Raw genomic sequence first — 107870 nt, 5'->3', positions numbered from 1 at the left:
GTGATCGACGGCGTCGGGTCAAGTGCCTTCGCCGCGTTGTCGAGTCTGGGAAACACAGCTGCATTCTCGTCGGGCTCTCGAAGTTGCTTCCAGCGCCGAAGCGGGCGAAGCGCGTCATCGAGGATCGGCGCAGATTCTCGGGTGCGGTTCTTGCCGAACACCTGCATTGTGCCTCCCTCTAAATCGACGTGCCGCCACCGCAGCCGTTCCGTTCTTCATCATCAGAAACAGCGACCAGTTCTGCACTACGCGCACCGGAGTAGGCGAGGAGAAGACGAGTGCCTGGTCGCGGTAGGCCGCCGTGCGGTCGACGTCGTCGCCCTCGCCGGCGTCGTCGACGCGGGCGGTCGCAGTGGCACAGATGGCGTCGCGGTCCCGTGCAGTCCAGTACTGCTGGTCTGTTTCGGTCTCATCGGTCGGGAGCGGACCTTCGGCGTGGTTGGTCTTGGCTGGGTTCGTCGGGATCAGGCCCTCGTAGACGGCCATGTGAGAAACGAGCGGACGTATGCGAAGTAGCGGCGGCAGTCTCGGGTGAGAATATCGTCTCTGCCGTCAGCCCGGGCGAGGTCACGAGCGTATTGCCGACAGAGATCATCGTCGATATCCTCTGGATTGGAGATGGTATGCTGGTCCCGAGCCCACGTTGCGAACTTTCGCAGCACGCTGGCGACGTTTGTTCGGTAGCGCCCCGGAGTCGATATCGACGAGTCGTTTCTCGATGGCGGCTTCGAGGGCGTCATCCCCAGGAGTAGCGGTCGTATGCAGGCGGAAGACGATCCATGCTTCCCGTACAGCGGCCTCCCGCCTAAAACTGGTGGTGCTTATGTGAATAATACAAACCTATCTACAAAACCAGAATTTCGGTGTTTCAGGCACTCTGTGTCTGAATACTCGGGCTTTCTGTGTCTGGTAAAGTCTATGTAGCTATATCAATCTCGCTCAAATTCTGTCCTTTAACGAACACATAATCTCATCCAAGTAATGGTATGAGCTTTTCATTCGCTCTTGTTGTGTACATGACGATAATACTTCGAAGACGGTGTGTTTGGATATCCAATGATACTCCGAAGACGGTGCGTGAATTCTATTTTAGTAGATAACGATATTCCGGTATAAGAGACTGCAGTTGCCAAGAATAGTGAGATGTTACTTCGAACGTGGTGTAGTATATTTATGTGGATGGGAGATACATCGGGATATATGACTGACAGCGACCATCATCAGGGAATAATGTGGGAGATACTGACGATTCACTCACCGTGCGGGAGATGATTGAACAGGCAGGCGAGGAGTCAGTGGTTCAGAAATCGGAATCTAGTGGAGCCCGACACGATTATCGACAGAGACCGTATTGTTGGCCGCGACGATCAACTGAGAACTGTCGTCTCTAATCTTCGGAAGGTTCTGAATGAAAACCGCCCACCGAACTTACTACTCTACGGTCCTGCAGGAACAGGGAAATCGCTGATATTTGACGCTGTTGCCCGGCAAATCCGAGACATATCTAAGAATCGGGGTTATGAGTTCGGTACACTCCGAATTAATTGCCAAAATCTCAGGAGTCTTGACGAAGCCGTGTACGCACTTGTCCGTGAAGCTGCTCATGACCTCAACGAAGAAATCGGAGTCGCGCGGCATGGCGTCTCTACGAGTACGAAGTATGACCGTCTCTACGATCTGCTAGATGAAGGATACGACTCTGTCGTGTTTGTCTTAGACGAAATTGACTTGCTACTCGGTCGGCGGTCATCTTCAAGCGAACCCGCATATTCGGATTTAATCTACCAACTCAGCCGCGCCAGCATTGAGAGCATAGATATTCAGGTATCAGTAGCTGCACTAACCAACGACCCTGAGTTCATGAATAACCTGGACGCACGAGCGGAAAGTTCGTTCAACCCACGGGACATTCCCTTTTCCGACTACGATGCTAACCAACTACAGGAGATTCTCCGGAACCGGGAAGACGCATTTATTCAGGACGCATTATCCGAGGACGTTATCCCGTTGACTTCTGCCTTCGCTGCTCAAAGTCATGGAGACGCTCGGAAAGCTATTGATCTTCTTCGGAAGGCAGGCGACGTCGCGAATGAGAACGGTGATCTGACTGTGACCGAGAATCACGTTCGGGAAGCTCAAGAGGATGTTGAGACTGACCGTTCTCTCAAGCTTGTGGAAGGACTGACGACACAGAAGAAAATCTCGTTATATGCGACAGCCGCGGTGGCGGAGTTCGGGAAGAGTGGGTCAACGACGGCGTCATCGCGGGTGGCGTTCCCGGTGTACCAGTTTCTGACGGATGTGCTTGATGCAGATGGACGGACACGGGAGACGTTCAACAACTATGTCCGTGAGGTCGGGACGTATGGGCAGCTCGATCACGAGAGGAAAAGCCTCGGCGGAAAACAAGGTGGGGGATGTACTTGATGTATGAGTTCAAGCGTGACCCCGGAGAAATCAAGAAGCGGTTAGAGCAAGACGAACGTATTGCTGATTTGAGTCACCACGAAGATGGCCTTAAGCGAGTGATTCAGGCACAGAAGCGCAATTTTGCGGAGGATTAGCATATCTACATAGGGGGAGCCACACACCGTCTTCGAAGTATCTTTGTGGCAGGTTCCACGGATAAGTTGTTCTGAAGTATAATCAGAATGGATAGAGACACACCGTCTTCGAAGTATCTTTGTTTAAAATAAGCGAGTAGTAGAGTTATGGGCATACTTTGCGATGCTCTTGATGATTCTTAGTCTGTTGATACTATTTCTCAAGTAGTGGTACGGATTTGGTTTTTCTCCCTTCTTATTAAATCTATCTCATACAATAGTCAATTTAATATCTTATCTTCCACCATTTCAATTATCCATTATTCCTCAAACTGCTCTGCATGAGTTGGTTATCGACTATTCTCCACAAACACCAATCCAGGAGGATACTTCGAAGACGGTGTGTGGGTGTCCGAAAACTGGTTGACAACTGCTTGAGACGCTAAATCTAGTACCCGGACTCGACTCCAATGGGGGTAGGGTAAGTATCAGTTAGCTACCCTTGATTCGACAGTGACAGCCGTACTATTCGAAATAGCTGGAAATTACGAACACTACGTATATTACGGATATTTCGCAACTTCCAAGTCTTACGGAAGTTGCGTAATATATGTCTTATATCTGTCGCACTGGAATTTATGTACATGGCGTAATATACGACATATACGAATGGCCCGCAAACTTCGCAAACTTCGAAAATTTCGAGAGGTGCGTACATGAGAGTCACAATTGGTATGCAGAAAGGGGGAGTCGGAAAGACAACGACAACGATCAACACGGCAGGCGCACTCGCTGAACGTGGCCATGACGTGCTCGCAATAGATGCTGATCCGCAGGGAGCTTTAACGCTCAAACTCGGGCATAAAGAGCAATATAGACAGTTCTCTGACAACCCAAATGAAGACGCGGAGGCACTGATTGATGTCCTAACCCAAGATGGAGATATGGAATTCGACCAGTTAGATGATCTCATCATCTCCGGTGGGGAGTACGACATTATTCCTGCGCATATGCGGAATTTCCTTGCCGAGAAGTCTTTGTACACTGATCGGCGAGGCTTTGAGTCTCTAAAAATCGCTCTCAACCGCTCTGACATCGACTATGACTATGTCCTGATCGACTCGCCTCCAAATCTTGGGCCGCTCGCCGATGCTGCACTTCTCGCTGCAGAGAACGTCTTATTCCCAAGCGAGCCGAATGTTATCGCTCAGGAGTCGCTTAAGATCTTGTTTGATGAAGTAGAGACTCTAGAAGACCAGTTCGAGGTCAAGATTAGGGCTATTGGAGCCATCCTAAATCAAGTCCCAGCTCAAGGCTCCATCGCAGAAGATATGCAGGACTGGTTCACTGAGACGTTCGGGGAAGATCGAGTTCTCTCAGTTCCAGACAGAGACGCAATTGAACACGCTATCGAATACGAAACATCAATTTATGCCTATGATCCAGACGACGCGGGTTATCCGTGGGATAGTGACCCAATCAATGAGCTTCGCGACTGTTATCTCAGCATCGCAGAGCTACTGGAGGAAATAAACAATGAGTGAAGACCTGAAAGAGCGGTTCAGCGATCATCAAGATCAAAGTAGCGACAAGGACGCTGAATATACTGAAATCGCAGAAGAAGAAACCGGACAGGCTGAGGCAGAAGCAGCAAACTCTCGACCCAAAGCAGAGATTCCAGTCAGAGATCGGAATCAGGTTACGATGTATCTCGGTGACGACCGAGAAGATGACATCTCCAAGCTGTTTCAAGAGGCCAACGCACAGTCTGTCCTTGCTGATGATGGAGAAATATCGAAAAATGACGAGTTCTACCCTGCACTGGTTGATTTCGTGACTGATCACAAACGGACAGAATTCTTGAAATTTTTGGGTTTAGAGGCAGATGCCGACGAAACCGAGTGACTGCCCATGCCAAATCACGTCACTGCTTGCTATGTGGATAGCTCGTCAATCGGAGCCAGATACTGATTTTCCCACTCTCGGTGACCTTGGAGGTCTCGCACGCCACGCCTTGTCAGTCGATACTTGTTTCCTCGTCCGTTCTTATCCATTTTCTTGATAAGCCCTTTCTCAGCCATTTCGTCCAGTTGCGGATACACACGTCCGACTGTGATCTCCTCGGCATAGTATTCCTGCAGTTCGGCGGTGAGTTCTGTCCCCATCGGATCGTCCATGCCTGCGATCACGACTAGCATATCACGTTTGAAACTATTCACATCGTACATCCTGTCAAACCAAACGCCACGTCCGAGATTCATAATCTTATTTATTCGCACTCATCTGAACCCGCCTTGGTAGCCTCCTGAAGCGCTGTATCGACCCTTTACCTTACACACAATGTTGTTTTATGCAGCCCTCGCAGCCGGAGGCATCACACAATGTCCAATCCATCAGACGACGCATTGCTGACAGAACTCGCAACCTACCAGAACCGGAAGCTTCTGCTCTGGCAGCTTGCAGCAGACGGACGCTCGTTCTGTGGTATCCAGTTTATCGCTCGGGAGCGCGACCTGCAGAACGCGCCCGTCGACGAGCAAGTCCAAGCCTTCGTCGATGATATGCTCTCGGATGGAGAGGTTCGGCCAGAGTACGACGCAATGGCTGACTGGGAAGCCCTGGAAGCGAACCACGGCGACACCGCTGACCAGTACCTCTAGACCAGACTCCGCCGCAGGGCGATTTTGTGTCGCCTCAATGGCTGGAGGCTTTCCAGTATGTTGCCGACAACCGAACCACCGTTCGACCCGATCTTCGTCGATGAACCACTGCTTATCCCAAACTACAAAGAGACGATCATCAGCAAAGTCGGCTTGCCGTTCTACGCCGACGTCACTCACCCCGATGAAGCGCCCGCTGACGAGCGCGAGCGAACCATCGACCTTGCGGAGCGAATCCTGCGTGCCGGCGGCGTCCGAACCGGCTTCGGGCACCACGAAGAAGTCCGAACCTCAATGGAGTCGTGGGCTCCCAATGCCGACGAGGAATGTGACGATGACCCTGGCTACTGGCGGTCGTCAGTTCTCTTGATGACTCCCCAAGAGATGAACTTCGGACAGCTGGACGGCGAACCCGAGCAGAAGCACAAGAAGGCCAAGACCGTGCTTGCGTGGGCCAGAGAGTGCATCGACAGCGATGTCCTTCAGGAGATCGAGCGGTCCCAAGCCGAGGATATCAAACAAGCGTGGCGCGACGCCGCAGAAGCCGAACTGACTCAGCGCGAAATCGACCAGTTCGCCGAGGACCCGCCAGACAAACTCGATGGGTGGACGAGACTTGACGCCGACCACGACGCTGTCGAAGTGGCCTACGTCGCTGACAACCACGGGACGCCGTCGGTTGCAGCCGTGTTTGAGGGGGCTGACAGCGAGTTGGAGGCGCTTGAGTTCACGCTGACGGAGTGGCAAGAGAACGACGGCAATCCTCGCGAGGCAAGGCCAAATCGGCACTGTGTCACGACTGACGGTGACGGGGCCTACGCCCGTCTTCGATCACATCTGCTGACCTTCGAGGTCGAACCGATAGAGCGACTTGAAGTGTGAGTTGATCTCGCTCTGAGTGCATAGAACACCGACAGTACAGCTGGTTGTATTCTGCTCTGCTGAATTGCTTAGAACATTGTAGGAGCCAGTCATCAGGTGCGGACCAGAACGTGATTGTATCTTAGTCGCTTTTAAGCGTTTCCTCAGGGAGCAGTATCTCGGGCCGTTGGCGGCAATCTGCAGCCCGCGCGAACGCTCTAATTCGATCCCACTCGTCGGGTGTGAGGTTGCTATCCATAATTGACAACTACCTGTTTAGCGTTTTAATATTTTCTGTATTTGTATGAAATAAAAGACAGTTAAGGAAAGCACGAGGACAAAACTAACCTCAGGAGGGTCCCTACGACACCCCCTTGAGACCGGCTTTAGTCCCAGACTTAACACACCGTATTTCGAGTGAAAATACCATCGCTGTCTGGTGGTTTTCTCCGGAGACAGTGGTGTGTGCCAATTCTTCAGCGATTAGTCGACCAGACTGTGAGTTTTTGCACCCCCAGTCGGGTGCGGGGCGGTCCAGTGAGGGCGTCCCGACAGTACCCATGGCATCGAAGACCACCAACAGCGATCAAACCGGAGAACAGCAACCAAAAGCCGATTCCACCGAAGCGCAGTTCCCAGACCTCACAGTCCACGCCGAGGGGACCGCAGATCGACTTCGGCGTGTGAATGAACCCGGGAAGGCCGATTGTCTCGAAACAGTCGAGGTCGAGCTAGCTGTCGAGTACGATATCGACTCCTACGACGAGTGGCGCAATCTCGTCGACCCAGACTACGCCATACACGGACGGACCGTTGAGAAGGGCACGATTATCGACGACCTGCTTGACAGACTTGAAGGCCACTACCGCCGGCAGTCGTCCTCTAGATATGAAGCCCCGGACTGGAATCTCACGGTGACCGGCTCGGCGACTGCTTGGCGACGACTCTTGATGGAATTTTCCCAGATGCGCGGTTCAGGTTCCGACCGTGCCCACAAAGGCACCCTTCGTCTCAAACGATTGCTCGCCGCAGACCTCGTAGACACAGGCGCAGCGCTGGCTGCCCTCGAACTCATCAACCAGTACGATCTGGACAGATCAACGGACACGTTCATCGCAGAAGTGACGGACAGCACGGACGGCGAGTAGCCAACTCGTCCTGTCTTGGTCTCTGTCGGTTTGTGCTTCCCTCGGGGCTGGAGTTTAAATACCATGACGAACGCAACCAAGCGTGTGACTGATCGAAATCCTGAGTACGATCCCGCTGATATCCTCGGCGCAGCGAGTTCCGATCCTGAAACGAGGGGGAACGGACGGGAACGAGTCCTCGACTCCACCGGCTATCCCGACCGTACAGAGGATGAGACTCGTACCTGTCGGACCTGTGGACAGGATATCCCACAGGATGAACGCCAGTGTCCGTTCTGCGCTCAGACCGGTATCTCAAAGACTTCGTCCGACGATCAGGATAGCAGCCCACTTGGGGAGTGGATATTCGGGCGGGTAGTACTCGCACTCGTCGAAGCGAACACCGACTTCCATGCACGAGCGCTCGGCGCTGCGGCCTTCTCCGTTTCCGACAGCATCGCGAGCGGTGAGGACGTCTCCCATGGAACGGTGAAGTGCCGAGCAGCATTTGGGACAGAGCCAGCCGCCACTCTCACGAAGGGGTGGCCCGACCTGCCGACCGAAACCACGATGGACGCGGAACCCGGACAGGCGCTCCTAGAGACGGCCGACGAGCAGATCAACTGGGACGGGGATGGGGGCGACGTCCAGCCACGGATCTATCTCGAGGACGGGTCACCAGTTACCGACCGCTCGGAGTTCCAGCAGCTCACGGATGAGTTCCGACAGGACGACGGCACGTACTGGCTTGTGCCCGGTGTCGTGCAGCGCCATCAGGCAAGAGCCGAACCGGAGATAGTTGGAATCGGGTTCCACTGTCGGCAGTGTGGCGCCGTGACGGGACACGAATCACACGGGCTGGACGGTTTCGAGTGTCACTCACACCTTGACCGGCTGATCTGGACCTGCAGGGAGTGTGGACAGCACCGACACGAGCCCGACCAAGAGGATGACACGGAGGAGGCCACGGACTACGAGCATCTCCTCGACGGCGTCTCACCGGAGGATATCCACGGCGACGAGCCGGACTTCCAGGAGCAGGAGTTTCAGGACCAGATCAGTGCCTATCGCGAGCGCCATGGCTTCTTTCCGTGGGAGCGGTAGCTGTCGTGTCGGCAAAGCGTAACGGGTGCTGTGAAGACACAGCGTGTCATAGAACTGTTCACAGTCACTATTCGGTTCTTGATCGACGGTCAGTATAGCTGAGCAGCCGAAAGGATGTGTCCGGTTCTCGGGTGAAAGTCGGAGATTTCCCTCTATATTGAGCACATACCAGAAGCAGACGAATTAACCCGGGTGTACGATTTATATGCAAACAATGAGTCAGATGTATTTGAATGTCAGTTGATCCAAGTGGACTTCCCAGTTACATTCTCTTGTTGTGCGTTGCAATAGGTGGTGCAATGGCCCTTCAGAAGGGGATGCTAGCTTCAGGATACGTAATATTCGGAAATACCATCCGAACGATGAACGTTTTTGGGGTTATAGGTGCTTTCGCTCTGCTTATTATGGTAATCGCCTACGGAAGGTGGCTCTAATGCAATTGGGACTATTCGAATACATCTCAAACCAGTTGCCCAGCATTTTCACTGGATTGACTATGGCGATAATCGGTCTAAGCGTCTACGAAGCAGGGGATGGCTACTTCCTATCTGGGGGCAGCTTCCGGGGAAAGCATGAGGCAGTTATAATACTTCTTGGAAGCCTGATTGGTGTCTCTCTATTTACCCCACAAATCAAGAGCATCTGGGTATCAATACTTCCTCAACTTCATCCTGCGCAAATCGTCGGCGGATTACTGCTGCTGGGGATGGTTGCTGTGAATGAAACCACTGGATGGAATCATTTAGAATTAAAATCAATTGTGTTTTACATAGCTGGCGCCGTCCTCATTGTTCGGCCAGATGTAATTTATCTGGTCTTCTGAGCGATCATTGACTCACAGAGTGTGGTAGTGATTCGGTGAGCTTGAGAGTGTTGCGACTCAAAATAATATATATTCAAATATATTCAGCCGGATTTATTTTTACTACTAAACTAACTACCATATGGACCCAAAAGAGCATCCAGAGCAGAAGAAATCTGTCAGCCTTGACCAGATCGGTGAGGCGATTGGTGATGCAGAAAGTGTTGACGATGAGTTTTGGGAAATTAGCTTAAAACAAGGTGAGGACACTTTCTCTAGAGGATATGATGAAGCCAGTACCCGGCGGCAACAGGCAATTGAAATGGTAAAAGTTGCTCTTCTATTAGGCTCGTTGTACCTTGCGCTGTATCGCTTCGGAGGTGATAATATCGGGGTAGAGTCTAATCCCTATTTCGCAGCTCTTCCGTTCATATTCCTTTCAATAGCTGTCACAAGCTACATTCTTGGATACTATGAACTTAGCGGTCAAGTTGCTGGCCCCTCATCTGCCAATTTACACTCTGCTTTAGAGAGTGGTTATGATTCAACTGAATATAAACGAATAATGTCAGCAGTTTATTTCAAGTGGTCCGATGATAATATGGATCTTCTACATAAAGAAGCGCGTCGATTTGGCTGGGGAACTGCTTTTCTACTTTCTTCTCTAGTAGCGATTGTTCTACTGGTTTTGCTAGGATAATACCTGCTACTGGGCAAGTCCATCTCAACTGAATAGACTGGCTCCCCGTCCGTTTCTGTGGGGGAGAGCCGGACACGCATTCGTCTTTAGCTAACACCAGTAGTAATTTTCAGAATTATAATTATAACTACAGAGATTAGGAAGAGCAATTCCGTCGGTCGAAGCGCTGTTCCTTGTCAAATCCTACGATGACCAACGCTAAAATCGGTGTTTTTCGACGTCCTATTGTGGTTTGAAGGCAAAATTCGACCGAAAATCACGGTCTAACAGTATTACTATGAGTATTATCTAAAGACGAATTGCCGGACACGTTCTCCCCCAAATTAACAGCGGCTGGGGTCGATCCATCGCAGAACTCTAGAAACCATAGCCGCAAATCTAGTGCCGCGTCAAGTCTGAACTGCTAGAATTAATCGAGAGACGCTGTATCGTGGGAATCTAGCGATTTACGACTGAAGCGGCACTAGATTACCGGACGTTCGCTTAGAAGGCTATGACGATTAGGACGGAACAGAAGTAAATCAGGGAACCACTCGCTAAACACTTTCACAGATTAGTAATAATCATCAGGATAATCAATGGCTTGCGATATCCTTCAAATCCAGCAGGACAACAGCCTCAGTTGTAGCCAAAAGCTGGACAAGATACAGAATTTAATCCAAAACATCGGATATTTACCACCTGGAGGCCTCCATCATGTATCCGACATCTTTGAGGACTGCGTCCAGCAGGAACACGCAAAATCCCTGGAAACCGCCTACCTGATCTCAGAAGAGACTAATATACTGGCCAGCTCCGATCTTGGACGGGGACTTGAGGCTATCGGAACCCACGATATCAACGCAGTCAACCAGTTCACCAGACAGAAAATACAGGGCCAAGACCTCAAGAAAGCACACTACCTAGCCCCTCTCATCCCACACCTCTACAGAGGACAGGAAAACGAAATGGCCAGTCAGATGCCGGACTGGTACAACACCTACAGCTACTTTTTCATCCGATCCCTCAAACGGACAATCGAATACTACCTCGAAGACCGGGCTTCTAAGGGCGACTTTGACACAGAGCTACAGGTCGTCCAAACTGAACTCGAAGACATAGCAAAAAACGAAGACCTAGATTCCACCGACGCATACCAGGGCCGTCACAAACACGATCGCCTGCTCAAAATATCTCTACTACTCGACGACCTCGAATGGGACAGCAAGAACACTATTAATTACAACGAGGTCAAGCAGAACCTCTCCCGCTATCCGAACCTCGAACATCTACTCACCCACAACAAGCCAGGCATCCCTACCCTCCGAGACCACAATCAGCACCCACTAACAAACCTGCTCAGGCAAGAACAGGACCCAAATGAGAACCCGAAAACAGTACAGAAACTCACCTACTACAATCACTGTCTCGAACTAATAGCCGCAAACGGCCAAAGCAACGACCCCTTAGGCACTTTAAGAAAGAAAGTCCTAGGAAGACCAGAATACGAGAGCACGATAGCCGAAATAGAAGTCATCAGCGCACTCCGCAGAGAGTTTAGAACCCCCAACGTTGACATCGAGAAACAGGCCCCCAACGGCAAACAACCAGATGTACACATCAACACGTCTTCAAAGACTATCTGGGGTGAAATCACAATACCTCGCCCACAGACCTCCTACCAAGTCGCACGACGATACAGTCTGAGGACGAACCCCCAAGACACCGACTATTGGCCCAAGAAATCCCATCTACAAAAGCAGATTCTCAACAAGGTAGAGAGCCAGATACAACCAGTGAAAGAGGACACTGGCGACCTCACAATGCTCGTGATCAAAAACGAAGACTCCAAAGTCGACAAAGACACATTCCAGAACTATATTTTAGGCCGCCTCGGACTTGCCATCCCCGAAGATCCTGACGCCGAACCAATAGTAATCCGGGGAGAAACCGGCCTCGAATACGACGACATCGACGACTACCTCGATATATTAGTCCTGTTCGACACCCTGAACGATCTCAGCAGTCCACCCTACATTGAGGGCCAAGTGGCCAACCTGACCGACATCGATCCAACCATCATCGACCAGTTGGTTAACGTCTTCAACGCAGATGAACTTACACCCTCATAAGATTTTGAAAGAATCCAGGGTTTGAGACTGAGTGACAATCTACTGCCAGCTTCGAAAAAAATATTCTGCACCCTACATCTCGCACGGCGCTCAGAAAATCGAGTAAAATTGGTAGGACCGCTGGCAGTCCGTCTGCACGCTTACCAAACAGCCGTTTCACACCCTCTGATGAATAAAGAAACCGTATGCACAACGGCTGCTACTCCGGCAGTAGCCAGTCCAAAGCGATACTCGTCCCGTCCTCGGTCCGGGGCACTGTATTCTCCAACAAGTTCTCGTCACTTTTGTCGACGTCGAGAATGCCGGTTTCGACGATGCGAGGACTGTCCTCCCGTTCGCCGGTGAGGGTCAGGCACAGCTGGCCGTCGACCTTCCCACCGACAACCGAGATCGTCGCAACTTCGTCGGGAAACGAGACGGTCGTCCAGCCATCGGGTTTCCGGACCCGCAATTCGGTCATCAGCTCTTCTTCTCTCGGCAAGCAGTATCAGCACTCTGGCTGGTATCCGAGCCATTTTGTGTCTCCCTCGGAGCCGGAGGAGATCATGAGTACCACAGCGCCTTCCTTCGAGGAGTATGACTTCGACCGCGGCGACCACGTCCGAACCGACTGGACCGACGGAGACGGCCCACTCGATGCAGTCGTCGGAACCGTTACAGAAATTTCGCGTTCCGGCGGCAACGTGATCGTCTCTGTCGAGGCTGACGACGACCAGTATCCCGACAACTCGATCTACGGCGGCACACACGATTGCGCTCCCGAGTGGGTCGAGACAATAGAGCAAGCCTAGTCTGACAGCAAGAGAACTCGCCCGTATTTTGTGAGCCCCCGCCGGGTGAGAGGCGGTCCAGAGAAGGCCTATCAGCCATATCCGAACAGGCAGGCGATCCAGACCAGTACCAAGATGGATCTGTCACACCCGTTGTGACCACTGGAATCGCTGTGGTCGCTCTGTTCGTGTTACGATCACTCACTACACTCCTGACAACAGGGGGTCGCTCCCGGTTCCTGCAGCTAGCAAACAGCGGCGTCGACGGCGGCAGGGCACGTACCACCGCGTCCAGTAGCGTCGGTTCAGTGTCGGTTCGTGTCCTATCCGGTGTGTGTCACAGGGTTAGGGCGTGGACTCCACCACAACGGGTGTGACGCCACCTGTCGCGGCTTTGTGGTCGCTGTTCTCCAACAGATCGAGACCGATGTAGCGTTTTTCGAGTAACCCTTCGGCGGTCTCGATATCCATCGCGAGGATCTCGGTTTGGGTCTGATCCCGTCCGACCTGCCGGGTTTTCTCGACGACGTCGTCGCCGCCGATGTCGACCAGTGTCTCCCAGACGCGCTTGATCGTCTGGCGGTGGGGTTCCTTCCCGAGTTCGGCGGTGAGGGCCGTTTGTAGGTCACCTTTCGTCATGAAAACGCCGCTGCCGTCGGTTCGTGTCGTGGCAAACTCCGGCCAGCGCTTGGCGATGCTGATGGCGCGATAGGTGTTCTGGCGGTTCGAGCGCTCGACGAACATCGTCTTGACTTTCGACTGCCGGCAGTTCGCGAAGAAATCCAGCGGGGAGCTGCTGGGTTCGATGCCCTCGGGGAGCTCCTCGGCGTCTTCCTGCTGGTCGGTGTCGGCTTCGAGTTGCTGGGCTTTGGCGATGGCACTCTTGGCGACGTCGCGGGTAGTCTCCTGCTTTGCTTCGAGGTCGTCGAGACGCTGGTCGTTCGTGGCGGCGTTACCGACGGCGGTGGTGGCAACCTCGTGGGTCTGTTCAACGTCGGCCTCTAGTTCGGTGACGCGTTCGTGGAGGTCATCGATAGTCGCGACCAGCGTCTCAAGAACACTCGAAACGAGGGGTGACACGTCGCCGTCGAGGTCGTTGACGAGCGCTTGGAGTTCGTCGGTATCCGTCTCAGCCTGTCCGATGTCCATGTCGAGATGGTCGGCAAGGGCTTGGTCGGTGGCTGTGTCGTCGTCGTTGGGGTTCGTTTGTCGTGGCATTGTGACCACAGGACCCGTGCTCGGAATCGAACCGAGCAGTGCTGACCACAGCACGGGCTACCGGTGACGTAGCTGGCGCTCTCTAGGCGAGCGGTTGGCTCGTGGCAACCCCGCTCCGTCTAGTGGATTTGCGTCGTGGCACCGCGCCGCCGACTAGCAGTCTGTATGTGCTGTCGTCGCCCGGACCGGCGTGGCACTGGGTTCACCGGTTGCGGGACACCTCCACTAGTGGCAGGGGTACAGCTGTGGCCGAGGCCGTGGAGGCTTCGAGTGGCTGGGCGACCGGATGCGGGTGGCCATGGAGATAGGCCGGGCGGCGCAAGTGGTGCGTACTCATTATGGGCCTCCGCTGACGGCGAGCAGTATCTGTCTAGCTTCGCGTGTCCGTCTAGTGGTGTGCTCTGTTTGGGCCAGTGCAAGTCGGGCTGCGCAGGCGTCGAGGCGTGCTTGGATGTGACTGCGCTCGTAGCCCGGCGGGTCGAGGACAGTCTGGCAGTACTCAATGACAGCGGCGTCAATGTCGGCGTTTGATAAGAGGCACTTGGCTGTCGATAGTCTACGCTCCTGCCGGTCCTGTGCGGTATCGTTTTGTGGTCTGGTTGCTTCGGTCATGATGCCGTGCGCGACCGGGCCAGCGGAGGTATGGCTCCGGTGGTCCATTTTCGTCGAATATATCTGACCCGGTGAGTCGCGCATATCTGGATACGTGACACCCGTTGGACATAATACTTGTGCAGGTGCAATGATTAGTAGACACTTTCTATAAGTATGCACTCCCAGACATGAATCATACTGATGGCTGGCGACAAGCCAGGCCCTGAGCAAGAGGTCAGTGACGAAGAACTACTTCGTGTGCTTGCTCTAGCCTACAAACCGGCGCTCGGAACCACTGAAATCGCAGACCGCGTTGATCTTAGTAGACAGGCTATTGATCGACGGATGAAGCAACTCGAAGAGATACGCCTCGTTGAATCCGGAAAGTTCGGATCGACCAGAGCGTGGTGGTTGACTGATGACGGGAGGCGTCAGGTCTCCGATTCGGAATTGAACGACCCGTCGAGCCAGTAAATATACGGCCCATTTCCGAGCTGAGACCTCTGAATATCGCCAGATTCTGCTAACTGACTCATCCGCTGCCGGACTCTCCAAGATGAAAGTCCAACCTGTTCTGCAACTTGCTTGGCAGTGGCAAACGGTTCGTTTGTACTCATAACGGCCTGAAGTAACTCGGAGTCGTTGACTTTGGGGTCGGGGCCTTTGGTACTCATCTTCTGTTACTCAATCATTGCGCCTAGACAATAGTTTTATTGTTGCGGGGGCGCAACCTTTTAGATAGGAACAGACGCGCGGCTGGGCGATTTCGTGCCTTCGAGAACACGAGTTACCCACCCTGCTAGAGACAGGGCAGGCGCGTCGGTTCCGGAATGAACCATGAGTAAGTCTGCCTCGCCGACTAGTAAATCTGTCGGCACGACTGACGCACATCGACAGGAACGTATCGCTCGCGAACTGCTTACCCAGAGCCGCCCGCTTTTCGTCGGTGTCGACGGCGAAGGCGCGGCCCACTACTGGGACAGCTACGAGTTCGCTGTAGCCGTTGTTGCCACCAAAGACCACGCCGAGAAAGTCGAACTCGCCGATACGCCGTATGAGACACTCGCAGGCTGGTGCGGGTACACGCAGGACAAACGCGGCTGGGCTGTCGGCCCGCATGCCGGCGGCTCTATCGTCGACGATCTCGTCCGGAGGCTGGACACATGAGTAAGACCGTTCGCTGCACGGTCGAGAACCGCCAGCGTGTCCGGCGTGCTGCCCAAGCGCTCCGGGAGACCGTGCCGACCGTGCTGGTCGAGACGACGCCGCCGGTCCGTTCGGAACACGACGCCTGGACGGTCGACGCCGTGCTTCGTGACACCGAGGGCATCCCGCCCGAGGTGCTTCGAGAGCTGGCGCTAGCTGGACTGACGTTGCAGCCAATGCCCTCGCAGGCTGGTAACCAACACGTCGTCGCGACGGCCTGAATCGGGTGGCGATACCTCTATTTTTTGCTGAATCGTGTGTATGCCCTGCATGGGTTGCGATGGTTTTGAGACTACTCCTGACAGCTTGCGACCCCGCGCCGGGACCTGTTAGAGACAGGTCCCATGATGGCGTGAGTATGTACCTGTAAGTGGCGGGTGACCGGTATGTACCCCTTCTTGGACTTCCGGGGGTGGTAGTTCACTAACCAACACTCGGTGGAGACAGTGGCCCAGTGTTGGTTAGTTAGGAGTGTTGTAGAACAGTTCTCTGGGCGACTGATCCCAAATCGATTGCTGGTGAATCGGCTGGTCAATATGCCTACTTATATTCAGTATGGCCGTTTGCTGGCAAACCAAGCTGTGATGATACCTGCAATACCCGCAAGGAGGTACATAGCGAGAAACATCGGGGCAAGCGGGCCGGATCCAGCAAAAATGAGATACAGGTGAATTGGAACCACTACAGCGAGTGTTCCTCCCACCGGGAGAGTGAATCGCTCTCTTTTCGTCGGGCGACTCAGAGCCTGCTCAAATGTGGCCTGCGTCGCTCCGAACACCATTGAAAGAACCCCAACAAGTATGACGAATACATTTTCAAACAGCCCCACCGGGCTTAACCACGGCATCCAGTGCGGAGGGAGGGCCACGAAAACACCCACATATGACAGTATAATGAACGCCACACCGATTGTAGTTCGTAGACCCATCTGAACTACCCTCGTATGAATCTACACTACGGTTTCCGATTTAAAACCAGTAGAACCACTTTCATAGTGTGTTCCGTCTTTCTACTATACTGATCAGATCACCACGAGCGATTAACTCAGTGTTCGCAGTTTCTTGATGCTGTCCTTCGCGAGACCGAGGGTGTGCCGCCCGAAGTGCTCTGGGACCTCGCGCTAGCCGGGCTGACGGTGCAGCCGACGCCGTCGCAGGCGGAGTATCAGCACGTGGCGGCGACAGTGTAGCGAAAAGCGCTAACCAACAATAGCTTACCAATACCTGTGACTGTTGGTTAGCCGACTATCGGTTGATTTCTGACCGTCGGTTGTTGCTCACCATCTCACCAGAAATACCCGCCCAGTGGATATGCATATTGCGCCTGTAACCCCGACCAAATTCGTCACTCAGCGCTGTGTGGCGGAACGAAACCACAGTTCGAACAGCCGTTGTGCTTCGTCGTCTGATAGCTCAATCTCGCGCCGCAGTTTGGACAGTTGTACTGCTCGAAACTCACCAGTGCGAAAAAATGCTCGACAGCATCTAAAATTTCACATGATATATGTCTAATCTTTTTAATGGGTAGCTCGTTTGTACTGACCGTACCGCCCGCGAACTGCTCACCCAGAACCGCCCGCTCTTCTTGGGCATCGACGGTGAAGGCGCGGCACACTACTGGGATAGCTATGAGTTCGCTGTGGCCGTCGTCGTCAGCGACGCCCAAGCCGAGAAGGTCAAACTCGCCGAGACGCCGTATGAAACACTCGCAGGCTGGTGCGAGTACACGCAAGACGAACGCGGCTGGGCCGTCGGCCCTCACGTCGGAGGCTCACTCGTCGATGATCTCGCTCGGGGGCTGAACGCATGAGCAAGACTGTTCGCTGCACAGTCGAGAACCGCCAGCGTGTCCGGCGAGCTGCCCGAGCGCTTCGTCTCAAGCAAATCTGTTAGTTGTCTCTGTTTTTCCGGAAGAGGTATCCACCGGCTGTGAAACACAGGCTCAAAAAGATAAGCCAATATAAACCGAGACGGGACAGTAACGGTTTTCGGACTTTTAGATTCATTTTCTCAGCCAATATATCACTCTCTTGGGTACTGGTTACCCTATATGGATTGGTAAAAATATGCGCCTCAGCACCGAATGTTGTCTTTCTCTGTCCTACACCACTGTCTGCAACCATTTCGCTGCCAGATAAGGAGACACTTGTCGAGGCTGTTTCTCCTGGTGCCAAATCAAAGTCGAACGTAGCGATTTCTCCTTTGAGCCAGTAGTTGGTGTGTCCAAGCACGTCAAGTTGACCTCTGAGGTAATTCTCACTTGGGTTATGGACACTCACTCGTAATCGGGTGCTGTCCTTCTCAGATATCACATTGTCCGCAAGCTCATATTTTAGGATTAACGGCTGACCAACGTCGTACCGAATCTCTTGACCATACCCGTCCGGGTCTTCAGTGTCACTGTGATACGCAATATGATACTCTTCGCTGACTGTTTGCCCTGCTGGAAATACCTGTACAACTGCTCCATACGTCACTCCTAAAAACACCACTAACACAACTAGCCCAACTGAAATTGCCCCAGCCACTGGGTCAATCTCATCTTCACTGTCGGTGGTTGAAGAGCTACGTCCACCGACGCCGTGTCCGTGGATATTCTTGTGGCATGATTTACAGACTGTAGTTAGGTTACGAAACCGGTGTGAACCGCCTTCAGAAATTGGTGTCTTGTGATGAGCATGGAGTTCGACACTACCTCGTGGCCCACCGCGGGCACCACATTTATTACATCGGTGATTATCCCGTTTGTAGACCTTTTTACGGCGAGTGTTCCAATCAGAAGGATACTTGTCTCCCATTTTTGTAGCTAATATAATATTACTCGAGATAAAGGACCTAAACTTTCCGAGATACTACTTGTAATCTGGTTAATATGTAGGTCACTTTTGACTTTAAGAGCCCCGTTGGGTTTCACACTTTTTGCGAAGCTGTTTTGTTCATCTCTTGTCAACCCCGTGAATGGCAGTTTCAACGATTTGAGGCAGTACTTAGTCTTTAACAATTGTTCCGGATTTCGGGGTAATTTGTTGCACGCCGACCACACCCGGTACCCGGTGGTATAAGAGGTTACGAAGGCTGGATGAAAACGGGTGTCAGCCCCCTGATACTGGTCCACCCTGCGTCCTCTTCGGGGTCGTATACACCGCCCTAGTCGGGTACTTTCTCCGGGGCGACTTCACGAATAGCGTGGAGTAACTCTTCGCTGGTCTACCCATGAGCACAATACGCTCAGTTTCGGTCACCCCCCTAAAATTACTGACCGTAGCCCGCCCTACACCCCCCCACGCCGCCGCTTGTACTCGTCACGCTCAAGTGCCTACTTGTACGCACTCGCGGGCGTCGGGTCGCCAAGCCACACCAGAAACCGCTCAGTCGCATCGGAGGGTAACGCCAGCCGCCGATCCCACACCATGACGTCGTAGCCCTGTTCAGCAATTGCCTGCTCGCACGCCTGTCGCTTGCTGTCGTCGGTGATCGCCCAAGTGGCCCGTGGCCGCGTCGAGACTCTCAGCCACCCTAACCCACCGTCACAGGCGTAGCAGATACGTGCAATCGGCTTCGTTAGCGTCCAGTCCGACGGCGGGCTGTCAATCCATGTCCATATTCTCAGGGGCTAAACGAGATATTGTCCGGGGCTGGCACACATTAGCAGTGCTATGACCGAGGCGATCGAGCCACGTCCAGAATGAGAATGGATTCTATTGATTGTGCCCTTCCATAGCATAGAACCAACTCACATTCGTCTTCATTTCCAACTCCAAACACTATTTAAATTCCCAATCACACAGCAAATATGGCAACAGCTGAGAACACAGAACTCATCGACCGTTTTGATGAATTCTACCGCGACTACTATCGGAACGAGATCGGCGAGCTGGCCCAGAAGTATCCGAAAAAGCAGAAGTCACTATATGTTGATTGGGACGACCTCTCTAATTTCGACCCAGAGTTAGCTGACGACTACCAAGCTAAGCCCGAACAGATTCAGGAATACGCCGAAGAAGCGCTTCGACTGTACGACCTCCCGGTTGATGTCTCACTCGGGCAGGCCCACGTCCGCGTTCGGAACCTCCCCAATTCCGAGAATATCTGTGACCTCCGCCATGAGCACCACGGCAACCTCGTTGCAATCACGGGCATCGTCCGAGAGGCAACCGATACACAACCGAAGGTTATCGAGGCAGCCTTCGAGTGCCAGCGCTGTGGCACACTTACGCGCATTCCCCAAGTTGCCGGCGACTTTCAGGAACCGCACGACTGTCAGGGCTGTGAACGCCAAGGACCGTTCCGGCTCAACACCGATCAGTCCCAGTTCATCGATGCTCAAAAGCTCCAGATTCAAGACTCATTAAAAGACCTTGCCGATGGTAGCATCCCGGAGTCTATTAGCGTAAACATCGAAGATGACATTACCGGCTATATATCCGCCGGTGATTATGTCACTGCTACTGGCATCATTAAACTAGATCAGCAAGAGTCCAACGGCAGGAAATCACCTACTTTTGATCTATACATGGAGGGCGTTGCAGTTGAGAGGTCTGAGGACTTGCTTGATACAGACCCCTTTGAGACGAGACAAACAATGGAACAGTACGCTAGCAATGCTACTCGGGCGTTGGGAGGAATGGCTGATACCCCTCGTGAGGAAGAGACAAAAGCAAAACTCATCACACCTCTCCTACAGGCTCTCGGGTGGGACAAGTACGATAACGCTGAGTTTCGGATGGAATATGTCGATGAGAAGACTGGGAAGAGACCAGATTACGCCCTGTTCGCTCCTAGCAGTGACAGTCCGGATATTGTAGTTGAGGCAAAGAAGTTCGATACAACCCTACAGCAGAAGGAATCGCAGCTGTACACGTATCTGAAGGTTTTCGATGCAGCCTGGGGCATTCTAAGTAACGGTCAGGAGCACTGGATATATCGAAACGCTGACCCCGCACACTTAGTTGCGAAAGTGGCAGTGGAGGATAGTGCCGACGCAGATATTCTAGAATCTCTCTCAAAGACCGCATTCACGTAATATCAGCAGTCGCACAGCAGAACGTACGTGTTTGTTTCCTCTAATCTCAAGCATCCCTAAGCCCCTCATCCTCTTTGATCTCTATTAAGTGGTGTGTGTCGACGGAGAATACGGGGCGTGTATGGCCGTCGGGCGTCACGCTGGCGTCTGTTCCAGCGCTCATCTGTCTGTCTGGGACGTCGCTGAGGCCTGAGTGACTTCTATAAGTTGCTTGTACGCACTGCCAATTTTGTGACCCCCTGCCGGGCGAGGGGTTTCCCGATCATGAGCACTGACCAGCAGTCCGTCGACGAACAGCCTTCAGATACCGAAGCCGACGACCAGCAAGACGCCCTTGCCCAGCATCGACAGGCACAGGAACGCGGCGAGGTCTTTCAGGGCCGTCCCCGGGGTGACAGGTAGATGTGTTGTCCCGACTGCCGCCGGCCACGGTCAGCGTCGGCGTGTGTCGACAAGCGTTACTACGTCAATGGGGTGGCTTCCGACCCGATTCCGTGGGGCGAGGGCAGCCAGTATCTCACGTACAAGCTACAAGTCCTCCAGAGCAACGAACGGGCCGTTACCGTCGACTTCGAACGGTGGCGCGACCAGTCGTGTCCTGCGTGTGGTGTCGAGCACGGCGAGATACATCATCGGTTGTGCGACTACGAGGAATGCCCCGCGTGTGGCGAGCTGTTGCTGCTGTGCTCTTGTGTCGTCGAGATTGAAGTCGTCGCATCATCCGGCGTGAAGGGTCGTCTCAAGCAGTCCCTCACTCGTCTCCTGTAAGCAAGACTCCAGCTTCGAGAGCGGGGCTCGATGTCAGACCGGCTTCGTGTAGCGTACTTTTGTGTGTGCCGACGAGGGTGCCGGCGTCACACTGACTGCAGTGCGTGGAGCGCCGGCAGGTCACGATCTACCAATGCATATGCTCATCTACGCGCTCGTTGAGGCATCGACAGCAGACGCAGCACTCGCCGCTGGCAAAGGCGTTTTCGACAACCTAGTCGGCGTCGACAGGCACTCAAACGCAGTGTTCGACTACTACGTCACGTTCGACGAGAGTTCCACGGTCGCAGGCAAATCCCGGTGGGGCGAGCGTCCGACCGCGGCTCCGGTCGACTCCGAGGCCGGGCAAGAACTCCTTGGCGATGGCTGGGAGACAACGAAGTCAGCGTTCGAGCGTAATCTCCAGACGGTCAAAGACGCCCTCGGCGAGCTCTCAGACGAGGAGATTATGCGCGACAAAGACCTCGCTCGATGTGCGTTCCAGAGAGTCGGAGCCGCCAAGGGTCCAGAGATTGCACTGTACGGGGAACACGGATGCGGGATTCGCGATCGGACGCAGCTTGACCGGCTTCTGGACGAGAGTGATACCCTCTGGATCGTCCCCGCCGACGTTCACTTCTGAGGGAGAGCTGCGGCAGTCAGTTTTCGTCGAACCCGATTTTGTGTGTCCCTGGCGGGTGAGGAACACGAATGTTGGAGACTCCTGATTCATGCCCGAACGAGGATTGCGACGCAGATATTGTCAAGACCGAGACTGTCGACGTCGAGGCAGACCCACGGGCTCGTGACCCGCGCACCGAGCCTGTCGTCACCTGCGCCGAGGGCCACCAGCAAGTCATGTAGAATCGCTGGTCTGCGTTTCCGGGGAGTGACGACGCGCACGTCGGGGTCGCGCGCGGTTGGAGACGAGAGGGACACGACTGCACTCGCGCTGGCAGTCGGTCCCTCTCAGCGTGGGGCAGACGGCCGGGCGAAACAGAGGTATGCCAGGTTATGGTGACATAAAACAGTTCACAGGGTAGTTTGGTTCAACACTCTTGAGAAAGAACTGCCTGCCCAGAAGTGTTCGAGTTGACTGTTGAGATTTCTACCAGCTCAAATAGAGATTCTAATTGCCGTACAAGATACAATTCGCATAGTCAGCAGTCACACCGGCATAAGTTAATTTCGACAGAAAGCATAGTGTCTAACCGGTACTGAGCAACGTACTCTAGTTCCGCTTCAGCCGTGAATCGCTAGATACACGATTCAAGCTGTCTACCGATTAAATCTAGCAGTTCAGGACTGAAGCCGTACTAGTTCACCATCGACTTCTACAAGATGACCTGATTCTGAACTTCGCCCTGCTGAGGAATACTGAGGCCTTTGTTCATTTCATATGGTCCAGAAGCGAAGCCGGATCTATTCCTGAGGCGGTCTGTCCGGGTCGAAATCAACAAAATCAGCATCTTGGTACTTTTGAATCAGTATTTTTGCTTTATGTTCGTTCTCAATGCCTGCAATATCTAATAAAATACATTCGATAATAAGCTGGAGTCGGTATCTGGCTATCGCTACCTGTTTGCTAGTATAATCTCTCCCAAGTCCATGTGCAAGGTCATGCCGAATGTCAGTCACTTGGGAAAGGGTACTGTCCCAGTCGATAAATAGTTCTATCACCTGATGAAATTCATCGATTACCAACTCCAGCTTATTACTAAACGAAGGTAGGTTGCCGATGCTGATGAGGAGGTTTTCAATTCGGTCCTTTGCGTCAGCGTCGTCTGGAATTCCGTCTACAATGCCCTCTCTCAGGTCTCTATATTCCCCGCTGTCCATCAGCTCGTAGTCAGGAAATTTATGACCGAAATAGGATTCCAACGCTACTGCAAGTGAGAGGAATTCATGTTCCAGATACAGTTGTGAGTTGTAGATTATCCCAAAGTAGGAATTAAACATATATTCCGCTGAGCTCTCATTCGCAAACCAGTGCTGAATACTCTGCTCCAAATTCACTTCATCCGGTTTGAATAATATCCCCACAGGACTAACAGAGCGGTCGCCGGGTGCAAACTCAGGGATATTCGTGAGAATTGAAACACCCTGGACGTTTGACGAATCGATTCCGGTAATTGAAGTCGGTTGTACTGGCGCACCTGTGGCAAGAGCAATATAACGCTGAAGCGGCTGCAAGTATTCATTCCTGAACTCTTTAAAAGTCAATTCAGCATCTAAACAAATATTCATCGAGACACTTTCTGTGAGCGTTGTTTCCTGACTACTGCTGCTGACTCCAGGAGATATAAAAAACGTCAGTTGTGCAGATTGCAAATCAATATTGATTTCTTTATGTTCTTTGACATAAAATTTGAGATTTACTTCATCTAAATCTTCTTCATCTGGCACTTCCATCTCGACTCTAGATGCCCCAAACCATTCCGCTAATCCGTCAAAGCTGACGGAAAACTGTGAAAACGCTGGTTCCGTATCGAAGTGTTCCCCAATATAAATGCGCGAAAATTGATAACGAGTGGTGGAAATGCCGGCGTCACTCAGCACATCTGGATTATTCTCTTCAGCAACAACCGCATCTGCAATTGTAATGAGTTCGGCGTCGGTTGTTTCTCCATGTAGAATCCCTTGGTGGAGGTCATCTATTGGTCGTTCTGGAATATCCCTCCCGAGCTCAAGATCAGTTCCTAAAACTCCGAATAATTCCGCGTTGCCGCCTGACGGCATATACTCGATAATGCCAGCTACCCGTTCCTCAGGGTCATCAGGCGCCCACCACTCACCTTTGAACGTCTTTGAGTCCATATCATAGCTTCTCTTTATTATCCGATATACGCTTGGGTATAATCTGAGAGCGGGGTCAGTACTCGCTACAGCCGGGAAGTAAGCATCTCACAAAACCTCAAATGTACGTGAACCATTCGTCTTTAGCTAAGACTCACACCTCGGTTGCGTAGCGGTGGCGAGCGTCTCTTGCAGGATCGGTCGTTGCTGGTGGATCTTCTGTGCATCTTCGATCAACCGCTCCAACAGCGGCGGTGGCGAGTAGCCGAGGTACTCACCGAGTTTGTGAAGGATGAGCTGGGCGTGCGACCGGAAGGTCGCCGCCCAGCGTTCCGGCGGAAACACGATCTCATCAGCAGCTTGCTCGGTGACCAGATCCAACAGCTCACGACTCACCAGCAGTGACAGCAACGCCGCGTACAGCAGAATTTTCACGACAGCCGGGTCGCTTGTGTCGAACTCATCCAACTCATACTGTGTCTTCAGTTCACGAAACAGGGTTTCTACCTCCCATCGACACCGATACAGCGTTGCTAGATCTGCCGGGAGAAACTCTTCTCTCGACAGATTCGTGATATAGAGATGGTAGTCGTCGGCGTCCTCGTCGCGGACGCCGACGACGCGGAACCGCTTCGTGTCCAGCGATCGAGTTCCCTCGTACTGTCCTCGCTTGAACTCCGCTTCGACCTCTACGTCGATGTACTTCCGCGAGAGATCATCGACCACATCGTGGATCTGTTTGCCCTCCAAGGGAATGGCGCGGCTGCGCCATTCCCGTAATTCTTCCGTTATCACCGGGTTTGCGTTCTCTTTCAGCCGACTCACGAAGTAGCCGTCGTTCTCGTCGATCAACGCAAAGCGGCGGTACTTGAAGTACGCCAGATCGAGCAAAATCAGCCGTCCTTGCAGCCACGAACCCGTCTTGAACAACGTGCTGTCGTGCGTTTTCTCGTCGGTCACGTCGATCCGTTCAATCGTCTCATCGGTGGCATTGTGGAGCAGGTGGAGCTTCGCTCCAGCCTGCTCCTCGTGACGGGCTTGGAACTCCTCAGAGAGGAACTCGTGCAACCGCAGTACCGTTCCATCAGCGATCATCACGTCCTTGAATCGGTCGATATCAGCGCCAACAGTGTCGGGAACAGCGACCTCGTCGAGACCATGCTCGACGAGGTCGCGGAGATACTCCGCCAGCGTCGGCGTCAACCGGTGATAGAAGCCACCGGGAGAGAGCGTCTCATCAGCTGTCGAGTTATAGCTGCGTCTGAAGCCAGCGAGTGTTCGGCTCTCGCCTGCGGCGAAGCCGAACACGAGCGCCCACACGAGGACTGGTATCTGAAGCTTCCCTTCACGCTCGACCACGCCGAGTTCCTCGGCGTGCTCTTCGAGGAACTCGGAGGGAAACAGTGTAGTGAGCCGACGCATGATTCTCGATGAGGAGGCTTTGGTGTGCACAGCCGTCGCCTCCTCATTCCTCTCGAAAAGAAGCCTCGATAAGCCGCTGCTGTCACGCGATTCTTCTCTTAGCTAAAGGATGGTACGTGAACTTGTGCTGCATATACGACGCTCTGTGTCCCGCACAGATCTACTGACAGGGTTCTGATAGCTCTAATCCTCTACCAGTAGCTGTACTGGCTATTTGTTGAAAGAGTCCTAGAGGAGCTAGGAGCGTTGTATGACACCCTCGGATGACTGGTGGATAGCAGCGTGGGGCTGGCGGGCTGGCTGAGAGCGCGAGAGACGAGCGTGTGTCGGCGTGGGACTGACGGCCGGACAGATACAGGTGGTTGGCTGGTGTGTCGTCTGACCGCCGGGCGGCCGCCGCTGGGCGGCACGCTCGCTCTTGCTGGAGTCGGTGCGTGGACCGATGGCCGGCGGAGAGGGTTCGGGTGGCGTGTGTCTCGTGTGTAGCGAGCGGGAGGTTCTGGCGCTGCTGGCACTGGAGTCGAGTCCTGTGGCACTCGTGACGGTGTCGAGGGAGCCGACGGTTCGGCTGGCAGGACTCGTGAGACTGGTGGTGGCGGGACTCGTGGCGCTGGCTTCGACGGCACTACCGACTTTGACGGGACTGCTGGCTTCGACGGCACCACTCCAAACGGTATCGCGACGACGGACTCGGTGTCGGACCAGCACACCTTGAAAGCCCCACGCCGCTGGCGGTCGCTCAGCGACATATCCGCGCAAACCGCACGCGGATAGGGGCCGCTGACGCGACCACGGCAAGCGCCAGCGGCGTGCCCCTTTCAGTCCCACCCGACTGCTACGGCTCAGCACAGCAGAATCGAACGCACGCGTCGGAGTCACGCGCGATCCGGGTGAGGAACCCTCGCGGCCGGCGCTCCCTCGCCGGAACGAGGACGCTCCTTGCAGTCGCTGTGTTCCGGGCTGCTCACTTCGTTGCGCTGCCGGGCTTTCACCCATCCGGCACTCGCTTGGCCGCGCGGGATGCTGGCTCACCGCAACCGCACACGATGGGACCGCCCGCCGGGGTGTCAACCACCGACAGCCTTTATATACTATTCTCCCTCGAAACGCAAAACACAAGACACCGCTTAGAAACCACTCAGACACCCGAATATTGCACTTGAAACAATCCAAAGGGTCCGTTACCTTTAAGTAGCCGGCACCCATGCCATTAAGTACGGAAAGACACGACGCACGCGGCGCTGGCAGGGCAGTTTCACGCCGCAGAAATCGGGTGCTGACACACCCGACAAGTGTCTTTCTGTGATGGACGAAAGACAATGTACGCTAGCAATTCCAGCGGTAAGAAAGCATCGGCAAGCAACCAGACGGTTTCTCTTTCGGCCCACGTCGAGGGTGGCCCCGAACAGCTTCTAGAGGCGGTCGCAGAGACGGAGAACGGCGACGAACTCGATTTCAGGATGAATCGGGGTAGCGATAGCCGTGGCAACTTCTACGCCCGTCAGGAGGAGGCATACGACTACGACTGGACGCGCTCGACCGAGGTGGGTCCGGACCGGCGCTTTGGCGAAACGCTGGAACAACAAGAAGAACGCCACGGACGCGAAGCCGAGCAAGCCCGACACTCCGAGGTCGCACGCGCCCACGTCGACGGTGCCGACCGCGAAGCCTCGGCTCGCCAGCTCACCGACGCGGAAACCGGACGGGCTGACGGGTTCCGCTCTCCGGCTGACCCCCGGCAGTGGATGGACCGCGACACGCTGGCGCGAGTCAACCAGCAGGCCGCGACGCTGGCAGACAAAACCAGTCTGTCACGAGCGGCAGCAGGCCGCCGACTCGCGGCCCTTGTGTCCGGGCAGATGGGCGACTGTAACAGCCTGTATGACGCTTCCTTTACCGTCTTGAACGAGGCCCAGAACGACCTGCAAGTGCCCACGCCTATCGACGAGGTGAGTCCCTACGGCTACGAGTGTACGGTTGAGGGTGAAGTGACCCACATCATCGCGGAGCCAGACGCGCGGAACCAGTACCAAGTCCTCTATATCGAGGACGACGACGGCACGAGCGCGAAGGTCACGGTCTGGGGCAAGTCCATGCACGGCGGCGAGATGGTGCGCACGCTCCACGAGGGCGACAGAGTTCGGATTTCCGGAGGCAAGCCCGACGACTACAACGGTATCAAGACGGTGGCGGTCACGAGCGACACGCTCATGTGCATCATCGAGCGCGGCGACGGTCCCGCGCCCACCGGACACGGGGGCGGCTCGTTCGGTTCGTCCGGCGATAGTCGAACGGCGGCGTCGTGGGAAGCAGAATCAGACACCCATCAGTGGGCCAACGAGCGGGATTCTGACCGCGCGGTCGCCGTGACGCTCGGGAAGGCCCGCTGTCCTGAACCCGGATGTTCGGACCTGTTCGATACCGAGCATGGGGCCGCCACTCATCAGGGCATGGTCCACTCCGCAGACTGACGCCCGGTAGCGAGGGCGTCCCCCATCGAGCGGGGGGCTTCCTCGGTCGGTGCGACGGTGCTCGCGCACGCGGCCTCGCCGCCGCCTCCGGCACACCGGGCGGCGGCGAGACAACCGCGCGCACGGACTGGCACGCCACCGCACCAGCGCGTCAACGTGGGTCAGTCTGGTGGGGGCTGTGAGCGGGCCGATGTCCTGGTGTGTGCGTGGACGTGGGCCAGCCGGCCCGGGAGAAACTGGGGCTGGGTGGTTGGTGGGTCGCGACAGCGCGCGACGCCAGCGGAGCGCTCCGCTCGGCGCTCTCGCGCGCCTCGCGGCGGTCCATCGTGCCTGCAGTGGCGGGCGCGATCCCGGCCTGCCGCCGGGAAGTGGACGAGAACCACTCTTGACAGTAAGTGGAGGCGTCTTCGTCTTAACCAACAAAGTCAGCGCATTCTGGGGGAGTTGTTGGTTAGTTTCTTTCCGGGCCCGGTATCCCGGGTAGACACACCTCGATTTTGTGTGTCCGCAGGCGAGTGGCGGCCAGACAGGGTCGCTGGAAGATGATATTTCAAATGGGAGAAATTCGCTGTCCACGCTGCAAGAAGGTGTTCATCATGGAACTGAACGAGACTCTGTTCCGGACAGGGATTGAATCCGCAATCTTACAATCCACTGAATCCACTCTCCGCCCCGGCAAAAATGTATGATTATTTGATGGGACTCGAATATTCCTCATATCACCCAGTTGGCTCCTCGAGAGGAGTGTGAGCCGTTATGTCGCCACGAGTTTCTGGAAATGGTCTTCACACACTAAATGCACCTCAGTCGCCTCAAAAGTGTACAGCTCTTCGCGGTCTGCATGGGGAACGATTGGTTCGAGATTGTAGTGTGCCTGGTCGTCGCAGTATGAACATTCATTATCGGTTTCGGACCAGTCATCGGTACGGGTGCACTCAAGACAAAGCCCGCCAATTAGCTGTCCATTTTCTCTACTAACGATGGCCTTGTGACTGGCGTCCTGTTCACAAGAAAGGCATACAAGGCTTTCAAATACCGGCTGACCATGTTCTGTCATTAAGTAATCGACATCCGGTGGGGACTTCAGAGTATGGGAACAAGAGCTTGACAACGCGAATAACTAGCTGTAAATCTTGCTATCAGACAGAAATTGGAATATGTGATAGAAGGGTATTCACATATCCGCCTTCTATTCGTCTATGAGAAGTGAGTAGGCTTTCTGGACTTGTTTGAAATCCTCTTCATCACCACCAGTGTCAGGATGGGTCTGCTTTACTTTTTGACGATAGTGGGTCTGTATCTCGTCCTCAGAAGCTGGTGGGTCGATATCGAGAATTTCGTAGGCTTCCTGCGTCAACATCCCATCTGATTTTGAACCTGTTTGTGAATTGCTGGACCGACCAGACTCTCGGTTATAATTTGACCTGCTGGCACTCGCACGAGATTGATACTGCGAAGCGTTACTTGATGGATAGAGAGTAGACTCGCTCAGCATCTGCACAAGTGCTCCACCGTTGATTAAATCAACTGCATCCCCAAGTTCTTGTGACGCTTGACGTGCCGAGTTAGTAAACCCTGACGATGTGACAACCATCGCTTTATCGGCCCCAACCTGCGCCATCGCACCAATCGTCTGTTGTATCGTTGGCCGGCCGATATTGTTTCCCTCACTGTATTGTTTTACTTGAATTGCCAGTACCTCTATGTGGTTCCTAGCGATCACGTCAATACCTTTGTCCCCCTGTTCATCGGTGACGGCCACTTCGTATCCCATATCATCAAACAGCGCTGCGGTAAGATACTCAAACTCGATAGGGGAGAATGTGAAAAAATCGGACTGCGACCAGCGACCAGCGTGTAATTGGTTCATATCCTCTGCGATCTCACGCATAGCATCAACATCACCACTCTCAAACAGTGACATAGCGCGCCTTACACACGCATCCCGAGACGGATCTACCTGCGAGAAGTTGACTTTTGATAGGTTCTCTTCAAAAGTTGCTGAAGCTTGGAGCAGAGCGTCGAAGTTGTTGATTTCATTTATTGTCGATTTCTCTAGATTATGCGGCTCTTCAAGAGCCGCAACAAGAGTAGATTTTACATATGCAAGATCGAATATATCGAGGGTATGCCGGTGAGATTCATAGGCCACGATACCGTCACTAAGCACACCCAACACGTCACTTAGCGACATTGTGTCGAAGATGCTATCACTATCTCCTAACTCCTGACTGAGCAGGCCAGAGTAGTTGGCAGTCGACACTGAAAGTGAGGACTGCTCAACAGTCTCTGTGAACTCGCCCACTTGTGAGAACAACCGATTTGCTTTGGAGATCTGGAAGACCAATTCGGAGATCTGTCTGATATGCCCGTTCTTAATTGCATCACGCAAGTCTGCAACCCAAGACTCTGGAAGAAGGTTTGCGTCGACGCTTGCGAGCGTTTCAGAAGTCTCAACAAGATCCTGACGCCGATCGGCTATTTCATTCAGTCTGGCGATAAGATCCGTATAGTCGTTTGAAAGTAAACCTCGGAGTTTTATTGGGAACAACGAGTCCAATGAAGAATTAGCAGTTTGAGCCTGTGCAAGTAAATTCGTCGGCTCGGCTCCACTCAATTTGCCATCTTCAATTGGGTATCGAGACTCGACTGCTTCAATCGCGGATTCAAGCCGAGCTTGCTGGATCTTCCCTCCAAGAACTCTTGTTGCGGCGTAAGCACCTGATATACCGCCCGATGCCAGCAAGCCTTGAATACCAGTTTGCCGCCGTCTTAGTTGATTAATTAGATCTATCGCCCGCTCATAATTTCCATTGCTGATTGCAGTGTTGGCATTTGCAATCTTATCCCGCCAGCCTAAGATGCCTGCGATAGTACCGCTAGCTGAATTTCCATTCAGTTCGGCCGAGTTGACAGCACTTAGTGCCCGCCCACGAGTTCCACTGAATCCATATATCGGTGCTTCCGTATCATATGCGTAGAGAAATCCATCGTGTACTTTCCATGATAACGGGTTCACACTAGCAAGTTCATCTTGCCAGACAGTCTCTCCAGTGTGTGCATCAAGGGCTTCAGTTTGATTATTATCGTAATGTGTAAACACAAGTTCCCGACGCGAAGTGATGCCCTGCGGACTGGAGGGGAGTGATTTCTGCCATCGTTCGGCCAAATCCTCCAAGTCAATAGCAATGATGCTGTCCGCAGTTCCTAGCAAAAGCAAGTCTCCATCTGTTCCACTACTCACGCGCTCAATATCTGTCGATGGGTATAGTGGTTCAGTGAGTTCGTTGCCGCTATGATTGTACACAGCCAGCCCCCCCTCAAGTCGTTCTATGAAGAACCGGTCTTCTGTGTAATAATAGTCATTTCCAGAGTCTAAGTCCAATGAACGTATATCGCCATCCAATTCGAATATAACAAAATCATCATTTGTGGTGTTGACGAGCAACTCTCCACCGGTTTCAGAAAAATACCTTGGATTGATCTGTTCGGATTCCCAGATTCTGGACCCGTCTTCACTGTCGAACGAAACTAATCGGCCTTGCTCTCTAAAAACAGTATCGTCGCTGACGACAAATTGAGTCTCATTTGCGAATACTTGATTTTCCACAATCTCAGGTGATCTAATCGCTATCCCTGAAGTAGACGTCCAATTTGTTTCTCCAGTTACTGGATTTAGTGAGAGGAGCCTCCCAGTTGTCAGCCCATCGCCGACAACGCCTTGGGCGCGCGTCTGCTCAATGAAGTGGGTGGTCACCAAAACTGAATCATTAACTGACTCAACGAGAATGAGGTCTCCGTCAAGCGAGCGCGTCCAAAGTTCTTCACCAGTCGATGCGTCCCAGCAGTAGACCTTTTGATACCCATCAAAGTAGACTCGACCATTATTTTCGATAGGCGGGTAAACGTAGGAATCAATTGTCTCTGACCACTCTTTTGTCCCGGTATATCGATTAATTCTAGCTAATTCAGTTTCTGCATCACGTCCACCATTCATAAACGTCGCATACAGAGCGTCTTCACGAACTGCCCCAATCTCAGCGTGTTCACTGTCATGGTCGACTGTCCATGATTGTTCGATTGGCGGCCCAAATCTTGGCTTCGTATCGTCTCCGGGCTGATTCGATAAGCCTTTGCGGAGTCCAATTTGAGACGCGACCGACACTGCGGCGAGTGACGACAAAAATTTCCGCCGACCAATCTCATCTTGAGGCATCTACACCACCACGATATTGCAAAGATATATGATTTGGCATTCTAGGAACGGCGTCAGATATCTGTAACCGAACGACGAGTTCTATCCTCAGAGACAAGCCAGCAGTTGAATATCCGTGTCCACCATCAACAACACAAGCGTGCTTTGTCTGATAGTACTGAAACGAGCTCCATATAAAATAGCTCCGAGAGTCGTGGTTTAGTTTTATCCGGAATAGCGTGTCATAGAATACATCTCACACCTTCTACCTGCGTTTATGTACTTATTTATTCATATATGTCCGTGTTTTCGTCAGTTATTGGTTTTATTCGATATCATGATTGTGAATGGTAGAGATATTGTATGACACGCTCTTCATATGAGTAAAATGTCTACGAATGATGGTTTTCTACTTGTCTATAGATAGGGAGTTCGTCAACAACTTTGTCTGCCCTTCAGAACCAAGCGTTATTTAATGCAGAGCCGTTGCACTGGGGAAAATATGACTGTGGCATGAGAACGGGGCGGTTCAGACTGATCCGTTACCGCTCAAAAAGCTCTATATTGGCCAGACTCATCGACTGACACCTGAGGAGGTAACAGTCCTACAGAGTCCCGGATAGATCGCAAGCGTGGGTCTGCCAGCCCGGGCGCAACTGGGGCTGGATGGCTGGTGGCCCGTCCCAGCGCGCGACGCCACTGACAGACTCGCGATGCTCGTCTGTCCTGTCCTCGTTCGCTGGTGCTCACTCGGACGACGGGGCGCTGCGCTCGGCGCGGTCGCGCGCCTCACGCCGGTCCAATCGTGCCTGCGGTGGCGGGCGCGATCCCCGCCGGGAATCGGACAGTCCCCGGCTGAATGCCATACTAAACTACGGTACTGAAAGATGCGAAAACAAGGCGTGTTGCAACTGTTGGGAATCAGACACAAATCTCCGGACAAAGTGGTGTGATCGCCGGCCGGTGACTGTCGGATTGTGCGCCACGAGGAGGCCAAAGTGAGCGAGGGTCGAGCGTGGGTCTGCCAGCGCTGGCTCAACTCGAGTGTGGTCGTGATCGGCGTGGCCCTGGACGTCGGTGGCCGACGACGTGCGTGGCACAGTGGACTCGCATGATGCTCGGTGGGGCTGGCCCGCCGCGTCCAAGTCACGATACGGCTCCGGGGAGTGAGGCGACTTCTATCTGAAACTCGATAGGTTTCCTTGCGGGGTGAGTGTACCAGTCTTCGCTCTGGGTAGGTTCCGCGATCCACTGTCTCTTCCTTTGTTCTATCTCTTATGTTTTTCTTCTTATGTCTCTCGCGCCTCCGCCGGGATATACACGACAAGGTAAAGAGTGTAGTTTGTATCCGATTCTGGGCGATTCATACCCATGCCGTCCTGCGATTTGCTGATGATTCGTCGCTGTGTTTGAGTGATTCACCGTGATTCAGATTGGCAAATTACCGACGCCGTCTTGCAATTTCGCATATAGAATAGTCCGAAGAAAGTAACTTCAATAACTTTGATACAAATCGAGTGCTACAGTCTCGACAGGACCCGGTTACCAACTTGTAGAGAAGCACCACCACGTCACGGAAATGAGAAATATATAGAACTTCTTATAATTAGAACACGGGGAAATTGATGTAGGTCACATGAACTCAGATGGCCTGCGTCGCTCTCCGCTTGCCTCAGTTTCGTCCCGTTCTTCACTCTTGTCAGTATCAGTCTCCGTGTCCGATTCATCAGGCGATTCACTCTCTTCCTTCTCAGCAGAGTCCGTCTCGTCACTGCTGGGACCTGAGACCGTCTCAGGGGAGTGGTCGCCATCGTCATCGGGCAGCTGTTGGTCCTGATCCGCGCCACCAGAGTCACCCTCTAAATCTGATACATCTGGGTGGTCTGTATCCGGTGACGTGACGGCGGTGTTTGCTGTTGTCTGGTCGAGTGGGTCGGTCGACTCGTCGTCGCCCACCCCATCTGTCGCGTCGGCAGTCGGCTCGACTTCGGAGTCACGATCCGGGCCACTCTCTCTGGACTCATCGTCGTCGTCATCACCAAGTGACCCATAGAGCACATCATCAAGTCGGGCCCGAGTAAACGAGAACCAGCTGTCACTCTCGATGTCGGTGTCATCCTCAGTGGGTTCCAGCTCCGAACTGCCCGGCGACTCCGCACCCTGTGCCGGAAGGCTATCGCGAACGCCGGCCAGTTCGTAGGACTGTCCGTGGACCCACGTCGTCCGCGAGACGGCAACGCACTCACCGGGCTGGAAGTCTCGGAGCAGGCCGGACGTGACCGGCGTTTTGTCCTTCTCTTTGTACGTGTCCCGAGCCTGCGTTCGTGGGTTTTCGCCGCGCCCTTGGTGGCTCATCGACACCATCTCGGAGCGGTCATACTGCCGACTCTCGCCGAGTTCGTCGAGGATGAAGTCCGTCGACTCAGTGTCACCCGGACCGAAGTAGACTCCCTGCGGGCAGTTGCCGACAATCCCGGAAATCGTACTGTACGTGTCCTTGAGCTGGCCGATTGTCTGTACTCCGACCAGTGCCCGAGCCTTGTGTTTCCGGCCTCGGGCCGTAAGATTCGTCACCTGAGTAAGCGCCGGCAGCGCGTCAATCTCGTCGAGGATGTGGACCGTCGGGTTTGAAGCATTCATCGCGTAGCGGATCGACCAGTCCACGAGCAGTTGGTACATCGGCCCAAGCGTTTCCAGTTCCGTTGGGTTCGAGTCGATGATGAGGACTCGGCCTTCCGGGTTCTCGATGTACTCTTGCAGGGAGAACTCTCCGTAGTCCCCGAAGTCGCCGGTGAAGACGGGGTCAACGTTCTCCTTGATGGTCTGGTAGACGTTCTGTGCGCCTTTGCCCTTGTCAGGGTCGATATGACCCGAATCCAGCCGGTCGAACTCGTCCAGTGCCTTCTTGAGCGCGATGTGGCCCTCGTTGAGTAGTGAGACGATATCGGCGTGACAGAGCGCGTGACGGCGACTGTTCTTTTTCGCGCTGAGATGCAGGTACATCAGCATCTCCGCGAAGGTCTGTTTGGCGGGCCGATGGAATGGGTCGTGGCCGTCGGCTTCGCCGAAGATCGCGCCGGCGACCTCGCGGAAGTCCGACTCTGAATCGGCGTCCTTGAACAGATTCCAGACCACATCGCTGTCTTCGTGCCGAATGCGCTGAACCTCAAAGCCTAGATCGGCGTAGAACTCTTGAAAGTCCTCGCCGGTATCGTGGGCAATGACTGCCGTGTTACTGTAGTACGGGAACTGGTAGGCCAGCAGCTTCATCATCGACGTCTTCCCGCTCCCGGTTTCCCCTACGACGGCTGTAGAGACATCTTGATCGAGCGTGAACGGCATTTCGGCCTCTTCGTGTTCGTGAGAGACCTCTTCCAGCGGGACAACGGACTCTCCGTCGTCGTGGTCCCACTGGTTCATCGCGAGCATTTCCGGCGAGGTCCGGCGGAGCAGTTCCCCGGAGAACACGATACCGATTGAGATGGCATACAGGATCACTGTGGTCGAGTACGAGACCATCGGCAGCGATAGCCCCGGCACGGTGAAGTCAGCGAACAGTGTCCCGACCGAGATGGCAGCCAGAACGTGTGCGAACGGGAACAACAGCGCTGCGCTGGGAGTCTGGACAAGCACGTCGTAGAAGAACGCCGTGCTGATGAGTCCAAAGCCGAGGTAGATGTAACGCCACGCCCAGAACCGCTTCGGAAGGACCTTGTCACTATCGACGATCATCGGCGGGAACAGCAGCATAAATCCGGCCCAGACGAACCCGACGACGTTGTCGTACTTGAGGCTATTCGGCACCTCGCCAGAGCGTTGGCCTGGTGGTGCAGAAGAACTAGAACTCACTGCCACCACCCAACTTCGCGTTCGGGTTCCTGCTCGCGTTCAAGATCAACTTCGGGTTCGCGTTCAGTTGCTGCCTGTTCTTCGGCCCTCTCCGCAGCACGTTCTGAGAGTGGTTCAGTTTGGCGCTCATCGCGCGCTTTCTCAGCCGTGGGATGTCCGACGTCTTTCTGCTGACTCTTCTCAGTCGCCCGTTTGAGCGCTTTTTCCGCTTCGGGGTTCAGCGATAGTTCTTCCTCATGATACTGCTCCCGTGCTTCTTGATCCACGACCCGACCGATGTCCTCCGGAGAATCACTGGCGGCAGCCGTTGGGTCTCGCGTTCGAGCCGGTTCTTCAAACGCGGTTTCCGCCCGTTCACTGAGTTTCTGGATGTCTTCTAAATCCATTTCCAGCTCTGCCTGCTTCCCAGTAGCTGCGACATGTGCATGAGGAAAGTCTGTATCCCGGTGGACAGCATACACATAGTCGGTTGTCGGCTGGCGGGCAAACTCTTGGTTCATTACGTCCCGAGTGTTGGTCTGAACCTCTTGGGGAGAATACTGTCCAGTAGGATCTGGCGAGACGATCAGATGCCGCTGGAATCCGAACTCTCGACTCTTGTCGACAAATCGGTCTACTTCTGGGTCGGACAGTTCTCGGCCGGCCGGGTTCCGTAGATCAACTGTCGCTCCGGCATCCTGGTCTCGGTCACGGCGAATATAATCGACGAGGTTCCCTGCTCCGCTCTGCTGATAGTCCGTTTCTACGATCATGCGCCATCACCCACTGCGCCGGCGGACCCCTGTCCATCTTCGCTGCTACTGCTTTCCCTTGGAAGAATTGCTTCGGACTCGGTGTTGAGCTCCTGTCCAGTGAACCGTTCAGCAAACTTCATCGCAAGCTGTTGCTCGGCAGTAGAGTAGTCGTCTTTAATCAGCTTCCAGATCGAGATAAGATACGCTGTCCGCACTCTCTGGATGTGCCGTACTTCCTCGAGTGTTTCAGACTCAAATTGGTCCAGAGTCTCTCCCAGTTCCTCCTTGAGAGAGTCCAGAATGACTTCTATCTCAGTATCAGTTCCATACCGGCCGTACTGACGCTCCCCAGTTTCACGGTCAATGTGATCCTCGATCATCTCATGACCATACTCCGAGATTGACGTGTCCTCTTCATCGGCCAGTTGTTCAAGCCACTCCCGATTTTCGTCAGTCGTATAGATCTGAATGACAGTTCTCTCACTCATTCTTGACCCTCCTTGTTACGGACGTTGTCTACCTCTTCCTGTAGCTTGTCTGTCGCTTCATCCATCGCAATAGCACGCTCCTCTGAGGAGTAGTCTGTCGAAATCAAGTCCCAGAGAGCTACTTCATAAGCCAACTCTTCAGTTGTCTCAATATCTGCTGCCTTGTTCACTTGCTCTGTCACACTCTCAGCGATCTGTTCCAACTCTGGTTCCAGACCCAGTTCCTCCGCACGCTGATCGTGCAACTCACGGGCAATGCGTTGCTCCGTGGCTTTCAGGATATACTCCGATAGGTCTTCATCTACCTTCCGAGCCTGCCGTACTATCTGATCTCTCTCTTCTGCACTCATCCGTAGCGAGATTATGTCATTCATGTGAATCACTCCGTAGTGTCAAACTCCGCATCAGTCTCTGCCTCGATACCACCGTCAGCGACAACTGCTTCTGGCTGTGTCTGGTCAAGTGCCACAGACACCGCGTCCACCAACTCCTCTTCGCTGAGTCCGTTGAGGACGTGTTCAGCCTTCTCAGGGGACAATCCGTGATTCGTTAGCTCTTGCTCGACTGCCTTCGAGCGTACGAACTCTTCGAAGTCAGCAGCGCGGGAGTCGGCCTCGTGAGCAACAACGTCGAGCGCATCTTCCGCGTCAGCGTCGAGGTCAATGATCTGCTTTTCTTCCCACGACGTCTTGATCGTCAGCGGGTAATCGCCATGTTCGTCGACGCGAACCAGCGCTTGTGAGTAGCCTTGGCCGTCACCCAGTGACTCTTTCCCAGCTTCAGCGTGCTGGATGTAGGACTGCTGTTCGTCCGTCAGTCCAGCGCTTGTTGCTGTCTCGTCGCCTAGCTCTGGCTCACGATGATGCACCTTGATCGGGCACATTCCCGCGATTTCCTCGGCTGCGCCCTTGTCCTCGAACTCAGAGAGCGTCTGGGACAGCATCACCAGTCGCAGTCCGGCGTGGCGCTGGTGCCGCGCAATCTGGTTCAGCGACTCCAAGTTCGCGTCGTCGTTGAACAGGTAGTGAGCTTCGTCGATGATGATCTCGACCTTCTGCTGCATATTTTTCGCCTGCTGGTACAGCGTGCTCAGAAGCAACTGCATGATGAACGACTGCTTGCCGAGGCCACTACCCGAGCCTTCGACCTGCTGGAGGTCCAGATAGACGGCCTTGCTGCTGTCGTCGATCAGCCGCAGGTCCGACTCTTTCGAGAGGTTGCCGAACGTACTCCCCGGGCGGAACGGATGCAGCGCAATCGAGAGTTCGTTTGCGTACTGCTGGATTTTCTGCTGGGAAGATTCCGTCGTCGCTCCCGGGAACATTCCCGGCTCTTCCTGGAGGCGGTCAACCACCTCCAAGAAGTCACTCAGGTTCGGTGAGTTCTCTGGCGTATGCGTTGACGGGTCCGCTGGGTCGATATCGGACTCAGTGAATATCTTGTCGATCAGGAACGTGATCAGGCCGCTGTGCATCTCCAGATCGACATCCCGAGATTGGAGGAAGTTCTCGATGACCCCGTACACTTCGTCTTTCTTCGCTGAGACGGGCTGCATATCCGGGGATTGTTCGAGCACATGCTGAGGCGTCGGATGCATCTCACACGGGTTCAGCGGCGTCTCACCGCTGATCGTGATGGTCTTTGCATCCAGCATCTGTGCGCTGCCGTGCATATCCCCGACCGGGTCGATGTAGATCTGCTTGACGTCCGACCGCTTTTTCAGCATCCGCATCGCCCGAGCCTGCGTGCCGTGGGTCTTCCCGCCGCCGGGCATCCCAGTTACCAACTCCGAGTGGCCGGTTTCCAGATCCCATGGGTCGATCAACAGCGAGGAGTCGTTGTGGCCGTGCAGTCCGTACTCGATGCCGTCCTCCATCCGCAGGTAGTTCGACGAGAACGGGAACAGCGACCCGAGCGCTTCCCCGGTCATCGAAGAAAGCCGATTCTGGCCCAGTTCGTTGGCCCCGATCGGCGAGACGGTCACCAGTCCTGCTTCCTGCCGGCGGGTCGTTCGCTTGACCCCACAGTTCGACGGCGAGTCCCGCAGCAGCGTTTCGAGCCGGTTCGTTTGCTTCCGGAGGTCTTCTTCGGTCTCAGCCGTCAGCCGGATGAACGCCCCGACACGGAACAGCGACGTGTGGTTGCGCCGGACCATCTGCCGGATGTACTTTGCCTGGTTGACCTCCTGTTCGATATCCTCCGCTTCCAGCTCCCCCTTATCGTTTTGCAGCATCTTCAGCGAGGAAATCCACTCCTTCATCACCGACACTGCTGTATCAGCGTCGTATGGGTCGATGTGGATTGAGACATCCACAGCGAGGTCCGTATCCAGCAGCAGTTGCTCCAGCATCCCACTCGTCGGATGCTCGGGATACGTCTCGATCCAGAAGCACCGGGTGTACGTCTCCTGATCGATGAGGGCGTGGTCGGCTTCCCACTCGATATCCGTCGGCGCAACCAGTGACCGATGGTTCTCACCGGGCCTATGCAACTGGGAGACGAAGTCGGTCTCGTCGACCTCGTAGTCGGTCCCACCGACGTCGTCGGTGTCCATCCCCTCCGCAGCGTCATGGGCTGCGGCACCCTCGCCGTGCTTGATGAGTTCTCGCGCGGAGTACGTCACCGGAGAGACGGAGGCCGCCTCTTCGTACTCGCGTTCCGACCGCGTTTCGCAGGCCCAGTAGTCCTCGGTCAAGTGCGCCAGTTCGTGGGGGCTGACCGACCGGCTACGGCACCGAAACATATTGTTGACTGCTCTGTCGACGGTTTCGAGCCGGTCGTGGAGCTTCTTGGCTTTGAACTCCTCTCGCTCGGCGTCAGTGAGCGTGTCACTGTCGAACCGAGTGAACAGCCGCCCAATGACCGGTATCCCAGTCAGGTAATCCGCAATAGAGTCGCTGTTCATCTGGAGGTCGTGAATGTCGTCATCAGTGACCCAGACGACGATGTAGTACTTGCGCTGGAGTTCAGTCTCAGTTTCAACGTTGCCGCTGTCGTCGATGTAGCGGTTGACGAACTCCATGAGGACGCCCCGGAAGATCGAATGGCTCTTCGCATCGGGGTCGTCGAGTCGGTCGATATGCGCTTGGATGTGGGACTCGTTGTCGACTTCGGCCGTCGTGACGTGGAGTTTCGCCCGCCCAGTCAGCGACTCTGACAGGCGTGTGAGTGACTTGACGGCTTTGTCCCATTTCTCGTCATCTTGTAGCGACATATTGGCGGGCTCGACTTCGACCGCGCCGACGTACGCTCCGTCGACGCGCTCAATGCCGTGGGGCATAACCCGCTCTAATCGGGTGACCTGCCGAGTATCCTGATTCCCTTGGCCGTGAGTGTACTGGCGCTTTTTGACGAGCCAGAACAGTTTGACCCGCAGCCACTCAGTCAGGCGATAGTGATCTGGCCGGACTTTGTGTAGGATATACAGGAAGACTTCGACGACCGCTGTGAGAGCCAACGTGGGGAAGAACAGCGCCGCCGGCACGAATGGCATCCCCATCGCGACGAGGAAGCCAAACGGCGGGATGAGGAACAGGATAAGTTCCCCCAGCGTGTAGTCGCCCCAGAAGTTAGTCGAATCTCCGAGCGATTCGTGGATGATGTTCGTGTTGTACTCTTCTTCTGAGTCGGCCATTAGTCGTCATCCTCCTTGTGCGGCAGGCCGTCGCGGTACACATCCGGCCCTAATATATCGTCATCAGTTGCAAACACATCCCTGAGCGAGTCGTACGACTCGGACTCATCGGACTCCGTGGTCTCGGTATCGTTCTCGTCAAAGTCATCGTCGGAGAACGGCGGATCAACCTCAGATTCGTAGACTCTGGTATCGCCAGAGTTGATCTGTGTTTGGCGCTCCATCTTGGTTTGGCGCTCCATCTTCGTCTGGCGTTCGCTAATCGGAGTGTCGTCACTCTCGGAGTCACCAGACGAGCCGGACGAGCCGGACGAGCTGGACGAGGTGGACGAACCACCGTTGGTGAATCGGCTGTTGAGGGGACTTCCACTGGACCCGCTCCCGCCGCCAGAGGGCGGTGAGCCACCAGACCCGCTACTGCCACTGCCGCCGCCAGAAGGTGGAGCGGAACCGCCTGATCCACCGGAGCCACCGCCGCTGGAGCCACTGTTGCCGCCACCTCCGGAGCCGTTGGGACTACTGCCGCCACCGGAACCGCTAGAACCCCTCTTCATGCCGGCGGGGTTGGCTGCCATCTGGCGGTGGACCATCTGGGCACCCGTAGCAGCACTGCCGACACGCCCTTTTGCAGCGCCTGAGGCAGCTCGAATCGTGCCACCCGTCGCCATTGCTGCGCCGGGGCCACCGACCGCGCCAGCGCCGGCTGTCGCCGCTGCGCCACCAGCCGCCGCACCGATCTTGAGTGGCTTTTTGCCGCCGGCGAGCGCCTGTTCGCTGACTTGGATTGCCACACGGCTACTGCGCTGGATGAGGACCTTCTGGGACTTTGCCGCCAAGTACAGCGTCACGAGGCTGATGAACAGCGACAGGTCAGAAGCCAGTCCCCAGTTTGTCGCCTCGAAGCTCATGCGGATCAGGATCGCAGGCGGGATGCCTGCAGCGAGGACTCCGGGATATGCGCCGGCGACCTGTTTCGCCAGTCCAGAGAAGCGGTTCAGCGGCCAGACTTCGACTGCCCAGAACGTCGCAACCAGCGGCATCGAGAGGGTCAGCAGGAAGACCAGCAGCCACCGAGTGATGAAGATGAACGCCGCCTTGAGGTAGACGTACAGTCCGACGATCATCAGAACGACGAAGATCCCAAGGCTGAGATCCGCAATCTGCTGGGCTGAGCTGATTAGTGCGGCTGCCTCCTTGGGGGTGTGTGATCCTTTGTACAGTGTTCGGCCAATCGCATCGAAGAACTGCGTCCCCAGCGAGGCTACCGGGAGCCAGAAGAACAGCGAAAGGAAGGCAACACCGAGTCGGCGTAGAAGCTTCTTCCGGATAACCGGGTTCATCGACCCGTATCTAAGCCCGATCATCGCCAGAACAGAAAACTGGATGCCGAGCGCTAACCCAACAATCCCATCGAAATATATATTCGAGATTAACGCGTCCCACGGAGCATTACTCGCAGACTCAAATGCAATGTCGACAGGGGCTGCTGAATTCGGTCCTTCAGGAGAAGGTGTGCCTACCATCGGGTCAATAAGCCACTCAAAGAACCCCTCAAAATACCCAATTATGTCTGTTCTGAGTTGATCAAGGAAGCCACTGATACCAGCTGTAATTGCCGACGAGAGTTCTCCAACCACTCTCTCGACAACCTCCTTCACGATGTCCCCAGCAATTCCCGACTGCATTGCTACGTCTCCGTCTCCGTCTTCGTCGGGGTTGCGGTGACTTCCTCTGGCTCACCAACTAGCGACTTTTTGCACCCATCAGTATTGTTATATTTGATGGTCTGAGAAACTGTAACTGTATCACTCCAAAGGAAGTTAACTGCCAGACGGTGGTTGATCTCAGCTATCTCGCCAGCTTCATCAGCTCTTGCACATATTCCTGGGCCATCCTTGAGGAGAAAATCAAATTTAACGGCAGCAGATTCACCGGGCTCCACTGGTACAAAGCGCTCACTTCTCGTTTCACCATCTAGAAGCGTCTGAGATGCTGCATCTGTGCGTTTCCCCACGTTCCGCACAACCACCGCCAAGCTACCATCGACGAAGTCTGGATGTTCAGCCCCAGGGATAACCTCCTCAAACTCAAACGTGGTGCCCAGTTCGAGTGGGAGTTTAGTTTCGACGTCGTCACCACGGAGATAGAGCGTGTGCTGGCCCCGAGGCAGCGGCTCATTCGAGTCCTCGCCCTCTGTTAGCGAAAGGCGTGTCCGGGTTTCACCGGGGCTGAAATAGTCGCTGACGAACTCCCGCCCGGACTCTGTGATGATGCTGACCGATGAGGGCTCGATCTCATCGGTCACAGCCACTTCCAGAGCCAATTGACGGCCGTTCTCGACAATCTCAATCGACGTCTCTTCGATGTAGTCGGACTGCTCTTCTGGTGGGCCGGCGCTTCCGTCACCTCCGTCACCGCTATTAGACAGCCCGCCACTGCAGCCTGCAAGCGCGGCAAGGCTCCCGCTAAGGAGTCCAAGCACTGTTCTGCGGTCGATACTGCTATTTCGTGGTATATTTTGCTTTGTCATGGATTATACCAACCAACAAGTTTGCCTCTCGTCCAGACGTCGTAGCCATACAGCGCCAGCACAGCCGGCAACAACGTCAGGAGCGTCACTACAGCGAGGTCGATGAACTCCGCAAGGTCGGGGAGATTCACTTCGTAGGCGACCCGCTCTTGGGTGTCTCGTACCGGGACAGCACGCCCTTGCTCCCACCAGATTTGGGCCGGACGATACGTGACTATCGCCGAGGAGACTTCGCCCTGGTCGACGGTGACCGTAATCTCATCATCGCCAGACAGTGGCCGTTCGACCCGGGACTGTCCCGTTGCGACGGTAACGTTCCCTGCCGCAATCGGGAAGCCAGCCGTCGGTTCGACCCGGACCAGCAGGTCCGTCGAGTTGTCAGTCGAGTTGACGACCTCAGAGGTGATGTTGACCTCGCGGATTAGCGTCGGGTTCGTCGAGTCCGCTGGCTGTTCGATGCTGTTCCCGCGAACCAGTCCGTTGATCTCGAAGTTCTCTGTCCGGAGTTGTTCCGCACTCCGAATCGTGAACCGATCTGCCGTCGTGAACGTCTCCGAACGGTTGATCCGAATCTCCGGCGGGAGCGTCGTCCTGTTGGTCGCGTTCGCCGTCGTGTTCACAGTCGCATTCGTCGGATACGTCGCTTCGAGCGACGGCACGAACCGCCAGCCGTCGGAACTCTCATTTTGGACGCGGTTGACCGTGACTGCCGGACCTTCCGTCGTCCGGACAGCATGGGTTTCGAGTGGCCGTACTGGCGTGGTCGTGTTCTCCGACCAGTTCGCCCAGCCGGGCGGTGAGCGGGTATAGAACCGCCACTTGCTCTGGACCTCGTATCCGCCATCGAACTGGACGCTCTGCCAGCTGCCGGGGATTACGGTCCCGATCCGATAGTCGTCGGTCGTGGCCCCTCTGCCGTTCGGGACGACGCCGGGTTCGACGACCATCTCCCGCTCGGAGAGGTTTTCCACCTGGACCGTCCGCGAGTCCGTAACCGTCAGTTCGTACTCGTCAATCTCGTCATCGCCAATCTCCGAGAGATTCGTCGAGATCGTCGTGACCAACTGGAGTTCCGTGGTCCCGTTGATCTCCGTGTAGTTGAGCGTGGGCTGGGCGGCAGTGCTGTTGTCCATCGCAGTGCCGTTGGCGTACAGCGTCGTGTTCGTCGACGTGTCTACGACCTGAAAGTCGTCCTCGAAGAACTCCGAGATGTACACCCGGTAGTCGTGAATGGCACGCACGGTCCCGTTCGCACGGACCAGCCGTTCCGTACCCGACTTTTTGTGGACGACCGTTGATGGCTCGATGCTGAAGAACGCGACGTAGGCGTCACGAATCCAGATGCCAGAGCGAGTGTCCGTGACGTTCACTGGGTGCGAGGCGTTCTCGATGCCAGTCCGGAACGAGTCGTGTTCGGGCCGGTTCCACAGCGTTGTGTTCGATGGTTCGCGAGAGACCATATCTCCCGTGCAAGAGGGGAGGACGGCCAGCGTGCCGTTCTCAGCCCCGGTCCGGTCGGCCCGCGTAAGGTTCGGATGGTCAGGGTCGCCAGACCACAGCGCACGGAAGAACGTGTGGTTGTGGTGGTAGGACCGGTTCGGGGGCACAACGCCTGCTGTCGCGTTTTCTCCCACTGACGCATTGGCCGGCGGGTTCGAGGCGTTCTCGTAGCACGAGACTTTCGCGCTGAGGTTCCGCCTTGCTCCGAGTTCGACGGATCTGTTTGCTTCTGTTTGGTTCGCCGCTGGTCCCTGGTCGGCAGACTCGTTGCCTTCGGTTCCGTTGGCTGTTGTCCTGTTGCCTGCTGTCTCGTTGCCTGCTGGGTCTTGGACGCTGGAGTCGTTGTTGTCAGTGCGATTCGTCTGTGTTCCCTCGCTGTTGGAGCCATTCGGCGCGGTGGCGTTCTGTTGGAGTATCCCCACGCCACCGTGACTCGCGTCGGTGTAGGAGTGTGCCGTCCCCCGCTCAATCTGGGCTGGGTTGCTGCCAGTGGACGCCGGCCCCGCAGCTGCGGCTGTCGAGAGCAGCGAGCAAAGGGCCGCGATCACCAGCAGTGAGCGGAGTGGTAGCATCGTATCTTCAGAATGGCGTCACACAGTCCGAGAAGCCGAAGCCGACGTTGTCCCCGAACTTCGTGATGAGTTCTGGAGCCACGATTGCCAGCACAACGACGCCGAGACCAACCAGCGAGAGGATGAGGTCCCGGCGAGCCTCGTTTTGCTGGTTCGGGTTGCCAGAGGCCCGCATGTACGACAGGCCACTGCGACCGACGAACACCATCGTCGCTGGCAGGCCGAGACCAGCCAGTGCGCCGAAGACGACGTTGACGCCATCCTCGACAGCAGTGTCACAGTAGATGTTCCCGACGTCGGTCTGGCCCATCGCCGAGCCAGCAAACAGCGTGAGGAGCAGTAGCAGTTGGGTCGCCTGTCGCACGCCGGGCGTGAGCCAGGCGTCAGCAAACCGCCGCTTCGCGTGCGTGTAGAGTGTTGGTTGTGCGGTCGATGCGTTCGATGCTGTGGTTTGTGTTGACATAGATATCTCTGTTTTTGCGGTCTTGCTTGCCCGCCGATTCCCCACCGGTAATCCGCTGGTAGCGTTATGTTGGTTTTCTTATACAGTTGGTGAATTCTGTCTTGAATCCACCAGCATGTTATGACAGTGGGATGAACAAATAACTTGTGAACAGAATATAACATTCTAGATTTTGACAGGCAGTATTTTACGTGAATGACGTAGTTTTACGCACCCATGTATACTCAGGCTGTGAAAAATATGTTTGAAAAGTATAATTAACTTAGTCACATGAAAATCCTGATACTGAAAGAATATTTAGAATATAGACTATATATGTCATTATAGTTTCGTCTATACTGTCGGCAAAGTGAAAGGAAAAATACATATAACATAACTAGATATTGTCACATACAAGTGCAACGACTCAATAGGGGACCAGCGAGACGGGACCGCTCCCCACCGACAGCTGGGGAGGGAAATCGCGGATCGCTGGTCCACTCAAGACAGTCAACTAACTCTTGTCTGACGTGCGGCAGACAAACTAGCCGCGGTGTTTAAGACAGGAGCGGCCAAACCAAATCAACATCAAGCATACGGAAAACACTCACCGCTAATCGGTGAGAGGCAGGACGCCGGGGTCGCGCCAACGACCCCGGCTGAAAAGGTGAGCCTACTATCGTTCTCACCTACTGCTTCTTGCCGTGATGAAATAAGCGTTGCGCCCGAACAGAGAGAGCCATCTCTGCGCTGTGTTTGGGTCTAGTCGCGTCGGCAGATAGCTGTGAGACTGTCGTAATCGCCGGACATGACGAGCTTCGACGTTCGCCCCGAGGGGTCGATAGACCCTACCGCACGACTATCACTCGGCCCAGAGGCCATAACGAGTCCTACGGCTCTCAATCGCGCCCTTTGGGAACCCGACACACAACTCTCGGATGCACTCTTGACAGCGCTACGCCAACTGCTCGCGGATGTGCCTCGCGACAAGTGGCGGGCGACACTGATCGAAGAGTGCGGTGTCACGGCACTTACTGACGAGATTCCCGGCACGGAAAACGAGTACCACTACGCGACGCTGGCCGCCCAAGCAGCCGACTCACAGTTGCAGTGGTTCCGGCTGCTGGAAGTGTCTCGCCAGCTCGGTGGAGCAACATCTATCGGGACCCATTCATCGCTTGCTGATGTGCTTGAGGGGCCGATCACGATGCTTGAGGCCGCCGACGTCCAGCCAACGCTTGCCGTCGACGTGCGTGAGTTGTGGGACCTCTCTCGAACACAACGCACGGCGCTGATCAAGTTTCTCGTCGAACTGAGTGTTGGTATCGAGATCGTCCTGACGAACGCGACGCCACGAGTCCAGCGACATCTCCTCTCCGAGTTTGATAAGGTGCTGCCGGCCAGCGTTATTCAGTCTCTGGAATCGTGCCTGCACGGGTCCGACGCCGTGACAACGCGAACAGAACAGCGCCGCCAGCACGTCCGAAATCTCTTGGCCGACCGAGGGGCAAACCATGAGGACTGGAAGCGCCTCTACGCCGTCGCAGATGCCACAAAAGAGGAACTGACCTACGATGCTCTCCAAAGTCACACGCTCTTGGAGTGGTCCTCTCGCGAAGCGATACGCGCGTGGGTGAAGCGGATGGCTGACGCCGATCTGGTGAAATCCTATGGTACACACGAACGGACTGTTCGCCTGCTGCCAGCGGGCTATGCGTTGCTGGATGAACACCCAGACTCCTCTCTCGAAACCTCGTCTGTCCCCTCTGATGGCGGTACGGGCCGTATTGACGAGAGCACGCAAGGAGTGGGTACCAGCCAGCGGGCCGATTCACCCGGCGTTACTGACCCCCCAAAATCTCCGCACAGTTCCGTGTACACCCCAACCGCCAAAGGAGAGGAGGGGGACCGGCCCGACAGCGAGGCCGCGACCGCCACCCGCGGCGGCTCCAGCACCACGCCGTCCGTCTCGTTCCTTGACGGTCACATCCACGACGCAGCGGTCTCAGCGGCCGCTCCCGGCGAAATCGCGCTCTCGTCCCGCACGGTCGACTCGACTGGGGACTCTCGTGGGGTCGGTTACTCATTCCTAGAGGAGCGCGACGAGGTCGTTGTTGAGGTTGAAGCAGCCGGCTACCAGGCCCACACACTGGTCCGTCTTTGTGCGGCGTTACTCTCGGAACCGGCGTTTCAGAAGGTCTTAACGCAGAACAGACTCGCTGGCGGGCCAGACCGGTCTGGTCTTGATGGACTCCCAGTGACTGACCCGTATCTACTCCGGGACGGCGGCTGTCTGGGCTACCTACGAAACCAAGACGCCGACGCGAAGGGGCTTCAATCCCGGCTTCGACAGGCTCGCGACGGCCTACTATCGATGAGTGTTGACGTCGACGTTGAGGACGACAGCAACGACGAGAACAACGGCCTGTCAATGTTGGCCCGGACCGCACACGGCCTGCTCGGCACTGTCTCTCGAATCTATGATATGCTGGGGGTCGACATCACCCGTGTCCTCAAGATTCCTGAGTGGGCTGTCTCGGATGGCTGCCGCCGGGATCACCTCGCGAAGATGATCGCAACCCAGACCGCCGTGTCCAGTCGCTACGGGCTCTATTCCGCGTATCGTGTCCTCTACGAGGACCGCACAGACAAGCGGTCCCAACTTCTCGCGACGCCTGACGTCGATGCAACTGACCCAACCGGCGACACGACTGGCAGCTGGGTCTTGGCCGGGCCGACCGTCGATTCGATGCGCTCGAACCTCGAAAATCTTGACGAGTATCTCGATCTTCAGGACGAGGCTGACGGGTTCTCAGCGTTCATACTGAATGTCGATATCGTCAACGGTGATCGTCGCGACGCCGTCGCCACTGCGCTGTCCCGGCAACTCAGCCTCAAATCGCTGAAACCGACCCGAGAGACGGTTTCGATCCTCCATGCACTGACGAGCGATGCCTTCGCTGCGGCACGGGCCGTCTCCTATCTCGGTGCCGAGACGGACCGGCCACGGACCCTCACGACCGACGATCTCCAGTATGCGCTGTCGATGCTCGATGCCGCCGAACTCTTACCCGATATCGGCCCCCGATCTGTCTCGGAAACTGTCGCGATACTGCTGGATGTCGATGAGCCCCTGGCAACGGGTGACCTTGCCGACCTTCTGGACGTCTCGACACAGACGCTTCGGAACAATGAGACGTACTTTGCCGACCTTGAGGCTGCCGGCGTCATCCAACGCGAGGATCTTGGGCCGGGTCGAGCGACGGAATGGCGGATTTGCCTGTCGTTCAATGGTGAGGACAGCGGTTCGCGGGCTACGATCCCTACCCCTGAGGTGGACACAACGGCCTACGGGCCGGCGTTCTCCGACGAAATGGCCGTTATCGCCGAAGTTCTCTACGAACTAGGACACCGGGAGATCGACTACGGCGGTGAACTGACGCTGACTGTGACAGGACGCGGTGATCGGTTCGACGAGTGGCTGGAGTTGCATCCAGATGTCAGGCCAGTGCTGTCGCTGGTCGCTCACCTGCAGGGGACGACGCTCGAAAAACTGACTGAGACGGGTGACACAGTCCGTTACCAACCCCCCAAATCGGTCGTGCTGGGGCTTGATCCCGATCCAACGACAACGCAGACTTCGCTCGTCAATTCTGCAAACTAGAGAGCAATCCGCCGATCTGGATGATTCCCTCTACGCGGTTGTGATTAGCGCGATAATCACGACCAAATTGGGAGTGGTAATTCCAATCTGGAGGACATCTTATTGTTGGCTGGTCGTGATCCGCCGGAGGTCCTCCATTTCGTTCTCGGTGATTCAGACTTTGTGTTCGTTCTAAATAGTAGCCTCAATATCATAATAGTAATCTCATTTTCCGTTACTACCGCACCCACTGGAAGGTCCAGACACACCGCATTTCCAGTGAAACGAGTGGAATCTGTTGTGGCTCATTAGACAAGTCGTTACACTGCTAAGATCAGGATTTGTCGTATCCATTCCAGTTCTGGGCGGACCGTCTCCGCTCAAGTTGGACATCTTTCTCTTCAAGTTTATTCTCGAGATCATTATGCAGTTCAGAGATATCTGATATTGACTCATCGATCGCGTCTTTCGACTTGTACCCGTACCAGAGGATTCCTTCTACAGTTTGTCTTTCAACCCCAGATGCAAACATTTCGAGGTATAAATCAATCAGCCCATCGAGTGCGATACGAAGAGACGCAGTATCACGGCCATACACACCAGTTTCTTCACCCCCGTGGACTACATGATTGCGTCGTTGTCGGAGGACGTCGATTCGCATCTCTAGGAGTTGGTATCTACTCGGCCGATTCCACGGTACACTTGAGTTTGTTCGATCTGACTGATTCTTAACCGCACCACTCCCATACTCTATAATATCTTTTGAATCAGATGATCCACCATCGGTCATTACCAGGGCTTCTACTGCTTGCCACAAGCAGTGGTACTCATCAACGATCGTATCAGCAGCAAACGACCGATGATATGCAGCCAAGCCTTTGCGCCAGGCTTCGGTTATTTCTGGGTCACACCCAGTCCGGACAAATAATTCGTCCACTTGTTGGGACTGTTCGGTTGAAAGTCTGTGCGGCGATCCATACTCTAGCGAATTAGTCGTTCCAAAATCGAGACAGTTGTCGTCTTCGTCGCAGATGAGATGGAACGGTGGCATCGGCACATGAGATTTGTCTACTGGCCCTGCATACTCCGGAATATCGTATGGCGCGTAGTCCGTCTCGTGATCGTAAACCACTGCAGTCATGCCACCGAGAATAGCCTGGATTGTCCTCCTGAATTGAACATTGGCCTCTTCAATACTTGATGCATCGTACTCAACCCGCCAATACGAGACGATGCTGTCGCTAGGGAGCCCGTCCGAATCGCAGTACTGACTAAACGACTCTTCTGGATGCTCAATATCTCGTACTGACCCGGAGCTTAAAGCGGACTCTATTACCCTCTCCCATTTCTCAGAGGTAACTGCGCGGACTGTCGATCCTCCAATATTCAATACAGTCGGGAGCCGGTGCCTATCACTACTAACAAGATTTAGTGCACAGTAGATCCGGAACGTTCGACTTTCCTCATCGGTGCTGTCTCTTTTGAGAATTTGCTCAAAGATTGTATGAGGTTTCCAATCTCCAGGGAGTTGGTCTTGTTCTACGCCCAGATGTTCTTCGATGCTGCGAATTTGACTAGACGATAGGTCTTCCGCCCATGGACTTGGCGGACCATCGAAAAGTGACCGAACACGGTCGTCATCGTCTGCCCGTGCTTCATAGGCTTCTAACAACTCTTCTTCACATCTAACGATGCTTTCGATCGCACTGTGTATGACGTGGACCCGGTGGTGTTCAGGGAGTCTGACGTCAAACTCGAATGTCTTCGAATCTCCATTTTCACCGTCATCGTCAGATGCGTCAGGGTCTAGCCTGTGACTGAGTATGCCAAGAAGCTGAGGATATCGTTCTCCGTGGGCCCAAACACTGGTTGTCTCTCCTTGTTCGGCTGCGTGGCGCACTTCCCCAAAAGCCCATCTCAACACATGGCCCGCGGATAAGGAACTCATCTGTTAAGGCTCTCAAATTCGTCTTTCACCTGTTCGAAATAAGTTTCCTCCATGAGGCGTGCGTTGCTAACGCGGTGGAAGTCATCACAGATGAATTCTACATCTTCTTGATCGAACCCATACGCATCGAACACCGCCGCATCCAATTGCGATTGAGTCCGACGTCGCTCCTCAGTTGGGCCTGGTTTAATGATCTCATCACTGATCCCGAGGTCGTTTGCGAGGTCTTCGAATGGCTTCCCGTAGCAGTTGAGGCGGGCAGCCTTCCGCCACACCTCCTCAAAGTGTTCGTCGCCTTCAGTTAACTGCGGGAGTTGCGACTCACGGAACTTGTACATCACCACACTTTTGTCCACCTTCGTCCGCATCAGATAATCGAACGCGAGACTGTTCAGTACCCCAACCGCAGCAAATAGTTCTTTATCGGTGAATATGCGTTTGTACGCACTGTGAAGCGTATCGTTTGATAGATCCGAGATATCTGGATTGACCTCGAGCGGACGAACGGTGTGCAGCTTGTTGTGGCAAACATACCCTTTCGGGATTACAGTCGCGATCATCGTCCGCTCATCTGTTGGCTGAGCAATATCTCGATAGACGATGCGGTGTTCCTCGCAATCGAGTTTGACGTCATCCCCTGAGAGTGGTTCTCCCCGGGTTTCGTCCAACAGTTCGTTGACGACAGACTTCTTCGAGCCACTCTGAGTGACTCCTGTTTGCTCTCGAACTGCCGCAGATTCACCGACGAAATCGTACAGTTCGGACTTTAGGTTCCGGACCTGTTTCTCTCGAATTCGCTGTTTCGCGCTCCGTTCTGACCCGTCGTCAACTGACCAAAACCGTGGCGGGTCGATATTAAACGCTGAGTCATCGTACTGGAACGAATAGATGTTCCGACCCCCCAGTACTGGATAGTCCCCCTCTTCGCTATCCTCGATGAATCGGTCGGAATCATTTGTTCGATGAAGTTCACAGTACGGATTTGCGTACCAACTGTCGTTGACTCGTTTGCTAGCTTCGGGATGCTGAATAATAGTTTTCAGCACATCGACTTGCTCTTGCGTTTGGACAATCGGGAAGGTGCCAGCAGTCGGTGAGTAATCAGCGAGCACCGATGCAGGGATATCCAGTAATCTCGATGAATCTCCTTCTTTGAGTTCTCTGAGGATTCGGAGGTCAGACTGACCAAAGATACCACGCAGTTCATCGGTCCTTCCAGAGTTCTTGAATACGACAATTCCAAATTTGTATTGTTGATGAATGTTCTGGAAAATCCCATTGTTTTCGAATCCAATGATGGACTTCGTCGTTTTCGAGTTCATCAACTCCTGGCGGAGGTCCCTCGTTGCGAGTCCAGTGAAGATGTTTCCGGGGAGGATCTGAGCAACGTAGGTACTTTCGTCCGCCAGCTTATAGATCCGTTCTAAAAAGAGCGCAGAAAGATCGTTCTCGGTAGACCGTTTCCGTCCATCGACCTTGGGGTCCTGGAAATCGTAGTAATTGCTATTGTGGAAATACTCTGCGAGTCGGTGGATTTGCTCTTCATAACGGTCATACTCATCTTCGAGTCCAGGATTTGCTTTGGACACCTTGTCTATCTCTTCTTCTTGTTCACTCGGAAGTAGCGTTCTGAAAGACTCAATCCGGTCAGCGTAGAACTCGTCACGAGTCGGACGAATCCGGTCCCACGGCGGGTTACCGATAATCACGTCAAACCAACCTTCTTGATAGACTTTCGCGAACTCGATTACCCAGTGGAAGGGATTGTGGTCATTGACTTCTTCCTGAGTAACCTCAAGCCCAGCCTGCTCAAATTCGTTCTTGACTCGCTCATTAAGGTCATCACGCGCAGTATTCATCGTTTCTTCAACCTCCTCGCGAAGGTCAACTGCGCGCGCCCCTGACGCGGCTTCTTGATCTTCGATGAGGCCTGCGACTTCGTCGATGTAACTCTCAACTGCGTTTTCCCCGAAGTTGTCAAGCGTGGTATTATCGTCGAGAACGCTTTCTTCGTCGGTGATGAACCCAATCAGGGAGTTTCCGTCTCTGATGTTGAAATCGATGTTCGGTAGTGGTTCGACGCTATCGGGGTCATTCTCAATTTGCGCCACCATCGACAACCATAGTCGGAGTTTACAGATCTGTACCGCGCCGTCATCGATGTCAACACCATACAGATTGTTCTGTATGATCGTCCTCTTTACAATTAGCTCCTCCTGATCTGGGTCAAGTTGGACTGCAGTTTTGAGCGGTGATCCCTGGTCATATTCGTCGGCCGTGTGAGTCCGCTTGATCGTCCGAATAGATCGGAGATATAATTCGAGCAAAACCTCTTCGGCGGCAAGGAGGAAGGCGCCACTCCCAACTGCAGGATCCAGAATCGCGGTCTCAAGGAGAACGTCTTTGTAGAAAGTCTCTACGTCCCGATTGAGGGAGAAGACCTGCTCGAGCGAATCGTATTGCTGCGTAACGGAAGGGAGGTCGTTGAGTTCGTCAATCAAATATGGCCGAATCGACCGCTGGGCCATATACTCGGTGATTTCTTCGGGAGTGTAGTAGGCACCCATTTCTTTTTGATTGACAGTCTGTTCGAAGATGTGTCCCAAGATCTCCGGTGAGAGGTATTTTGGTTCAACAATATCGAGTCGCTCGTCGACGTTCCAATTCCACTCGTCGAGGAAACTCAATATCCGGCGGTAATTGTCATTCCGCTCTCCACATGTCCGACCGAGTCGGATTCGTGGATTCTTGTTTTCGACGGAAGATTTTGCGAACAACCCGCCGTTCAGGTATGGAAGATTGTCATCAGAAATGAACGAAGTGTCGATCTCATCACCTCCGTCGGCCCCTTGATCTTCTTCGGCGAGGACTTTGAAGAAGAGCGGCTCGTAGAACGCTGAGTATACGTCGTTCTTTTCTTGGGCTGCATCATCGTGCTTCTCAAGGAGATAATCGGAGTTCCCGTTTAGCAGACCTTTCTCCTGGATGAAATGGAGGAAAATAAGCCTGTTAAACAGCGTCTGGACATACCGGGCTTTCGCCTGGCCAGGTTTGTCCACATCTGATGACAGGCCGATAACTTCGCCGATCAGCTCCGTTCTGTGTGTCTCGAATTCGTCGTAGAATCGCTTAACAACCTCACGTGTGTCGTAGAGATTCTGAATAGACGTAACGTCATCTGCTTTCAAATCGTTCAGTTTGTCCAGAACAGTGTACTTCCGCCCATCTCCCGTGAACTGTTGTTTTTCGAACGAATACCGCTGATAGGTGGTTTCGGTTCGTTCGCCAAACGATGGCTTTCGCGTGATAAACGTATATTGTTCGAAGCTATCAATTACAAAACAAGTGCGAGTGTTGTTGTCCAGAACACTCCGATAATCTATTGGTGATTTGTCATCCTCGGCCAAGATAACCAGGATGAATTGGCTCTCAGAGAGTTTTAGAGCACGAAACGAAGCCTCGCTGAGCGTTTCTTCGTCGCTGGCACTAATCTGATTGGAGATATCGACCTCTTCTAGCCCTCGATAAGCGAACGTGTCTACAACATCATCCAACGTTTCCCAATCCGAAATATCACGACCAGTGATATTTTGGAAGACCGTCTCCATTGGCCAATTCTTGGACACAACCCCGTATAAAATTGTGCCATCCACTCTGTGGCTTTTCGCAGTACTTGCAGACGGCTCTATGTCGATAGAGCAACGAGCCTATTCGAAACTGGACAGTTTCTATACGTTACACTCACCGCGCCGTCACGATCCCCCAACAGAAAATCCCTGCTGCAGCTGAGTTCGCCCCGGCCAGCGTCGACTGAAAGTCCGGATTCTGCTTAATGTACTCGTCCAGGAAATCCTGCAACTCCGCTAAGAACGCCTCCGTCTCCCAATCGGTCAGCGCCTTCCCGTCGATTCGGAAGCGCTGCCGGAGTTCGTAGTCCTCGTCGGTATTGGCCAACAGGATCCCATTCAGCCGTTCGTGCAACTGTTCGGCCCATTCGCCGACTTCAATCGGATCTCCACTGGGCCCTGTCACTAACTCGGTGTTATTCATCAACCGCAGTTCGAGGTACTGCAGGAGTTTCTCTTGCTCGACAGAGATTTTGCCGCCCTGTTTGAACGCGCCGCCAACCTGTCCCGCCTGAATTTCTTCCAACCGTTCTTCCAACTCATCATCGATCCGCTCTTTCAACGACTGGATGTCTCCGGACCCGAGGTCAACTCCCACCGACTGCGTCTCTGGTGCAATCCCTAACCGCCGGACCTTCGCCACCTCCTCTACATCACCCTGCCCAGTTGCGTGATACAATGCCCGTCGCGTCCGCCCTAACGGCGGCGAGCTTCCATCATCGAACCACAGATGTGCTAATCCGAACACACCAGGGTCGACCGTCTCAGGCGAGTTCTGGTACACCGTGTACAGCAGGTCGCGCTCCCCAGGTGGAGTGTCGAAGTAATCCATGGCGAAATCGAAATCTTCGGACTCCAGGTCATACGTCTCCACCAGCTGCCGGCGCAGTTCCAATCGCTCCAACGCAGCACGCTCGTCACTGCCGGCATTCCGAAGCAGCGGGTTCGTACTCACGTCGTCGAGTTCGTTGTAGTCCTCGACGGACCGCGTCCGCTCAAGCGACTCGCCGATCTCTTCGACTTCGATTTCCCCGATCGTTTTCTCAGTCTCAATCCCAGCTTTCTCTAGGGCAGCGTTCTCATTGGGGTCAAGGATGTTGTTCTCTTTCCCGACGATGAGAGCGATATCGCTGATCTTCGCTTGCAGCCGTTCCAGCAATTTGATGGCCGCCTCGATATCGCCGTCCGGGAAGAAGTTGTGGACGAACTTGTCGTCGGTGTTCCCAATTCGGTCAATGCGACCAACGCGCTGGACGATGCGCATAGGATTCCACGGCAGGTCGTAGTTCACCACGACCTGGACGTCCTGGAGATTCACACCCTCACTCAGTGTGTCCGTGGCGACTACGTACTGGAGCTCGGATTCGCCAGACTCGGCCAGCGTCCGCTGATAGCCTGAGGCATCGGGGGCGAATCGCTTGATAATCTTCTGTTTGTTGTCGTCCCCGCCTTTCACCACAGCGCTGTTGGCATCGGTGACTTGGTCGCTTTTGCGCCGCAACGACTCGTACACGTAATCCGCGGTCGCCCTGTATTGCGTGAAGATGAGGATCTTCTTATCGTGCTCCTCGATGACCTCGCACAGTTCGTCGATCTTCGGGTCACGGAAGCGCTGGAGGAGGAACACCTCTTCGTAGAACTCTTTTGTCTCCTCAATGATGCCCTCCGGATCACGGCCGGGGTAGATACGCGGGTTGATCTCGTCTTCAGGTACATCGGGGATCCCCGTCAAGTTGTTTTGTCCAAGCCACTGGTTGACTCCCACGGAGAGATCGCTCAACCGGCCGGGTTCCTCGCTGATTTGGCTGATGAAGATTGCGAGAAAATATGCCAACAACGTGATGTCTTCGCGGATATAGCGCACCACGTCACCGATCGTCGCGTCCTCGAGTTCGTCACTCGATCCATCCGAACGGATCGCGCCGGTGTCAAACCCGAATTCCTCGAGCGTCTCTTCGATTTGGTCCGCTTCCCGTTCGCTCCCGACGAACTCGGCTAGCGTTACGGGTGCTTCCTCGTCGCTATCTAAGCCCGCCTGCAGGGCCCGTAAGCGCTCGATGTCCTTGTCCGACGGCAACTCCTCCAATGCACGCAGCAACGCCGTCTCACTGTCGTACAGCGTTTTGATCGACTGGACGAACGCGTACGTCGACGACTCAAGCCGCTTGAGGAGGTTTAGCTTGAACAGCGCTTTCAGCGTCCCACCGGACTGGGGGTTGCGCACAGTGATGTGGGGGAGGTGGAGTGCGTCAATCACCTCCGGGAGATTATCGTAGACCGGCCGATAGGCCCCCGGGAGTTGGTACTCCTCGCGGGTTACCTTCGGCGGTTTGAAGCTCATATCGATGTCGTCACTCTCGATGATGCTGTCTTTCACGTGCTTGCGCGACCGCAGCACCATGATCTCGTTGAGTATCTTCGAGATCTCCTCGGAACGATCCTGGAGCTGGTTGTTGATCTTTGCGAGACGCTCATCGGAGGCCTCTTGCGTTCCGGAGATTATCTCCTTGCGATCCTCGGACTGCTGGACGTACTCATCAAAAGCGTTGAAATCGAGATTCGCCTTGTTCCGGAGTTCGTTCTCGTCGGTAAACAGGCTGATGAGATTTTGGAGGTCCTGCGCGGAGTTGTTGATTGGCGTCGCGGTCAGCATGATCATCGTCTTCCCGCGTAACTCGCGAATGTTGGCGTGGCGTCGTGTCCCCTTGTAGTCGTCGTCGTCGTCCGGGGTGGGAGCCCACTTGCCGTGGTTGCGGAAGCGGTGTGCCTCGTCGATGAGCACCACATCCCACTGCTGCTTGAACTCCTGCAGCGTCTTGTAGGTGAGGTTCTGAAACTTGCTGATGCTCATAATGTCGAGGTGGGTCCCATCGACGTCGAGATTGAAGAACGGGTTTCCATCCTCGTCGGTGGTATCCTGCAACAAGTCAGACCACTGTTCGGTCAGATTCGCGGGGACGATCAACAGACACCGCTTGTTGTTCAGCCGGTAGTCTCGCAAGAGTTCGCCCCCAATGAACGACTTCCCCAGTCCGACAGAGTCGGAGACGATACAGCCATTGTAGTTCCCGAGCTTCTCGCGAGCACTTTCGTAGCCTACCGCTTGAAAGTGGTATAGGGGGCTGTCGAGGCGTTCATCGATATTTCCGCCGAGGGCGTCGTAGGCGACCAGCTTGTACAGTTCGAACGGCTCGATCTCGGTGCCGAACATCTCCGATTCGCCACCGTTGGATCCCTTCCAGTCCTGGTAGTTGTCGTTCTGTTGGATGACATCTATGATGTCGAGGCTGAAGTCCTCTGAGTTGGCCCATTGGCTATCGTACCACTCGTCGAACGCCGCGACGTCGTCTGACTCTTCGGTGGTGAGGTTCAGTTCGATATTGCGGGTGTGACCTGAGCGCGTGAAGTTCGACGACCCGACGACAGTCGCGGGGTCATCGGACGCAGGGTAGCCATCTTCAGTCTGAGCGGCGGTGTGGAAGCTCGCGCCCTTCGCATGGAAGTAGCCGTCATCGGTGAGGCGAACGCGGACGTCGACGACGCCTTGTTCAATATACTCGCGGAGTTGATCGACCTGTTCCAGTTGCGCGCTGTTGAGCTCAGAAAGATCCTCATCGAAGCGCTTGCGGAACGTCTCCCGGAGGGTCATCCCCTCATCGATCTCATCGGCGGTACGTTGGTCCGTTTCATTCCCCATGAGGATTCTGAGGGGTGCCTGTTCGTCCTCGTTGGTTCCGTGGAGGTGGTTGAGTGACTCGTCGACAAGGTCGAACCCAGAGAGATAGAAGTAGCCGGTGGCGATGCGGATCTCCTGACTTTCGGGGACGAGCGAGTCGAACGTGTCCGCCAGCGTCTGGCCGCGATTATCGATCAGGCGCTCGAGGTCACCGGGCATTGGTCCTTACTTTTACTGCCATCCCCTAAGTATGTATGCGGTCGGCCGAACGATGGGACGCCTGAACGGGTCAGGTTACGCGAGTTCGTGATACTGCTCGCTGACCATTTCGAGATACTCGCGGTCCATCAGCCGTGGGTTGTCGACGAGGTGGAAGTCGTCGAGGACGAACTGCATCGCCTCGGGGCCCAGTCCATAGGCGTGGAACGCGGCGGCGTCGATCTCGGCGCGGAGCTGCCGGCGCTCGTCCTCGTCGGTCACCGGGTCGACACCGCCCAGTCGCTCGCGCATCTCCTCAAAGGCGTCGCCGTAGCAGTTGAGCCGTGCAGCGCGCGTCCAGATGAAGTCGAACCACTCGTCGCCATCTGTGAGCCGCGGGACCTGCGACTCTTCAAGCTTGTATTTGACAATGTGAGTGTCGATTTTCGTGCGCATAAGGAAGTCGAACGGAATACTGTTGAGGAGTGCTACAGCCGCAAAGAGTTCCTCGTCGGAGAAGATGCGGTTGTAACAGTTGTGGAGCGGCCGGGAGTTCAGCTGCTCTTTGTTGTCGATTACTATCTCATATGGACGGAACGACTGGAGAGTTTCCAAACAGGTGATTCCCTTTGGGACTATTGCTGCGATCATTGTACGCTCGTCGGTAGCACGAGCGACATTTCGGTACCCAATCCGGTATTCCGTGTAGTCGGGGAGAACATCTGACGCTTCGAGCCCCACACCACGGACACTTTCCAGTAGGTCGTTGACGAATGCTTTCTGTGATTTACTCGTGTCACTACCGTCATACGTAGAGTAGATCGACTTCTTCAGATAGCCCTTGTTGAACGCCTTTTGCCGAATTCTGGAGCGTGCACTCTCGTCCGGGTCTTTCGAGTCAACACTCCAATAGCTTGGTCCATCGATGTCGTAAATTTCCGTGTCATGGGCAAACTGATAGATGTTCCCCCCGCCGTAGATCGGATAATCTCCCAATTCGGGGTCTTCTACGAACCGCCCCTTGTCAGTAGGTTCGTGGAGCTCTTTCGTTACGAGATCTCCCCACCACGGTTGTTCCTTGTCTGCGATTATCGGATGCTGTAGAATCGAATCAAGCGTATCAGCTTGTTCTTGCGATGTCACCGATGGAAAGATCACTGCGTTAGGCGAGTAAGATTCGAGAACACGTCGCGGAATGTAGGCTGCATCTTCCTCTATTGTCTGGAGGATGTCGGTTGAGGTTTGTGCGAAAACGCCGTCTACCCCCTCAGTCTCACCGCAGTTCTGGAAGGTGAGGATCCCGAAGCGGTACCGATCATCGATTTGGCCGAATATGCCCTTGTTTTCGAATCCAATGGTCGTCTGGAGCGTCGTCTCATTGAGTAGATGCTGACGCAGATCCTTTGCAATAGCGCCTGTAAACACGAAGCCGGGTAGGATTAGGCTCGTCCACCCGGACTCCGATACCAGCCCGAACGTCCGCTCTAAGAACAACGCCGAGAGGTCATTTTCGCTAGCTACGCGACGCCCATTCACCGAGGGAGACTGTAGATCGTAGTCCGGTGCGGTGTTAAAGTACTCTGCTCGCTGTTCCATCCCGCGCTGGTACTCTTCCCACTCGGATTTGATCGACTCGTCGGCGAGCAGCTCTTCCTCCACCTCGTCTTTTTCGTCGGCGTTGTACGTTCGGAAGCGCTCGTTGTACTTCGAGAAGAAGTCACTGCGATTCGGACTCAGAACTTCCCACGGTGGATTTCCAATCACCACGTCGAATCCACCGTCGTCAATTACTTCTGCGAACTCGACGATCCAGTGGAAGGAGTCGAATTCTTGTAGCGTCTCGGCGTCCATTTCTTCCATCCCAGCGTCCCGCAACCGCTGCGCGAGGTCCTCGTCGAGATCGCTTCGATACTTGCTCATTCGCTCTTCAGCGATCCGGCGCCAGTTCGCCGCGTCAGAACTCGTCGTCGCCGCCCTATGCTTGTGGACCGCCTCGATCACCTGCTTGAACTTCTTCTGGACAGAGAAATCGCCGAAGGTTGTCGCCCCATCTGAGGCCGACGGAAGCTTGTCGATATACCCGATCAGGGAATTCCCTTGGCGGATGTTGAAGTCGATATTTGGCAGCGGCTCGACTTCATCGGGATCGTTCTCAATGTCGGCGACCATCGACAACCACAACCGAAGCTTGCAGATCTCAACGGCCCCGTCATCGATATCCACCCCGTACAGGTTGTTGAGGATGATCTCCCGCTTGGCGTACAGCGTCTTGCTCCCAGAGTGTTCCACCTCCTCTAGCGCCTCTTCGATGGCAGGCGTGCGCTCGAACGCCGGCAGCGCTTCGAAGTACTCCAAACAGCTCAGATAGACGTCTAAGAGCACGTCCTGGGCCGCAAGGAGGAACGCCCCACTCCCGACCGCAGGGTCGATGACACGCCCTTCCTGAAGGTGCTCGAAATACAGCGTCTCGACGTGCTCTCGCTGAATCGAATCCAGCGCCCCGATTTGTGCGACGGCGCCATCATCAGCGATCGCCACCTCTGCCGCTACATCAGTTTCGCTGCCCAGCCCGAACAGCTCGTCAATAGACTCGTAGGACGTCCCAACGTCCTCGTTCAATTGGTCAAGAAGATACGGATGAATCGTCTCCCGAGCCACGTAGTCGGTGATCTCCGCAGGCGTGTAGTACGCCCCCATCTCTTTTTGATTGACAGTCTGCTCGAAGATGTGACCGAGGATCTCTGGCGAGATGTTCTTCGGCTCGACAATGTCAAGCCGTTCGTCCACGTGCCAATTCCACCCGTCGAGGAACTCTAGAATCCCACCGAATAGTTCGTTTGTCTCTTCTGTGGTCCCGCCGAGTGTCACCTCCGGGAACTCTTCCTCGACGGGCGTCGTTGAGAACAGCCCACCGTTGAGGTACGGCACCGTGCCAAAGCCTTCGGCCTGCTTGTTGTCCGCCAGCACCTCGAAGAAGAGAGGGTTGAAAAAATCTTCGTACACGTCCTCCCCCTCGTCGACGTACTCGGTGTGCTTCTCGAGGAGGTAGTCCGTGTTGAAGTTGAGGAGGTTCTTTTTCTGGATGAAATACAAGAAGATGAGACGGTCCATCAGTACTTGGACGTAGCGCTGTTTCGCGTCACCGCGACCGTCAGGGATCCCCGCAACTTCCGTCACTAGGTCCGTCCGCAGCGACTCGAACTTAGTGTAAAATTCCTTGACGACTTCTCGGGTGTCGTACAGCGCTTGGACTGACTGCCCGTCGCCGTACTCGATCTCGTTGAGTTTGTCGAGCACCGAGAAGCGACTCCTACCGTATTCAAAGGCACTCCGATCGAATGAGAACTGCTGATAGGAGATCCGGCCAGCTTCCCCGAATGAACGCCGCCGCGAAATGAAGGTGAACTCCTCGAACTCGTTGGTCGAGACGAGGTTCGTATGCCGGCGGTAGGTCATTCGGTTCGTGAACGACTTCGCGTCCTGCGTCGGTCCGGCTTCGATGATGGAGACGAACTGATCGTCGTCTAGTTCCATCACCAACTCGTCGTCCTCGCCGAGATCTTCACGGGGGACGAGACCCCGCTTCTGGAGAGACGTAGAGATATCCTCGAGCGAGGTCCAGCCCACGACGTCGGCCGCGGTAACCTTCTGGGTATCCATATCCGGACATCCAGCCGCCCCCTTATTGAATGTGTAGTGTCGCGACAAGTGGGACCATCGAAGACAGGATCGATACAGGTGAGATCCTGCTCGCAATCATCCGTGTCCTTGAGCGCGCGGAGGGGCCCGTGGAGACGGTAGAAGACGTTCGATGGATCGTTGTGGGCATGGAGGACTCGGACGATATCCCGACCACCGAAGAGGTCCGGTCGGCTCTCCAACTTCTCGCGCACGCCAGTGTGGGGGTCATCGAGCAGGATGGAGAAGGATATCGGGTTACTACTGACTACGAGAACGGGGTACAATTGGTCCGGTCTCTTGGACAAGTCGTTAACCTCTTCCCATGACAGACAAGGATTGAAACTAACATTTGTGATTTAGAGTCAACTAACTTTCTCACTAGCGCGACGCTGTGCTGCTGGGCTATACGTGCTCTTGTAGTGGGATAGAGACCTCCTGATCAGCCGGCATTGCGAACTGCTTGATTACCCGGAGGAATGTTGAGTCGTCACAGGTGTTGTTTTCGTCGAAAAAACAGCCAGATTCGCCCTCAGAGTGGGCACTTCCTTGGGTGAGGCATGCCGAGGCAAACAGATCGAGGATCTGTTCGTCCTCGTAGATTCTGTTATCGGCTCTGTGAGAGTCGAAATCGCCGAAGGCGTGCCTTCGGGCGGGCTCGACGATCTTGGTCCCCTGCTTTCGAACGTGCTCGCGTGTTACCGTCGATTCGTCGCCGTCTTCGTTGACCTCGTCTTCGTCAGGAATGATCGGAACACGTGCTTCCAATACAACGCCGCGGTCAACGGCCTCCTGTGCGATACCTGCAGCAGCCGCGTTGAGCATCTGTCTGGTCTGTTCGCTGAACCGCTTCACGCGTACGAGAGTGACTGCTGGCTCGGTGCCTTCTCCAAATCAAGCGTCTTCAGGAGTGATGGTCGGTTTTCGAGGCGATCTGCGACCTCGCTCTGGGCGAGGTCGTAGATCTGCTGATAGAGATACACCCGAGCCATCGGTTCAGTACCGTTTGCGGCCTTGTGTTGCTGGCAGCCGTCGGTGAGTCCGTCAACTGGAATCGATACCTCTCCAAGGACAGATGATCCGCTGATTCACAGACTTCAACAGCGTGATAGACGATCGCCCCCGTGAGCGCGGGGGCGTCGTCATCGACTGCCGTCATCCGTTTAGAGCTCATCGTAGTTCTGAGCGCGGTAGCAAGTGCTCTGTTGAATAGCGGCCTCTGAGCCACACTGAGACGACCCCGGTCTTGAAACCACTAGCGTCAGCCACTAACGGGCCTCCTCAAATTCCGACTACCTCAACCAACCCCGCTATTCAACAGAGCAGTAGCAAGCGGTTTCAAGTCGTCACATTAGTCGCCAAATCGACTGTTTCAGAATCTTATCGAACCCATAGCGGTTTTGTCACATGGTACTGCTATCCAACTAAACTGCCAGCAGGCTAATGGTTGGTAGAAATCGAGATTCCGAAAACGTGTAAAGTACCGTCCAGTCAGAAGTCAAGCCTCAGCTCCCTGGGCCAGAATTTCCGGATGCGGTCGATTGCTGAGAATTATAAAAATCAACGAACAGGTACTTTACAAAGGTCTTGTCGAACTTATTTTTGCGGTTCCAAAAGACAACTACACTGACAAGTGAGGCGATCACGACACCCACAGTTACGATATTTGAAGGAAGTAGAGAGCGTCCCAGACAGCTAAGACTACCTAAAACAGCGACCACAACAAGCAGGGACCAAGACGCGACCCACATACTCCGATGAAATGAGTAGACCGACTGAAATCGAAGGGCTCGCGTATAGGAAGTCGTCTCAAGATAACTCAAAACCATCTTCAGAAGCTTCCCGTGGTGATCGAAATCCGATGGAAGCGAAAAACGCTGCTCACATAACGTCAAAAACGATTTTTCAATATGTGTGACCGAAAGCGGTGCCGTGGCTGGCGTCTCATTTTGAATTGCGGTGAGTGTATCACCGAATGTCGTAGGCGAATCGGCCCAGCTGCCCAGCGCCTGAAGCAGATGGCCAGTCACGTATGCAAGAGTAAGAAATCCTCCGACAACCACTCCACTGGGAAGCCCCTGTATCAGCTCGTCAACCGGGAGTAGAACAATGAGAGCGCCGATCCAGAGCGCGCCAGGAACGAGATTCGTGATGACATCATAGAATCCCAGCGCTCGGAAGCTTCGTGCAAGAGCCATCCCTATTCTTGCAGATATCCCGACATCTCATATATTATCCTATATGAACCGCTGGTACGGTATTCCAAGAGTGTCGACCCGATCTCAGAAGGGATTATGCCGACGCGAGAATTTGCTGTTCAACGGCGGTGAGGTCTGCACTAGAACCAAATATCTCACCAAGAATCTCACCCGCGAGCCACGCTGCCCCAATCAATACGATAGCACCACCGACGACTTCCCCCAACGAAGATTGCTGAGACTGCTGCTCAGAGGCAGACGTAGTCGATGAGGAATCTTCCAGACCGTCGAAGAGTCCATGTTGATTCGTCTCAGCTGTTGGAACTACAGTCTGAAACTCAGGGCAACCACCGATCTCAGTGTCCAGCGTCGGGTCGAGTGCAGATACCATTAATTGACAAATATAGCCAGCGCATTATAAATACTGGGTCGAAATTCGTGAACATCGAAGGCGGGTCAATCAATACGTATGCGGTACTCTCCGTCGTCGATACCGAGATATATCACACCATCCTGACGAGTCGTGACAACATTTCGATTAGTTGTTGTTCCCGACCGCCGAGATACGGTAGTCCCAGTTGCCTGCGCACTATATTTTTGGCTTGCATTCGTCGACCCGGCTTTCGCATCCGAGATCGCAACTAACTCTGGCGTCATATGGTGGAATAATTTCGGAGTATAACTGCTCTCACGACCGTGGTGAGGTGCGACGAGAACATCCGTATCACGAAGGCCATCACGAACGGAGGACTGCTGTAGAAGAGTTTCGAGAGGTTCCTGTTCGAGGTCGCCCGCAGTGACGAGCTTAAATGAACCATATTCAAGAAAAGTCAATATACTTATATTATTCAGGTTCACTGTCTCCCCTCTACTTAAATTGTCGATCGGTGTCGCTCCTGCTTCTTCCAACGAAAGAATGTGATGGGTGAACGTCAGACCTCCATTCCAGGAGGGATCACTCGGTGAGAAGGTTGCTTGTTGATCGTACGTATCAGTCAGTGTCAGATAGGCTTCCGTCACTGTCTGATAATGTGAACGGTCGGGATAGAGGTCGGTTTTCCGCCGTCTGATGTACTCGTCTGCTTCGTCACGACGGGCAATCACTTCGGGTGAGAAGTACGATGAAAACTCGGGGAGATCTTCGATGTGATCTTCATCTGGATGCGTGAGCACCAGATAATCAACCGAGTCGATTCCGTGTTGTGTATGGATGTGTCGACTGGGGGAAAAGCCGTTCGCGTGCTGACCGAGATCAATAACTGCGTTCCGTTCTGGTCCTTTGATGAACATCGCATCCCCTCGTTCGACATCCCAAATATAGATTTCAACAGCAGCCATACAGGCAGTAGATTAGCCGGCTCCTTAGGAGGTCCGGACAGGGTTGAAGAAGAATTATCACCACGAAAGAAACATACGGGGGTGGTGTGTGTTCACATCTAATGCTCTATGATCACCTCCAAGTTCATTTTTTGAATGTCGACCACGGTGATTGCACCATCATCCGGCACCCTGGCGATCAACATCGCGACGAGGGCCGAATATCGGTTATCGATATCAACGATTGGCCCGAACAGAAAGAGCATGTCGAAGAAGATCACATCAGCAGTCTAGAGTACTATCTCCAATTTCCGGTAAAGGGCGACCAACAAAGCGGCTTGACTGGGATTCGGCAAAAAAGTCAGATTAGCCCTGAAGAGTACGCACAGGAGTACCTCAATGATCCAATTGAGTACTACAACGAGAATTTTGACGAGGTAACGCACAAAATCTGGCGTTTTATCGCGACACATCCGGATATGGATCACCTATCGGGGTTGAACCGACTTGATGAAGAAATCGGATTCAGTGTGTTCTGGGATACCGATCACAACCGTGAACGTGATGAAAATAACTGGTATGAAGTCTACGAGTGGGCAGATTGGGAACTCCATGAAGAAATTCGAGAGGGAAACACGGATCACGACAATATCCAGCCGACTCAAGGACAACAAAAGAAATACTGGGAGCACGACAACATAGAGATCCTCCATCCATCCCCAGAGTTCGTTCAAGAACTTAATGAACAGAATGCTGATCTGGAAAATCCAGAATATAACGACTACAGCTACGTATTCAAAATCCAACACGGAACACGTTCAATCCTGCTTCCAGGGGACGCGGAAGAAGAAGTGTGGGACCAAATTTTAGAGGACTGGGGGACAGAAGCCCTTGAGGACGTCCATGTACTGAAAGCAGCTCATCACGGCCGCAAAGATGGCTTTCACAGAGAGGCAGTAGAAGCGATGGATCCCGCTTACGTGATTGTGAGTGTCGGGAAGAAAGACGAACAGGACGCCTATGACAACTATCGCTCGGCATGTAGCGACGATACAGAGATACTTTCAACTCGTCAATACGGCCGTATCAAGGCGATTTGTACCCGTCCGAACTCGATTATCGTCGATAAGGCAGAACCAGACGGGATCTTTGACCTCCCTGACGCCTAAGCGTTATTTATTCGTTGATCACGTCGATTGTCCCAATAGTTCCTACACGGACTTCCCGCTCTGATCAAGATTAGGGTGTGCCCGTTCTGTCTCTCGATACACGACGCCGAGGTCGTGGTCCTCGTACATCCGGTCAAGCATCGCCAGTGCCGACTGGAACTGGGCGTAGTTCTCGCGCATATACTCAATCGTCTCAGCTCTCGGGATCACTGGGTACCCTTCGACGTGATTGACGTCGAGTGACGAGCGTGGCTCAAGGACGACCTGCAGTGGTCCGTCCAACTCGTCTCGGGGCTGTCGCTCGAATGCAGTGGGGAGGTCGAACGACTCGAAAAACGCCTCCCGAAGTCGACGTCTTGCTCACGGACAGCCAGGAACAACGGATAGTCATCGGGATCGCGACCGACTTGATAGCCGCCTTGGGTCCATATGTAAACGGCGTCGATCCGCGTAAACGTGAATGGCCAGTCACCGAACTGTGGGAGGACGTACGCCTCCTCAATCGAGGGCGGGCTGACGCCGGCGCTGGCAGCGACAAGGTCGCGTGCGGCGTCTCTCACGTGCTCGTCGCTGACAGAGAGGCCGTCATCATAGTGGAGTACCCTGCGTCTTCGAGACGGTTCACGGTCTGCCTCACTGTCTCGTACGGCGTGTGGAGGTGTTGTGCGACACGACGGATGGAGTCACCACTCTCGATGGCGAGGATGACTTGCGCCGCCGTGTCGTCGAGAACCTCGTACATCTGGTGATTACCAGTAATTTGGTAATAATTAAAGATCTTACTGGAGCTTTGGTTAGAGCGTACCTAGCTTAGAAGGCGCTCTTTGTTGTGGTCGGGGAGATCAAAGTGCGGCTCAATTTATGTTCGTATCTCTAGCAGAGTGCTTCTCGAAATAAGGGTGAAAAGGAAGTCCTTCCTACGGTCCCGCAAAAAGATCAGCAGTTTATATACTTGACCGGCGCCACACAAAGTCTCGATTGTGGTCTTTTGACTCTTTTATGGAGTTGTCTCCATAGGCTTATATCTATGGAGGTAATAACATAGGATAGCGGATGGCGTCCTACACTACCATCGAAGACTGGCGGGATGTCAAAGACGGCTACGTCGTTGCTGTGACCATCCGACAGACGGACGATGAAAAGTACCCGTGTGGTTGGGATTACAGCCTCCATCTTGGGGAGGTCGGCGGAGACACGATCCTCCGATACGACAATGCCCACGAACGGACGAAAGGGCACGAGCGCCACATTCACGACGATGTTGAATACATCGAGTTTCCGGGGATGCTGACGCTTTACGACCGCTTCAAGGAGGAGGCTACCGAACTATCGCCCGTTTCGTGGAACTGGTCACCGTAGGACGCCGCCGGGAGGAACACAATGCCCACACTCAAAGTCACCGTCGGAAATAGCGACCATCTCGACCAGCGCACGCGTAGTCGACTCAAGGCCGCTCAGGAGGGCGAAGACCTTGACGACGCCCAACCGACACTGAACTTCGACTCGTACGCCGAACTCAGTCGTCTCCTCAGTCCGAAGAATCTGGAGCTGTTGGAGGCGATCTCCGAACATGAACCGGCGAGCATCCGCGAGGCTGCTGAACTGGTTGACCGAGACTACAAGCAGGTACACCGGAACCTCTCTGAACTTGCAGATATCGACGTTATCGAATTTCAGGGCGGTGGACCGGGCGAAGCAAAGAAGCCGATGTTGGCCTACGACGGTCTCGAAATCGACATTCCATTCACCGGGTCGAACGGGAACACTGGTACTGTTGCACCGTAGTCTATTGCTGTAGTTCCGCTTCGGATAGAGTTCGGCCTCGGTGAGCACTTTGCTTGTGGCCTCCTCACCCGATGGATTCAGGTGGAGACCACCAGTGGCGAATCTGTCTCACCCATCGACAGCCATCACTACCCGTAAATTCATTCGTTCGTTGATAAGAAGTGGTTGAGTAAGCTGTAAATAGAGGTCGTGTGCAGTTATCTTATCGAAGCCCGCATCACTATTCTTCGTCTGAGCAACACCTGCAGTAACACTGTAATAGCTTGCAGCCGACTATGAACTATGGATGGTATCGTTCGGGTGCTATGCGTTGAACGGGATTCGGAACTGCCCGAGCGCCTCGAACAAGCGAACGACCGATTCCAGACCACGACTGTTACCGGAGTGGAGCCCGCGCTGCAGGCCCTTGGGGATGGGATGTATGACTGTCTGGTTTCGGAGTACAAGCTGCCAGACGGCAATGGAGTTGAACTATTTGATAAAGTTCGCAATAACTACCCAAGACTTCCTTTTATTTTGTTCACTGATCACGGGGACGAGTCAGTCATCACTGACGCAATCTCGGCAGGAGTTACTGACTACGTACAGAAGGCAGCGGGCCCAGCCCAGCATAAGATACTAGCGAACCGTATCACCAACGCTGTTTCAGCCCACAGAACGGCGATAGAAACGAACCGGGAGCACCACCGTTTCGAACAAGTACTAAAAACCAGCCCCAGCTGTGTAGTCCAGGTTGACCGGGATGGACAGTTCATTTTTGCAAATGACCGTGCTGAAACAGTGCTTGGGCTGGAACAAACTAAGCTAGAAGATCGCACGTACAACGACCCTGAATGGGATATCAAAGATCTCGATGGAAATCCGCTCTCCGACAGTGAACTCCCATTTGCACGCGTCTTGCACACCGGTGAACCAGTACGGGATTTCCAGCATACAATCCGATGGCCCGATGGGAGAGAACGCGTGCTCTCAGTGAGTGGTGCACCGATCATCGACGAGAAGTCAGTCGAAAGTGTCGTCTTCTCGCTCACGGATGTCACCGACCAACATCGGCGTGAACGGGGCCTCAAGAAACTCCATAGGGCGACTCGGGAGTTGTACGATGCTGGAAGTAAACAAGAGGTTGCACAGATCGCTAGCGACACAGCAGATGCGATTCTCGACTTTGACCTGAACGGCATCCACTTTTATGACGAACAAGTAGACGGGCTAAAACCCGTAGCTGTATCGGAGCGAACCCAGCGTGTGGTCGACGAGCTGGTGACCTTTGATCACGGAATCGCTTGGGAGGCGTTCCATTCCGGTGAGGTCAGACAATACGGTGACATCCGAAATGCCGACGAAATATACGATTCTGAGACGGATTTTCGGAGTGGACTCTACTTCCCGCTCGGAGAGTACGGTATTCTGCTTGCGAATTCGATAAAGAGCAACGACTTCGACGAAGTTGACGTCTCGCTGGGACAACTCCTTGCGGAAAACGCGAAAGGTGCACTTGATCGCGTCGATCGGGAAGCACTCCTCCGTGAACGGACACAGAAGCTTACGAAACAGAACCAACAGCTCGATGAGTTCGCCCGGACCATCACCCACGACCTCCGCAATCCGATGCAAGTCTTGCGAGGGACACTCGACGGCGTTCGCCAGACGACAGATATTGACCATCTGGACCGGGGTTATCGAGCACTTGACCGGATGGAGACGCTCATCGACGACGTGCTTGCGCTCGCCCAGCAAGGGCAACTGATAGACGAGACTGAAACAGTCTCACTTGCAGCACTCGCCCGCGAATGTTGGGATGTTCTGGAGACTGCAGAGGCGGAACTCGTTGTTGAGGGCGATTTGCAGTTCGAAGCCGACCCGGGACGAGTCCGCCAAATCTTTGAAAATCTCTTTGCCAATTCGGTGGCCCACGCCGGTGACGATGTGACAGTTACAGTTGATACGCTCCCAGAGGGATTCTCCGTCGGTGATGATGGACCTGGTATCGACCCGGTGGAGCGTGATCAGATATTCACCAACGGTTATACAAGTACAGGAGAGGGTACTGGATTCGGACTCGCGATTGTCAAGCAAATTGCTGATGCTCATGACTGGATGGTGAATGTCACACAGAGTCCCAGTGGCGGGACACAAATTGAGTTTACAAATGTGGATCTGTTGGAATCTTCTTCTTCGTACACAGAATAGTATGAAACAGCCAGTTATTGAAGAGTGTGAGTACCGCAGACGCAAATCTCGATAATCCTTGACATCTGATTTCGGTAAACAAGTCGATCTTGTGTTTTCCCACAAGGATTAACCAATGTCAACGCCAACGTTGACGTACCAATGGCGACCGCAGATGAGCAGATACGAGTGAGCGATCGAGTGAAGCGACAGCTTGATCGCCGTCGCCGTGAGGGCGAATCATTCAACGACGTACTCGAACGCGTCCTCGATGAGAGTGAAGATGCTGACTTCTACGACGGGTTCGGGATTCTTTCTGATGAGGACGCCGATTGGATTCGAGACAAGCGCGAGAACTCGAAAGAGAAGCGGAAAGAGCGGATGCGACGGTTAGGCGAGGATACATGAGGGTTCTTGATGCGAACTTCCTTATCGATTACCTGAGCGGTCACCCTGCCACAGAAACGTACTACGAATCGAACGGCGGTGAGGAAGAGCTATGGGTAATGCCCGCTCCTGCCCACGCTGAAGCACTCGTTGGTGTCGGAAACCTCCCATCGGGCGATCTCGAAGAGGCGGTTGAAGCGCTGTCGTGGGGTGAAATATACGAAGTCAGCGAAGATCTGTCGGTTGAAGCGGGACGAATCGCTGACGAGGTTGGATCACAGGGACCATATCTTGACGGCGTTGACGCGCTCGTTGCCGCGGTCGGACGAGAACTTGATGCGACAGTGGTCTCGGTCGACGGTGACCTCACTCATGAGGAGACCAAACAAGTCGTCGACGTTGAAGAGTATCGCTGAGTACCCAAACGACTCGTCCTTGCACTTTTCAGGCGAAGCACACAACCGCCACGGGTTATCAAGCCAGTCGAAACAACTGTAGCGGTTGGCCTTGCCGGCAAAATTTTGTGTTCCTCTGTCGGGTGAGAGGATGACTGACCTTTCACTCGGTACGTTCGGAGACGGAGACAGCGCCGACAACGACCTCGATCCCGATGCTGCAAGCATCGCCCGATGCGCGACGACGTGTCGCGCTCCTGACCGCGACGACAGCAGTTGGGCCGCCCCGGACGAGGACTGGGGGCTGACAACGCAGCGGCCGGCGTCGTCAATCAACACGTCGGCTGGTCGAGCAACCAAACAGCAAACCCGGTGGGTCGTCGATGGGGACGTCGGAGACTACGTTGAGCAGTACGCAACTGGCGACCTCCTGCAAATCCCAAACACGTACGGCGAGTTCGACTCCATTGACACCCGAGTCACATTCGTCGACGGACTCGCTGACAGCTATGGGTACGGCATTGACGCACGGGCTCTTGAAAAGGCATTGCGAGTCCTCACTGGCGGTGGCCGATACACTGCATCGAGATACACGGCGATCCCGTGCGGGCAGCAGCCGTGGATTCTGACGGGGCCAGAAGGGACGCTCTTGTGCAGCTGTATGCCCGTTGAGCGGCCGGAGAATCCATACACGAAGGACCTGCGGACGCCAGAGACAACCCTGCAGATCGAGGAGCAGAACCAAACAGTTCGTACGGGGGCTGCTGAGTTTGCTCACCTGCTGTCCGACGCTCTCGGTGTCGATATCGAGGGTGTAGAGTACGCAACAGTACGCGGGAAAACCCAACACTCATTCATCGACGGGGAGGACAAGTTCCCGATCAAGGCTAGTGACTTAGCACAGTTGCACGGGTTAACGTCCGATCCATCCGTCATTCAGGCGGGGATAGGCCATGGAGTCCAGCCCCCAGTGGTGGCGATCCAATCTCAGTCGAATGGGATGGGCCGGATCATCCGGTTGGATATCTCGACGAGGGAGATGTAGTCGCCGGCTACGAGTTTGCGTGGGAACAACCCGAGGAGTCGCTGGAAGACGTTGCAGTCGTTCGCGAGTACCGGATCACACGGAACTACTCGCGCTGGACGGTTGACTACCATACCCATCGACTCGCGGCAGTCGTCCCCTGACCGACGCCGCCAACGGCATATTTTGTGTGCCCTCCGGCAAGTGGAGGGTAATCCAGATGTCACAGTCCACAGCGACCAGTAGCACCGAAGCAGCAACCACCGACGCCGAAACGACCGTGCCAGAGACGGCGACAGACAGTGACGCAGAAATCGACACTGCGGACCTCCTGTCGCTCGATGCCCCGCAGCATCTTCGGATCAGCGGCGAGGTCCAGCTGTTTGAGCGGATCTTCGCGGCGGCTGGCACGGTCACGGACAAGACGCGGATAGGGATTGCAGAGTCGGGAATCGCCATCCGGGCGGCTGACCTGCAGGGACACGCGATGGTCGACCTGCGTGTTTCTGGGAGTTCGTTCACCTCTTTCGATGCAGGGAGGGGAACGTTGGGGGTGGATGTCGGACGAGTTCGCGATGCACTCTCGATCGGCGACGCAGGCGACCTTGCACAGTTCGCACTCGATGCAGCGAATAGCACACTAGAAATCAACATCGACGGGATAACGCGCACTATTTATCTTGAGGCGGTTGAATCGCTCCGCTACCCTGTCGAGATGCCAGAGATAGACATCCCGGCGACTGTCCATCTGAGTCCAGATGACATCTCGCTCGGTCTTGAGGCAGCCGATATGCTTGCCGACCGGTTTGACCTCTCTGTTGACTCAGAAACCAGAGAAGTACGGTTTGCGGCAGACGGCGACACTGACAGCATGACCTACCGGTGGGACGACACCGATCTCATTGCCTTCGAGCCTGCGGATGTCGAAGTGAAACTGGACTCATCGCTGGTCAAATCGGCGAATGCTGGCCTGCCAGACGGCACGAATCGGGTTCTCCATATCGGAGACGGGGTGCCACTCGTGCTGAAATCCGAGTTCCCCAACGCCGATGGAGCGATGCAGTTCGTGATAGCACCGAAGCTCCCGAACTGACTCGGTTCCCCGTGGTTTTGCGGAAACGGTGGTGTGTCTTAACCAACAGCGACCGCCATACTTCGCAGTTGTTGGTTAGCGCTAATTTTGTGTCTCCCCGGCTGGGTGAGGGATTTTCCTCTATGGACCAGACCGTTCCAGACTACGAGCGCTTCGAGCGCGAACAGATCGCACAGGACCGTGACCGGCAGCGTCCCAATACCGTCGAGATTGACGAGCCACGAGGCCGTGAGGTGGTCACCAGTCTGCTTGACGAGGGCGTCGTTGAGCCAATTCCAGAACACGAAGTCTTGCAGCACGTTCCGTCCGGACAGTGTTTCAACTCCGACGTGGCGCTGGTGTACTTCCACAAGGGCTGGGAGGCTAGAGGCGAGGAGTAGCCGACTCGCAGACTAACCAACACAGTACCCCATATTCCATTCAGTGTTGGTTAGCGGCAACGTCTCTTCTCTGACGCGGCGTACTGGCACGTCCCGAGAGTTGATACCCTATCGGAATTGTCCCAAGCGTATGGACCGCACTGACTGGCCGACACCCGGCCCGAACGAGCCTGTCCCGGCATGGGACGAGTACCGGCAGCTGCGCGAGGCCGTCCACGACTACCTCGATCACGAGCCAGAGGACCCAACGTGGGCGGACATTTGGAAAGCGCTCGGCGCGATCGTGGGCGAATACCAGCGCGATGCGTTCGTGCAAGCCTTCGACCTCGATGCGCCTACCGAGACAGCCTGCATACGGCGTCTCATTACGGGCGACGACGAGTGCCCCCACCCGCCGCTTGACGCCGACAGCGACCCGAAGGGACCGCCTCACAGCCCGCCAGCAGACGACCACTCGACGCTCTGGCTTGACGATGGCGAGCCGGCGTTGTACTCGATGCACGTTTACCCCGGCAACATCGAGCGATTGGATTCCACAGAGCCGCCCCACAATCTCTGGTTCGACGTCTTCGAGTTTGCCGCCGAGTGGGGACTAGAGGTCTCGATTCTCGCAAAGTCATGGTACAACCTTGGCTCGGCTATCCACGTCGTCTTCTACCCGCCAGAGCGGTACAGGTAGCCAGCTCACCTCGCTCTCGCTCAGTCAGCAAGTCGATTTTGTGACCCCCAGTGGAGGTGCGGGGGCGTGCCCGAGAGTGCGTCCCGAAGATAGACCGATGTCAACGATACAGTCAGACACCCCAGAGCAGTCCAGCCAACAGACCACTTGCACCTTCGACGATTCGGACTCCCGGGACGAGGAGATGCGCGACCAACTCGATGCGTGGGTCGAAGACCTCGCCGACCTCACCGACGAAGCGCAGGCCAGCGAGCAGTTCCAGCAGTGGCTCGATGTGCAGAGCAAGTTCCACGATTACTCGGCCCGGAACACGCTACTCATCAAGCTCCAGTGTCCCGAGGCAACGCGAGTCGCCGGCTACAATACGTGGCAGAATGAGTTCGACCGCTACGTCCAGCAAGGCGAGGACGCGATCTGGATCTGGGCTCCGATCATCACGAAGAAGTGCCCCAAATGCGGCAACTCGCCGTCGTATCACGAGAACTCGGACTGTGAGTACGACGAGACAGACCCTGAGCAGTGGCATCGGGGACTGGTCGGGTTCCGGCCAACGTCAGTGTTCGATATCTCCCAGACAGAGGGTGAGCCGCTTCCAGAGCTAGAAACAGAAGCTCACGGCGACCCGGATGGACTTGTCGAGGACCTGTTGGACGCGACCGACGAGATCGGCGTCGACGCGAGAATCGTCGCTCCGGGGGAGTGGGAGCATGGGTCTGCACGGGGTGTCTGCGAGCGTCGGAACGTCATGACGACGAATCCGATGGTCGAAGCGGTCGACCGAGACAATCGGGCCGCCCTCGCGAGTACACTGATTCACGAGTTCGCCCATGCAGAGCTTCACTTCAATGTCGAGGATGAGGCGGAGCGGTCGAAACGCGAGGTCGAAGCCGAGGCAGTCGCATACGTGGTCAGTCGTCACTTCGGGCTGGACCCCGACAACTCGGCGTTCTACCTCGCGGCGTGGGACGGCGACGCACCAGAGACGTTGCGGGACCGGCTGGACCGTATCTCGAAGACGGCTGCGGATCTGATCGACGCCGTCGAAGGTGCCAGCTGAGAGGGAGCGGTATCTTTCCAGTCGTGCTTGAGAGGAGTGTTTTGTGACTCCCCTGGTGGCCGAGGGAGTCGAATATGCGTTCCACAGCAGCGTCAGGTAGCCGTCCTGTCGGACAGTTCTTGAGTGTCTTAGCAGAGTTGCGTGACCAGATCGGAGGGCCGTACTACCTCGGAGACGTGACCGGGCGATTGGACTGGCCCGACCGAGGAGTGTACTTTTTCTTCTCGCCAGCAAGCGACCTTCGGGCAACGACAGCGGTCGACTGGCGACTCTCACGGATCGGTACCGTCGGCGTCAGTACCGGCTCGTCGAACACGCTCTGGAACCGACTCAGGCAACATCGTGGGAACGTTCGCGGGAAGTACGCCGGCGGTGGCAACCATCGTGGTTCGATTTTTCGCTTGCACGTCGGACGGGCGCTAATCGAGAAGCACGGCTGGCACGACGAGTATCCTCACTGGGGCGAGCCAAATCCCGACGCCGAGACGACTGCTGTTCGCGAGCAGGAACACGAACTCGAACAGCGCGTTTCAGAATATATCCGGGATCTGCCGTTTCTCTGGGTGGACATCCCGGGCAAGCCCGGACCAGAGTGTGACAGAGCCGAGATTGAGTCAAATACCATCGCGATGGTGTCGAGGTATCGTCGATCCGCAGGGCTATCGGACCTCGATTGGCTTGGATACCACTCGCCGAAATCTGAGGTGTATCAGTCTGGACTGTGGAACGTGCGACACGTCTCCGACTCGCCTGACCCATCGGCTCTGAATCGGCTGTCAGAGTACGTGTCGTCAGCAGAAGCGCTGAATTTTCAGTCAAGGATTTAACGCAGACTCTTACTCAGAGCCAACAGTGGATCTTGATAGAGAAATCCCGCCTACTGACTGAGAATCCAAGCCACCTGATGTGGGATTGCTGATAACTTGCGAACACGCCTGTTCTGACGGTGAGAGGTGTTTTGAGTGGCGTTCTTCGAAAACCGCAGAGAGTCAGAACCCCCACGGCGGGTCGCCCCCGTTCTCTTCGATGAAGTCGATTCCATCTTGGATGCTGGTGAGCCGAACGTTTTCCCGATGGCCGCCACCGTACATCTCGATAGGCGGCGGGTTTTTCGCTAGCTCCTCCAGCACGTCGCGGGCGTCCCCCTTCGCGTGTGAGGGGAGTCCTGAGTTGTTCATAACCGTATCAACCTGCTTTTTGTGGTTCCCTGTGACCTTGTTCTTCACGAGGTACTTCACCATCTTGACGGCGAGTTTTTGATCTTCTTCTTCCATTTTCACCTCATGCTTTACTTCCACACCATCCATTATAACCCTGTCCATAGATATAGACAGTGGTGCCCACTACAATGTGGAAGTAGGGCCCAAGAGCATGGGCAATCTTTATATACCTCCCCCAACTCCTAGAAGTATGTCCATGCTACCCTCGGAGAACGAATCGGAAGGTGCAGACGATGGGGGGTACGTGACGGACGACCACCTGCTGGTGGATGTCCTTGGCGGCCACCCGAAGACGCGGATTCTGGCCGTGTTCCTCGGCAACCCTGAAATGGACTTCAACGTCACTGAGATAGCCGACTACGCGGACTTGAAGCGCGATACGGTCTACAAATATCTCGACACTCTCCGCGGCTGGGGACTGGTCGAAGAAACACGACGCGTCGGCAACAGCCAGATGTATGCCCTCAACACCGACTCAGAGGCCGCCAAGTCGCTCGCGAAGGCTGAGTGGAAGCTGGTGGAACTCCTCGGCCAGAAGGAAGAACAGGACCAACTGGACGAGGACAACAACCCGCTCCCCTAGCTAGCTGCGTCTCTTGATACCGGGCCGTCACGTGGCCTGAGGGTATATACCGGAGGATGGGCAAGGATTTGAGGACAAAGAGAATAATTCAGCAGCGGCGCGATGACATCCTCCCCGTCCTGAATGACGGGACACTCTCGCTGGTGAAAGGTAGTTTTTTGCCGCGCCTGCCAGCTGGGCGCGCCGCTGGGCGCGCTCGGTGTTTTCCATGTCCTCTGAGGCACGACACTCTTGGTCAGCGGCGGCTGTCGGCGATGCACAGCAGGCTGAGTACATCGGCTTCCTTCACCGGGAGCCGTTCGTAATCGATGCTTACCGGCTTGGATTCGCCGTCGGCGTTCGCGAGGACTACACCTACCAGTCCTCGCTTCGGAACGTCGACGTCCCGATTGAGATTCTGGACAACGACTTCTGGAATCCAGACTTGGACCGGTACATCGAACGCTTCGAGCAGTACGAGCCGTCGGTCGGGATGCTTGGCGACGCATACGACCGACAGGAGGCGCGCCGGTACAACCAAGCCGCACGGGAGCTGAAACGGAAGTTTCCGGGGACGGAGGTCATTATCGTCCCGAAGTGCCGCGACGCAATCGACGTGATCGACGACGACATTGTCTTGGGATACCCGATGGGCTACTCCGACCAGACCGCCGACGAGTACACGGATATTGTGGACTGGCGGGGACGGCGAGTGCATCTGTTGGGGGCAAGTCCGACAAAGCAGTATCCGGTGATTGAGGAGCTGACACAGCCGCGTGTGACCGGTGAAGAACCAGCCGATATCGTTGGCGTTGACTGGAACGGCGTTCACTTGGCGGCGCTTCACGGCGAGTATTTCTCACCACACGGCTACGGGAGTGCGGATCAGCTCTCGATCCGGGAGACGGTTCGAGAGAGCTTGCGACATATCCGGTCATACTGGAAATCGCGGGGGGTGTGGCCGACCGTGGAGACAGACCGGAGCCCGCTAACAGCGGAACCGATGGACCCCGTCTGGGCTGCTGACGGTTCGAGAGCGACTGTGAGTGGCCTTGAGGATGCTATTGTCGTCGAGTATGAGAACGGACAGACGCTCGCGTATCGGAGCCAACACGAGCGAGACAGAGTGGAATACCGGGCAGGACTCACTCCCAGTGAAGTTCACGGCTAGAGCCGACCGGACAGCCTCAGAGAGTTTTGTGACTCCCCCTATGGCGAGAGAGTTCAATTGAGCGCGAAACTGTCACAGGCGCGTTGACAGTCATACAGAAAGATCACCCACTCCGTATTGTCGTTCCCACTCGCTTCGAGCAGCTATCTCTCGTTTGCCACGTCGCGTGATTGAATAGATATTGGTCCGTCTGTCTTTTTGTGCCTTCTCAACGAGCCCTTTGTCGGCAAGTGTGTCAAGGCTCGGGTATAGCCTCCCGTGATGGATTTCTTTCTGATAGGATTCCTCCATTTCTTCTTTGATCGCTAAGCCATGTGGGCCGTCTAGACCATACACCACGTACAGGAGATCACGTTGAAAACTGGTGAGGTCAAACATCTAACAATGGCTAGTAACTTTGCGCCATTAAGTTTACTGAAGTTGACCAAAATCCAGACGAGTCCGGAAGAACTACCGTGCAATTCTGGATCCAAGCAAAATCATGCCAGAGGTACTTGACGCACCTGCTGAGCACCCAGAGAAGCACCTGCCCGAAGCGTTGCCAGACGGACACAACTACTGATTCTGGCTGTAGTTTTGTGACTCCCTTTCTGGGTGAGGGAGATACAGATGACGACCACACAGACTGAGCGGACTCGTGGCCGCTTCGTACTGATTGGATGCGGCGATGCGAAAACTGACGATCCAGCTGAGGCTCGTGACCTCTATACATCCTCGTACTTCGCGGTCAAGCGATCATATGCTGAGGCGGCTGTCCAGTGGGCTCGAACCGCTGACCGACGAGCGAACACCTGGGCGGTTCTCTCTGCAGAACACGGGATCTTGATGCCCCGGCAGACGGTCGCCCCGTACGATACGACCATCGAGGACCTGCGCGGCGACCCCATCGAAGGAGAAGCCAATTATCGGCTGCCGTCAGGCGACTGTGTTGAGAGCCGACTAGATCGGTGGGCGCTCCGTGTCCATTCATCTCTCGGTGATTGGCTCCGGCGACCCTATGCTGCCGATCAACAGGAGTCGCCCTGTCGGGAGTTGGTCGTTCTGGCCGGCAGCGACTACGTCGACGCGCTGCGTAAGCGCGGCATCTTCGACGGACGACCAACTGCGATTCGGACTGGACGAGAGACGTACACTGCCCTCCCGCCGAAAGCGACAGTCCGCTTCCCCTTCCAGGAGCGTGACTTCGACGGGATGTTCGACCAGATGGGCTGGCTCTCAGACCGGGCCGAAGAACTCTCGTCGGCAGCGGCTCCAGCCCGACGATCAGAACTCTCGGCCTTTGACGGCGGCTTCGAGCGTGACTCTGCTATGTGGCAAACAGGCCACAGTGGCGTCGACGTCGAGGGAACCGAGCAGGCTGGGTTGGATGCGTTCGAGAACGTCCCCGAACGGTTCCTTGCCACGAGGCAGACGAGTCTTGCGACCGACGGCGGGGAAGGAGAACAGGGTGGATAGCACGCAAACCCACGATATTGAGCGTGCAGCGGATATCCAAGTTGATACGCCGCTTGATCGCGAGGTAATTCGGACGGCGGAGACTGGATTTCTGGCCGTCTGTTCGGATAATTACTGCTCTTGGCAAGGACTGTTCCCAACCCGGGAGATGGCAGCCGAAGCAGTAGAGACCCACATCGAGCGAGCCCGGCGGTCTCCGGATTACAAGTACCACTTCGGCCAGCAAAACCCGTACGTCGTGGAGCTGATCGACGATTCCACAGCACGGATCTGCCCGGATCAAGAGCTAGATCCACTTGAGCCGTGGAACTCCCATCGCGACGGACAGCGACTTTCCCGGTCGGAAGCCACTCGAACGCCGCTCGGGGAACAGTTGCATCGCGGGGACCTCATTGACTGCCACGGGCCCGGTGACGCGATGGTGCTACAAATCTCGCGAACTCGAGCGTTTGGCTTGCCGGCGTTTAGCATCATCTACGTCTCGCCCGATAGCGAGCCAAACAAGGACGGCAGCTACAGCGACGATGACCACCGATATCTGAATAATTACGTGGCTCGCGAGGGCGAAGCGGTGAGCGTTCCAATGGCTGATCGGCTGTCGTTCCGTGGACAGACCAACGCCCAGAGCGACCTGAAACGGTGGTCGTCGGGCTGACACCTCGTATTTAACCAACATTCATCGCTTCTGTTGGTTAACGCGCTGTGTCGGGCGATTTTCTGTTCCTCTGGCGGGTGAGAGGATGTCCACACACTCAGCATCGACGCGAACACAGTCGTTCCAGCATCGCCCGCCAGCAGACACAGGGGAGTGTTCCTGTCCGATTCACGCCAACGGTGACCCGTTCACCGCACCTCTCGGGATTCGATTTGCCGATCATGTCGGCGTGGAGCCAATCGACAGAGAGACCGCAGCCGCCGTGTACGAGGCGCATCACTCCTATATGGGGTCGCTGCCGTCGGTCAACCTCACCCACCACGGGCTGTACTTTCAGGACTCGCTAGTCGGGGCTATCACGTACCGCTACCCGCTCATATCGAAGAAGCGAATCCGGTACGGCGTCGACGGCCAGCTCTGTCCCGAGCCCGTCGAGATCGACAGTCTTCCAGCAGAGATTCGAGCGACTGCCCGACGGGTGCTTCCGTCGACGGACACGCCAGTCGTTGACAGCGAAGTGATTTCTGGCGACTCACTCGTCGAGGCCGCGCGGATCTGCATGGGCGTTCGGATGCCGAACCTCGCGTCGGCAGCGCTGGCCCGCTCACAGGAGCGATTCTTGCAGGCTGACGACCGTGACACTCGCTTCTTGTTGACGTGGGTACGCTCGGACTATGATGGCGCGATGGTTCGAGCGCTGAAAGACAAGGGCTGGACCTGTACGGGCTATCGAGAACCAGGGCAAGCGAGCAACCGCGAGAACAAGCCGATTCGTGAGCGATACAAGTGGCGGTTTCTCTGTCCCGTGGACACTGCTCGCGAACAATCAACACTTGCACGGTGGTCTCAATGACCGACGTCCAGCCCGAGGCAACGGCTGAGTGCTGTCGATTCTGTGGGGTGAGGGCTGATATCTCCGGTGAGGCGTACACCTACGTCCGGTGGCCCGACGAGGTCGACCGAGAAGACGGCATGTTCCGATTCACGATTTGCCGGGGGTGTGCGCTTCAGGACCGCGACAACGTCGAGCAGGCCGCTTCGCTCTTCCACGAGGCAGATCGAGACCATCTCCTTACCTGCGATGTCTGTGGGGCCGTTGGCTGCCAGTCTGCCAGTACTCGTCGGCCAGCAGCGGAGACGTATCGACTCGCGAGCGTTATCTCCTGGTCGGTGACAATCAACGGCTTCGACGGGGCAACACACTCTTGCAGTGAGTGCAGTCCTATCCTGCCGGTCGACTGTGTGAAACGCCCTGACCGGACATACGATGGCGGAGTGCCGCGTCTCGTTGAACCGCCGTTTGACTCAGCTGCGAAGACAGCAGGCGATGCTCCGGCAGACAGTACACAGGTCGAGATCGGCGGGTGGACTGGGTAGTCAGTGGTAGTTCCACGAAACCGGTGGGTCTGGTCCGCTAATGAGCAGTACAGAGCGTTTCCTTTTCAGACAGAGGGGGAGTTTGTCTGTGGACTGCGTCCGGTAATGAACGGTGTCAAGAAGAACAGAACACCACCAACTGCGGCGACGGTGATGCCAAGACCGAATGGAAGTATCGTCAGTGTAGCGGGGTCATACGTCATCTCGAACGAATAGACTGTACCTTGGTACTGGACGGCGTTATTAGCGAACGTACTCAAGGTGGCATCTTCAACTGGGGCTGCTCCGCCATCATTTACTCGATCAAATACTTCTTTCTCCGCCGAAGTAAGATCCGAATACGGCACCGTTGGTTCATTTGTATCAGGGACGGACTGGTCAACCTGAACCATATAGGGTGTAGATTGTATCTCACCGTATGCAGCAAATCCCGTTGTTGCAATCCCGATGATGAACAACCCGATACCAGCGGCTTGGAGGGTGGGGAGGGGACTCATTAAAACATTATTCAATTTACCAATTATATCAAACTTTTCACCGAGTGCTGGTCGGGAATCGATAGGTTCGCAGGCTTGTTAAGCAGGTATTTCAGCCAACGGAGTAAGTAAAAAAACTCATCCAAAGCGGCAGCGAGTCCCAATTTTGTGTTCCTCTGGTGGGTGAGAGGATGTCTCGAAATATGTCCTGCCGTCGTTCGGAAGACCTGTCTCAGCCAACCACCTCGCGGTTCGTCGAGTCCATTGCGACAGCTGTTCGAGGGCAGTCCGACAGCGCCGATGTTGAGGCGGTCGTCCTCCGTGCGGTGGCCCAGCGCTCAGACAGCATTGACCTGCCGGACATACTCGAACTTCGCTCGCTCCTGAACGTCGACGGTGAGCAGACAGACACGCTAGAGGAACAGGTCACAACCATCATCAGCGCCGTCGATGCCGAACTCGCTGGCTGGGACTGCCGGGAGGCCTGTGCATGAACTCAGCAGGAACAGCCACGTTGGGTGATTTCGGCGCTGGTGGCCCACGCTCGGATGCGCTGATTGACAGACAGAGCGCGGCACAGGAGGCCGCTACCGGCGAGTGGGAATTTCTCGCCGCTGGCAACGACACGATCGGCTGGCACATTCCCGACACCGGAGCGACAGTCCTGCTCAAAGGTGGTGACGACAGCTGGACGCTCGAACGGGCGACCAAACTGGTCGGGACGCGCCGGTCACTCGACGCCGGGCTGGAGCTTGCCAACTCGTACATGGCAGACAGACCGGAGGGAGCCTCGACATGGCGATGATCGAGCGCGAGCAGTGGCGTCGCGAGGAACGCCACCGTGTTCCGGCAGCACTGGCACGCGCCCGGTTCTGGCAGTCGGTTGCGCCGGATAAAATCGGCTTCTGGGACGCCGTCGACGAGACGCTTCTGGCTCACTACCCGGACTGTCGGTACAGGTGCAGGACGACACTCGATGACTTCCGAGAGGAGGATTCATGAGCGACACTCCTGACCCAATTCTCGACAAACTCCCTCCAGAGCGGTTGCTGGACGCCGATCATCTCCAGCCAATCGTCGCTGGTATCAACTGTATGCACTCCATCGAGACGGTCCAGCAGTATCTCGCCTACGAAAACCAGCACGAGAACCGGACGCCAGTGCAGTCTCGCCTTCGAGAGCGGGCACGCGAGATCCGTCGCGATGAATCGGATACTGAGGAACGAGCCATCGTGTAATTTCTGTGCCCCAGCGGGGTGAGGGGCGTTCCGCGGAGGACGTGCCGCAAACCGATCATGAGTGTAAACAAGACAGACGAGACGGCTGTACAGCAGTACGAGAACTACCTCGATCCCGATGCTATCGTTCACTTTGGCGATGTCTCGGAGGAACTGGTCGAGTTGGTCGAGGAAACGCTGGAGACCTCCGAGTTCCTGTCGACCTCTCGCGACGAACTGCCCGAAACGACGCTGCTCGTTGAGGAGGTCGCAGATGAGTGACGACCAGCTGTTCATCGTCGTGGAGGGTGTCGGGCCAGCAGACTTTCCTGAGAACGAGGCGAGTTCAAACAAGCAAGACGAGGCCGTTGCTCTCGCGAACGATATCCACGACCTGATTCGCGAGGAGTACGGCAAGGAGGAGATCGAGGGCGTCATCCCGGTGGTTAATCCCAACGCACACGAGCAGATGCAGGCGACCGAACTCTGACAGGCGGCGAAAAGGCAGTTTCTTCAGCCATGATGCTGGCTGGAACGCCCGCTCAGTAAGTGTGCGAACGTACGATCTGACTCAGTACCTGTTGGCCGCGGAGGATTTCAATAGAGCTAGCGACTGGAATAGAAAACTTCTAACATACTCAATCTAAATTCAGTGGATATGGTGTCTACTTCCCGCGCCAATCGCTGGCGTTGGCACGTTTCTTGGGAAGTGGACAGTATCGCGATTTAGAGTCGGACGGGCTTAACCCGGCTGGCTCTACTGCGGTGCTCACTCGCTTTTTCATTTGTACTGCTTCCAAAGCGACGCCTAACATCAAACATACAATGCCAGCAGAAGACGACTTCACAGTAACGCCCTACGCCGTTGAAGGTGACATTGATTACGCTCGACTGCTAGACAAGTTCGGGGCTAACGCCCTGACGCCCGAGCAAAAAGAGAAATTCCCTGATCCAGGGCATCCACTTGTACGCCGCGACGTGTTCTATGCGGAACGCGATGTCGATGCCTTTCTGGATGCCGCAAACGAGGGTGCACTTCACTCAATTGTAACGGGACGTGGACCCTCGGGTCCGATGCACATCGGTCACATCTTTCCGTTCTACTTTGCCAAGTATCTCCAAGAACAAACTGGCACACTAGTCTATATCCCCTTCTCTGACGACGAGAAGTATTTACTCAAGGACAAACCGCTAGACGAAATTAGCGGCTACACTCGTGAGAACTTGCTCGATCTCCTCGCTGTCGGATTCGACCCCGAGCGGACCCGGATCATCGTCGATACCGCTGACGCTGACGTGGTGTATCCGCTTGCAACCGCCTTCGCCAAGGAAGTAACTCAATCAACGGTTGACGCTACGTATGGTGATCCGGAGAACATCGGTCTCTCGTTCTACCCTGCCGTTCAGGCTACTCACCTTCTCCTCCCACAGCTCGTCGAAGGACGGCATCCGACGCTTGTCCCGATTGCGGTTGACCAAGATCCCCATGTTCGCGTCTGCCGCGATGTTGCGGCCAAGCAACGCTACGACGTGGACAAGCCTGGGGCCCTACTCTCGAAATTCCTTCCAAGCCTCGAAGGCCCAGGCAAGATGAGTTCCTCTGACGATGCACCAAGTATTCTACTCTCCAACGACAGAGAGACGATCTTTGACAAAATCCGAACGTATGCTTATTCAGGGGGGCAAACAAGTCTCGAAGAACATCGAAAACAGGGCGGGAACCCGGAAGTCGATGTCTCGTATCAGTTCCTGTACTACTTCTTCGAGGGAAGTGACAAGCGAATGGACCAGCTCGCTCGTGAGTACCGAAATGGCTCTCTTCTGAGTGGTGAACTCAAGGAGATGGCCGCAGAGAAGATCGCGAACTTTCTAGGAGCACATCAGGAACGAAGAAAGGCACTTGCACCGCTTGAAGAGGAATTGCCTCGGTATCGACTTACTGAACGAGAAAGACGAAATGCGAAGCGCCGAGCAGGATATCCTGACAATTCTTTGGTGCAACAGTAAGCAGTCCGACTCAGCTCTGTTGAACACCATATTTCCGATAACAAAGAGATTCTGAATAAGGCAGGTAGACGTTCTAACTCGTTAGATTGGGTCCCCGCACTGCACATTCCTACCGACAAACAGATTTAGCCTCTACACAACAACTCTAATCCCGATTTTCTGCGCCCCAGCGGGTTGAGGGGCGTCCCACAGAGGGCGTTCCGCCTGTCATTCATGGCTACCACAGAATCCAGTAGCGAAGCCGACAGCATCGACGTTGAGGAGGATAGCCCGAACAGCCGTACCGTTCGGGCGCTGACCGAAGTGATGACCGTGTTAGACTCGATTGGTCGGGCACGCAACGCCGACGACCTCTTCCTGGTCAACTCTGGGTCCGGCTCAGAGTACCTTGTCGACACTCGAACAGGGAGTTGTGAGTGCAAGTGGAAGCAGTACAACCCCGGCAAGGAGTGCAAACACCAGAAGCGAGTCGCCTTCGCGACCGGCGAGCGACCCATCCCGCAGTGGGTTGACGACGACGCTCTCGACGACCAGTTCGGACTACACGTCGACGGCGAACCCCGCAAAGCAGTCGCTGATGGCGGAGTCATGCAGGTTCGGTTTGACGACGGCAGTGTCACGAGTCCAGCTGAGGACCCCTTGGCTGTCAACTCCGAGGATGAACCACGCACGAAGCGAGCGAAGCAGGAAGATATCGACGTTTCCTTTCTCGCAAAGCCCGGTCGCTACGAGGTTCATTCGGCGTCGGATAGCCGGTACGAGGTCGATGTGCTTGAGGAGACGTGCAGTTGTCCCGATGTCGCCGAGCGATGCAAGCACCGTCGCCGGGTCGAGATCGAGATTGAAGCCAAGCGAGTCCCCCGCCCGGATGGGAAATTGCCAGACGACTAACCGGGCACTACAGCGTGTTTTCTGACCCCCCAATTGGGTGAGAGGATGTCTCGGAATATATCTTCGCAAACTGTCCAGACAGAATTGTCTACAGCTACGCCGAGTTGTCCCGAGTGTGGCGGCACGCTTGATAGTAGCGGGCGAGAAACGCACTGTGAGAACTGTGGCCTGGTGACCGAGCAAGACCAGATCGACCGCAGGCCAGAGTGGCGGGCGTACGACAAGGCGGAACAGAAGCGGACGGGCGCACCCCGGACGGCCACTCGCCACGACCGAGGCCTGTCGACGAACATCGGCGGCGTCGAGAGTGCAGATATTTCCCCGAGACGGCGTCGACGGCTTGCTCGCCAGCGGCGACTCCACGGCCGGTCGAAGTTCGACAGCAAGCGCGACCGGAATCTTGCTCACGGGCTTGGCGAAATCCGACGCATTGCGAGTGCGCTGTCTGAGAGCAACGCGGTGAAAGAGCAGGCATCCACGCTCTTCCGGGAAGCCCAAGACAAGGACCTCCTAATCGGGCGGTCGATTGAGGGCGGTGCAGCGGCCGCTGTGTACGCCGCCTGCCGATGCAACGGCCTCGTGACGATGGAGACGGTAGCCGACGTTGCGCGGTGTTCTACATCGCATATCTGGAACTGCTACCGGACATTCCTGACAGAACTTGACCTCCCGATACCAGTGTCGCTCCCGGTGGACTGGGTGGCACGGATTTGTTCGGACCTTCCATTCGACGTTTCCCCGGACATTCGCCAGCGAGCGCTCGAACTGGCAGAGCAGGCAACCGAGTCCCCCGAGATCAACGGGCGACCAGACGGTATCGCAGCCGGCGCACTCTACCTTGCTGGCCAGGAGTCGGATATCCGGCTCACGCAAGCGACGATAAGCGAGACGGTGGATTTGCATACAAATACGATCCGTCTGTGGTTCCAGCATATCGAGAATCACATGGTTGGGTGACCTCTCGCGACGCCCTGTTTTGCGTGCCCCGGCGGGGTGCAGGGCGAACCAGCAAGCACGTCCTGAGAGAGACGTATGTCAGTTATAGATACTCCCGAATCGGCGACACAGCACGACTCTGAGACTGTTTTTGCGTCGGTCCCAGCACTACGGTCGCCAACGAAAGTCGCATCGTTTGTCGAACGAGTTCTCGTCGAACTTCGTCACGAACCCGTGGCTGCTCGGTACGTGACCGATCTAGACCGGGCTGGAGCGACGACAATCTGGTGCCAGGTTGAGCACACGCCGCTGGACGTTGACGCAGAGTACGTTCAGATTCGAGACGACCCACGATTAGGTGTTGATATCGAGCCGTGTTCGCAGGCGACGGTTCGAGAACGACTGTGCCAGTGTCTTGACCACGATCGGACTGGGCGCGTTGATGTCCGACCGCTGGCCGGTGTCTCGATGGGCGATGGCTGATGAGACGATACCACTACTCGACAGCGCAGCTGTACGTCTCAGAATAGGTGAAGAATTATACTACACCAGCGTATAGCATTTGTATATGTCTGATGCAGACAGCGATACTGGAAACGGTGGTCCAGAGATGGTACAAATAAACCTCCGACTGAGCAAATCGTTTCTCGAAGACATCGATGCAACGTGGCAGGAGGAGGGATTCAATTCACGGAGTGAGTTCCTTCGCCACGTCGCTCGGGATGCAGTGAAGCACCCCGCATTTAGTCGGAGTGGGTGGAAACAGATTGCCGCGAGCGAGCACGATCTTCGGGCGGATAATGCTGAACTGGTTTCGCGTGAAGACGTCCGTGCGATGATGGATCAAGACGGTAATGACGAGTGACGCTGAGTGGACGTGGAAGTTCACTGAGCGTGCGACTGAGCAGTTTGGTGATCTCGATACGCACGTTCAGGATCGAATCGTTTCGAAACTAGACGAGGTTGTCGACTCAACATGGCGCGAGCCCAAGGACTTCCTAGAACCACTGACTGGCGGGCCGTTCTGGAAACTCCGTGTTGGAACGTACCGCCTTGCATGTGTGCTTGCACATGATGCCTCAGTGCTTGAAATCCACAGAATCGAACACCGGAGCGGTGCTTACACGGCTGACGACGACTGACTGTCGCTCGTTCGTTCTGGCAGGTCAAGATCACCGAGAGCAGCGTGCTGGCGGAGAACACAGAGATGTGGGCAGACGGTCGTCGCCTGGAAGACTTCGCAACTACACCAGCCGGCGTGGATCCCGTTGGGATGCTCGGCCAGCGAGCAATTAACCGGACAGTCGTCGTCAACGGAGACGAGAAACAGGTCCGGACGACCACCTTTCGTTACGTCGACACTGGCATCGAGGGCGGCGTTCCACGTTGCTGATCGGTCGTCACGAATCCGCTGGAAATCAAGATCGCGGGTGCCACTGGGCTGGCGGGATATCCACTGGTCTGGGGCCGAATACTCGCTGGTCGTGGTGGGGGACTCGGCTGTTTTCATGATGAGTCCTCGTACTAATACATATATTCCCAAACAGCAAAAGAGTTGCTATAGAAGCGATACAGAGCGGATTTTGTGTTTCTCTAGTGGCTGAGAGAATCCAACAATGAGTAGTGGATACCGACGAGGGAACACCGGGCCGAAAAAGCTGAAGTGGCGCTGGAAAGATGAGACTGACAATCGGTCGCTGCCCCAATCGTGGGCCGACAACGGTCGCACAGAATCTCCCGAGGAGAACGAAGTGCAGTTGTACGCAATCCAGTGTCGGGCTGGACTCTTGCTTGAGTGGCTGGTCAATACACGAACAGGAAAGCTACTCAGAGGTCCACTGAGTGAGAAACCGGGGCTTCGCGTTCTGTACGTCACCGCTGGTGGTGAGTATGCAGTCCTGAAAGAGTTGGAGGCCCGCGAAATTGACGACAGTTGGAAGCCGCCCAAGCAGTTCGCCAGCATCATCGCGAAGCACCCAGAGGAGGCTGATCCCGTTCCAGACTCCAGCCAGGATTACTACCGGCGCTCGGTCGAAGACCTATACGACCCGTCGTAGCCGCTGTAGAAGGGTTTATTTGCTCATGGCAGCGATTGAAATGACCGTTCAGTGAGTAGGCGAATTGACCACGGGTGCGACTAACCGAACATGTCGCTGCTGGTCATTCTTCGACGCGAAACCCCTGTGCGGGCCCGGTAGGATATTCCGGGCCGATGATCGCGTCACAGCCGTCCACGTCGAGGGTCGGTTGGAGCCTGTCGGAACCGTCTCGACGGAGTTGAATATACCCGTCCCGAGAGCCCCGTGGGGCTTCGTCGACCGAGGCGCAACTGGCTGTAAACCACGTCAGCGGCGTCAGTTCGGTACCGTCTATCGTTAGTTCGACCGTGTACTCCTTCTCCCATGCACCAATATCCTCGAACTCAATACCGCGTTCAGATGGGAGTTCGTACTGGCCCTCGACGACGGCGTTCCCGTTCTCATCGATGACACGAACGGTTGCGATTTCTGTCGAGGTATTGTAGTTTACGATGTAGAGATCGTGTGGCTGCTCCGTTGTCTGTGATGGTGTGGGGGATTCTGTCTTGGAATCGAGGGGCGACGTCTCCGTTTCGGTTTCTGCCGTGGTTGAGGTTGGAGGATTATTTTCAGTGTCGTCATCAAAACTCACCTCCAGACAACCGGAGAGAGACATGGAAAGCGCTGAGATTGAAAGAAATTGTCTACGATTCATACCGTTGTGTGGAAATGAGTGTGTAAGTGCTTTGTGAGGGCCATGTGAACTGGCAGTACTTCAGTCAGATTACGAAAAGAAGTGCTATGTGGATTACCTGTATTGAACGAACCGACTGCCTTGGAAGCGGCCACTTGTCCGTGACCGACTTGCGCTCTGAAACCAGCAGGACTACTGAAACCTATCACCGGTTGAGGGTTTCAACAAGGCCAACTATCCCATTTGGTGTACTTTAACAACTAATAAGACGAATTTTTTCTAACCAGTGACCAGTTCACACAAAGTATTTTGGTTTTTTCGGAGGTAAAGAAATCATGAAGCGTCGAAAAATAATCACAGATACGTTATCCGTAATATTCTTGTCTGGGTGTACTACTGATTCAAACGATCAATATACACCGAACAGTACAAGCACTGAACCCATCCCTAACAGTACAAGCACTGAATCTACCCCCTCAGCGGGAGATTGCTACCCACAGTTTTGTAGAGGAACAAAGCTTGTAGACGTGGTTGTAGACGCAGACTTTTCGGGTACAGTTGTAGTGGAAGCAGCATGTCGTGAGAGGAACTACAAACTCCAATCAGGTGACTCAATCACGATCACACGGAAGGCTGATGGCGAATCTTGCGATATTATAATATCTGCGAATGATCAGACAGTGTATAACCAGACTATAGCTGACTATGTATCTATTTCTCTTCGGGTTGGCCCAGATGGCAACGTCTCTAGATCATCGATTAAAGAATTGTAACTATATAAGATCGGTTAAGATCTAGACTCTGAATTAGTCGGCTGGTTTGTATGCATAGTATGTATTCGCGTAGAATATTTTGTTAATTTATTCCAGTCATATTGAAAAGAAGAACACTAATCCTGTAGATCTCGTGTCCTCTTTCTCCGTTCCCATCGCCATTTGGGAAGCTAACTAAGAACGGGTGTCCGTCGTGCTTTTGTTCTATTCTCTCTGGGTTTTTCATTAGTTGTACTGAGCAGCTCATTCCAGGAGTGGAATTCCCAGAGTGGCACTCTCCGGCAGGCCAGATTTTGTGACGCTCTGGTGGCTGAGAAGCATGGCTTCGCCACAGATCGACGTCGACGAGATTGTTGCAACGCTTGAGCAAATTCGCCAGCGGGGACACAGCGCACACACGGTCTTCAGAGACTGGGTCAACCTCATGCTGTTCGCACTGCAGGACCGAGACGATCCATATCTGGAGATTGTCGACGACTATCGCGAGCGCGGCGATATGGACCACCCACGCGAGCAGCGATCAGTCGACCTCTTCGCCGAGGCGTTCGGCCAGCTCCAAGAACAGATGGCGGCTACCGACGCTGACGTTCTGGGTGCCGTCTACGAGGAATACGGACTGTCCAGCGATGCGTTCGGCCAACACTTCACGCCCCACTCTGTTTGCGAGACAATGGCTGAGATCGCCGGCGTCGGAGACGAGAGCGACACCGATGATAGACAGACGATCCTTGACCCGGCCTGTGGGAGCGGTCGAACACTGGTGGTCGCCGGTCGAAAGCAGCCAGACGGCCTGTTTGTCGGGCAAGATAAGGACCCACTGTGTGTCCGAATGACGGCGCTGAACTGCTGTTTCCTGAATCTGGATGCCTACGTTATCCAGGGCGACTCACTGACTGTCGAGTTCCAGCGAGTATGGCAGACCTCGTACTCTTCGCTGGGTGGGAGCGTTCGCGAGCTAGACGACGAGGAGGTCGAAGAGCTTCACGAGTGGGTGACCGACGCCTTCGAGAATACGGTCGAAGGAGGGAGCCAGCCCGGGTCAGAACAGCAGACAGAGACGGAGTCGGATGGTCGGACGCCGCCGGTCGCGACATCTGTCCCGAGTGAACAGGCCAGTCTGGGTGCGTTCGAGAGTAGCGATTGACGGCTGTTTTGTGTGCCCCGGTGGGGTGCGGGGCGTTCCAGTGAGAGCGTCCCCGAGAAGACCCATGTCAAGTGAACCAGAGACAGAGCCGGATGCAGCTCCAGACTCAGTCGAAAAGGTCGAACGAACGGACTTTGGGTGCAGTATGGAGGCCCGAATGAAACGAGGAACCGGGACGCGAGACGAAGACAGTATGACGATCAAGTCAAAGGGTGAGACTGCCGAGGAGACGATTGCGGAGTTTTACAAGCTCTTGGAAGAGTACGAGCAGGAAATCGGTGGTCGGCTTCGGGGTGTTCAGCCCGAGGAGGACGAGGCAGGCAAGGAAGACGACGAGTAAGGCCCTCTATTATACTGCCCAGCGGTTGGGTGGGGTGACCGCGACTGCAGGGCACACGTTCCTGTTGATTGGCGCGAGGCAGTGGCTAAACGCTTATATCCGAGGGTAGGCAATTTTTGCGTGGAAGGAACACTGTCACACGCTCCTTCCATCCCCTTTCCATGTCTGATGACACGCGAAGTCTCGGTCGCTGCCCAGACTGTGGCGAGCGTATCACAACTCCGTGGCTGCTGGTTGAATACGAGAAAGACGATGGTACGGAGGGTATCTGGGCCGAGTGTCCAATGTGTGAAGATGTCGTTGCACCAGAGTAGTCCCGAACTCCCAGACTCGCGTTCTTCAGTCTGAGAGGCTTCGAGAAGTGACTAACCAACATTCAGAGTGGATTGTACGCTGGTGTTGGTTAGCTCCAGCGTAGCAGGTTTTGAGAAGATCCAGAGGCCGAAACAACAATTGTAGCCGTTGATAGTAGCGTACTGGCGTCCATACCAACGGTTGACTGAGTATTACAATAGGGGCCCGTCACGGTACCTGCGTGCGGTGTCAACGCAGGCCCGGAGTGTCACCCTCACCGCTGCGATATTAGAACCATTCAGTATACTCGCCACAGTGGGTACACTCGGCACGGGTACGCCACTCGTCCCCGTGCTTGTGATCAACCGGTGCAACCTTGACTACCCGGATGTCGATGGAGCCACACTGTGGACATTGCCCCGGAATTTCCGCGTTGGCCACGCTGAACTATTGCCCCCATGAATGGTCCAGTCGTGGCTAAGTAATGATAGTTATGCTGCAGAAACATTGGTTGAGTGATGGATAAGTCAGCAAGTATATGAGTTCATCACAGCCACTATCGATTACTGTGGGTATGGGGCTTTTTCAGAGAGTGTGAAATGGCTACGCTGTGGCCTGTGTATCCCTCACCCGAAGCGACGAGCGAGTTCATAAGCGACGGTAGTAGGAACAGTGATTGTAAGAATCACGAATGCGATCTCATCGACAGTCGGACCGGACTGCGTGAGCGAACTGTAGAATATCAAAGCGCCAGTAGCAAGCACCCCGACAACAGTTGATACGTATTCTGGGTCTGTCCACTGACTCGGAGGGTCTCTGGAGGGCATATGAAGAAGCTGTGTTTGTGTGGCGGGTAACGTTTTTGCAGTCTCCCTGTCCGTACGAATCTCGGCGTACATGGACCACCTGTACTGGCTGTTGCAGCCATAAATAGAGTTGCTGTATCTATAACAGCCGTTCTGTGTCTGAGATGATATCGTTCGCTTCGTCACGCGTGCGTTTTGCGGCCTCCTGTGCGTAGCCTTCGTGGGTCGTCTCGATGGACTTGTGGCGTAGCACATCCTGCGCCAGCTGTGGGTTCTCGCGATAGATTTCTCGTCCGAGCCCACGGCGGGCACCGTGTGGCTTCAGTGGCTCCTCGAACTCGTAGTCGGACCACTCACAGAGTTTGGCGAGGATATCCCGAGCCGACTGGGTTGTGATCGACGGCGTCGGGTCAAGTGCCTTCGCCGCGTTGTCGAGTCTGGGAAACACAGCTGCATTCTCGTCGGGCTCTCGAAGTTGCTTCCAGCGCCGAAGCGGGCGAAGCGCGTCATCGAGGATCGGCGCAGATTCTCGGGTGCGGTTCTTGCCGAACACCTGCATTGTGCCTCCCTCTAAATCGACGTGCCGCCACCGCAGGCCGTTCCGTTCTTCATCATCAGAAACAGCGACCAGTTCTGCACTACGCGCACCGGAGTAGGCGAGGAGGAAGACGAGTGCCTGGTCGCGGTAGGCCGCCGTGCGGTCGACGTCGTCGCCCTCGCCGGCGTCGTCGACGCGGGCGGTCGCAGTGGCACAGATGGCGTCGCGGTCCCGTGCAGTCCAGTACTGCTGGTCTGTTTCGGTCTCATCGGTCGGGAGCGGACCTTCGGCGTGGTTGGTCTTGGCTGGGTTCGTCGGGATCAGGCCCTCGTAGACGGCCCATGTGAGAAACGAGCGGACGTATGCGAAGTAGCGGCGGGCAGTCTCGGGTGAGATATCGTCTCTGCCGTCAGCCCGGGCGAGGTCACGAGCGTATTGCCGACAGAGATCATCGTCGATATCCTCTGGATTGGAGATGGTATGCTGGTCCCGAGCCCACGTTGCGAACTTTCGCAGCACGCTGGCGACGTTTGTTCGGTAGCGCCCGGAGTCGATATCGACGAGTCGTTTCTCGATGGCGGCTTCGAGGGCGTCATCCCCAGGAGTAGCGTCGTATGCAGGCGGAAGACGATCCATGCTTCCCGTACAGCGGCCTCCCGCCTAAAACTGGTGGTGCTTATGTGAATAATACAAACCTATCTACAAAACCAGAATTTCGGTGTTTCAGGCACTCTGTGTCTGAATACTCGGGCTTTCTGTGTCTGGTAAAGTCTATGTAGCTATATCAATCTCGCTCAAATTCTGTCCTTTAACGAACAACATAATCTCATCCAAGTAATGGTATGAGCTTTTCATTCGCTCTTGTTGTGTACATGACGATAATACTTCGAAGACGGTGTGTTTGGATATCCAATGATACTCCGAAGACGGTGCGTGAATTCTATTTTAGTAGATAACGATATTCCGGGTATAAGAGACTGCAGTTGCCAAGAATAGTGAGATGTTACTTCGAACGTGGTGTAGTATATTTATGTGGATGGGAGATACATCGGGATATATGACTGACAGCGACCACTCATCAGGGAATAATGTGGGAGATACTGACGATTCACTCACCGTGCGGGAGATGATTGAACAGGCAGGCGAGGAGTCAGTGTTCAGAAATCGGAATCTAGTGGAGCCCGACACGATTATCGACAGAGACCGTATTGTTGGCCGCGACGATCAACTGAGAACTGTCGTCTCTAATCTTCGGAAGGTTCTGAATGAAAACCGCCCACCGAACTTACTACTCTACGGTCCTGCAGGAACAGGGAAATCGCTGATATTTGACGCTGTTGCCCGGCAAATCCGAGACATATCTAAGAATCGGGGTTATGAGTTCGGTACACTCCGAATTAATTGCCAAAATCTCAGGAGTCTTGACGAAGCCGTGTACGCACTTGTCCGTGAAGCTGCTCATGACCTCAACGAAGAAATCGGAGTCGCGCGGCATGGCGTCTCTACGAGTACGAAGTATGACCGTCTCTACGATCTGCTAGATGAAGGATACGACTCTGTCGTGTTTGTCTTAGACGAAATTGACTTGCTACTCGGTCGGCGGTCATCTTCAAGCGAACCCGCATATTCGGATTTAATCTACCAACTCAGCCGCGCCAGCATTGAGAGCATAGATATTCAGGTATCAGTAGCTGCACTAACCAACGACCCTGAGTTCATGAATAACCTGGACGCACGAGCGGAAAGTTCGTTCAACCCACGGGACATTCCCTTTTCCGACTACGATGCTAACCAACTACAGGAGATTCTCCGGAACCGGGAAGACGCATTTATTCAGGACGCATTATCCGAGGACGTTATCCCGTTGACTTCTGCCTTCGCTGCTCAAAGTCATGGAGACGCTCGGAAAGCTATTGATCTTCTTCGGAAGGCAGGCGACGTCGCGAATGAGAACGGTGATCTGACTGTGACCGAGAATCACGTTCGGGAAGCTCAAGAGGATGTTGAGACTGACCGTTCTCTCAAGCTTGTGGAAGGACTGACGACACAGAAGAAAATCTCGTTATATGCGACAGCCGCGGTGGCGGAGTTCGGGAAGAGTGGGTCAACGACGGCGTCATCGCGGGTGGCGTTCCCGGTGTACCAGTTTCTGACGGATGTGCTTGATGCAGATGGACGGACACGGGAGACGTTCAACAACTATGTCCGTGAGGTCGGGACGTATGGGCAGCTCGATCACGAGAGGAAAAGCCTCGGCGGAAAACAAGGTGGGGGGATGTACTTGATGTATGAGTTCAAGCGTGACCCCGGAGAAATCAAGAAGCGGTTAGAGCAAGACGAACGTATTGCTGATTTGAGTCACCACGAAGATGGCCTTAAGCGAGTGATTCAGGCACAGAAGCGCAATTTTGCGGAGGATTAGCATATCTACATAGGGGGAGCCACACACCGTCTTCGAAGTATCTTTGTGGCAGGTTCCACGGATAAGTTGTTCTGAAGTATAATCAGAATGGATAGAGACACACCGTCTTCGAAGTATCTTTGTTTAAAATAAGCGAGTAGTAGAGTTATGGGCATACTTTGCGATGCTCTTGATGATTCTTAGTCTGTTGATACTATTTCTCAAGTAGTGGTACGGATTTGGTTTTTCTCCCTTCTTATTAAATCTATCTCATACAATAGTCAATTTAATATCTTATCTTCCACCATTTCAATTATCCATTATTCCTCAAACTGCTCTGCATGAGTTGGTTATCGACTATTCTCCACAAACACCAATCCAGGAGGATACTTCGAAGACGGTGTGTGGGTGTCCGAAAACTGGTTGACAACTGCTTGAGACGCTAAATCTAGTACCCGGACTCGACTCCAATGGGGGTAGGGTAAGTATCAGTTAGCTACCCTTGATTCGACAGTGACAGCCGTACTATTCGAAATAGCTGGAAATTACGAACACTACGTATATTACGGATATTTCGCAACTTCCAAGTCTTACGGAAGTTGCGTAATATATGTCTTATATCTGTCGCACTGGAATTTATGTACATGGCGTAATATACGACATATACGAATGGCCCGCAAACTTCGCAAACTTCGAAAATTTCGAGAGGTGCGTACATGAGAGTCACAATTGGTATGCAGAAAGGGGGAGTCGGAAAGACAACGACAACGATCAACACGGCAGGCGCACTCGCTGAACGTGGCCATGACGTGCTCGCAATAGATGCTGATCCGCAGGGAGCTTTAACGCTCAAACTCGGGCATAAAGAGCAATATAGACAGTTCTCTGACAACCCAAATGAAGACGCGGAGGCACTGATTGATGTCCTAACCCAAGATGGAGATATGGAATTCGACCAGTTAGATGATCTCATCATCTCCGGTGGGGAGTACGACATTATTCCTGCGCATATGCGGAATTTCCTTGCCGAGAAGTCTTTGTACACTGATCGGCGAGGCTTTGAGTCTCTAAAAATCGCTCTCAACCGCTCTGACATCGACTATGACTATGTCCTGATCGACTCGCCTCCAAATCTTGGGCCGCTCGCCGATGCTGCACTTCTCGCTGCAGAGAACGTCTTATTCCCAAGCGAGCCGAATGTTATCGCTCAGGAGTCGCTTAAGATCTTGTTTGATGAAGTAGAGACTCTAGAAGACCAGTTCGAGGTCAAGATTAGGGCTATTGGAGCCATCCTAAATCAAGTCCCAGCTCAAGGCTCCATCGCAGAAGATATGCAGGACTGGTTCACTGAGACGTTCGGGGAAGATCGAGTTCTCTCAGTTCCAGACAGAGACGCAATTGAACACGCTATCGAATACGAAACATCAATTTATGCCTATGATCCAGACGACGCGGGTTATCCGTGGGATAGTGACCCAATCAATGAGCTTCGCGACTGTTATCTCAGCATCGCAGAGCTACTGGAGGAAATAAACAATGAGTGAAGACCTGAAAGAGCGGTTCAGCGATCATCAAGATCAAAGTAGCGACAAGGACGCTGAATATACTGAAATCGCAGAAGAAGAAACCGGACAGGCTGAGGCAGAAGCAGCAAACTCTCGACCCAAAGCAGAGATTCCAGTCAGAGATCGGAATCAGGTTACGATGTATCTCGGTGACGACCGAGAAGATGACATCTCCAAGCTGTTTCAAGAGGCCAACGCACAGTCTGTCCTTGCTGATGATGGAGAAATATCGAAAAATGACGAGTTCTACCCTGCACTGGTTGATTTCGTGACTGATCACAAACGGACAGAATTCTTGAAATTTTTGGGTTTAGAGGCAGATGCCGACGAAACCGAGTGACTGCCCATGCCAAATCACGTCACTGCTTGCTATGTGGATAGCTCGTCAATCGGAGCCAGATACTGATTTTCCCACTCTCGGTGACCTTGGAGGTCTCGCACGCCACGCCTTGTCAGTCGATACTTGTTTCCTCGTCCGTTCTTATCCATTTTCTTGATAAGCCCTTTCTCAGCCATTTCGTCCAGTTGCGGATACACACGTCCGACTGTGATCTCCTCGGCATAGTATTCCTGCAGTTCGGCGGTGAGTTCTGTCCCCATCGGATCGTCCATGCCTGCGATCACGACTAGCATATCACGTTTGAAACTATTCACATCGTACATCCTGTCAAACCAAACGCCACGTCCGAGATTCATAATCTTATTTATTCGCACTCATCTGAACCCGCCTTGGTAGCCTCCTGAAGCGCTGTATCGACCCTTTACCTTACACACAATGTTGTTTTATGCAGCCCTCGCAGCCGGAGGCATCACACAATGTCCAATCCATCAGACGACGCATTGCTGACAGAACTCGCAACCTACCAGAACCGGAAGCTTCTGCTCTGGCAGCTTGCAGCAGACGGACGCTCGTTCTGTGGTATCCAGTTTATCGCTCGGGAGCGCGACCTGCAGAACGCGCCCGTCGACGAGCAAGTCCAAGCCTTCGTCGATGATATGCTCTCGGATGGAGAGGTTCGGCCAGAGTACGACGCAATGGCTGACTGGGAAGCCCTGGAAGCGAACCACGGCGACACCGCTGACCAGTACCTCTAGACCAGACTCCGCCGCAGGGCGATTTTGTGTCGCCTCAATGGCTGGAGGCTTTCCAGTATGTTGCCGACAACCGAACCACCGTTCGACCCGATCTTCGTCGATGAACCACTGCTTATCCCAAACTACAAAGAGACGATCATCAGCAAAGTCGGCTTGCCGTTCTACGCCGACGTCACTCACCCCGATGAAGCGCCCGCTGACGAGCGCGAGCGAACCATCGACCTTGCGGAGCGAATCCTGCGTGCCGGCGGCGTCCGAACCGGCTTCGGGCACCACGAAGAAGTCCGAACCTCAATGGAGTCGTGGGCTCCCAATGCCGACGAGGAATGTGACGATGACCCTGGCTACTGGCGGTCGTCAGTTCTCTTGATGACTCCCCAAGAGATGAACTTCGGACAGCTGGACGGCGAACCCGAGCAGAAGCACAAGAAGGCCAAGACCGTGCTTGCGTGGGCCAGAGAGTGCATCGACAGCGATGTCCTTCAGGAGATCGAGCGGTCCCAAGCCGAGGATATCAAACAAGCGTGGCGCGACGCCGCAGAAGCCGAACTGACTCAGCGCGAAATCGACCAGTTCGCCGAGGACCCGCCAGACAAACTCGATGGGTGGACGAGACTTGACGCCGACCACGACGCTGTCGAAGTGGCCTACGTCGCTGACAACCACGGGACGCCGTCGGTTGCAGCCGTGTTTGAGGGGGCTGACAGCGAGTTGGAGGCGCTTGAGTTCACGCTGACGGAGTGGCAAGAGAACGACGGCAATCCTCGCGAGGCAAGGCCAAATCGGCACTGTGTCACGACTGACGGTGACGGGGCCTACGCCCGTCTTCGATCACATCTGCTGACCTTCGAGGTCGAACCGATAGAGCGACTTGAAGTGTGAGTTGATCTCGCTCTGAGTGCATAGAACACCGACAGTACAGCTGGTTGTATTCTGCTCTGCTGAATTGCTTAGAACATTGTAGGAGCCAGTCATCAGGTGCGGACCAGAACGTGATTGTATCTTAGTCGCTTTTAAGCGTTTCCTCAGGGAGCAGTATCTCGGGCCGTTGGCGGCAATCTGCAGCCCGCGCGAACGCTCTAATTCGATCCCACTCGTCGGGTGTGAGGTTGCTATCCATAATTGACAACTACCTGTTTAGCGTTTTAATATTTTCTGTATTTGTATGAAATAAAAGACAGTTAAGGAAAGCACGAGGACAAAACTAACCTCAGGAGGGTCCCTACGACACCCCCTTGAGACCGGCTTTAGTCCCAGACTTAACACACCGTATTTCGAGTGAAAATACCATCGCTGTCTGGTGGTTTTCTCCGGAGACAGTGGTGTGTGCCAATTCTTCAGCGATTAGTCGACCAGACTGTGAGTTTTTGCACCCCCAGTCGGGTGCGGGGCGGTCCAGTGAGGGCGTCCCGACAGTACCCATGGCATCGAAGACCACCAACAGCGATCAAACCGGAGAACAGCAACCAAAAGCCGATTCCACCGAAGCGCAGTTCCCAGACCTCACAGTCCACGCCGAGGGGACCGCAGATCGACTTCGGCGTGTGAATGAACCCGGGAAGGCCGATTGTCTCGAAACAGTCGAGGTCGAGCTAGCTGTCGAGTACGATATCGACTCCTACGACGAGTGGCGCAATCTCGTCGACCCAGACTACGCCATACACGGACGGACCGTTGAGAAGGGCACGATTATCGACGACCTGCTTGACAGACTTGAAGGCCACTACCGCCGGCAGTCGTCCTCTAGATATGAAGCCCCGGACTGGAATCTCACGGTGACCGGCTCGGCGACTGCTTGGCGACGACTCTTGATGGAATTTTCCCAGATGCGCGGTTCAGGTTCCGACCGTGCCCACAAAGGCACCCTTCGTCTCAAACGATTGCTCGCCGCAGACCTCGTAGACACAGGCGCAGCGCTGGCTGCCCTCGAACTCATCAACCAGTACGATCTGGACAGATCAACGGACACGTTCATCGCAGAAGTGACGGACAGCACGGACGGCGAGTAGCCAACTCGTCCTGTCTTGGTCTCTGTCGGTTTGTGCTTCCCTCGGGGCTGGAGTTTAAATACCATGACGAACGCAACCAAGCGTGTGACTGATCGAAATCCTGAGTACGATCCCGCTGATATCCTCGGCGCAGCGAGTTCCGATCCTGAAACGAGGGGGAACGGACGGGAACGAGTCCTCGACTCCACCGGCTATCCCGACCGTACAGAGGATGAGACTCGTACCTGTCGGACCTGTGGACAGGATATCCCACAGGATGAACGCCAGTGTCCGTTCTGCGCTCAGACCGGTATCTCAAAGACTTCGTCCGACGATCAGGATAGCAGCCCACTTGGGGAGTGGATATTCGGGCGGGTAGTACTCGCACTCGTCGAAGCGAACACCGACTTCCATGCACGAGCGCTCGGCGCTGCGGCCTTCTCCGTTTCCGACAGCATCGCGAGCGGTGAGGACGTCTCCCATGGAACGGTGAAGTGCCGAGCAGCATTTGGGACAGAGCCAGCCGCCACTCTCACGAAGGGGTGGCCCGACCTGCCGACCGAAACCACGATGGACGCGGAACCCGGACAGGCGCTCCTAGAGACGGCCGACGAGCAGATCAACTGGGACGGGGATGGGGGCGACGTCCAGCCACGGATCTATCTCGAGGACGGGTCACCAGTTACCGACCGCTCGGAGTTCCAGCAGCTCACGGATGAGTTCCGACAGGACGACGGCACGTACTGGCTTGTGCCCGGTGTCGTGCAGCGCCATCAGGCAAGAGCCGAACCGGAGATAGTTGGAATCGGGTTCCACTGTCGGCAGTGTGGCGCCGTGACGGGACACGAATCACACGGGCTGGACGGTTTCGAGTGTCACTCACACCTTGACCGGCTGATCTGGACCTGCAGGGAGTGTGGACAGCACCGACACGAGCCCGACCAAGAGGATGACACGGAGGAGGCCACGGACTACGAGCATCTCCTCGACGGCGTCTCACCGGAGGATATCCACGGCGACGAGCCGGACTTCCAGGAGCAGGAGTTTCAGGACCAGATCAGTGCCTATCGCGAGCGCCATGGCTTCTTTCCGTGGGAGCGGTAGCTGTCGTGTCGGCAAAGCGTAACGGGTGCTGTGAAGACACAGCGTGTCATAGAACTGTTCACAGTCACTATTCGGTTCTTGATCGACGGTCAGTATAGCTGAGCAGCCGAAAGGATGTGTCCGGTTCTCGGGTGAAAGTCGGAGATTTCCCTCTATATTGAGCACATACCAGAAGCAGACGAATTAACCCGGGTGTACGATTTATATGCAAACAATGAGTCAGATGTATTTGAATGTCAGTTGATCCAAGTGGACTTCCCAGTTACATTCTCTTGTTGTGCGTTGCAATAGGTGGTGCAATGGCCCTTCAGAAGGGGATGCTAGCTTCAGGATACGTAATATTCGGAAATACCATCCGAACGATGAACGTTTTTGGGGTTATAGGTGCTTTCGCTCTGCTTATTATGGTAATCGCCTACGGAAGGTGGCTCTAATGCAATTGGGACTATTCGAATACATCTCAAACCAGTTGCCCAGCATTTTCACTGGATTGACTATGGCGATAATCGGTCTAAGCGTCTACGAAGCAGGGGATGGCTACTTCCTATCTGGGGGCAGCTTCCGGGGAAAGCATGAGGCAGTTATAATACTTCTTGGAAGCCTGATTGGTGTCTCTCTATTTACCCCACAAATCAAGAGCATCTGGGTATCAATACTTCCTCAACTTCATCCTGCGCAAATCGTCGGCGGATTACTGCTGCTGGGGATGGTTGCTGTGAATGAAACCACTGGATGGAATCATTTAGAATTAAAATCAATTGTGTTTTACATAGCTGGCGCCGTCCTCATTGTTCGGCCAGATGTAATTTATCTGGTCTTCTGAGCGATCATTGACTCACAGAGTGTGGTAGTGATTCGGTGAGCTTGAGAGTGTTGCGACTCAAAATAATATATATTCAAATATATTCAGCCGGATTTATTTTTACTACTAAACTAACTACCATATGGACCCAAAAGAGCATCCAGAGCAGAAGAAATCTGTCAGCCTTGACCAGATCGGTGAGGCGATTGGTGATGCAGAAAGTGTTGACGATGAGTTTTGGGAAATTAGCTTAAAACAAGGTGAGGACACTTTCTCTAGAGGATATGATGAAGCCAGTACCCGGCGGCAACAGGCAATTGAAATGGTAAAAGTTGCTCTTCTATTAGGCTCGTTGTACCTTGCGCTGTATCGCTTCGGAGGTGATAATATCGGGGTAGAGTCTAATCCCTATTTCGCAGCTCTTCCGTTCATATTCCTTTCAATAGCTGTCACAAGCTACATTCTTGGATACTATGAACTTAGCGGTCAAGTTGCTGGCCCCTCATCTGCCAATTTACACTCTGCTTTAGAGAGTGGTTATGATTCAACTGAATATAAACGAATAATGTCAGCAGTTTATTTCAAGTGGTCCGATGATAATATGGATCTTCTACATAAAGAAGCGCGTCGATTTGGCTGGGGAACTGCTTTTCTACTTTCTTCTCTAGTAGCGATTGTTCTACTGGTTTTGCTAGGATAATACCTGCTACTGGGCAAGTCCATCTCAACTGAATAGACTGGCTCCCCGTCCGTTTCTGTGGGGGAGAGCCGGACACGCATTCGTCTTTAGCTAACACCAGTAGTAATTTTCAGAATTATAATTATAACTACAGAGATTAGGAAGAGCAATTCCGTCGGTCGAAGCGCTGTTCCTTGTCAAATCCTACGATGACCAACGCTAAAATCGGTGTTTTTCGACGTCCTATTGTGGTTTGAAGGCAAAATTCGACCGAAAATCACGGTCTAACAGTATTACTATGAGTATTATCTAAAGACGAATTGCCGGACACGTTCTCCCCCAAATTAACAGCGGCTGGGGTCGATCCATCGCAGAACTCTAGAAACCATAGCCGCAAATCTAGTGCCGCGTCAAGTCTGAACTGCTAGAATTAATCGAGAGACGCTGTATCGTGGGAATCTAGCGATTTACGACTGAAGCGGCACTAGATTACCGGACGTTCGCTTAGAAGGCTATGACGATTAGGACGGAACAGAAGTAAATCAGGGAACCACTCGCTAAACACTTTCACAGATTAGTAATAATCATCAGGATAATCAATGGCTTGCGATATCCTTCAAATCCAGCAGGACAACAGCCTCAGTTGTAGCCAAAAGCTGGACAAGATACAGAATTTAATCCAAAACATCGGATATTTACCACCTGGAGGCCTCCATCATGTATCCGACATCTTTGAGGACTGCGTCCAGCAGGAACACGCAAAATCCCTGGAAACCGCCTACCTGATCTCAGAAGAGACTAATATACTGGCCAGCTCCGATCTTGGACGGGGACTTGAGGCTATCGGAACCCACGATATCAACGCAGTCAACCAGTTCACCAGACAGAAAATACAGGGCCAAGACCTCAAGAAAGCACACTACCTAGCCCCTCTCATCCCACACCTCTACAGAGGACAGGAAAACGAAATGGCCAGTCAGATGCCGGACTGGTACAACACCTACAGCTACTTTTTCATCCGATCCCTCAAACGGACAATCGAATACTACCTCGAAGACCGGGCTTCTAAGGGCGACTTTGACACAGAGCTACAGGTCGTCCAAACTGAACTCGAAGACATAGCAAAAACGAAGACCTAGATTCCACCGACGCATACCAGGGCCGTCACAAACACGATCGCCTGCTCAAAATATCTCTACTACTCGACGACCTCGAATGGGACAGCAAGAACACTATTAATTACAACGAGGTCAAGCAGAACCTCTCCCGCTATCCGAACCTCGAACATCTACTCACCCACAACAAGCCAGGCATCCCTACCCTCCGAGACCACAATCAGCACCCACTAACAAACCTGCTCAGGCAAGAACAGGACCCAAATGAGAACCCGAAAACAGTACAGAAACTCACCTACTACAATCACTGTCTCGAACTAATAGCCGCAAACGGCCAAGCAACGACCCCTTAGCACTTTAAGAAAGAAAGTCCTAGGAAGACCAGAATACGAGAGCACGATAGCCGAAATGAAGTCATCAGCGCACTCCGCAGAGAGTTTAGAACCCCCAACGTTGACATCGAGAAACAGGCCCCCAACGGCAAACAACCAGATGTACACATCAACACGTCTTCAAAGACTATCTGGGGGTGAAATCACAATACCTCGCCCACAGACCTCCTACCAAGTCGCACGACGATACAGTCTGAGGACGAACCCCCAAGACACCGACTATTGGCCCAAGAAATCCCATCTACAAAAGCAGATTCTCAACAAGGTAGAGAGCCAGATACAACCAGTGAAAGAGGACACTGCGACCTCACAATGCTCGTGATCAAAACGAAGACTCCAAAGTCGACAAAGACACATTCCAGAACTATATTTTAGGCCGCCTCGACTTGCCATCCCGAAGATCCTGACGCCGAACCATAGTAATCCGGGGAGAAACCGGCCGAATACACATCGACGACTACCTCGATATATTAGTCCTGTTCGACACCCTGAACGATCTCAGCAGTCCACCCTACATTGAGGGCCAAGTGGCCAACCTGACCGACATCGATCCAACCATCATCGACCAGTTGGTTAACGTCTTCAACGCAGATGAACTTACACCCTCATAAGATTTTGAAAGAATCCAGGGTTTGAGACTGAGTGACAATCTACTGCCAGCTTCGAAAAAAATATTCTGCACCCTACATCTCGCACGGCGCTCAGAAAATCGAGTAAAATTGGTAGGACCGCTGGCAGTCCGTCTGCACGCTTACCAAACAGCCGTTTCACACCCTCTGATGAATAAAGAAACCGTATGCACAACGGCTGCTACTCCGGCAGTAGCCAGTCCAAAGCGATACTCGTCCCGTCCTCGGTCCGGGGCACTGTATTCTCCAACAAGTTCTCGTCACTTTTGTCGACGTCGAGAATGCCGGTTTCGACGATGCGAGGACTGTCCTCCCGTTCGCCGGTGAGGGTCAGGCACAGCTGGCCGTCGACCTTCCCACCGACAACCGAGATCGTCGCAACTTCGTCGGGAAACGAGACGGTCGTCCAGCCATCGGGTTTCCGGACCCGCAATTCGGTCATCAGCTCTTCTCTCTCGGCAAGCAGTATCAGCACTCTGGCTGGTATCCGAGCCATTTTGTGTCTCCCTCGGAGCCGGAGGAGATCATGAGTACCACAGCGCCTTCCTTCGAGGAGTATGACTTCGACCGCGGCGACCACGTCCGAACCGACTGGACCGACGGAGACGGCCCACTCGATGCAGTCGTCGGAACCGTTACAGAAATTTCGCGTTCCGGCGGCAACGTGATCGTCTCTGTCGAGGCTGACGACGACCAGTATCCCGACAACTCGATCTACGCGGGCACACACGATTGCGCTCCCGAGTGGGTCGAGACAATAGAGCAAGCCTAGTCTGACAGCAAGAGAACTCGCCCGTATTTTGTGAGCCCCCGCCGGGTGAGAGGCGGTCCAGAGAAGGCCTATCAGCCATATCCGAACAGGCAGGCGATCCAGACCAGTACCAAGATGGATCTGTCACACCCGTTGTGACCACTGGAATCGCTGTGGTCGCTCTGTTCGTGTTACGATCACTCACTACACTCCTGACAACAGGGGGTCGCTCCCGGTTCCTGCAGCTAGCAAACA

General features: G+C 54.6%; 103 protein-coding genes and 6 pseudogenes. 71 read left to right on the top strand and 38 right to left on the bottom strand.

From position 1 onward, the window contains the following. Positions 1-781 (bottom strand): annotated as a pseudogene (locus AV059_RS03280) (tyrosine-type recombinase/integrase); the annotation flags it as partial. Positions 782-1268: 487 nt separating this feature from the next. Here AV059_RS03280 and AV059_RS03275 point away from each other — a divergent pair. The 3 genes and pseudogenes from AV059_RS03275 to AV059_RS03265 all read left to right on the top strand — a co-directional run bounded on the left by AV059_RS03275 (position 1269) and on the right by AV059_RS03265 (position 4448). Further along, positions 1269-2564: pseudogene (locus tag AV059_RS03275) on the top strand (orc1/cdc6 family replication initiation protein). Positions 2565-3259: 695 nt separating this feature from the next. Further along, positions 3260-4087, top strand: coding sequence for a ParA family protein (locus AV059_RS03270; protein ID WP_079990707.1), 828 nt, complete (start codon positions 3260-3262; stop codon positions 4085-4087). Next, a complete protein-coding gene (locus tag AV059_RS03265; RefSeq protein ID WP_050007901.1) occupies positions 4080-4448 on the top strand; it encodes a hypothetical protein in 369 nt (122 codons plus the stop codon). The genes AV059_RS03270 and AV059_RS03265 overlap by 8 nt, the downstream gene beginning before the upstream one ends. Before the next feature lie 29 nt (positions 4449-4477). Here AV059_RS03265 and AV059_RS03260 read toward each other — a convergent pair whose 3' ends face one another. Beyond that, positions 4478-4804, bottom strand: a complete 327-nt coding sequence (locus tag AV059_RS03260) for a PadR family transcriptional regulator (RefSeq protein ID WP_079990706.1) — start codon at positions 4802-4804, stop codon at positions 4478-4480. A gap of 120 nt (positions 4805-4924) precedes the next feature. On the opposite strand from AV059_RS03260, the gene AV059_RS03255 reads away from it, so the two are divergent. From AV059_RS03255 to AV059_RS03220, 8 genes are all read left to right on the top strand, one after another. Beyond that, on the top strand, positions 4925-5203 hold the full coding sequence (locus tag AV059_RS03255; RefSeq protein WP_058992177.1) for a hypothetical protein: 279 nt from the start codon (positions 4925-4927) through the stop codon (positions 5201-5203). A gap of 57 nt (positions 5204-5260) precedes the next feature. Continuing rightward, complete coding sequence (locus AV059_RS03250) at positions 5261-6085, top strand: hypothetical protein (protein WP_058992175.1); 825 nt, start codon at positions 5261-5263, stop codon at positions 6083-6085. A gap of 539 nt (positions 6086-6624) precedes the next feature. Beyond that, positions 6625-7212 carry a hypothetical protein gene (locus AV059_RS03245; protein WP_058992173.1) on the top strand — a complete coding sequence of 196 codons (588 nt, stop codon included), beginning with the start codon at positions 6625-6627 and terminating at the stop codon, positions 7210-7212. A 63-nt stretch (positions 7213-7275) separates the two neighbouring features. Further along, positions 7276-8295 (top strand): hypothetical protein, encoded by a 1020-nt coding sequence (locus tag AV059_RS03240; protein WP_058992171.1) that lies wholly within the window; start codon positions 7276-7278, stop codon positions 8293-8295. 233 nt (positions 8296-8528) lie between these two features. After that, positions 8529-8729 (top strand): hypothetical protein, encoded by a 201-nt coding sequence (locus AV059_RS03235; protein ID WP_058992169.1) that lies wholly within the window; start codon positions 8529-8531, stop codon positions 8727-8729. A gap of 62 nt (positions 8730-8791) precedes the next feature. Continuing rightward, a complete protein-coding gene (locus AV059_RS03230) occupies positions 8792-9118 on the top strand; it encodes a hypothetical protein (protein WP_147435934.1) in 327 nt (108 codons plus the stop codon). Positions 9119-9239: 121 nt separating this feature from the next. Continuing rightward, positions 9240-9797 carry a hypothetical protein gene (locus AV059_RS03225; protein ID WP_058992165.1) on the top strand — a complete coding sequence of 186 codons (558 nt, stop codon included), beginning with the start codon at positions 9240-9242 and terminating at the stop codon, positions 9795-9797. A gap of 578 nt (positions 9798-10375) precedes the next feature. Beyond that, the gene (locus AV059_RS03220) at positions 10376-11908 is read left to right on the top strand and encodes a hypothetical protein (protein WP_058992302.1); all 1533 of its coding nucleotides are present in this window, start codon (positions 10376-10378) and stop codon (positions 11906-11908) included. Between the two features lie 199 nt (positions 11909-12107). Here AV059_RS03220 and AV059_RS03215 read toward each other — a convergent pair whose 3' ends face one another. After that, positions 12108-12368, bottom strand: a complete 261-nt coding sequence (locus AV059_RS03215) for a hypothetical protein (RefSeq protein ID WP_058992160.1) — start codon at positions 12366-12368, stop codon at positions 12108-12110. 85 nt (positions 12369-12453) lie between these two features. On the opposite strand from AV059_RS03215, the gene AV059_RS03210 reads away from it, so the two are divergent. Further along, positions 12454-12699, top strand: a complete 246-nt coding sequence (locus tag AV059_RS03210) for a hypothetical protein (protein ID WP_058992299.1) — start codon at positions 12454-12456, stop codon at positions 12697-12699. Positions 12700-13023: 324 nt separating this feature from the next. Here the strand turns inward: AV059_RS03210 and AV059_RS03205 are convergent, their stop codons facing one another. The 3 genes from AV059_RS03205 to AV059_RS03200 all read right to left on the bottom strand — a co-directional run bounded on the left by AV059_RS03205 (position 13024) and on the right by AV059_RS03200 (position 14592). Then, the gene (locus AV059_RS03205; protein WP_058992293.1) at positions 13024-13896 is read right to left on the bottom strand and encodes a hypothetical protein; all 873 of its coding nucleotides are present in this window, start codon (positions 13894-13896) and stop codon (positions 13024-13026) included. Positions 13897-14098: 202 nt separating this feature from the next. Next, on the bottom strand, positions 14099-14233 hold the full coding sequence (locus AV059_RS22905; protein ID WP_255356096.1) for a hypothetical protein: 135 nt from the start codon (positions 14231-14233) through the stop codon (positions 14099-14101). Further along, positions 14233-14592, bottom strand: coding sequence for a hypothetical protein (locus tag AV059_RS03200; RefSeq protein WP_228841720.1), 360 nt, complete (start codon positions 14590-14592; stop codon positions 14233-14235). The genes AV059_RS22905 and AV059_RS03200 overlap by 1 nt, the downstream gene beginning before the upstream one ends. Before the next feature lie 99 nt (positions 14593-14691). Between AV059_RS03200 and AV059_RS03195 the strand changes: the two genes are divergently transcribed. Continuing rightward, entirely contained in the window at positions 14692-14964 is a 273-nt protein-coding gene (locus AV059_RS03195; protein ID WP_058992291.1) for a winged helix-turn-helix domain-containing protein, read from the top strand. On the opposite strand, the gene AV059_RS23125 is transcribed toward AV059_RS03195, so the two are convergent. Further along, positions 14922-15107 carry a FaeA/PapI family transcriptional regulator gene (locus AV059_RS23125; RefSeq protein WP_369815286.1) on the bottom strand — a complete coding sequence of 62 codons (186 nt, stop codon included), beginning with the start codon at positions 15105-15107 and terminating at the stop codon, positions 14922-14924. The two genes, AV059_RS03195 and AV059_RS23125, sit on opposite strands and share 43 nt — an antisense overlap. Before the next feature lie 220 nt (positions 15108-15327). Here AV059_RS23125 and AV059_RS03190 point away from each other — a divergent pair, with 220 nt between their 5' ends. Both AV059_RS03190 and AV059_RS03185 read left to right on the top strand, forming a co-directional pair. Further along, positions 15328-15657, top strand: coding sequence for a hypothetical protein (locus AV059_RS03190; RefSeq protein ID WP_058992289.1), 330 nt, complete (start codon positions 15328-15330; stop codon positions 15655-15657). Further along, positions 15654-15917, top strand: a complete 264-nt coding sequence (locus AV059_RS03185; protein WP_058992287.1) for a hypothetical protein — start codon at positions 15654-15656, stop codon at positions 15915-15917. Before AV059_RS03190 ends, AV059_RS03185 begins: the two co-directional genes overlap by 4 nt. 329 nt (positions 15918-16246) lie before the next feature. Here AV059_RS03185 and AV059_RS03180 read toward each other — a convergent pair whose 3' ends face one another. Continuing rightward, positions 16247-16624, bottom strand: coding sequence for a hypothetical protein (locus tag AV059_RS03180; RefSeq protein WP_154020982.1), 378 nt, complete (start codon positions 16622-16624; stop codon positions 16247-16249). Between the two features lie 629 nt (positions 16625-17253). Between AV059_RS03180 and AV059_RS03175 the strand changes: the two genes are divergently transcribed. After that, entirely contained in the window at positions 17254-17505 is a 252-nt protein-coding gene (locus tag AV059_RS03175; protein ID WP_058992283.1) for a hypothetical protein, read from the top strand. 79 nt (positions 17506-17584) lie between these two features. On the opposite strand, the gene AV059_RS21380 is transcribed toward AV059_RS03175, so the two are convergent. Beyond that, positions 17585-18493, bottom strand: coding sequence for an HNH endonuclease (locus AV059_RS21380; protein ID WP_079990711.1), 909 nt, complete (start codon positions 18491-18493; stop codon positions 17585-17587). A 995-nt stretch (positions 18494-19488) separates the two neighbouring features. On the opposite strand from AV059_RS21380, the pseudogene AV059_RS22720 reads away from it, so the two are divergent. The 6 genes and pseudogenes from AV059_RS22720 to AV059_RS21840 form a co-directional block, all read left to right on the top strand. Next, positions 19489-20256: pseudogene (locus tag AV059_RS22720) on the top strand (hypothetical protein); the annotation flags it as partial. Positions 20257-20277: 21 nt separating this feature from the next. Further along, positions 20278-20718, top strand: a complete 441-nt coding sequence (locus AV059_RS22715; protein WP_369815285.1) for a type I restriction endonuclease — start codon at positions 20278-20280, stop codon at positions 20716-20718. Between the two features lie 264 nt (positions 20719-20982). Further along, entirely contained in the window at positions 20983-21120 is a 138-nt protein-coding gene (locus AV059_RS22235) for a hypothetical protein (protein ID WP_195156612.1), read from the top strand. Then, complete coding sequence (locus AV059_RS03165; RefSeq protein ID WP_058992281.1) at positions 21121-21486, top strand: hypothetical protein; 366 nt, start codon at positions 21121-21123, stop codon at positions 21484-21486. It begins immediately after the preceding gene. 133 nt (positions 21487-21619) lie between these two features. Next, positions 21620-22108: a hypothetical protein gene (locus AV059_RS03160; RefSeq protein ID WP_058992310.1), complete on the top strand. Its 489-nt coding sequence runs from the start codon at positions 21620-21622 to the stop codon at positions 22106-22108. Between the two features lie 68 nt (positions 22109-22176). Next, positions 22177-22329: a hypothetical protein gene (locus AV059_RS21840; RefSeq protein ID WP_154020981.1), complete on the top strand. Its 153-nt coding sequence runs from the start codon at positions 22177-22179 to the stop codon at positions 22327-22329. A gap of 558 nt (positions 22330-22887) precedes the next feature. On the opposite strand, the gene AV059_RS03155 is transcribed toward AV059_RS21840, so the two are convergent. Next, the gene (locus AV059_RS03155) at positions 22888-24282 is read right to left on the bottom strand and encodes a HEPN domain-containing protein (protein WP_058992279.1); all 1395 of its coding nucleotides are present in this window, start codon (positions 24280-24282) and stop codon (positions 22888-22890) included. A 126-nt stretch (positions 24283-24408) separates the two neighbouring features. Continuing rightward, positions 24409-25683: an IS4 family transposase gene (locus AV059_RS03150; protein WP_058992308.1), complete on the bottom strand. Its 1275-nt coding sequence runs from the start codon at positions 25681-25683 to the stop codon at positions 24409-24411. A gap of 1319 nt (positions 25684-27002) precedes the next feature. Between AV059_RS03150 and AV059_RS03145 the strand changes: the two genes are divergently transcribed. Together AV059_RS03145 and AV059_RS21835 are read left to right on the top strand one after the other, a co-directional pair. After that, positions 27003-28154, top strand: coding sequence for an SOSS complex subunit B family protein (locus AV059_RS03145; RefSeq protein ID WP_058992277.1), 1152 nt, complete (start codon positions 27003-27005; stop codon positions 28152-28154). 200 nt (positions 28155-28354) lie between these two features. Next, complete coding sequence (locus AV059_RS21835) at positions 28355-28543, top strand: hypothetical protein (protein WP_154020980.1); 189 nt, start codon at positions 28355-28357, stop codon at positions 28541-28543. A gap of 800 nt (positions 28544-29343) precedes the next feature. Here the strand turns inward: AV059_RS21835 and AV059_RS21370 are convergent. The 10 genes from AV059_RS21370 to AV059_RS03095 all read right to left on the bottom strand — a co-directional run bounded on the left by AV059_RS21370 (position 29344) and on the right by AV059_RS03095 (position 46119). After that, on the bottom strand, positions 29344-32370 hold the full coding sequence (locus AV059_RS21370) for a restriction endonuclease (protein WP_079990709.1): 3027 nt from the start codon (positions 32368-32370) through the stop codon (positions 29344-29346). A gap of 1611 nt (positions 32371-33981) precedes the next feature. After that, entirely contained in the window at positions 33982-36099 is a 2118-nt protein-coding gene (locus tag AV059_RS03135) for a type IV secretory system conjugative DNA transfer family protein (protein ID WP_228841721.1), read from the bottom strand. A 95-nt stretch (positions 36100-36194) separates the two neighbouring features. Continuing rightward, a complete protein-coding gene (locus tag AV059_RS03130; RefSeq protein ID WP_058992271.1) occupies positions 36195-36950 on the bottom strand; it encodes a relaxase/mobilization nuclease domain-containing protein in 756 nt (251 codons plus the stop codon). Further along, complete coding sequence (locus AV059_RS03125; protein ID WP_058992269.1) at positions 36947-37420, bottom strand: hypothetical protein; 474 nt, start codon at positions 37418-37420, stop codon at positions 36947-36949. The genes AV059_RS03130 and AV059_RS03125 overlap by 4 nt, the downstream gene beginning before the upstream one ends. After that, positions 37417-37794, bottom strand: coding sequence for a hypothetical protein (locus AV059_RS03120; protein WP_004966056.1), 378 nt, complete (start codon positions 37792-37794; stop codon positions 37417-37419). The genes AV059_RS03125 and AV059_RS03120 overlap by 4 nt, the downstream gene beginning before the upstream one ends. A 5-nt stretch (positions 37795-37799) precedes the next feature. Continuing rightward, positions 37800-41054, bottom strand: coding sequence for a VirB4 family type IV secretion system protein (locus AV059_RS03115; protein WP_058992266.1), 3255 nt, complete (start codon positions 41052-41054; stop codon positions 37800-37802). After that, on the bottom strand, positions 41054-42739 hold the full coding sequence (locus tag AV059_RS03110) for a hypothetical protein (protein WP_058992265.1): 1686 nt from the start codon (positions 42737-42739) through the stop codon (positions 41054-41056). The genes AV059_RS03115 and AV059_RS03110 overlap by 1 nt, the downstream gene beginning before the upstream one ends. Before the next feature lie 2 nt (positions 42740-42741). Continuing rightward, entirely contained in the window at positions 42742-43584 is an 843-nt protein-coding gene (locus tag AV059_RS03105) for a hypothetical protein (RefSeq protein WP_058992263.1), read from the bottom strand. Beyond that, positions 43581-45656 carry a hypothetical protein gene (locus tag AV059_RS03100; RefSeq protein ID WP_058992261.1) on the bottom strand — a complete coding sequence of 692 codons (2076 nt, stop codon included), beginning with the start codon at positions 45654-45656 and terminating at the stop codon, positions 43581-43583. Before AV059_RS03100 ends, AV059_RS03105 begins: the two co-directional genes overlap by 4 nt. A gap of 7 nt (positions 45657-45663) precedes the next feature. Further along, positions 45664-46119 carry a pilin gene (locus AV059_RS03095; protein ID WP_058992258.1) on the bottom strand — a complete coding sequence of 152 codons (456 nt, stop codon included), beginning with the start codon at positions 46117-46119 and terminating at the stop codon, positions 45664-45666. A 955-nt stretch (positions 46120-47074) separates the two neighbouring features. Here AV059_RS03095 and AV059_RS03090 point away from each other — a divergent pair. Next, positions 47075-49762 (top strand): replication protein H, encoded by a 2688-nt coding sequence (locus AV059_RS03090; RefSeq protein ID WP_228841719.1) that lies wholly within the window; start codon positions 47075-47077, stop codon positions 49760-49762. A gap of 313 nt (positions 49763-50075) precedes the next feature. Here the strand turns inward: AV059_RS03090 and AV059_RS21830 are convergent, their stop codons facing one another. The 4 genes from AV059_RS21830 to AV059_RS03070 form a co-directional block, all read right to left on the bottom strand. Beyond that, positions 50076-51689 (bottom strand): hypothetical protein, encoded by a 1614-nt coding sequence (locus AV059_RS21830; protein ID WP_154020979.1) that lies wholly within the window; start codon positions 51687-51689, stop codon positions 50076-50078. Continuing rightward, positions 51686-55297 carry an Eco57I restriction-modification methylase domain-containing protein gene (locus AV059_RS03080; RefSeq protein WP_058992253.1) on the bottom strand — a complete coding sequence of 1204 codons (3612 nt, stop codon included), beginning with the start codon at positions 55295-55297 and terminating at the stop codon, positions 51686-51688. Before AV059_RS03080 ends, AV059_RS21830 begins: the two co-directional genes overlap by 4 nt. 133 nt (positions 55298-55430) lie before the next feature. Next, positions 55431-59210, bottom strand: a complete 3780-nt coding sequence (locus tag AV059_RS03075) for a helicase-related protein (RefSeq protein ID WP_058992251.1) — start codon at positions 59208-59210, stop codon at positions 55431-55433. Between the two features lie 75 nt (positions 59211-59285). Beyond that, positions 59286-62849 carry an Eco57I restriction-modification methylase domain-containing protein gene (locus AV059_RS03070; RefSeq protein WP_058992249.1) on the bottom strand — a complete coding sequence of 1188 codons (3564 nt, stop codon included), beginning with the start codon at positions 62847-62849 and terminating at the stop codon, positions 59286-59288. Positions 62850-62878: 29 nt separating this feature from the next. On the opposite strand from AV059_RS03070, the gene AV059_RS03065 reads away from it, so the two are divergent. After that, entirely contained in the window at positions 62879-63196 is a 318-nt protein-coding gene (locus AV059_RS03065; RefSeq protein ID WP_228841718.1) for a hypothetical protein, read from the top strand. An 85-nt stretch (positions 63197-63281) separates the two neighbouring features. On the opposite strand, the pseudogene AV059_RS23120 reads toward AV059_RS03065, so the two are convergent. From AV059_RS23120 to AV059_RS03045, 4 genes and pseudogenes are all read right to left on the bottom strand, one after another. Beyond that, a pseudogene (locus AV059_RS23120) lies at positions 63282-64026 on the bottom strand (transposase); the annotation flags it as partial. A gap of 346 nt (positions 64027-64372) precedes the next feature. After that, a complete protein-coding gene (locus AV059_RS03055) occupies positions 64373-65065 on the bottom strand; it encodes a hypothetical protein (protein ID WP_058992247.1) in 693 nt (230 codons plus the stop codon). Positions 65066-65159: 94 nt separating this feature from the next. Beyond that, positions 65160-65456 carry a hypothetical protein gene (locus AV059_RS03050; RefSeq protein WP_058992246.1) on the bottom strand — a complete coding sequence of 99 codons (297 nt, stop codon included), beginning with the start codon at positions 65454-65456 and terminating at the stop codon, positions 65160-65162. Positions 65457-65521: 65 nt separating this feature from the next. Beyond that, positions 65522-66403 (bottom strand): ComEC/Rec2 family competence protein, encoded by an 882-nt coding sequence (locus tag AV059_RS03045; protein WP_079990708.1) that lies wholly within the window; start codon positions 66401-66403, stop codon positions 65522-65524. 101 nt (positions 66404-66504) lie between these two features. Here AV059_RS03045 and AV059_RS03040 point away from each other — a divergent pair, with 101 nt between their 5' ends. Next, positions 66505-67551, top strand: a complete 1047-nt coding sequence (locus tag AV059_RS03040; RefSeq protein ID WP_058992243.1) for a ComEC/Rec2 family competence protein — start codon at positions 66505-66507, stop codon at positions 67549-67551. A 42-nt stretch (positions 67552-67593) separates the two neighbouring features. On the opposite strand, the pseudogene AV059_RS03035 reads toward AV059_RS03040, so the two are convergent. Then, a pseudogene (locus AV059_RS03035) lies at positions 67594-68293 on the bottom strand (helix-turn-helix domain-containing protein). 311 nt (positions 68294-68604) lie between these two features. Between AV059_RS03035 and AV059_RS03030 the strand changes: the two are divergent. The 11 genes and pseudogenes from AV059_RS03030 (at position 68605) to AV059_RS02980 (ending at position 77347) form a co-directional block, all read left to right on the top strand. Beyond that, a complete protein-coding gene (locus AV059_RS03030; RefSeq protein WP_058992241.1) occupies positions 68605-68910 on the top strand; it encodes a DUF6516 family protein in 306 nt (101 codons plus the stop codon). A 21-nt stretch (positions 68911-68931) separates the two neighbouring features. Next, a complete protein-coding gene (locus AV059_RS03025) occupies positions 68932-69336 on the top strand; it encodes a transcriptional regulator (RefSeq protein WP_014030648.1) in 405 nt (134 codons plus the stop codon). Between the two features lie 282 nt (positions 69337-69618). Then, complete coding sequence (locus AV059_RS03020) at positions 69619-71526, top strand: ATP-binding protein (protein WP_058992239.1); 1908 nt, start codon at positions 69619-69621, stop codon at positions 71524-71526. A gap of 141 nt (positions 71527-71667) precedes the next feature. Beyond that, positions 71668-71913, top strand: coding sequence for an antitoxin VapB family protein (locus AV059_RS03015; RefSeq protein ID WP_004966369.1), 246 nt, complete (start codon positions 71668-71670; stop codon positions 71911-71913). After that, a complete protein-coding gene (locus AV059_RS03010; RefSeq protein WP_007188947.1) occupies positions 71910-72308 on the top strand; it encodes a PIN domain-containing protein in 399 nt (132 codons plus the stop codon). Before AV059_RS03015 ends, AV059_RS03010 begins: the two co-directional genes overlap by 4 nt. A gap of 130 nt (positions 72309-72438) precedes the next feature. Next, positions 72439-73475: pseudogene (locus AV059_RS03005) on the top strand (hypothetical protein). Between the two features lie 56 nt (positions 73476-73531). Beyond that, positions 73532-74404 (top strand): hypothetical protein, encoded by an 873-nt coding sequence (locus AV059_RS03000; protein ID WP_058992237.1) that lies wholly within the window; start codon positions 73532-73534, stop codon positions 74402-74404. A gap of 122 nt (positions 74405-74526) precedes the next feature. Next, the gene (locus AV059_RS02995; RefSeq protein WP_058992235.1) at positions 74527-74784 is read left to right on the top strand and encodes a hypothetical protein; all 258 of its coding nucleotides are present in this window, start codon (positions 74527-74529) and stop codon (positions 74782-74784) included. A 130-nt stretch (positions 74785-74914) separates the two neighbouring features. Next, entirely contained in the window at positions 74915-75463 is a 549-nt protein-coding gene (locus AV059_RS02990; protein WP_058992233.1) for a hypothetical protein, read from the top strand. 97 nt (positions 75464-75560) lie between these two features. Then, positions 75561-76520 carry an ImmA/IrrE family metallo-endopeptidase gene (locus AV059_RS02985; RefSeq protein WP_058992231.1) on the top strand — a complete coding sequence of 320 codons (960 nt, stop codon included), beginning with the start codon at positions 75561-75563 and terminating at the stop codon, positions 76518-76520. A 74-nt stretch (positions 76521-76594) separates the two neighbouring features. Beyond that, positions 76595-77347 carry a hypothetical protein gene (locus AV059_RS02980; protein ID WP_195156611.1) on the top strand — a complete coding sequence of 251 codons (753 nt, stop codon included), beginning with the start codon at positions 76595-76597 and terminating at the stop codon, positions 77345-77347. A gap of 162 nt (positions 77348-77509) precedes the next feature. Here the strand turns inward: AV059_RS02980 and AV059_RS02975 are convergent, their stop codons facing one another. After that, positions 77510-77827: a hypothetical protein gene (locus tag AV059_RS02975; RefSeq protein WP_154020978.1), complete on the bottom strand. Its 318-nt coding sequence runs from the start codon at positions 77825-77827 to the stop codon at positions 77510-77512. 103 nt (positions 77828-77930) lie between these two features. Here AV059_RS02975 and AV059_RS02970 point away from each other — a divergent pair, with 103 nt between their 5' ends. Together AV059_RS02970 and AV059_RS02965 are read left to right on the top strand one after the other, a co-directional pair. Next, the gene (locus AV059_RS02970) at positions 77931-78323 is read left to right on the top strand and encodes a helix-turn-helix domain-containing protein (protein ID WP_058992227.1); all 393 of its coding nucleotides are present in this window, start codon (positions 77931-77933) and stop codon (positions 78321-78323) included. Between the two features lie 208 nt (positions 78324-78531). Continuing rightward, entirely contained in the window at positions 78532-79473 is a 942-nt protein-coding gene (locus AV059_RS02965; protein ID WP_058992226.1) for a DUF6610 family protein, read from the top strand. Between the two features lie 90 nt (positions 79474-79563). Here the strand turns inward: AV059_RS02965 and AV059_RS02960 are convergent, their stop codons facing one another. Then, positions 79564-79851, bottom strand: coding sequence for a PadR family transcriptional regulator (locus tag AV059_RS02960; protein ID WP_058992224.1), 288 nt, complete (start codon positions 79849-79851; stop codon positions 79564-79566). Positions 79852-80082: 231 nt separating this feature from the next. On the opposite strand from AV059_RS02960, the gene AV059_RS02955 reads away from it, so the two are divergent. The 4 genes from AV059_RS02955 (at position 80083) to AV059_RS02940 (ending at position 82960) form a co-directional block, all read left to right on the top strand. After that, positions 80083-80928: a DUF6884 domain-containing protein gene (locus AV059_RS02955; RefSeq protein ID WP_058992222.1), complete on the top strand. Its 846-nt coding sequence runs from the start codon at positions 80083-80085 to the stop codon at positions 80926-80928. Next, a complete protein-coding gene (locus AV059_RS02950) occupies positions 80921-81583 on the top strand; it encodes a hypothetical protein (protein WP_154020977.1) in 663 nt (220 codons plus the stop codon). The genes AV059_RS02955 and AV059_RS02950 overlap by 8 nt, the downstream gene beginning before the upstream one ends. Before the next feature lie 85 nt (positions 81584-81668). Beyond that, a complete protein-coding gene (locus tag AV059_RS02945) occupies positions 81669-82436 on the top strand; it encodes a hypothetical protein (RefSeq protein WP_058992217.1) in 768 nt (255 codons plus the stop codon). Next, positions 82433-82960: a hypothetical protein gene (locus AV059_RS02940; protein ID WP_195156610.1), complete on the top strand. Its 528-nt coding sequence runs from the start codon at positions 82433-82435 to the stop codon at positions 82958-82960. Before AV059_RS02945 ends, AV059_RS02940 begins: the two co-directional genes overlap by 4 nt. A 65-nt stretch (positions 82961-83025) precedes the next feature. Here AV059_RS02940 and AV059_RS02935 read toward each other — a convergent pair whose 3' ends face one another. Continuing rightward, complete coding sequence (locus AV059_RS02935; protein WP_058992214.1) at positions 83026-83457, bottom strand: hypothetical protein; 432 nt, start codon at positions 83455-83457, stop codon at positions 83026-83028. 182 nt (positions 83458-83639) lie between these two features. On the opposite strand from AV059_RS02935, the gene AV059_RS02930 reads away from it, so the two are divergent. The 12 genes from AV059_RS02930 (at position 83640) to AV059_RS02875 (ending at position 89629) form a co-directional block, all read left to right on the top strand. Then, positions 83640-83930 carry a hypothetical protein gene (locus tag AV059_RS02930; RefSeq protein WP_058992213.1) on the top strand — a complete coding sequence of 97 codons (291 nt, stop codon included), beginning with the start codon at positions 83640-83642 and terminating at the stop codon, positions 83928-83930. Next, positions 83927-84241, top strand: a complete 315-nt coding sequence (locus AV059_RS02925) for a hypothetical protein (RefSeq protein WP_058992210.1) — start codon at positions 83927-83929, stop codon at positions 84239-84241. Before AV059_RS02930 ends, AV059_RS02925 begins: the two co-directional genes overlap by 4 nt. Next, entirely contained in the window at positions 84232-84438 is a 207-nt protein-coding gene (locus AV059_RS02920; RefSeq protein WP_058992208.1) for a hypothetical protein, read from the top strand. The genes AV059_RS02925 and AV059_RS02920 overlap by 10 nt, the downstream gene beginning before the upstream one ends. Then, positions 84435-84674: a hypothetical protein gene (locus AV059_RS02915; protein ID WP_058992206.1), complete on the top strand. Its 240-nt coding sequence runs from the start codon at positions 84435-84437 to the stop codon at positions 84672-84674. Before AV059_RS02920 ends, AV059_RS02915 begins: the two co-directional genes overlap by 4 nt. A gap of 57 nt (positions 84675-84731) precedes the next feature. Continuing rightward, positions 84732-84935 carry a hypothetical protein gene (locus AV059_RS02910; protein WP_058992205.1) on the top strand — a complete coding sequence of 68 codons (204 nt, stop codon included), beginning with the start codon at positions 84732-84734 and terminating at the stop codon, positions 84933-84935. Then, entirely contained in the window at positions 84928-85143 is a 216-nt protein-coding gene (locus AV059_RS02905; protein ID WP_058992203.1) for a hypothetical protein, read from the top strand. The genes AV059_RS02910 and AV059_RS02905 overlap by 8 nt, the downstream gene beginning before the upstream one ends. 335 nt (positions 85144-85478) lie before the next feature. Then, the gene (locus tag AV059_RS02900) at positions 85479-86660 is read left to right on the top strand and encodes a tryptophan--tRNA ligase (RefSeq protein ID WP_058992201.1); all 1182 of its coding nucleotides are present in this window, start codon (positions 85479-85481) and stop codon (positions 86658-86660) included. 213 nt (positions 86661-86873) lie between these two features. Continuing rightward, positions 86874-87551, top strand: a complete 678-nt coding sequence (locus AV059_RS02895; RefSeq protein WP_058992199.1) for a hypothetical protein — start codon at positions 86874-86876, stop codon at positions 87549-87551. Positions 87552-87608: 57 nt separating this feature from the next. Next, positions 87609-88508 (top strand): transcription initiation factor IIB family protein, encoded by a 900-nt coding sequence (locus tag AV059_RS02890; protein ID WP_058992304.1) that lies wholly within the window; start codon positions 87609-87611, stop codon positions 88506-88508. A gap of 75 nt (positions 88509-88583) precedes the next feature. Further along, positions 88584-88970, top strand: coding sequence for a hypothetical protein (locus AV059_RS02885; RefSeq protein ID WP_058992197.1), 387 nt, complete (start codon positions 88584-88586; stop codon positions 88968-88970). 85 nt (positions 88971-89055) lie between these two features. Further along, positions 89056-89352, top strand: a complete 297-nt coding sequence (locus AV059_RS02880; RefSeq protein WP_058992195.1) for a ribbon-helix-helix domain-containing protein — start codon at positions 89056-89058, stop codon at positions 89350-89352. Next, positions 89342-89629 (top strand): type II toxin-antitoxin system RelE/ParE family toxin, encoded by a 288-nt coding sequence (locus tag AV059_RS02875; RefSeq protein ID WP_004966184.1) that lies wholly within the window; start codon positions 89342-89344, stop codon positions 89627-89629. The genes AV059_RS02880 and AV059_RS02875 overlap by 11 nt, the downstream gene beginning before the upstream one ends. Here AV059_RS02875 and AV059_RS02870 read toward each other — a convergent pair. Next, a complete protein-coding gene (locus AV059_RS02870; protein ID WP_058992192.1) occupies positions 89608-89997 on the bottom strand; it encodes a hypothetical protein in 390 nt (129 codons plus the stop codon). The genes AV059_RS02875 and AV059_RS02870 overlap by 22 nt on opposite strands. Positions 89998-90103: 106 nt before the next feature. On the opposite strand from AV059_RS02870, the gene AV059_RS02865 reads away from it, so the two are divergent. Then, a complete protein-coding gene (locus AV059_RS02865; RefSeq protein WP_058992190.1) occupies positions 90104-90544 on the top strand; it encodes a hypothetical protein in 441 nt (146 codons plus the stop codon). 103 nt (positions 90545-90647) lie between these two features. On the opposite strand, the gene AV059_RS02860 is transcribed toward AV059_RS02865, so the two are convergent. Beyond that, positions 90648-91157 (bottom strand): hypothetical protein, encoded by a 510-nt coding sequence (locus AV059_RS02860; RefSeq protein WP_154020976.1) that lies wholly within the window; start codon positions 91155-91157, stop codon positions 90648-90650. 1134 nt (positions 91158-92291) lie between these two features. On the opposite strand from AV059_RS02860, the gene AV059_RS02855 reads away from it, so the two are divergent. Together AV059_RS02855 and AV059_RS02850 are read left to right on the top strand one after the other, a co-directional pair. Next, entirely contained in the window at positions 92292-93116 is an 825-nt protein-coding gene (locus AV059_RS02855; protein ID WP_058992186.1) for an N-6 DNA methylase, read from the top strand. Positions 93117-93180: 64 nt separating this feature from the next. Next, entirely contained in the window at positions 93181-93456 is a 276-nt protein-coding gene (locus AV059_RS02850; protein WP_058992184.1) for a hypothetical protein, read from the top strand. Between the two features lie 1239 nt (positions 93457-94695). Here the strand turns inward: AV059_RS02850 and AV059_RS02840 are convergent. Then, the gene (locus tag AV059_RS02840; protein WP_058992181.1) at positions 94696-95730 is read right to left on the bottom strand and encodes a site-specific integrase; all 1035 of its coding nucleotides are present in this window, start codon (positions 95728-95730) and stop codon (positions 94696-94698) included. 490 nt (positions 95731-96220) lie between these two features. Between AV059_RS02840 and AV059_RS02835 the strand changes: the two genes are divergently transcribed. From AV059_RS02835 to AV059_RS02825, 3 genes are all read left to right on the top strand, one after another. Further along, complete coding sequence (locus AV059_RS02835) at positions 96221-97516, top strand: orc1/cdc6 family replication initiation protein (protein ID WP_004515887.1); 1296 nt, start codon at positions 96221-96223, stop codon at positions 97514-97516. Positions 97517-98211: 695 nt separating this feature from the next. Beyond that, positions 98212-99039 carry a ParA family protein gene (locus AV059_RS02830; protein WP_079990707.1) on the top strand — a complete coding sequence of 276 codons (828 nt, stop codon included), beginning with the start codon at positions 98212-98214 and terminating at the stop codon, positions 99037-99039. Further along, complete coding sequence (locus AV059_RS02825; protein WP_050007901.1) at positions 99032-99400, top strand: hypothetical protein; 369 nt, start codon at positions 99032-99034, stop codon at positions 99398-99400. Before AV059_RS02830 ends, AV059_RS02825 begins: the two co-directional genes overlap by 8 nt. A gap of 29 nt (positions 99401-99429) precedes the next feature. On the opposite strand, the gene AV059_RS02820 is transcribed toward AV059_RS02825, so the two are convergent. Further along, positions 99430-99756 carry a PadR family transcriptional regulator gene (locus tag AV059_RS02820; RefSeq protein WP_079990706.1) on the bottom strand — a complete coding sequence of 109 codons (327 nt, stop codon included), beginning with the start codon at positions 99754-99756 and terminating at the stop codon, positions 99430-99432. 120 nt (positions 99757-99876) lie between these two features. Here AV059_RS02820 and AV059_RS02815 point away from each other — a divergent pair, with 120 nt between their 5' ends. The 8 genes from AV059_RS02815 to AV059_RS02780 all read left to right on the top strand — a co-directional run bounded on the left by AV059_RS02815 (position 99877) and on the right by AV059_RS02780 (position 105867). After that, positions 99877-100155 carry a hypothetical protein gene (locus AV059_RS02815; protein WP_058992177.1) on the top strand — a complete coding sequence of 93 codons (279 nt, stop codon included), beginning with the start codon at positions 99877-99879 and terminating at the stop codon, positions 100153-100155. Between the two features lie 57 nt (positions 100156-100212). Next, positions 100213-101037: a hypothetical protein gene (locus AV059_RS02810; RefSeq protein WP_058992175.1), complete on the top strand. Its 825-nt coding sequence runs from the start codon at positions 100213-100215 to the stop codon at positions 101035-101037. Between the two features lie 539 nt (positions 101038-101576). Continuing rightward, positions 101577-102164 (top strand): hypothetical protein, encoded by a 588-nt coding sequence (locus tag AV059_RS02805; protein WP_058992173.1) that lies wholly within the window; start codon positions 101577-101579, stop codon positions 102162-102164. 63 nt (positions 102165-102227) lie between these two features. Continuing rightward, complete coding sequence (locus AV059_RS02800) at positions 102228-103247, top strand: hypothetical protein (protein ID WP_058992171.1); 1020 nt, start codon at positions 102228-102230, stop codon at positions 103245-103247. Between the two features lie 233 nt (positions 103248-103480). Beyond that, complete coding sequence (locus AV059_RS02795; RefSeq protein ID WP_058992169.1) at positions 103481-103681, top strand: hypothetical protein; 201 nt, start codon at positions 103481-103483, stop codon at positions 103679-103681. Positions 103682-103743: 62 nt separating this feature from the next. Further along, positions 103744-104070, top strand: coding sequence for a hypothetical protein (locus AV059_RS02790; protein ID WP_147435934.1), 327 nt, complete (start codon positions 103744-103746; stop codon positions 104068-104070). Between the two features lie 121 nt (positions 104071-104191). Beyond that, positions 104192-104749 carry a hypothetical protein gene (locus tag AV059_RS02785; RefSeq protein ID WP_058992165.1) on the top strand — a complete coding sequence of 186 codons (558 nt, stop codon included), beginning with the start codon at positions 104192-104194 and terminating at the stop codon, positions 104747-104749. Between the two features lie 578 nt (positions 104750-105327). After that, positions 105328-105867 carry a hypothetical protein gene (locus AV059_RS02780; RefSeq protein ID WP_058992162.1) on the top strand — a complete coding sequence of 180 codons (540 nt, stop codon included), beginning with the start codon at positions 105328-105330 and terminating at the stop codon, positions 105865-105867. Between the two features lie 1178 nt (positions 105868-107045). Here AV059_RS02780 and AV059_RS02775 read toward each other — a convergent pair. Next, positions 107046-107306 carry a hypothetical protein gene (locus tag AV059_RS02775; RefSeq protein WP_058992160.1) on the bottom strand — a complete coding sequence of 87 codons (261 nt, stop codon included), beginning with the start codon at positions 107304-107306 and terminating at the stop codon, positions 107046-107048. Positions 107307-107390: 84 nt separating this feature from the next. On the opposite strand from AV059_RS02775, the gene AV059_RS02770 reads away from it, so the two are divergent. Continuing rightward, the gene (locus AV059_RS02770) at positions 107391-107636 is read left to right on the top strand and encodes a hypothetical protein (protein WP_058992158.1); all 246 of its coding nucleotides are present in this window, start codon (positions 107391-107393) and stop codon (positions 107634-107636) included. The last annotated feature ends 234 nt before the right edge of the window (positions 107637-107870 follow it).

The organism is Haloarcula sp. CBA1127 (assembly GCF_001485575.1).
Classification (GTDB): Archaea; Halobacteriota; Halobacteria; order Halobacteriales; family Haloarculaceae; genus Haloarcula.
Note: the sequence above shows the minus strand (reverse complement) of the source record. Positions and strands in the feature narration are given on the sequence as shown.

Excerpts from the sequence above, each read along its gene's own strand:
- AV059_RS03270 (WP_079990707.1), top strand. The coding sequence starts at position 3,260 with ATGAGAGTCACAATTGGTATGCAGAAAGGGGGAGTCGGAAAGACAACG.
- AV059_RS03265 (WP_050007901.1), top strand. The coding sequence starts at position 4,080 with ATGAGTGAAGACCTGAAAGAGCGGTTCAGCGATCATCAAGATCAAAGT.
- AV059_RS03260 (WP_079990706.1), bottom strand. The coding sequence starts at position 4,804 with ATGAATCTCGGACGTGGCGTTTGGTTTGACAGGATGTACGATGTGAAT.
- AV059_RS03255 (WP_058992177.1), top strand. The coding sequence starts at position 4,925 with ATGTCCAATCCATCAGACGACGCATTGCTGACAGAACTCGCAACCTAC.
- AV059_RS03250 (WP_058992175.1), top strand. The coding sequence starts at position 5,261 with ATGTTGCCGACAACCGAACCACCGTTCGACCCGATCTTCGTCGATGAA.
- AV059_RS03245 (WP_058992173.1), top strand. The coding sequence starts at position 6,625 with ATGGCATCGAAGACCACCAACAGCGATCAAACCGGAGAACAGCAACCA.
- AV059_RS03240 (WP_058992171.1), top strand. The coding sequence starts at position 7,276 with ATGACGAACGCAACCAAGCGTGTGACTGATCGAAATCCTGAGTACGAT.
- AV059_RS03235 (WP_058992169.1), top strand. The coding sequence starts at position 8,529 with ATGTCAGTTGATCCAAGTGGACTTCCCAGTTACATTCTCTTGTTGTGC.
- AV059_RS03230 (WP_147435934.1), top strand. The coding sequence starts at position 8,792 with ATGGCGATAATCGGTCTAAGCGTCTACGAAGCAGGGGATGGCTACTTC.
- AV059_RS03225 (WP_058992165.1), top strand. The coding sequence starts at position 9,240 with ATGGACCCAAAAGAGCATCCAGAGCAGAAGAAATCTGTCAGCCTTGAC.
- AV059_RS03220 (WP_058992302.1), top strand. The coding sequence starts at position 10,376 with ATGGCTTGCGATATCCTTCAAATCCAGCAGGACAACAGCCTCAGTTGT.
- AV059_RS03215 (WP_058992160.1), bottom strand. The coding sequence starts at position 12,368 with ATGACCGAATTGCGGGTCCGGAAACCCGATGGCTGGACGACCGTCTCG.
- AV059_RS03210 (WP_058992299.1), top strand. The coding sequence starts at position 12,454 with ATGAGTACCACAGCGCCTTCCTTCGAGGAGTATGACTTCGACCGCGGC.
- AV059_RS03205 (WP_058992293.1), bottom strand. The coding sequence starts at position 13,896 with ATGCCACGACAAACGAACCCCAACGACGACGACACAGCCACCGACCAA.
- AV059_RS22905 (WP_255356096.1), bottom strand. The coding sequence starts at position 14,233 with ATGAGTACGCACCACTTGCGCCGCCCGGCCTATCTCCATGGCCACCCG.
- AV059_RS03200 (WP_228841720.1), bottom strand. The coding sequence starts at position 14,592 with ATGCGCGACTCACCGGGTCAGATATATTCGACGAAAATGGACCACCGG.
- AV059_RS03195 (WP_058992291.1), top strand. The coding sequence starts at position 14,692 with ATGGCTGGCGACAAGCCAGGCCCTGAGCAAGAGGTCAGTGACGAAGAA.
- AV059_RS23125 (WP_369815286.1), bottom strand. The coding sequence starts at position 15,107 with ATGAGTACAAACGAACCGTTTGCCACTGCCAAGCAAGTTGCAGAACAG.
- AV059_RS03190 (WP_058992289.1), top strand. The coding sequence starts at position 15,328 with ATGAGTAAGTCTGCCTCGCCGACTAGTAAATCTGTCGGCACGACTGAC.
- AV059_RS03185 (WP_058992287.1), top strand. The coding sequence starts at position 15,654 with ATGAGTAAGACCGTTCGCTGCACGGTCGAGAACCGCCAGCGTGTCCGG.
- AV059_RS03180 (WP_154020982.1), bottom strand. The coding sequence starts at position 16,624 with ATGGGTCTACGAACTACAATCGGTGTGGCGTTCATTATACTGTCATAT.
- AV059_RS21380 (WP_079990711.1), bottom strand. The coding sequence starts at position 18,493 with ATGGGAGACAAGTATCCTTCTGATTGGAACACTCGCCGTAAAAAGGTC.
- AV059_RS22715 (WP_369815285.1), top strand. The coding sequence starts at position 20,278 with ATGGAACAGTACGCTAGCAATGCTACTCGGGCGTTGGGAGGAATGGCT.
- AV059_RS22235 (WP_195156612.1), top strand. The coding sequence starts at position 20,983 with ATGAGCACTGACCAGCAGTCCGTCGACGAACAGCCTTCAGATACCGAA.
- AV059_RS03165 (WP_058992281.1), top strand. The coding sequence starts at position 21,121 with ATGTGTTGTCCCGACTGCCGCCGGCCACGGTCAGCGTCGGCGTGTGTC.
- AV059_RS03160 (WP_058992310.1), top strand. The coding sequence starts at position 21,620 with ATGCATATGCTCATCTACGCGCTCGTTGAGGCATCGACAGCAGACGCA.
- AV059_RS21840 (WP_154020981.1), top strand. The coding sequence starts at position 22,177 with ATGTTGGAGACTCCTGATTCATGCCCGAACGAGGATTGCGACGCAGAT.
- AV059_RS03155 (WP_058992279.1), bottom strand. The coding sequence starts at position 24,282 with ATGGACTCAAAGACGTTCAAAGGTGAGTGGTGGGCGCCTGATGACCCT.
- AV059_RS03150 (WP_058992308.1), bottom strand. The coding sequence starts at position 25,683 with ATGCGTCGGCTCACTACACTGTTTCCCTCCGAGTTCCTCGAAGAGCAC.
- AV059_RS03145 (WP_058992277.1), top strand. The coding sequence starts at position 27,003 with ATGTACGCTAGCAATTCCAGCGGTAAGAAAGCATCGGCAAGCAACCAG.
- AV059_RS21370 (WP_079990709.1), bottom strand. The coding sequence starts at position 32,370 with ATGCCTCAAGATGAGATTGGTCGGCGGAAATTTTTGTCGTCACTCGCC.
- AV059_RS03135 (WP_228841721.1), bottom strand. The coding sequence starts at position 36,099 with ATGCTGCTGTTCCCGCCGATGATCGTCGATAGTGACAAGGTCCTTCCG.
- AV059_RS03130 (WP_058992271.1), bottom strand. The coding sequence starts at position 36,950 with ATGATCGTAGAAACGGACTATCAGCAGAGCGGAGCAGGGAACCTCGTC.
- AV059_RS03125 (WP_058992269.1), bottom strand. The coding sequence starts at position 37,420 with ATGAGTGAGAGAACTGTCATTCAGATCTATACGACTGACGAAAATCGG.
- AV059_RS03120 (WP_004966056.1), bottom strand. The coding sequence starts at position 37,794 with ATGAATGACATAATCTCGCTACGGATGAGTGCAGAAGAGAGAGATCAG.
- AV059_RS03115 (WP_058992266.1), bottom strand. The coding sequence starts at position 41,054 with ATGGCCGACTCAGAAGAAGAGTACAACACGAACATCATCCACGAATCG.
- AV059_RS03110 (WP_058992265.1), bottom strand. The coding sequence starts at position 42,739 with ATGCAGTCGGGAATTGCTGGGGACATCGTGAAGGAGGTTGTCGAGAGA.
- AV059_RS03105 (WP_058992263.1), bottom strand. The coding sequence starts at position 43,584 with ATGACAAAGCAAAATATACCACGAAATAGCAGTATCGACCGCAGAACA.
- AV059_RS03100 (WP_058992261.1), bottom strand. The coding sequence starts at position 45,656 with ATGCTACCACTCCGCTCACTGCTGGTGATCGCGGCCCTTTGCTCGCTG.
- AV059_RS03095 (WP_058992258.1), bottom strand. The coding sequence starts at position 46,119 with ATGTCAACACAAACCACAGCATCGAACGCATCGACCGCACAACCAACA.
- AV059_RS21830 (WP_154020979.1), bottom strand. The coding sequence starts at position 51,689 with ATGAGTTCCTTATCCGCGGGCCATGTGTTGAGATGGGCTTTTGGGGAA.
- AV059_RS03080 (WP_058992253.1), bottom strand. The coding sequence starts at position 55,297 with ATGGAGACGGTCTTCCAAAATATCACTGGTCGTGATATTTCGGATTGG.
- AV059_RS03075 (WP_058992251.1), bottom strand. The coding sequence starts at position 59,210 with ATGCCCGGTGACCTCGAGCGCCTGATCGATAATCGCGGCCAGACGCTG.
- AV059_RS03070 (WP_058992249.1), bottom strand. The coding sequence starts at position 62,849 with ATGGATACCCAGAAGGTTACCGCGGCCGACGTCGTGGGCTGGACCTCG.
- AV059_RS03065 (WP_228841718.1), top strand. The coding sequence starts at position 62,879 with ATGTGTAGTGTCGCGACAAGTGGGACCATCGAAGACAGGATCGATACA.
- AV059_RS03055 (WP_058992247.1), bottom strand. The coding sequence starts at position 65,065 with ATGGCTCTTGCACGAAGCTTCCGAGCGCTGGGATTCTATGATGTCATC.
- AV059_RS03050 (WP_058992246.1), bottom strand. The coding sequence starts at position 65,456 with ATGGTATCTGCACTCGACCCGACGCTGGACACTGAGATCGGTGGTTGC.
- AV059_RS03045 (WP_079990708.1), bottom strand. The coding sequence starts at position 66,403 with ATGGCTGCTGTTGAAATCTATATTTGGGATGTCGAACGAGGGGATGCG.
- AV059_RS03040 (WP_058992243.1), top strand. The coding sequence starts at position 66,505 with ATGCTCTATGATCACCTCCAAGTTCATTTTTTGAATGTCGACCACGGT.
- AV059_RS03030 (WP_058992241.1), top strand. The coding sequence starts at position 68,605 with ATGGCGTCCTACACTACCATCGAAGACTGGCGGGATGTCAAAGACGGC.
- AV059_RS03025 (WP_014030648.1), top strand. The coding sequence starts at position 68,932 with ATGCCCACACTCAAAGTCACCGTCGGAAATAGCGACCATCTCGACCAG.
- AV059_RS03020 (WP_058992239.1), top strand. The coding sequence starts at position 69,619 with ATGGATGGTATCGTTCGGGTGCTATGCGTTGAACGGGATTCGGAACTG.
- AV059_RS03015 (WP_004966369.1), top strand. The coding sequence starts at position 71,668 with ATGGCGACCGCAGATGAGCAGATACGAGTGAGCGATCGAGTGAAGCGA.
- AV059_RS03010 (WP_007188947.1), top strand. The coding sequence starts at position 71,910 with ATGAGGGTTCTTGATGCGAACTTCCTTATCGATTACCTGAGCGGTCAC.
- AV059_RS03000 (WP_058992237.1), top strand. The coding sequence starts at position 73,532 with ATGTCACAGTCCACAGCGACCAGTAGCACCGAAGCAGCAACCACCGAC.
- AV059_RS02995 (WP_058992235.1), top strand. The coding sequence starts at position 74,527 with ATGGACCAGACCGTTCCAGACTACGAGCGCTTCGAGCGCGAACAGATC.
- AV059_RS02990 (WP_058992233.1), top strand. The coding sequence starts at position 74,915 with ATGGACCGCACTGACTGGCCGACACCCGGCCCGAACGAGCCTGTCCCG.
- AV059_RS02985 (WP_058992231.1), top strand. The coding sequence starts at position 75,561 with ATGTCAACGATACAGTCAGACACCCCAGAGCAGTCCAGCCAACAGACC.
- AV059_RS02980 (WP_195156611.1), top strand. The coding sequence starts at position 76,595 with ATGCGTTCCACAGCAGCGTCAGGTAGCCGTCCTGTCGGACAGTTCTTG.
- AV059_RS02975 (WP_154020978.1), bottom strand. The coding sequence starts at position 77,827 with ATGGATGGTGTGGAAGTAAAGCATGAGGTGAAAATGGAAGAAGAAGAT.
- AV059_RS02970 (WP_058992227.1), top strand. The coding sequence starts at position 77,931 with ATGTCCATGCTACCCTCGGAGAACGAATCGGAAGGTGCAGACGATGGG.
- AV059_RS02965 (WP_058992226.1), top strand. The coding sequence starts at position 78,532 with ATGTCCTCTGAGGCACGACACTCTTGGTCAGCGGCGGCTGTCGGCGAT.
- AV059_RS02960 (WP_058992224.1), bottom strand. The coding sequence starts at position 79,851 with ATGTTTGACCTCACCAGTTTTCAACGTGATCTCCTGTACGTGGTGTAT.
- AV059_RS02955 (WP_058992222.1), top strand. The coding sequence starts at position 80,083 with ATGACGACCACACAGACTGAGCGGACTCGTGGCCGCTTCGTACTGATT.
- AV059_RS02945 (WP_058992217.1), top strand. The coding sequence starts at position 81,669 with ATGTCCACACACTCAGCATCGACGCGAACACAGTCGTTCCAGCATCGC.
- AV059_RS02940 (WP_195156610.1), top strand. The coding sequence starts at position 82,433 with ATGACCGACGTCCAGCCCGAGGCAACGGCTGAGTGCTGTCGATTCTGT.
- AV059_RS02935 (WP_058992214.1), bottom strand. The coding sequence starts at position 83,457 with ATGAGTCCCCTCCCCACCCTCCAAGCCGCTGGTATCGGGTTGTTCATC.
- AV059_RS02930 (WP_058992213.1), top strand. The coding sequence starts at position 83,640 with ATGTCCTGCCGTCGTTCGGAAGACCTGTCTCAGCCAACCACCTCGCGG.
- AV059_RS02925 (WP_058992210.1), top strand. The coding sequence starts at position 83,927 with ATGAACTCAGCAGGAACAGCCACGTTGGGTGATTTCGGCGCTGGTGGC.
- AV059_RS02920 (WP_058992208.1), top strand. The coding sequence starts at position 84,232 with ATGGCGATGATCGAGCGCGAGCAGTGGCGTCGCGAGGAACGCCACCGT.
- AV059_RS02915 (WP_058992206.1), top strand. The coding sequence starts at position 84,435 with ATGAGCGACACTCCTGACCCAATTCTCGACAAACTCCCTCCAGAGCGG.
- AV059_RS02910 (WP_058992205.1), top strand. The coding sequence starts at position 84,732 with ATGAGTGTAAACAAGACAGACGAGACGGCTGTACAGCAGTACGAGAAC.
- AV059_RS02905 (WP_058992203.1), top strand. The coding sequence starts at position 84,928 with ATGAGTGACGACCAGCTGTTCATCGTCGTGGAGGGTGTCGGGCCAGCA.
- AV059_RS02900 (WP_058992201.1), top strand. The coding sequence starts at position 85,479 with ATGCCAGCAGAAGACGACTTCACAGTAACGCCCTACGCCGTTGAAGGT.
- AV059_RS02895 (WP_058992199.1), top strand. The coding sequence starts at position 86,874 with ATGGCTACCACAGAATCCAGTAGCGAAGCCGACAGCATCGACGTTGAG.
- AV059_RS02885 (WP_058992197.1), top strand. The coding sequence starts at position 88,584 with ATGTCAGTTATAGATACTCCCGAATCGGCGACACAGCACGACTCTGAG.
- AV059_RS02880 (WP_058992195.1), top strand. The coding sequence starts at position 89,056 with ATGTCTGATGCAGACAGCGATACTGGAAACGGTGGTCCAGAGATGGTA.
- AV059_RS02875 (WP_004966184.1), top strand. The coding sequence starts at position 89,342 with ATGACGAGTGACGCTGAGTGGACGTGGAAGTTCACTGAGCGTGCGACT.
- AV059_RS02870 (WP_058992192.1), bottom strand. The coding sequence starts at position 89,997 with ATGAAAACAGCCGAGTCCCCCACCACGACCAGCGAGTATTCGGCCCCA.
- AV059_RS02865 (WP_058992190.1), top strand. The coding sequence starts at position 90,104 with ATGAGTAGTGGATACCGACGAGGGAACACCGGGCCGAAAAAGCTGAAG.
- AV059_RS02855 (WP_058992186.1), top strand. The coding sequence starts at position 92,292 with ATGGCTTCGCCACAGATCGACGTCGACGAGATTGTTGCAACGCTTGAG.
- AV059_RS02850 (WP_058992184.1), top strand. The coding sequence starts at position 93,181 with ATGTCAAGTGAACCAGAGACAGAGCCGGATGCAGCTCCAGACTCAGTC.
- AV059_RS02840 (WP_058992181.1), bottom strand. The coding sequence starts at position 95,730 with ATGGATCGTCTTCCGCCTGCATACGACGCTACTCCTGGGGATGACGCC.
- AV059_RS02835 (WP_004515887.1), top strand. The coding sequence starts at position 96,221 with ATGATTGAACAGGCAGGCGAGGAGTCAGTGTTCAGAAATCGGAATCTA.
- AV059_RS02830 (WP_079990707.1), top strand. The coding sequence starts at position 98,212 with ATGAGAGTCACAATTGGTATGCAGAAAGGGGGAGTCGGAAAGACAACG.
- AV059_RS02825 (WP_050007901.1), top strand. The coding sequence starts at position 99,032 with ATGAGTGAAGACCTGAAAGAGCGGTTCAGCGATCATCAAGATCAAAGT.
- AV059_RS02820 (WP_079990706.1), bottom strand. The coding sequence starts at position 99,756 with ATGAATCTCGGACGTGGCGTTTGGTTTGACAGGATGTACGATGTGAAT.
- AV059_RS02815 (WP_058992177.1), top strand. The coding sequence starts at position 99,877 with ATGTCCAATCCATCAGACGACGCATTGCTGACAGAACTCGCAACCTAC.
- AV059_RS02810 (WP_058992175.1), top strand. The coding sequence starts at position 100,213 with ATGTTGCCGACAACCGAACCACCGTTCGACCCGATCTTCGTCGATGAA.
- AV059_RS02805 (WP_058992173.1), top strand. The coding sequence starts at position 101,577 with ATGGCATCGAAGACCACCAACAGCGATCAAACCGGAGAACAGCAACCA.
- AV059_RS02800 (WP_058992171.1), top strand. The coding sequence starts at position 102,228 with ATGACGAACGCAACCAAGCGTGTGACTGATCGAAATCCTGAGTACGAT.
- AV059_RS02795 (WP_058992169.1), top strand. The coding sequence starts at position 103,481 with ATGTCAGTTGATCCAAGTGGACTTCCCAGTTACATTCTCTTGTTGTGC.
- AV059_RS02790 (WP_147435934.1), top strand. The coding sequence starts at position 103,744 with ATGGCGATAATCGGTCTAAGCGTCTACGAAGCAGGGGATGGCTACTTC.
- AV059_RS02785 (WP_058992165.1), top strand. The coding sequence starts at position 104,192 with ATGGACCCAAAAGAGCATCCAGAGCAGAAGAAATCTGTCAGCCTTGAC.
- AV059_RS02780 (WP_058992162.1), top strand. The coding sequence starts at position 105,328 with ATGGCTTGCGATATCCTTCAAATCCAGCAGGACAACAGCCTCAGTTGT.
- AV059_RS02775 (WP_058992160.1), bottom strand. The coding sequence starts at position 107,306 with ATGACCGAATTGCGGGTCCGGAAACCCGATGGCTGGACGACCGTCTCG.
- AV059_RS02770 (WP_058992158.1), top strand. The coding sequence starts at position 107,391 with ATGAGTACCACAGCGCCTTCCTTCGAGGAGTATGACTTCGACCGCGGC.